Source organism: Flavobacterium sp. FlaQc-28, from assembly GCF_044007415.1.
Classification (GTDB): Bacteria; Bacteroidota; Bacteroidia; order Flavobacteriales; family Flavobacteriaceae; genus Flavobacterium.
The window spans coordinates 1-115,343 of record NZ_JBIPCM010000005.1 but is presented as its reverse complement, the minus strand read 5'-3'; the positions used below and the strand labels follow the sequence as shown (position 1 = coordinate 115,343).

At 34.0% G+C, this 115,343-nt stretch carries 92 protein-coding genes, 2 tRNA genes and 1 rRNA gene; 54 read left to right on the top strand and 41 right to left on the bottom strand.

Translation table 11 applies throughout. The features are described 5' to 3' along the window. Positions 1-97: 97 nt before the first annotated feature. From ACHRVL_RS14175 to ACHRVL_RS14085, 19 genes are all read left to right on the top strand, one after another. Entirely contained in the window at positions 98-466 is a 369-nt protein-coding gene (locus ACHRVL_RS14175) for a hypothetical protein (RefSeq protein WP_395413837.1), read from the top strand. Between the two features lie 165 nt (positions 467-631). Beyond that, positions 632-958 carry a helix-turn-helix transcriptional regulator gene (locus ACHRVL_RS14170; protein ID WP_099718160.1) on the top strand — a complete coding sequence of 109 codons (327 nt, stop codon included), beginning with the start codon at positions 632-634 and terminating at the stop codon, positions 956-958. A gap of 3 nt (positions 959-961) precedes the next feature. Next, positions 962-1,432, top strand: a complete 471-nt coding sequence (locus ACHRVL_RS14165) for an SRPBCC domain-containing protein (RefSeq protein ID WP_395413835.1) — start codon at positions 962-964, stop codon at positions 1,430-1,432. A gap of 6 nt (positions 1,433-1,438) precedes the next feature. Next, entirely contained in the window at positions 1,439-1,816 is a 378-nt protein-coding gene (locus ACHRVL_RS14160) for a DoxX family protein (RefSeq protein ID WP_395413833.1), read from the top strand. Between the two features lie 158 nt (positions 1,817-1,974). After that, complete coding sequence (locus tag ACHRVL_RS14155) at positions 1,975-2,571, top strand: hypothetical protein (RefSeq protein WP_395413831.1); 597 nt, start codon at positions 1,975-1,977, stop codon at positions 2,569-2,571. A gap of 232 nt (positions 2,572-2,803) precedes the next feature. Beyond that, complete coding sequence (locus ACHRVL_RS14150) at positions 2,804-4,006, top strand: glycoside hydrolase family 88 protein (protein WP_395413829.1); 1,203 nt, start codon at positions 2,804-2,806, stop codon at positions 4,004-4,006. Between the two features lie 29 nt (positions 4,007-4,035). Continuing rightward, positions 4,036-6,012, top strand: a complete 1,977-nt coding sequence (gene hepC, locus ACHRVL_RS14145; RefSeq protein ID WP_395413826.1) for a heparin-sulfate lyase HepC — start codon at positions 4,036-4,038, stop codon at positions 6,010-6,012. Between the two features lie 745 nt (positions 6,013-6,757). Next, positions 6,758-9,907, top strand: a complete 3,150-nt coding sequence (locus ACHRVL_RS14140) for a SusC/RagA family TonB-linked outer membrane protein (protein WP_395413824.1) — start codon at positions 6,758-6,760, stop codon at positions 9,905-9,907. Positions 9,908-9,924: 17 nt separating this feature from the next. After that, positions 9,925-11,811, top strand: a complete 1,887-nt coding sequence (locus ACHRVL_RS14135; RefSeq protein WP_395413821.1) for a RagB/SusD family nutrient uptake outer membrane protein — start codon at positions 9,925-9,927, stop codon at positions 11,809-11,811. Between the two features lie 206 nt (positions 11,812-12,017). Next, positions 12,018-12,983: an ROK family protein gene (locus ACHRVL_RS14130; protein ID WP_395413819.1), complete on the top strand. Its 966-nt coding sequence runs from the start codon at positions 12,018-12,020 to the stop codon at positions 12,981-12,983. Further along, complete coding sequence (locus tag ACHRVL_RS14125; protein ID WP_395413818.1) at positions 12,970-14,217, top strand: MFS transporter; 1,248 nt, start codon at positions 12,970-12,972, stop codon at positions 14,215-14,217. The genes ACHRVL_RS14130 and ACHRVL_RS14125 overlap by 14 nt, the downstream gene beginning before the upstream one ends. 172 nt (positions 14,218-14,389) lie before the next feature. After that, complete coding sequence (locus tag ACHRVL_RS14120; RefSeq protein ID WP_395413815.1) at positions 14,390-15,769, top strand: sulfatase; 1,380 nt, start codon at positions 14,390-14,392, stop codon at positions 15,767-15,769. A gap of 36 nt (positions 15,770-15,805) precedes the next feature. Continuing rightward, a complete protein-coding gene (locus tag ACHRVL_RS14115) occupies positions 15,806-18,475 on the top strand; it encodes a DUF4962 domain-containing protein (RefSeq protein ID WP_395413813.1) in 2,670 nt (889 codons plus the stop codon). Then, entirely contained in the window at positions 18,475-21,162 is a 2,688-nt protein-coding gene (locus tag ACHRVL_RS14110; RefSeq protein ID WP_395413811.1) for a DUF4962 domain-containing protein, read from the top strand. The genes ACHRVL_RS14115 and ACHRVL_RS14110 overlap by 1 nt, the downstream gene beginning before the upstream one ends. 92 nt (positions 21,163-21,254) lie before the next feature. Continuing rightward, positions 21,255-25,295: a two-component regulator propeller domain-containing protein gene (locus ACHRVL_RS14105; protein WP_395413809.1), complete on the top strand. Its 4,041-nt coding sequence runs from the start codon at positions 21,255-21,257 to the stop codon at positions 25,293-25,295. A gap of 258 nt (positions 25,296-25,553) precedes the next feature. Continuing rightward, the gene (locus tag ACHRVL_RS14100; protein WP_395413808.1) at positions 25,554-26,690 is read left to right on the top strand and encodes a DUF4861 family protein; all 1,137 of its coding nucleotides are present in this window, start codon (positions 25,554-25,556) and stop codon (positions 26,688-26,690) included. Positions 26,691-26,724: 34 nt separating this feature from the next. Next, positions 26,725-27,519, top strand: coding sequence for a gluconate 5-dehydrogenase (locus tag ACHRVL_RS14095; RefSeq protein ID WP_395413806.1), 795 nt, complete (start codon positions 26,725-26,727; stop codon positions 27,517-27,519). A gap of 308 nt (positions 27,520-27,827) precedes the next feature. Then, on the top strand, positions 27,828-29,051 hold the full coding sequence (locus ACHRVL_RS14090; protein ID WP_395413803.1) for a hypothetical protein: 1,224 nt from the start codon (positions 27,828-27,830) through the stop codon (positions 29,049-29,051). Further along, entirely contained in the window at positions 29,042-30,073 is a 1,032-nt protein-coding gene (locus ACHRVL_RS14085) for a hypothetical protein (protein WP_395413801.1), read from the top strand. The genes ACHRVL_RS14090 and ACHRVL_RS14085 overlap by 10 nt, the downstream gene beginning before the upstream one ends. 270 nt (positions 30,074-30,343) lie before the next feature. On the opposite strand, the gene ACHRVL_RS14080 is transcribed toward ACHRVL_RS14085, so the two are convergent. Genes ACHRVL_RS14080 through ACHRVL_RS14060 form a run of 5 tightly spaced genes read right to left on the bottom strand, consistent with a single transcriptional unit; the run spans position 30,344 to position 37,659 of the window. Further along, positions 30,344-31,516, bottom strand: coding sequence for an MFS transporter (locus ACHRVL_RS14080; protein ID WP_395413800.1), 1,173 nt, complete (start codon positions 31,514-31,516; stop codon positions 30,344-30,346). 29 nt (positions 31,517-31,545) lie between these two features. Further along, the gene (locus ACHRVL_RS14075; RefSeq protein WP_395413797.1) at positions 31,546-32,631 is read right to left on the bottom strand and encodes a zinc-binding dehydrogenase; all 1,086 of its coding nucleotides are present in this window, start codon (positions 32,629-32,631) and stop codon (positions 31,546-31,548) included. After that, complete coding sequence (locus ACHRVL_RS14070; RefSeq protein WP_395413796.1) at positions 32,624-34,135, bottom strand: alkaline phosphatase D family protein; 1,512 nt, start codon at positions 34,133-34,135, stop codon at positions 32,624-32,626. The genes ACHRVL_RS14075 and ACHRVL_RS14070 overlap by 8 nt, the downstream gene beginning before the upstream one ends. Before the next feature lie 60 nt (positions 34,136-34,195). Further along, a complete protein-coding gene (locus ACHRVL_RS14065) occupies positions 34,196-36,994 on the bottom strand; it encodes a TonB-dependent receptor (RefSeq protein WP_395413794.1) in 2,799 nt (932 codons plus the stop codon). Positions 36,995-37,005: 11 nt separating this feature from the next. Next, positions 37,006-37,659, bottom strand: a complete 654-nt coding sequence (locus ACHRVL_RS14060) for an HAD hydrolase-like protein (RefSeq protein WP_395413791.1) — start codon at positions 37,657-37,659, stop codon at positions 37,006-37,008. 110 nt (positions 37,660-37,769) lie between these two features. On the opposite strand from ACHRVL_RS14060, the gene ACHRVL_RS14055 reads away from it, so the two are divergent. Next, positions 37,770-38,336 carry a helix-turn-helix domain-containing protein gene (locus ACHRVL_RS14055; RefSeq protein WP_089055530.1) on the top strand — a complete coding sequence of 189 codons (567 nt, stop codon included), beginning with the start codon at positions 37,770-37,772 and terminating at the stop codon, positions 38,334-38,336. 87 nt (positions 38,337-38,423) lie between these two features. On the opposite strand, the gene ACHRVL_RS14050 is transcribed toward ACHRVL_RS14055, so the two are convergent. Then, positions 38,424-39,479 carry an NAD(P)-dependent alcohol dehydrogenase gene (locus ACHRVL_RS14050; protein WP_395413789.1) on the bottom strand — a complete coding sequence of 352 codons (1,056 nt, stop codon included), beginning with the start codon at positions 39,477-39,479 and terminating at the stop codon, positions 38,424-38,426. A gap of 304 nt (positions 39,480-39,783) precedes the next feature. Here ACHRVL_RS14050 and ACHRVL_RS14045 point away from each other — a divergent pair, with 304 nt between their 5' ends. Next, on the top strand, positions 39,784-40,266 hold the full coding sequence (locus ACHRVL_RS14045; protein ID WP_395413787.1) for a hypothetical protein: 483 nt from the start codon (positions 39,784-39,786) through the stop codon (positions 40,264-40,266). Positions 40,267-40,367: 101 nt separating this feature from the next. Here the strand turns inward: ACHRVL_RS14045 and ACHRVL_RS14040 are convergent, their stop codons facing one another. Next, a complete protein-coding gene (locus ACHRVL_RS14040; RefSeq protein WP_395413785.1) occupies positions 40,368-41,591 on the bottom strand; it encodes a PQQ-dependent sugar dehydrogenase in 1,224 nt (407 codons plus the stop codon). A 159-nt stretch (positions 41,592-41,750) separates the two neighbouring features. Then, positions 41,751-42,764 (bottom strand): zinc-binding alcohol dehydrogenase family protein, encoded by a 1,014-nt coding sequence (locus tag ACHRVL_RS14035; RefSeq protein WP_395413783.1) that lies wholly within the window; start codon positions 42,762-42,764, stop codon positions 41,751-41,753. 199 nt (positions 42,765-42,963) lie between these two features. Here ACHRVL_RS14035 and ACHRVL_RS14030 point away from each other — a divergent pair, with 199 nt between their 5' ends. The 4 genes from ACHRVL_RS14030 to ACHRVL_RS14015 all read left to right on the top strand — a co-directional run bounded on the left by ACHRVL_RS14030 (position 42,964) and on the right by ACHRVL_RS14015 (position 45,366). Beyond that, positions 42,964-43,518 (top strand): GNAT family N-acetyltransferase, encoded by a 555-nt coding sequence (locus ACHRVL_RS14030; RefSeq protein ID WP_395413781.1) that lies wholly within the window; start codon positions 42,964-42,966, stop codon positions 43,516-43,518. Between the two features lie 11 nt (positions 43,519-43,529). Beyond that, entirely contained in the window at positions 43,530-43,964 is a 435-nt protein-coding gene (locus tag ACHRVL_RS14025; protein WP_395413779.1) for a DoxX family membrane protein, read from the top strand. A 171-nt stretch (positions 43,965-44,135) separates the two neighbouring features. Further along, a complete protein-coding gene (locus tag ACHRVL_RS14020) occupies positions 44,136-44,972 on the top strand; it encodes a sulfite exporter TauE/SafE family protein (RefSeq protein ID WP_395413776.1) in 837 nt (278 codons plus the stop codon). Next, positions 44,959-45,366: a DUF1634 domain-containing protein gene (locus tag ACHRVL_RS14015; protein WP_395413774.1), complete on the top strand. Its 408-nt coding sequence runs from the start codon at positions 44,959-44,961 to the stop codon at positions 45,364-45,366. The genes ACHRVL_RS14020 and ACHRVL_RS14015 overlap by 14 nt, the downstream gene beginning before the upstream one ends. Before the next feature lie 37 nt (positions 45,367-45,403). Here ACHRVL_RS14015 and ACHRVL_RS14010 read toward each other — a convergent pair whose 3' ends face one another. Together ACHRVL_RS14010 and ACHRVL_RS14005 are read right to left on the bottom strand one after the other, a co-directional pair. Continuing rightward, positions 45,404-46,819 (bottom strand): PLP-dependent aminotransferase family protein, encoded by a 1,416-nt coding sequence (locus ACHRVL_RS14010; protein ID WP_395413771.1) that lies wholly within the window; start codon positions 46,817-46,819, stop codon positions 45,404-45,406. Between the two features lie 63 nt (positions 46,820-46,882). Next, complete coding sequence (locus ACHRVL_RS14005; RefSeq protein ID WP_395413768.1) at positions 46,883-47,275, bottom strand: hypothetical protein; 393 nt, start codon at positions 47,273-47,275, stop codon at positions 46,883-46,885. Positions 47,276-47,437: 162 nt separating this feature from the next. Between ACHRVL_RS14005 and ACHRVL_RS14000 the strand changes: the two genes are divergently transcribed. Beyond that, complete coding sequence (locus tag ACHRVL_RS14000) at positions 47,438-48,460, top strand: LLM class flavin-dependent oxidoreductase (RefSeq protein WP_395414197.1); 1,023 nt, start codon at positions 47,438-47,440, stop codon at positions 48,458-48,460. 152 nt (positions 48,461-48,612) lie between these two features. Here the strand turns inward: ACHRVL_RS14000 and ACHRVL_RS13995 are convergent, their stop codons facing one another. Beyond that, positions 48,613-51,021, bottom strand: coding sequence for a TonB-dependent siderophore receptor (locus ACHRVL_RS13995; protein WP_395413766.1), 2,409 nt, complete (start codon positions 51,019-51,021; stop codon positions 48,613-48,615). Positions 51,022-51,252: 231 nt separating this feature from the next. Between ACHRVL_RS13995 and ACHRVL_RS13990 the strand changes: the two genes are divergently transcribed. From ACHRVL_RS13990 to ACHRVL_RS13975, 4 genes are all read left to right on the top strand, one after another. Beyond that, a complete protein-coding gene (locus tag ACHRVL_RS13990; protein WP_395413763.1) occupies positions 51,253-52,533 on the top strand; it encodes an acetyl-CoA C-acetyltransferase in 1,281 nt (426 codons plus the stop codon). 151 nt (positions 52,534-52,684) lie between these two features. Further along, on the top strand, positions 52,685-53,785 hold the full coding sequence (locus tag ACHRVL_RS13985) for a hypothetical protein (RefSeq protein WP_395413761.1): 1,101 nt from the start codon (positions 52,685-52,687) through the stop codon (positions 53,783-53,785). 659 nt (positions 53,786-54,444) lie between these two features. Next, complete coding sequence (locus tag ACHRVL_RS13980) at positions 54,445-56,355, top strand: fumarate reductase/succinate dehydrogenase flavoprotein subunit (RefSeq protein ID WP_395413758.1); 1,911 nt, start codon at positions 54,445-54,447, stop codon at positions 56,353-56,355. Positions 56,356-56,441: 86 nt separating this feature from the next. Continuing rightward, on the top strand, positions 56,442-57,188 hold the full coding sequence (locus ACHRVL_RS13975) for a succinate dehydrogenase/fumarate reductase iron-sulfur subunit (protein ID WP_395413756.1): 747 nt from the start codon (positions 56,442-56,444) through the stop codon (positions 57,186-57,188). A 215-nt stretch (positions 57,189-57,403) separates the two neighbouring features. On the opposite strand, the gene ACHRVL_RS13970 is transcribed toward ACHRVL_RS13975, so the two are convergent. Next, positions 57,404-58,153, bottom strand: a complete 750-nt coding sequence (locus tag ACHRVL_RS13970) for a 4-hydroxy-tetrahydrodipicolinate reductase (RefSeq protein WP_395413755.1) — start codon at positions 58,151-58,153, stop codon at positions 57,404-57,406. Positions 58,154-58,571: 418 nt separating this feature from the next. On the opposite strand from ACHRVL_RS13970, the gene ACHRVL_RS13965 reads away from it, so the two are divergent. The 7 genes from ACHRVL_RS13965 to ACHRVL_RS13935 all read left to right on the top strand — a co-directional run bounded on the left by ACHRVL_RS13965 (position 58,572) and on the right by ACHRVL_RS13935 (position 66,619). After that, entirely contained in the window at positions 58,572-58,922 is a 351-nt protein-coding gene (locus tag ACHRVL_RS13965) for a hypothetical protein (protein WP_395413752.1), read from the top strand. Positions 58,923-59,183: 261 nt separating this feature from the next. Continuing rightward, positions 59,184-59,879 carry an ABC transporter ATP-binding protein gene (locus tag ACHRVL_RS13960; RefSeq protein ID WP_395413749.1) on the top strand — a complete coding sequence of 232 codons (696 nt, stop codon included), beginning with the start codon at positions 59,184-59,186 and terminating at the stop codon, positions 59,877-59,879. 31 nt (positions 59,880-59,910) lie between these two features. Beyond that, positions 59,911-62,199 carry a TonB-dependent siderophore receptor gene (locus ACHRVL_RS13955; protein ID WP_395413746.1) on the top strand — a complete coding sequence of 763 codons (2,289 nt, stop codon included), beginning with the start codon at positions 59,911-59,913 and terminating at the stop codon, positions 62,197-62,199. Between the two features lie 189 nt (positions 62,200-62,388). Then, positions 62,389-63,840: an ABC transporter permease gene (locus tag ACHRVL_RS13950; protein WP_395413744.1), complete on the top strand. Its 1,452-nt coding sequence runs from the start codon at positions 62,389-62,391 to the stop codon at positions 63,838-63,840. 1 nt (position 63,841) lies between these two features. Further along, on the top strand, positions 63,842-65,191 hold the full coding sequence (locus ACHRVL_RS13945) for a DUF3526 domain-containing protein (protein WP_395413742.1): 1,350 nt from the start codon (positions 63,842-63,844) through the stop codon (positions 65,189-65,191). Positions 65,192-65,484: 293 nt separating this feature from the next. Continuing rightward, the gene (locus ACHRVL_RS13940) at positions 65,485-66,135 is read left to right on the top strand and encodes a VOC family protein (protein WP_395413740.1); all 651 of its coding nucleotides are present in this window, start codon (positions 65,485-65,487) and stop codon (positions 66,133-66,135) included. Between the two features lie 85 nt (positions 66,136-66,220). Next, on the top strand, positions 66,221-66,619 hold the full coding sequence (locus ACHRVL_RS13935; RefSeq protein ID WP_395413737.1) for a tautomerase family protein: 399 nt from the start codon (positions 66,221-66,223) through the stop codon (positions 66,617-66,619). A 68-nt stretch (positions 66,620-66,687) separates the two neighbouring features. Here the strand turns inward: ACHRVL_RS13935 and ACHRVL_RS13930 are convergent, their stop codons facing one another. The 5 genes from ACHRVL_RS13930 to ACHRVL_RS13910 form a co-directional block, all read right to left on the bottom strand. Continuing rightward, on the bottom strand, positions 66,688-68,685 hold the full coding sequence (locus ACHRVL_RS13930; protein ID WP_395413735.1) for a heavy metal translocating P-type ATPase: 1,998 nt from the start codon (positions 68,683-68,685) through the stop codon (positions 66,688-66,690). 204 nt (positions 68,686-68,889) lie between these two features. Then, the gene (locus ACHRVL_RS13925; protein WP_395413732.1) at positions 68,890-70,146 is read right to left on the bottom strand and encodes an efflux RND transporter periplasmic adaptor subunit; all 1,257 of its coding nucleotides are present in this window, start codon (positions 70,144-70,146) and stop codon (positions 68,890-68,892) included. Between the two features lies 1 nt (position 70,147). Next, a complete protein-coding gene (locus tag ACHRVL_RS13920; RefSeq protein WP_395413730.1) occupies positions 70,148-71,422 on the bottom strand; it encodes a TolC family protein in 1,275 nt (424 codons plus the stop codon). A gap of 149 nt (positions 71,423-71,571) precedes the next feature. Beyond that, positions 71,572-74,691 (bottom strand): efflux RND transporter permease subunit, encoded by a 3,120-nt coding sequence (locus tag ACHRVL_RS13915; RefSeq protein WP_395413728.1) that lies wholly within the window; start codon positions 74,689-74,691, stop codon positions 71,572-71,574. Positions 74,692-74,814: 123 nt separating this feature from the next. Then, positions 74,815-75,138: a DUF6660 family protein gene (locus tag ACHRVL_RS13910; RefSeq protein ID WP_395413726.1), complete on the bottom strand. Its 324-nt coding sequence runs from the start codon at positions 75,136-75,138 to the stop codon at positions 74,815-74,817. 268 nt (positions 75,139-75,406) lie between these two features. Here ACHRVL_RS13910 and ACHRVL_RS13905 point away from each other — a divergent pair, with 268 nt between their 5' ends. Further along, a complete protein-coding gene (locus ACHRVL_RS13905; RefSeq protein ID WP_395413724.1) occupies positions 75,407-76,528 on the top strand; it encodes a hypothetical protein in 1,122 nt (373 codons plus the stop codon). 10 nt (positions 76,529-76,538) lie between these two features. Continuing rightward, on the top strand, positions 76,539-77,306 hold the full coding sequence (locus tag ACHRVL_RS13900) for a porin family protein (protein ID WP_395413722.1): 768 nt from the start codon (positions 76,539-76,541) through the stop codon (positions 77,304-77,306). Between the two features lie 85 nt (positions 77,307-77,391). On the opposite strand, the gene ACHRVL_RS13895 is transcribed toward ACHRVL_RS13900, so the two are convergent. The 5 genes from ACHRVL_RS13895 to ACHRVL_RS13875 form a co-directional block, all read right to left on the bottom strand. Further along, positions 77,392-78,234, bottom strand: coding sequence for a DUF2911 domain-containing protein (locus ACHRVL_RS13895; RefSeq protein ID WP_395413719.1), 843 nt, complete (start codon positions 78,232-78,234; stop codon positions 77,392-77,394). A 71-nt stretch (positions 78,235-78,305) separates the two neighbouring features. Next, positions 78,306-78,968: an HAD family hydrolase gene (locus ACHRVL_RS13890; protein WP_395413717.1), complete on the bottom strand. Its 663-nt coding sequence runs from the start codon at positions 78,966-78,968 to the stop codon at positions 78,306-78,308. A gap of 139 nt (positions 78,969-79,107) precedes the next feature. Then, a complete protein-coding gene (locus tag ACHRVL_RS13885; RefSeq protein WP_395413714.1) occupies positions 79,108-79,821 on the bottom strand; it encodes a ThiF family adenylyltransferase in 714 nt (237 codons plus the stop codon). 112 nt (positions 79,822-79,933) lie between these two features. Then, positions 79,934-80,581, bottom strand: coding sequence for a TatD family hydrolase (locus tag ACHRVL_RS13880; protein WP_395413711.1), 648 nt, complete (start codon positions 80,579-80,581; stop codon positions 79,934-79,936). Then, positions 80,581-81,180 carry a DUF1684 domain-containing protein gene (locus tag ACHRVL_RS13875; protein ID WP_395413708.1) on the bottom strand — a complete coding sequence of 200 codons (600 nt, stop codon included), beginning with the start codon at positions 81,178-81,180 and terminating at the stop codon, positions 80,581-80,583. The genes ACHRVL_RS13880 and ACHRVL_RS13875 overlap by 1 nt, the downstream gene beginning before the upstream one ends. Before the next feature lie 98 nt (positions 81,181-81,278). Here ACHRVL_RS13875 and ACHRVL_RS13870 point away from each other — a divergent pair, with 98 nt between their 5' ends. From ACHRVL_RS13870 to ACHRVL_RS13840, 7 genes are all read left to right on the top strand, one after another. Further along, on the top strand, positions 81,279-82,496 hold the full coding sequence (locus tag ACHRVL_RS13870; RefSeq protein WP_395413706.1) for an MDR family MFS transporter: 1,218 nt from the start codon (positions 81,279-81,281) through the stop codon (positions 82,494-82,496). Positions 82,497-82,661: 165 nt separating this feature from the next. After that, a complete protein-coding gene (locus ACHRVL_RS13865; RefSeq protein ID WP_089055571.1) occupies positions 82,662-83,030 on the top strand; it encodes a BlaI/MecI/CopY family transcriptional regulator in 369 nt (122 codons plus the stop codon). Between the two features lie 5 nt (positions 83,031-83,035). Then, a complete protein-coding gene (locus ACHRVL_RS13860; protein ID WP_395413703.1) occupies positions 83,036-84,637 on the top strand; it encodes a M56 family metallopeptidase in 1,602 nt (533 codons plus the stop codon). 7 nt (positions 84,638-84,644) lie between these two features. Beyond that, positions 84,645-85,013 carry a BlaI/MecI/CopY family transcriptional regulator gene (locus ACHRVL_RS13855; protein WP_089055572.1) on the top strand — a complete coding sequence of 123 codons (369 nt, stop codon included), beginning with the start codon at positions 84,645-84,647 and terminating at the stop codon, positions 85,011-85,013. Between the two features lie 5 nt (positions 85,014-85,018). Beyond that, positions 85,019-86,776 (top strand): M56 family metallopeptidase, encoded by a 1,758-nt coding sequence (locus tag ACHRVL_RS13850; RefSeq protein ID WP_395413701.1) that lies wholly within the window; start codon positions 85,019-85,021, stop codon positions 86,774-86,776. An 85-nt stretch (positions 86,777-86,861) separates the two neighbouring features. Beyond that, positions 86,862-87,002 carry an SsrA-binding protein gene (locus tag ACHRVL_RS13845; RefSeq protein ID WP_129056299.1) on the top strand — a complete coding sequence of 47 codons (141 nt, stop codon included), beginning with the start codon at positions 86,862-86,864 and terminating at the stop codon, positions 87,000-87,002. A gap of 121 nt (positions 87,003-87,123) precedes the next feature. Further along, the gene (locus ACHRVL_RS13840; protein ID WP_395413698.1) at positions 87,124-87,969 is read left to right on the top strand and encodes an EamA family transporter; all 846 of its coding nucleotides are present in this window, start codon (positions 87,124-87,126) and stop codon (positions 87,967-87,969) included. Between the two features lie 61 nt (positions 87,970-88,030). Here ACHRVL_RS13840 and ACHRVL_RS13835 read toward each other — a convergent pair whose 3' ends face one another. After that, a complete protein-coding gene (locus ACHRVL_RS13835; RefSeq protein ID WP_089055576.1) occupies positions 88,031-88,585 on the bottom strand; it encodes a fasciclin domain-containing protein in 555 nt (184 codons plus the stop codon). A 210-nt stretch (positions 88,586-88,795) separates the two neighbouring features. On the opposite strand from ACHRVL_RS13835, the gene ACHRVL_RS13830 reads away from it, so the two are divergent. Further along, positions 88,796-89,320, top strand: a complete 525-nt coding sequence (locus ACHRVL_RS13830; protein WP_395413696.1) for an ExbD/TolR family protein — start codon at positions 88,796-88,798, stop codon at positions 89,318-89,320. 139 nt (positions 89,321-89,459) lie between these two features. Here ACHRVL_RS13830 and rpsA read toward each other — a convergent pair whose 3' ends face one another. Next, positions 89,460-91,238, bottom strand: a complete 1,779-nt coding sequence (rpsA, locus tag ACHRVL_RS13825; protein ID WP_264523799.1) for a 30S ribosomal protein S1 — start codon at positions 91,236-91,238, stop codon at positions 89,460-89,462. Between the two features lie 437 nt (positions 91,239-91,675). Here rpsA and ACHRVL_RS13820 point away from each other — a divergent pair, with 437 nt between their 5' ends. Continuing rightward, on the top strand, positions 91,676-92,191 hold the full coding sequence (locus tag ACHRVL_RS13820) for a hypothetical protein (RefSeq protein ID WP_395413694.1): 516 nt from the start codon (positions 91,676-91,678) through the stop codon (positions 92,189-92,191). Between the two features lie 72 nt (positions 92,192-92,263). Here the strand turns inward: ACHRVL_RS13820 and ACHRVL_RS13815 are convergent, their stop codons facing one another. The 6 genes from ACHRVL_RS13815 to lon all read right to left on the bottom strand — a co-directional run bounded on the left by ACHRVL_RS13815 (position 92,264) and on the right by lon (position 99,260). Further along, positions 92,264-93,526, bottom strand: a complete 1,263-nt coding sequence (locus ACHRVL_RS13815) for a nucleoside permease (RefSeq protein WP_395413691.1) — start codon at positions 93,524-93,526, stop codon at positions 92,264-92,266. A 69-nt stretch (positions 93,527-93,595) separates the two neighbouring features. Then, positions 93,596-94,288 carry a (d)CMP kinase gene (gene cmk / locus ACHRVL_RS13810; protein ID WP_395413689.1) on the bottom strand — a complete coding sequence of 231 codons (693 nt, stop codon included), beginning with the start codon at positions 94,286-94,288 and terminating at the stop codon, positions 93,596-93,598. 34 nt (positions 94,289-94,322) lie between these two features. After that, complete coding sequence (locus ACHRVL_RS13805) at positions 94,323-94,928, bottom strand: murein L,D-transpeptidase catalytic domain-containing protein (protein WP_395413687.1); 606 nt, start codon at positions 94,926-94,928, stop codon at positions 94,323-94,325. 97 nt (positions 94,929-95,025) lie between these two features. Continuing rightward, on the bottom strand, positions 95,026-95,625 hold the full coding sequence (locus tag ACHRVL_RS13800; protein WP_089055582.1) for a murein L,D-transpeptidase catalytic domain-containing protein: 600 nt from the start codon (positions 95,623-95,625) through the stop codon (positions 95,026-95,028). Positions 95,626-95,630: 5 nt separating this feature from the next. After that, positions 95,631-96,650 (bottom strand): type IX secretion system protein PorQ, encoded by a 1,020-nt coding sequence (gene porQ, locus ACHRVL_RS13795; protein ID WP_395413684.1) that lies wholly within the window; start codon positions 96,648-96,650, stop codon positions 95,631-95,633. 156 nt (positions 96,651-96,806) lie between these two features. Further along, on the bottom strand, positions 96,807-99,260 hold the full coding sequence (gene lon / locus ACHRVL_RS13790; RefSeq protein ID WP_395413682.1) for an endopeptidase La: 2,454 nt from the start codon (positions 99,258-99,260) through the stop codon (positions 96,807-96,809). Positions 99,261-99,523: 263 nt separating this feature from the next. Between lon and ACHRVL_RS13785 the strand changes: the two genes are divergently transcribed. The 4 genes from ACHRVL_RS13785 to ACHRVL_RS13770 all read left to right on the top strand — a co-directional run bounded on the left by ACHRVL_RS13785 (position 99,524) and on the right by ACHRVL_RS13770 (position 102,496). Beyond that, the gene (locus ACHRVL_RS13785; RefSeq protein WP_089055585.1) at positions 99,524-100,078 is read left to right on the top strand and encodes an RNA polymerase sigma factor; all 555 of its coding nucleotides are present in this window, start codon (positions 99,524-99,526) and stop codon (positions 100,076-100,078) included. A 91-nt stretch (positions 100,079-100,169) separates the two neighbouring features. Then, positions 100,170-100,706, top strand: coding sequence for an anti-sigma factor (locus tag ACHRVL_RS13780; protein ID WP_395413680.1), 537 nt, complete (start codon positions 100,170-100,172; stop codon positions 100,704-100,706). After that, entirely contained in the window at positions 100,690-101,751 is a 1,062-nt protein-coding gene (locus tag ACHRVL_RS13775; protein ID WP_395413678.1) for a hypothetical protein, read from the top strand. The genes ACHRVL_RS13780 and ACHRVL_RS13775 overlap by 17 nt, the downstream gene beginning before the upstream one ends. A gap of 19 nt (positions 101,752-101,770) precedes the next feature. Beyond that, a complete protein-coding gene (locus ACHRVL_RS13770) occupies positions 101,771-102,496 on the top strand; it encodes a head GIN domain-containing protein (protein WP_395413674.1) in 726 nt (241 codons plus the stop codon). Between the two features lie 85 nt (positions 102,497-102,581). Here the strand turns inward: ACHRVL_RS13770 and ACHRVL_RS13765 are convergent, their stop codons facing one another. The 6 genes from ACHRVL_RS13765 to ACHRVL_RS13740 all read right to left on the bottom strand — a co-directional run bounded on the left by ACHRVL_RS13765 (position 102,582) and on the right by ACHRVL_RS13740 (position 112,237). Beyond that, on the bottom strand, positions 102,582-103,901 hold the full coding sequence (locus ACHRVL_RS13765; RefSeq protein ID WP_395413672.1) for an MFS transporter: 1,320 nt from the start codon (positions 103,899-103,901) through the stop codon (positions 102,582-102,584). Between the two features lie 181 nt (positions 103,902-104,082). Next, positions 104,083-104,892, bottom strand: a complete 810-nt coding sequence (locus tag ACHRVL_RS13760; protein WP_370433781.1) for a M48 family metallopeptidase — start codon at positions 104,890-104,892, stop codon at positions 104,083-104,085. A gap of 85 nt (positions 104,893-104,977) precedes the next feature. Further along, complete coding sequence (locus ACHRVL_RS13755; RefSeq protein ID WP_395413669.1) at positions 104,978-107,377, bottom strand: glycoside hydrolase family 31 protein; 2,400 nt, start codon at positions 107,375-107,377, stop codon at positions 104,978-104,980. Positions 107,378-107,578: 201 nt separating this feature from the next. Then, a complete protein-coding gene (gene glgB / locus ACHRVL_RS13750) occupies positions 107,579-109,483 on the bottom strand; it encodes a 1,4-alpha-glucan branching protein GlgB (RefSeq protein WP_395413667.1) in 1,905 nt (634 codons plus the stop codon). Positions 109,484-109,539: 56 nt separating this feature from the next. Further along, the gene (locus tag ACHRVL_RS13745; RefSeq protein ID WP_395413664.1) at positions 109,540-110,820 is read right to left on the bottom strand and encodes a glucose-1-phosphate adenylyltransferase; all 1,281 of its coding nucleotides are present in this window, start codon (positions 110,818-110,820) and stop codon (positions 109,540-109,542) included. Then, positions 110,810-112,237 (bottom strand): glycogen synthase, encoded by a 1,428-nt coding sequence (locus ACHRVL_RS13740; protein ID WP_395413661.1) that lies wholly within the window; start codon positions 112,235-112,237, stop codon positions 110,810-110,812. The genes ACHRVL_RS13745 and ACHRVL_RS13740 overlap by 11 nt, the downstream gene beginning before the upstream one ends. A gap of 121 nt (positions 112,238-112,358) precedes the next feature. Here ACHRVL_RS13740 and ACHRVL_RS13735 point away from each other — a divergent pair, with 121 nt between their 5' ends. Together ACHRVL_RS13735 and nth are read left to right on the top strand one after the other, a co-directional pair. Next, the gene (locus ACHRVL_RS13735) at positions 112,359-113,225 is read left to right on the top strand and encodes an alpha/beta fold hydrolase (protein ID WP_395413660.1); all 867 of its coding nucleotides are present in this window, start codon (positions 112,359-112,361) and stop codon (positions 113,223-113,225) included. Between the two features lie 48 nt (positions 113,226-113,273). Continuing rightward, positions 113,274-113,918 carry an endonuclease III domain-containing protein gene (gene nth / locus ACHRVL_RS13730; protein WP_395413657.1) on the top strand — a complete coding sequence of 215 codons (645 nt, stop codon included), beginning with the start codon at positions 113,274-113,276 and terminating at the stop codon, positions 113,916-113,918. A gap of 4 nt (positions 113,919-113,922) precedes the next feature. Here nth and ACHRVL_RS13725 read toward each other — a convergent pair whose 3' ends face one another. The 5 genes from ACHRVL_RS13725 to rrf form a co-directional block, all read right to left on the bottom strand. Continuing rightward, a complete protein-coding gene (locus ACHRVL_RS13725; protein ID WP_395413655.1) occupies positions 113,923-114,357 on the bottom strand; it encodes a nuclear transport factor 2 family protein in 435 nt (144 codons plus the stop codon). 15 nt (positions 114,358-114,372) lie between these two features. Continuing rightward, positions 114,373-114,825: a DUF1569 domain-containing protein gene (locus tag ACHRVL_RS13720; RefSeq protein ID WP_395413654.1), complete on the bottom strand. Its 453-nt coding sequence runs from the start codon at positions 114,823-114,825 to the stop codon at positions 114,373-114,375. Positions 114,826-114,992: 167 nt separating this feature from the next. Beyond that, positions 114,993-115,078, bottom strand: a tRNA-Leu gene (locus ACHRVL_RS13715). Positions 115,079-115,084: 6 nt separating this feature from the next. Then, positions 115,085-115,157, bottom strand: a tRNA-Phe gene (locus tag ACHRVL_RS13710). A 67-nt stretch (positions 115,158-115,224) separates the two neighbouring features. Further along, a 5S ribosomal RNA gene (rrf, locus tag ACHRVL_RS13705) occupies positions 115,225-115,334 on the bottom strand. Between the last annotated feature and the right edge of the window lie 9 nt (positions 115,335-115,343).

The following is a 115,343-nucleotide window of genomic DNA, read 5'->3' as shown; positions in this document are numbered from 1 at the left end:
TATAAATCAGACAGATTAACTTATTTTGTGTTAATAAAATGTTAGGAGTAATACTTTTTTTTGTAACTTTTCCTGTCTAATTTTTAATCACAAAATCATGAAAAAATCTAAATTATTTATCTTCGGAATTGCATTGGCTGCAGTATTAATTATTTCATGCGCTAAGGGTAGAAATAAACTGGTAAATTCTTGGAAAATTACTGCTGTAGAAGCTAAAATGCCACTTTCAGATTCTTTAAAAGCAGTTATTCTAAGCGACGGAACCCTAACTTTTACTGAAGATGGGCACGTAACTGGCTTTTTAACAAGAGAGATTACAAATGGTACTTATGCATTGACAAAAGGTGGAAAAAGTTTAGTGATAAAAGATGAAGTTGGTACTCCATACCCTTGTGAAAGCACGATTACAACAGATGAACTGATTTTAGACAGTAAAGAAATGAAACTTACACTAAAGAAGATCTAACTTAAGTTTAGTGTAACATTTTTAAAATCAGAATCATAATTCAAAAAAAATAAAGACATTGAAAACTCCTAAATTATTTATTTAGGAGTTTTTTTTTGAAAAAAAGTTAAAAAAAAATTGCGCAGTCAAATAACTGCATTATATTTGCAGTCAAATAACTGCACAATGGAAATTAGAAGAGATGTTTTTCAAGCGATCGCCGACCCTACCCGCCGAGCTATTTTGAGCTTAGTGGCTATACAAGCAATGACTCCGGGAGCTATTGCCGAAAATTTTAAATCGTCTAGACAGACTATTTCAAAACACATACAAATATTGAGTGAATGTGAGTTACTTCATCAAACACAAACCGGAAGAGAAATTCACTATCATTTAAATCCAGAAAAAATTAAGGAAATCGACAATTTTATTGAACCTTTTCGTAAAATGTGGGATGACAGGTTTAATAAATTAGAAAGTATAATGAAAAACTATAAACCCAAAAACGATTAATACATGGAACCAAAAACTAAAGTCAGCGCCGTCAATGGAGAACAGCAATTAGTGATTACTAGAGATTTTGATCTTCCTTTGGAATTACTTTTCAAAGGATACACCGAAGCCGAAATTGTAGAACAATGGATGGGAACAAAAGTACTGAAACTAGAAAATAAAAAATACGGCGGCTGGCAGTTTGAAACTTCAGATCCTAATGGAAATGTAGTTTTTAAGGCAAACGGTGTCATACATGAATATATTCCTAATCAAAAAATAACACGAACTTTTGAAATGGAAAATACAAACTTTTCTCCTCAATTGGAGTTTTTAGAGTTTGAAAAACTTACTAATGAAACCAGCAGACTTACTATTCAAATTATTTATAGATCAATTGAACTTAGAGACCAAACATTAAAAATGCCGTTTGCACAAGGTATTAATATGGCGCATAATCGATTACAAGAAATTTTAAGTAAAACTATAAACTAAAATATTATGAGTAAAAGAAACAAAATTATCTATTGGATTGCTACGCTTTGGCTGGCATTAGGAATGACTGCAACAGGAATCGTTCAATTATTAAAAATGAAAGATGAAGCAGAAATGATAACACGTTTGGGTTATCCTTTATACTTTTTAACTTTTTTGGGAGTATGGAAACTTTTAGGAGTTATAGCCATTTTAATTCCAAAGTTTTCTTTACTAAAAGAATGGGCATATGCTGGTTTCTTTTTTGTCATGACGGGAGCTGTTTTTTCACATTTTGCTGTAGGAGATGCGGCTAAAGATTATTTTGGCCCAATATTATTGATTGTTTTAACTATTGTGTCTTGGTATTTTAGACCAGCTGAAAGAAAAACCAGTGTAATCTAAAGATAGAAAAAAAATAAAAACTTTGAACTCAAACTACATTTATTAATTTTTGTATTGAGAGCATTAATTTAATCGGTAAAGACAATAAATATTTCAATTATTTGTTTTTATAAATACACCTCAATAGTGTTTAATCCATAAATAAATAGTTCAGAGATATGAAAAAAATAGTTTTTTTAGTTATTATGTTTAGTGTTTGCTTACAAGGATATTCGCAGGACGAACTGAATGCCAAATTTAAACCGATTCCTAAAAAGAATGCAGAAATTAAAGAAGTAATTCCTCCTCCTAAAGAAAACACTCCAAAAGCAGAACCACCAGTTGCTGAAAAACCAGATCCCTTAAAAATTAATCCAGAGGAACTTTTTAAAGACACTAATCTATATAAAAAAGAGTCAAATGTTGATGGAATTTTCTATAGAAGAAATCAATTTTTAGGAAGTTTCAAAACGACATCTTTTACTTCTACAATTCGTTATCGTGATGCCGCTTTTGTAGACGGCGATAAAATAAAAGTATATTTAAACGATAAAGTTGTTGAGCCAGAAGTGAGTTTAGATGGAGAATTTAAAGGTTTTAAAATTAATTTGGTAAACGGAATTAATAAAATTGACTTTGAAGCTTTGAATGAAGGATCTGCTTCGCCAAATACAGCCGAGTTTCAAGTTTACGACGATAAAGGTGTTGCTATTGAAGCAAGTCAATGGAATGTTGGTACAGGTTACAAAGCAACAATTATAATAGTGAAAGAATAAAGCCAGAATCATTTTTAATTCTTACTTTAAATCAAAACGGTCTTTGCGGACCGTTTTTTGTTTTTATGCTGTTTTAGAAAAAAAATACTAACTAATTCCAATAAAACAGGGGTATTTAGACAAATTCAAAACAATTATAACAAAAACTGAAAGACCAATTTGAACCTCAAGTTTAACTTCGCTTTTGTAAATATTCAATCAAAATGAATATAGATCTAAAAACGATTAAACTATGAAAAAAACCTTTAACCTATTTTTTGTTGTCTTTGCAATTACATTTACTTCGTTTTCACAGACCAATCAAAATGATCCCTCGCTGGATTGGTTCAAAAAAACATCTGAAGTAATACATTATCAGTTAAATAAAGCTGCACAAACGTATAAACCTGGAAAAAATCCTCGTTCTGTAAACCCCAATGGAACTGTTAGACTTGCTGGCTTAACGGATTGGACAACCGGCTTTTTTCCGGGAAGTCTTTGGTACGGATATGAATTAACCGGCGACAAAAAACTGGCTCAAGAAGCACAAAAATTCACACTTGCACTTGATTCTATCCGAAACATAAAAAACACACACGATCTAGGTTTTATGCTTTACTGCTCTTATGGAAATGCCTACAGAATTACAGGCGATAAAACTTATCTTCCTGCTTTAGCAGACGGCGCAGCAAACTTATACGCCCGTTTTAGTCCGAAAGTTGGAGCAATTCGTTCTTGGGATTTTGCTTGGTGGCACTACCCTGTTATTATCGATAATATGATGAATCTTGAATATTTGTATTGGGGAGCAAACCAATTTAGTAAACCCGAATATGCAAATGCAGCCAATTCTCATGCTTTAGTGACTATAAAAAATCATTTTAGAAAAGATTACAGTTCTTATCATCTCGTAGATTACGACCCAAAAACAGGCAAAGTACTTCGTAAAGCAACACATCAAGGTGTTACAGATGATTCGGCTTGGGCACGCGGACAAGCTTGGGGGCTTTACGGTTATGCAATGTGTTATGCAAATACTAAAAATCAGAAGTTTTTACAACAGGCAGAAAATATTGCATCGTTTATAATGAACCACCCTCGTATGCCAAAAGACAAGGTTCCTGTTTGGGATTTTGATGTTCATAATGCAATGGATACAGATGAATTAGCTCCAAGAGATGCATCGGCTGCGGCAGTAATTGCATGCGGATTATTAGACTTAAGCACAGAGGCTAAGGACGGGAAAAAATACTTAGATTACGCTGAAGAAATACTAAAATCCTTATCTTCAGAAGCTTATTTAGCCAAACCGGGCGAGAATAATTACTTTTTACTAAAACATAGTGTTGGAGCATTTTTATACAATTCAGAAATTGATACACCTTTAGATTATGCAGATTACTACTATCTGGAAGCACTGAAGAAATATGCGGCAATCAAAAAAATTACAATTTAAAAGAATAACTTGCCTTAACAAACTAAAAAATGAAAAGAATAATAAACCAAATTGCAATACTGGCATTCATACTGCTTATGAATCCTGTAAGGGCACAAGAAAAACCTATTACTAAAGAGAGCTTTGATAATATCAACCTCTCCTATCCGGGTCTTGAAAAAACAAAACAGCTTTATGATGCCGCAAAATACAATGATGCAGCAAAAGAATTATTAACTTATTACCGTAATCGAAAAAACATAAAACATCCTGAATTTAATGTAGGAGATGAAAATAGATTAAAAGGGAAAGATGTCGGGAAAGCAAATCAGGAAAAAGCTGATAACGCTTTGCAGCACAAATTCCAGCCTATAAGAGGTTACAGCTATTTTGATTATGGCGCAGATATAGACTGGACGTACTGGCCTATAAAAGATAATGAAATGCGCTGGCAGCTGCACAGAGTAAATTGGTGGCAGCCTATGGGAATTGTGTATAGAAGTTCTGGCGACGAAAAATATGCAAAGGAATGGATTGCTCAGTTTAGAGATTGGAAAAAAAAGAATCCTTTAGGGCTTTCTAAAGACAATGATCGATATGCGTGGCGTCCGCTGGAAGTTTCTGATCGTGTACAAAGTCTGCCAGGAACTTTCAATTTGTTTGTTCCTTCTCCAAATTTTACACCTGCTTTTTTAATGGAGTTTTTAAACTGTTATGCTAAACAAGCTGCCTATATTCCTGCTCATTACACAAAAGATGGAAACCCTTTATTGTTTGAAGCACAGCGAATTTTAGGTGCTGGTGCTTTTTTTCCAGAACTAAAAGAAGCGGCTGCATGGCGTAAAAGCGGAATTGATGTTTTAAACCGAGAAATAAAATCACAGGTATTACCAGATGGAGTTCAATGGGAACTTTCGCCAACTTATCATGTTGCTACAATTGATATTTTCTTAAAAGCCTATAATTCGGCTAAAATGGCAGGAGTTGAAAAAGAATTTCCAGACTCTTTTTCAAAAACAATTGAAAAAATGATTATTGCACTGGCAAATATCACTTTCCCTAACTACAACATTCCAATGTTTGGTGATGCATGGCTGGTTGAAAAAAATGCAAGATTAAAACAATTTGCAGTATGGTCAAAAGCTTTCCCTGAAAACGAAGAAATAAAATATTTTGCTACAGATGGCGCATCAGGAAAATTACCGTCGAACTTATCAAATGCATTGCCAGACGGTGGTTTTTATACCTTTAGAAACGGATGGAATGAGCAGTCAACAGTAATGATTTTAAAAGCCGGCCCTCCGGGAGAATTTCACGCACAACCTGATAACGGAACTTTTGAACTATGGAATAACGGACGCAATTTTATGCCAGATACTGGCTGTTATATTTACAGCGGAGATGCCGAAGTTACCAAAATGAGAAATTGGTACCGTCAAACCAAAGTACACAGCACCTTGACATTAGACAACCAAAATATGGTTATCACCAAAGCAAAACAAGAGAAATGGCAGACTGGACAAAATTTAGATATTTTAACCTACACAAATCCAAGCTATACAAACTTAAACCATCAGAGAAGCGTACTTTTTATTAATAAAAAATATTTCTTGATCGTTGATAAAGCTATTGGAAATGCGATTGGAAAATTAGGTGTTCATTTTCAGTTAAAAGAAGACAGCAAACCATTTTTTGACAAAACTAATAATAAGGTATATACCACTTATGAAGACGGTAACAACTTGCTGATACAATCTTTAAACTCAGATAAAACAGCTCTTAGTGAAGAAGATGGAAAAGTATCTTATGCATACGGCAAAGAAACTCCAAGACCAGCTTTTGTATTCGAAAAAAATAAAATCGATAACAAAACACAAGATTTTATAAGTATCGTATATCCTTACAATGGTTCTAAAGCTCCTGAAATCAGTATTAAACCAAATGCAGATCATAATCTGGAAAAAGGAACTGTAAGCCTTACAATTAGTATTGACGGCAAGAAAAATGATATTAAAACATCCTTGTAAAGCAGTAAAAGAAAATATTTCAAATATTCTATTTCAAAGACGTCTCAACAGGACGTCTTTTTTTTGTCTTGTTTTATCTTGTCTTTTACAAAAAAACAACCCAATCTTTTAGCAAATAACCAATGCGTATAGTTTTTAAAATCTAAGTATAAAATAATAAGTCGTAACAGATTAAAATGACTTTCCATTTAAATATCAGCGGCTTATATCGCCATTATTTTTCACTTATTTAAACACATTTTAAACCTGCTTGATCTTTTGCATGAAATAGAAAAAGATAATACTAAATAAAAAGTAAGAAAAAATATTAAAAACACATTTTTACCCTTAATTTTTTGGGGTTTACAGCTTGTTTTAATCAAAATCAATAGTATTTTGGACGTTTTCAAAACTGTCATTTTAGGTCGATTTCTATATTTGTTTCTATCAAATAATAACCAACATGACTAATCAAAAGCTAATGAATCATTTTTTACAAAATCATTTTTTGTTTATACGACAGAAAATACCTAAGGCATTTTTACAAGTTCATAAATTGTTATACTTTTCTCCACAAACCACAATAAACCAATTGTGATTTAGAAAGAAAACAATTTAAGCGACATTGAACCAAACCTTACTAAAGTCAATTTTTACAGCTTTCAAATTAAAGCAGTTATAACTTTTACTTAACAAGGTTAAAAAACTAACTTAAATAATAGCTATCAGGAATAATGAAAAAGTATTCCGGTAAAAAACCAAAACTATGAAAAGGACTCTATTTTTATTTTTACTGCTGACAACTTGCGTGATGTACGGGCAAGATGTTATTACAGTTAAAGGTGTTGTAACCGACTCCCAAAATATGCCTATGCCTGGGGCAACCGTTTCTGAAAAAGGAACTAAAAACAGCACAGTCACCTCGATGGATGGTGAATACCAAATTAAAGTAAAATCTAATGCTGTATTAGTATTTACTTTTATAGGAACTAAAACTACTGAAGAACAAGTAAAGAACAGAACACTTATCAATACAAAACTTATTGATAATGCCAATAATCTTGACGAAGTTGTTGTGGTAGGATACGGAACAAAAACACGAAAAAATCTTACTGGTGCAATTTCTTCAGTAAAAGGAACCGAAATAGCTAAAATTCCTGTACAGGATGTAGCGCAGGCAATGCAAGGTCGTATTGCCGGATTACAGGTAACTATGCCAGACGGAACTCCTGGTGCACAACCTTCATTACGAATTAGAGGTGGTACTTCGATTACACAAAGTAACGAGCCTTTATATGTAGTTGATGGAGTTGCACAAACTGGCGGTCTTGCTTTTTTAGATCCAATGGATATCGAATCTATTGATGTACTAAAAGATGCATCCTCTACCTCTATTTATGGTGCGCAAGGTGCAAATGGAGTAATTTTGGTAACCACAAAAAAATCTGCCGGCGGAAAACTTAGGTTAAGTTACGATACTTACGGCGGTATAAAAACAATTGCAAAAACATTACCAGTAATGAATCCGTACCAATACACACAATTGGTTTATGAAAGTGCCACGGATGATACTAGAATGCAAAAATACCTAAACACTTTTGGCACCTATGAAGAAATGGAAGGACTTTACAAAAATAGAGCGGGAATCAACTGGCAAGATGAAGTTTTTGGAAACGCTGTTGTAAACCAATATCATAAAATAGGTATCAGTGGCGGCGAAAGTGATACAAAATACAATGCTTTTTATTCGGTTAATAACGATCAAGGAATCATGATTGGCAGTGAATCTTTAAAAAACATTGCAAAATTGCAGGTAACACAAGCGATAAGCAAAAAATTTACAGTTAATGCTATTGTCAATTATTCGAATCAAAAAATTACAGGATTATCTACAAATGATGGTGGAAATGCGAGATTAAGTATGCTGCAAACGCTATTACAATATCGTCCTACTATTGGAAAAAATGGTTCTGACGACGAACTTAAATATTTACTGATTGATCCATTAGACAATCAAGCTTCACCCGCATTTCAAAGTCCGCTTATCACTATAGACAGCCAAAAAAGAGAAACAGTAAATCGTTCTATCAACATGAACTTTCAACTTTCGTACTATCTTACACCAAAATTAGTTTACAGCGGTTTGGTAAGTTACACGGATAACAGCGTTAAAAGTAAGTACTTTAATGGTGCTGATGGAATACAAGCTATTAGATCTGGCGGAGCAAATGGAGGTATTACCCATAATCTTTCGACTCGTTTAAATTACAACAACGTATTAACCTATAATAATACATTTGCTAAAAAGCATAAGCTTAGTGTAACCGCAGGTCAAGAGTATATTTACAATTATTCTGAAGGAATCTCTGCATCGGCATCGGCATTTCCTGATGTAAATTTAGGATGGGATAAACTACAATTGGGAACAATTGCGGCAATGCCAACCTCTTTTGCTGAAGATGATAAATTATTATCCTTTTTCGGAAAAGCCGATTATTCATTCAAAAGCAGATATTTACTGTCCGCAAGTTTACGTGCAGACGGTTCTTCTAAATTTGGAACTGAAAATCAATGGGGAATTTTCCCTTCAGTTTCAGCCGCTTGGAGAGTTATTGAAGAAGATTTCATGAAAAACATTCCTGCATTTTCTGATTTAAAATTCCGTTTAAGTTATGGAGAAGCAGGAAATAACAGAATTGCAAATTATGCCGCTTTAGGTATTTTCAATTCAGGATCATATCCATTAAACAATCAAGTAAATATTACTGCTTTTCAAAGTAATCTTCCAAACCCGTATTTGAAATGGGAATCTACTAAATCGACCAACATAGGTTTAGATTTAGGATTCTTTAAACAACGAATTTCTCTTACTACAGAATTGTATGAAAATCGTTCTAAAGATCTGCTTTACAACACTCGTGTTCCTGCAAGCTCTGGATTTAAAAAACAATTTCAGAATATTGGAGCAACTTCAAACCGTGGTATAGAATTTACCTTGAATACAACTAATGTTAAAAACGACAATTTTAATTGGAATACTACCTTTAATATTGCTTTTAACAAAACAAAAGTACTGGCTTTAAGTGAAGGCGAAACGTCATTGATTACTAATAGTTATACGGACAAAAATGACTACATCCTAAAAGTGGGACAACCAGTTGGAGTAATGTATGGTTATGTAAACGACGGTTTATATCAAGTAAGTGATTTTGATTATAACGCAACTGCCGGAACTTATACTTTAAAAAGCGGTGTAGTAAGTGATAATCTTGCTGTACAGCCAGGTTTTATTAAATTTAAAGACATCAGCGGTCCAAATGGTACACCAGATGGTGTTATCAATGATCTTGACAGAACTGCAATAGGTGATGCTAACCCGAAATATACAGGAGGTTTAAACAATACTTTCAGTTATAAAGGGATTGACTTAAGTGTCTTTTTAGATTTTACAGTTGGTAACGACATTTACAATGCCAACGTACTAAACAATTCACGACTTAATTTAGACAATCTAAATACATTTGCCATGTTTGCTGATAGATGGACAACTATTAATGCTGCTGGACAACGTGTAACTGATCCTACTGAACTTGCCGCTTTAAATGTTGGCAAAACGAATCCTGCTTTCAACGGTAATGCTACAGGACGTTTGTACAGTGATATTATTGAAGACGGTTCTTTTTTAAGAATCAACAATATTAGTTTAGGTTACACATTACCTAAAGCGTGGTTGAAAAAATCGTATATCTCAAATTTGAGAGTTTATTTTACAGCTTATAATTTATATGTATTTACGAAATATTCAGGATTTGATCCAGAAGTCAGCGTACTTAATAATGCTATTACCAGAGGAGTAGATTTTAGTGCTTATCCAAGAAGTAAATCCTTTATCACTGGTTTAAATATTTCACTATAATTTAAAGATTAGAAAAAATGAAAAACAAAATATTTTCCTCTGGAGCAATTATAGCAGCGAGTGTATCTTTTCTTTTACTGCCGCTTAATTCATGTGAAAAAGAATTAGAAGTTACTCCATATTCTTATTTTACAACAGCCAATTTCTTTAAAACTTCAGACGAAGCCAATATGGCTGTATTAGGAGTTTATGAAGCAATGTCCTCTTTTGACAGCTATGGATGGAATATCTCTATACTTTTTGATACCGACACTGACATTCAGCAAATCAACGGTTTAAGTGCCGATGACTGGCGTATGATACCGCATTATCAAGGTATTTCGCAGACTAACGTTTTTTATGCCGTTTGGAGCAAATTATACGAAGGAATTGACAGAGCCAATGTTGCGATTGAAAGAATTCCGCAAATGACATTGTACACCGAAGGAACACAGGCTCAAAAAGATCAATTAAACAAATTCATTGGTGAAGCTAAATTTTTGCGCGGCTTTTACTATTCTGAGTTAGTACGTTTATGGGGCGATGTTCCTTTTAAAACAAAAAGTTCACAAGCAGGAGATGATTTAAAAGGCGGTCTTGTAGATCGAAAAGAAATCTACACCCAGATTATCAAAGATATGCAGGAAGCTGCTCTCCTATTGCCGGAACAAATCCCTACAGATGAACGTGTAAACAAATGGGCTGCCAAAGCTATGCTGGCAAGAGTTGCCCTATTTGCAGGCGGATATTCATTAGGTGCTGATGGTGTAATGAGCCGTCCTGCCAACTATAAAGACTTTTATAAACTGGCACAACAGCAAATCAACGAAGTAATGGCGCAAAACCCGTATAAGTTGAATCCATCTTATTCAAAGGTTTTTAAAAACCAATGTCTCCACGTTTTAGAGCCTACTGAAAACATTTTTCAAGTTGCCTTTTACAATCCTGCAGGATATAGAGAAAACTCCTCTAACATTGGTAATTTTAATGGTGTAACTACCGCAAATGGTTTTTATTCTTCGACTAATTCAAGATGTGTTGTTCCAAAACCTTTTTACAACGGATTTAATGCTGCAGATCAAAGAAGAGATTTCTCGATTGCCATGTATACGCTTAATGCCGCTGGAAATAAAGTAGCGCTTTTAACTACAAGACAAGACGAGAGCTGGACAGTTGGAAAATGGAGCCGTGAATTTCAAACCAATTCAATCCAAGAAAAAGCATACAGCCACATTAACTGGGTTATTATGCGCTATTCTGATTTGCTTTTAATGCGCGCCGAAGTAGAGAACGAATTAAATGAAGGTCCAAATGCCATTGCTTACGATGCCATTAATCAAGTTCGTAGAAGAGGTTTTGGTGCCGACGTACAAGGAAGCCGTATTGCTGTTGACTTAAAAACAAAAGGTACTGGATATAGTTCTGCAGCAAATGTAGTAATCCAAATTACAGGCGGCGGCGGTTCTGATGCTTCTGCAGCTGTTGTAACTTTGGCAAGCGGTGCCATCAATACAATTGCAATGTTACGTACTGGAGACGGTTATACTTCTGTACCAACTGTTACAATTACAAGTGTAGACGGAAAAGGTTCTGGTGCAACAGCAACAGCTAGAATTTTACCAAAACCAACAACTGCAGAAATGAACCTGCCAACCGGACTTGATAAAAATAGTTTCCTTAAAGCCGTTCAGCAAGAAAGAGCTTGGGAACTTTCTTTTGAAGGAATGAGGAGAGCCGATTTGATTAGATGGGGAATCTTAGGAGATAAAATAACTGAAACTGCTAATGCTGTGAAACTTATCCGCTCAAACTATTTCTATCCTTCAGTAGGAAACTTTGTAGCAGGAAAGCATGAACTTTATCCTTATCCTCAGAATGAAACTGATGTAAATAAGAACATTACACGACAAAATCCTAAATATTAAACGGGGGGTTCTTGAATATTTACAATTCATTTTCCCCTCAGAAAAAATATCTTTTTAAAACATTAATGCAGGACCTCGTTCTGCATTAATTGTTTCATCTAAATTGAAAACCTCAATTTTTCATTTAATGTTACCTAAACATTCCATTCAAATTTATCCTCCGAAGCTAAAATAAACGCTTCAAAAGGATAATTAAAATTACAATTATGATAAACTTACATAATTCTGGACTGTCAACATCTTACGCAGTTGGAATCGATATTGGCGGTACTTCACTTAAATGCGGTCTTGTCAATGAAGAAGGAAAAATCTTATTATCCTTCTTGGTTCCCTTACAGAATGCTAGAACTCAAGAAGAAATTATACAACTAATCGCAGACGCAATCAACCAATGCACCTTACAATTAAAAAAGCCAATTGCCGGCGTTGGGATCGGTTTTCCAGGTCTTGTTGAAAATGGTGTAATCATTGGCGGTGCGGATAATTTACCTGGTTTCGAAGAATTACCATTAGGCATTATTTTAAAAGAACTAACCGGTCATACTATCGTTATTGATAACGACGCTAATTTAATGGGACTTGGCGAATTAACCTATGGTGCGGCAAAAGATTGCACAGATGCTATTTTTCTAACAGTAGGCACAGGTATTGGCGGAGCCATTTTGATTGATAAAAAACTTTACGGCGGTTTCAACAATCGCGGTGGTGAACTAGGTCATATCATAATACAGCAAAATGGTTTAACCTGTACTTGCGGTGGACGTGGCTGTTTGGAAGCTTATGCATCTGTAACTGCTTTAATTGACGATTATAAATCTCAAAACCAATTTCCTTCTGAAGAAGTTGACGGAAAATATATTATCGAAAAATACCTAAATGGCGAAGAATATGCCGTTCGTGCCATGGAACGTCATTTTGATTCTTTAGCGGCAGGCATAGCTAGTTTTATAAATATCTGCAGTCCGCAAAAAGTAATTATAGGCGGCGGAATCAGCGAAGCGGGCACGTTTTATATCGATGAATTAAGATACCGAACAAAAACCTTGTCAATTCCAGCTGCCTCAATTCATACCCAGATTGTTGCTGCCAAATTAGGAAATCAGGCAGGCATATTGGGCTGCACTGCAAATGTTTTTCAGAAACTTAAAATGGAACACTATGAAACGAAATAATTTTCTGGTTGTAATGATTCTGGTTATTTGGTTCGTAATCTCTTTTGTAACCAATATTTTAGGCCCATTAATGCCTATCATCATTCAAACATACAAACTCAGCCTTACAATGGCCGCTTTTTTACCATTTTCATTCTTTTTGGCTTATGGAATTATGTCTATTCCGGCCGGAATACTAATCGAAAAAATGGGAGAAAAAAAAGCAATGCTGCTCGCTTTTTCTTTAAACTTAATAGGTTCAGCAGCCTTTGCTGTAAATCCCCTTTACAGCACTGCACTAGGTTCTTTATTTGTAATTGGATTAGGAATGGCGATGCTTCAAGTTATTATTAACCCGCTTATGCGTACAGCAGGAGGCGAAGAAAACTTTGCTTTTTATTCTGTTATGGCACAGCTTACATTTGGACTAGCCTCATTTATCAGTCCGTTTGTTTTTACTTATGTCTTACATCAAAACAATGCTTTTCTAGACTTTATTTCTAACAATCTTATTCAAAATCATTTAAACTGGACAATCTTGTACTGGCTGTTTACCCTAATTTTTATAGTAATTATTCTAGTAATAGCATTCCTGAAAATACCAATTGTAAAACGCAACGACGATGAAAAAACAGGAACTTCTCAAGTATATTTAGAACTACTGAAAAAACGAGAAATCTGGCTTTTCTTTTTAGGAATTGTAGCTTATGTAGGAACAGAACAATCATTAGCCAACTGGATGTCTGAATTTTTAAGAAGCTATCATAGTGTTGATCCTGCTGCTAAAGGTGCAAGTACAGTAGCTTGGTTTTGGGGAGCCATGACTTTCGGTTGTTTAATTGGACTTGCTGTTTTAAAGCTTTGGGATTCTAAAATAGTTTTAAAAACAGTCAGTATTCTCTCCATGATCGTCTTAATTGCTGCATTATATGGTGATTCAGAGATGGCTGTTGCAGCATTTATCACTTTAGGTTTTACCATTTCAGTTATGTTTTCAATTGTATTTTCGCTGGCACTCAATTCCACCCATAAACATCATGGTTCATTTTCAGGAATTTTGTGTTCTGGTATTTTTGGCGGTGCACTCGTACCTCTTATTATTGGAACTTTAGGCGATTATATTGGACTGCGTTACGCTATGTCTTTTCTGTTTTTTACGCTTGGGTATATTTTATTTTTAGCTTACAACGCAAAACCTATCATTAATAATAAAACCACCAAACTGAAGAATATTTTCAAAAGCGAACAAAACTAAAGTGCAAAATCAGTATGAAATACCGCACAGTCATTGATTTTTAATTAAAATTAATAGCATTTTGTACAAAATCAAAACTATCTTAAATCAATGATGCCTAAATTCGTTTTGTACTTTCAAAGACTCTAAGTCTTATAAAAAGACAGCCAGCTATTAAATAAACCAGACCATTATGTTATTTAAAAAAACAATATTACTGTTATCTATTGCAGGTTGGATCGCAGCTCCATTTGTGAGTAAGGCTCAAACTAGTGATCGTCCTAATATTCTAATTATAATGACCGATCAGCAGACTGCTGATGCTATGAGTATTGCAGGAAATAAAGATTTACATACACCTGCAATGGACAAACTGGCACAAAACGGTGTGCGTTTTACCAGAGCATATTGTGCTCAGCCATTGTGTTCGCCGTCACGCAGTTCAATTATGAGCGGAAAAATGCCTTTTGAAAATGGTTTTATTGGAAATGCTCCTGAGAAAGACGGACAATGGCCGGAAGATTTGCTTATGATGGGGAAAATTTTCCAAAACGGAGGATATAAAACTGGGTACGTAGGGAAATGGCATTTGCCTGTACCTACAGCGAAGAAAAATCAGCATGGTTTTGAATATATTGAAAACACTAATTTTCAAGATTATAATGATGCCGCAACTCCATCATTCTGTGCACGCTTTATCAAAGAAAACAAAGACAAACCATTTTTACTTGTCGCTTCTTTTTTAAATCCGCATGACATTTGTGAGTGGGCGCGCCATGAAGATCTAAAAATGGATGTTCTAGAAAAAGCTCCACCCGCAGCGCAATGTCCGCCCTTGCCCCTTAACTGGAAAATTCCAGATCATGAACCTAAAATTGTGCGTGAACAGCAAAAAGTAAATCCAGGAACCTATCCAAGTGTAAACTGGACAGAAGATCAATGGCGTCAATACCGCTGGGCTTACAACCGTTTAGTAGAAAAAGTAGATGTTTATATCGAAATGGTTCTTGCTTCTTTGAAAAAATACAATATCGAAAAAAATACCATCATCGTTTTTACAGCGGATCATGGTGATGGTTACGCTGGCCACAGCTGGAATCAAAAACAAATATTATACGAAGAATCAGCAAAAATACCTTTCATAATTTCGAAAATAGGCGAATGGTCACCACGAACTGATGAAATGCTGGTTTGTAACGGCATCGATATTATTCCAACCATCTGCGGATTTACCGGGGTACAAAAACCCAATTATTTAAAAGGAATCGATCTTAGCAAAAAAATAGCCAATCCAGCACAAAGCCTGCGCGATACATTGGTTATTGAAACCGATTTTGCCGATAACGAACAGCTTTTAGGAATTAGCGGACGCGCTGTAATTTCTAAAGATTTTAAATATATCGTTTACAATAAAGGCGATTTAAAAGAACAACTATTCAATCTAACCAACGATCCAGGAGAAATTACAAATCTAGCCGTTAATTCAGCCTATAAAAAACAGCTGAATGAAATGCGTCGTTATTTAAAACAATGGTGCAAAGAAAACGGAGATTCTTTTCAATCTGGGTTGTAAACCAAAAACAAGATTATGTTGCATAAAAAAGCATTTATGTTATTACTTTTTGTAATCACATTTCAAATATATAGCCAACAGCCAGCGACAATTAAATTAACAACAGAAACACTGCATGGCAGACTTAGAGAATGGCCTTATCCTGCAAATGGAGTAACCATCAATACAAATGCTCCAGCTTTACTTTGGCCGGGAACAAATGGCGAAAAGAAAATTGTTTTGTCAGGAGATATTGGAGATGATTTTACGATCGATCCAAAAATTCATAATGTGGTTTACAAAGTAATGGTGGCTTCAGATCCTGATTTTAAGCAAAATTTAATCAGCAGTGAAGAACAAGAATGGGCAATGTATCCGCTTCATCAACCTTTGAAATCTGGAAAGTGGTATTGGAAATATGCTTATCGCCAGAAAAGCTCACAAAACTGGGTTTGGTCGCCGGCATACAACTTTGTAGTTAGTTCAGCGGCTGTAAACAATCCAGTTTCACCAGCAGCCACTACGGTTTTACAGCGTGTAAATGGACAACATCCGAGACTTTGGAATATGAATAAAATAGGTAACGAATTTTACTTAAAAAACCTATCTAATCCTGAAGCCAAAAAATTTATAGCTTACGCTGAAAAGTTAATGCTGGAGCCGCTTCCCGAAGAAAAGCCAAGACGTTACATTGATACAACTGGTAAATCTGAACTTCAGAAAAAAATCAATATTGAAGCCATGTATCACGGTTTTGGAGATATGGTGGGCAATCCTGTACGCAATCTCTGTATTGCTTATCAGCTTACAAAAGACAAAAGATTTATTTTGGATGCCAAACGCAGAGCGTTGAATATTGCCAATATGAATCCTGACGGTTTAGCTACTCGCGATGATTTTACGGGAGGAGCAATATTAGAAGCCGTTGCATGGTTTTACGATGCTGGTTATGAATTTCTGAGCTCTGACGAAAAAACATTTTTAAAATCTATTATCAAATTACGCGGTGAGCGAATTTACCGTCATCTTCCGAACCGCTTCGAAATCAATATAAACGACAATCACATTTGGCAGATTACATTACGAAATTTGGCAATAGGCGCCGTAGCAGCCATTGACGAAGTGCCTGAAGCCAATAAATGGCTGACTTATATTTATGAAGTCTGGTCTGCCCGATTCCCTATTTTAAGCAATAATGACGGCGGATGGCATGAAGGCAGCGGCTATTTTAAGGTAAACTTTAGATCGTTTATTTATTTATCTCAATTATTAGGCGATTTGAGCGGTGTAGATTATTTTCAACTTCCTTGGATGCAAAACCTTCCTTATTTTTTACTTTACACACATCCATCTGCGGCTTCATGTATGGCTATGGGTGATATGTGGGAAAAAGAGCCTAATATTGCTAAGATAGACGCTTCGTTTGCTGATGCTCTTACGTATAGAATAAACAACCCTTTTCTTAATACTTATGTAGCAGCAATTAAAAAGGATTATCCTAGCTACTTTACAGGAACAGATGATTTATTGCTTTATCGATTAATAAACTATAAATCAGAACGAAATCTGCCTGAATCGTCATTTAATGAGCTTCCGAAATCACGTTGGTTTAAAGACGTAGGTATAGCTGCTATGCATGAAAATCTATCAGATTCTTCAAAAAATTTAAGCAGTTATTTCTTTAGCTGTCCAATAGGTTCTTCTGGTCACGGTCATGCTTCACAAAATGCATTTACTATTAACTATAAAGGCAAAACAATTTTTGGAAGCACTGGCTATCACAGCAATTTTAGTGATCGTCACAACCTTTTAGATTATCGCACTTCAAGAGCCTATTCGACTATATTGGCAGATAGTCTGGGACAGAAAATTGGCGAAGATGGTTATGGCTGGACACCTCGTTTTATTACAGGAAAACACATTCAATATGTGTTGGGCGATGCCACAAAAGCTTACGGCCCTATTACAAATGAATTTTGGCTGGATCGTTTTCAAAAAATTAATGTCGTACCAAATGAAGCAAATGGATACGGAGAACGAAATATTACACTTTATCGCAGACATTATCTACAGTTAGAAGATGGTTATGTGGTGATTTACGACGAACTCGAAGCTGAAAAGCCTGCAAAATGGACTACCCAATTTCAAGTACCTTATTATACAATCGAATCAAAAGAAACTGCCAGCAGTAAACAGCAGAATTTTACCGTAAAAACAGATGTAGGTTTAGTCAATACAAGCGTTTTTGCCAATACTGATCTTCAAATGCAAGTACATGATAAATTTGCCGAAGCTGCCGTAAACTGGAACAAAGTAACTGGAGCAGACGGGAAAGTTTTCGAATACAAAAATCAGTGGCATGCAGGAATAACTTCAACGCCAAGTAAAAAAATGCGCTTTCTGACCGTCATAAAAATCGATGGTAAAGCTGCAGAAATCATAAAACCTGTCGCGCTAAAAAATGGAAACATTCAGCTGAATTTTGGCAGCTGGGAGTTATCTGCACAATTAAATAATGATGAAGCTCCAATGCTGAATATTAAAAATGAAAAATTAAATTCGGCCTTTAATTACGGTGCTTCTTCTATTAAACTAGGAAAAAAAACGTATCAACATCAAACCAGTGGAAGCTCAATGCTTGTTGAAACTATCAATAACAAACCAATGCTGCAAGAAGTAATCGATGAATTACCAGATGTTGCAAAATATGATTCTAAAACTAAGTAATGAGTACCATGATAAAAAATATAAGTATTTCGATCTTACTAATTCTAAGTGGTAAATTATCTGCGCAGCAACCCGCCGAAATTAAACTCACTGCCGAAAAATTACATTCTAGAGTGCGCGAATGGCCATATCCTGTAAACGGAATAACGGTGCCTACAAATGCTCCTGCCCTGCTTTGGCCTGGAACAAACGGTAAAGAAATGGTGAAACCAATGGAAAGCGGCAGTGCAATTCCTGAAGATCCAAATATTGGAAACGTGCGTTACAAAGTAATGCTGGCAAGTGATAAAAATTTTACTAAAGATTTAATTGCCAGTAAGGAACAACGCTGGGCTGTTTATCCTTTGCATCAAGCTTTAAAATCTGGAAAATGGTATTGGAAATATGCTTATGCCTTAAAAAACAGCAATCAATGGACGTGGTCTCCTACGTATGATTTCGTTATTGATTCAAAATATGCAAATCAAAAAGTTTCACCGCCTGTAAACGAAGTTTTAAAGCGAAATGAAGGAGCACATCCGCTTTTGTGGGATATGCGTACAATTGGCGAGGATTTTTACAAAAACAATCTTGATAATCCTGAGGCTAAAAAGTTTATCGCTTACGCGGAAAAATTAATGCTTGCTCCTCTCCCAACAGAAAAACCACAACGCATAATTGATACAACAGGTAAAAATCCATTAGAAAAAAAGATCATTATCGAGCGAATGTATCATGGGTTTGGTGACGCCGTTGGTACTCCAGTTCGTAATTTATGTATTGCTTATCAGCTTACTAAAGACAAACGTTTCATTTTAGACGCCAAACGCAGAGCTATAAATATTGCCAATATGAATCCTGACGGACTTGCAACTGGTGATGATTTTACAAGCGGTGCAGTACTTGAAGCTTTAGGTTGGTTTTATGATGCAGGATATGATTTCTTATCACCAGATGAAAAAGAGCTTTTTAAAAACATCATTAAACTGAGATCTAAAAGAGTTTACGATCATCTTCCAAATCGTTTTGAATTGCACGTAAGCGACAATCACGTCTGGCAGATTACCATGCGAAATCTTGCTATTGCAACTGTTTCGGTAATAAACGATGTGCCCGAAGCAAAAGAATGGCTTACCTATTTGTATGAAGTATGGTCAGCACGTTTTCCGGTTCTAGGCACGACAGACGGCGGCTGGCATGAAGGAAACGGCTATTTTAGAGTCAACTTTAAATCGATTATTTACCTGTCGCAAATGTTTGGCGATTTTAGCGGAGTCGATTATTTCAAATTACCTTGGATGCAGAATCTGCCTTATTATATGCTTTATACACATCCTAATAAATCGGCTAGTACAGCCATTGGTGATATGTGGGAAAACATTCCATACATTGTAAAGGGAGAAGCTTGGTTTGCAGATGCGCTGACTTATAAAATTGATAATCCTTATTTAAACTGGTATGTTGACGGAATAAAAAAAGAATATCCATCATATTATCACGGTACAGATGATTTCCTGCTTTTCCGTCTTTTAAATTTTAAACCAAACCGAAAATTACCAGTTTCATCTCCTTCAGATTTGCCCAAAACACGCAAATTTGGCGATGTAGGAGTTGTTGCTATGCATGAAGATTTAGCCAACGCTGATAAAACTTTAAGCAGTTATTTATTCAGCAGTCCGTTTGGTTCTTCGGGACACGGGCACGCTTCGCAAAACGCATTTACTATTAACTATAAAGGAAAAGTGATCTTTGGCGGAACTGGTTATTACAGCAATTTCAGCGACAAACACAATCTTTTGCATTATAGATCTACAAAAGCGTATAACACTATTTTAGCCGACAGCTTAAACCAAAAAATCGGTGAAGAAGGTTACGGATGGATTCCGAGAGCAATATCAGGAAAACGCATTCAATATGCTCTAGGAGATGCAAGCAATGCTTACGGCGAAATTAAAAGTGAATTCTGGCTGAACAGATTTGAACAAATTAAAGTTGTACCAAGCAAAGAAAACGGCTATGGAGAATCTGGCGTAACATTGTACAGAAGGCATATGCTGCAATTAGAAGGCGGATATATTGTTTTGTACGACGAACTAGAAGCTAAAAACCCAGTTAAATGGACAACACAGTTTCATTGCCCCTATTACACTATTGAAGGTCAAAATTCAGAAAAATCAAATCAGCAGCAATTTGTCGTAAAAACTGATTTAGGAAATGTTACGGCTAATGTATATGCCGAAAGTCCGTTAAAAATGGCTGTACACAATCTATTTTTTGAAACTGCAGTAAACTGGAATAAAGTTACCGATGATGAAGGTAAAATTAAAAATTTTAAAGACCAATGGCATGCCGGAATTACCTCAGAACCTAAACAAAAATTTAGATTCTTAACTATCATTCAAATCAAAGACAGCAAAACAGAAGTCATTAAAACAGCATCAAACGTTAATGATTTAAAGCATTTACAAGTTGGAGATTGGGAAATTCTAGCACAGTTAGACGGCAAAAAAGCGGCAGCATTACAAGTAATTGGTAAAACCGCAAAATCGGCATTTAGCTTTGGTAATCTCTCTTTAGAATTTGAAGGAAAAAAATATGCTCCAAAAATTGCAGGAAGTTCTCTATTACTAGAAATTTACAATTCTAAAGTAAACAAACAAGAAGTTGTTGACGAATTGCCAGATGCGGCTAAATACGATAAAAATTAAAAGAATAAAGTGTTTTCTTTTTGTTTAAATTAGAGCTTACGTTCTTTTAAACAATCAGCCAAACCAAACAATAAATTATAATTCAAACCTTTATGAAGAAAACGATTCTCCTTTTTACGTTTTTCTACATAACTCTTTTCTCAGTGAAAAGTTATGCGCAGGTACAAGATCGCTATTTCCGAACTATTTCGGTTGATAAAGGCTTGTCGCAAAGTTCTGTTTTTGCTATTCAGCAAGATACTTTAGGTTTCATCTGGATAGGAACACAAGACGGATTAAATCGTTATGACAGTAAAGGTTTTAAAGTGTATCGACCAATAAAAAACACTAAAAATAGTTTACAATCTTATTTCATTCGAAGTTTGTTTACAGATCACAAAGGACGATTATGGGTAGGCGGAAATCAAGGTTTAAGTGTTTATAATTATGATACTGATAATTTTACCAATTACCAGTTTCCAAAAAGTTTGGGCGAATGGTATATCTCCTCTATTACAGAAGACAGCGAACATCGAATTTGGGCAGCATCAATTACAGGCGAGATTTTTGTTCTTTCGCCAAAAGACGAAAAATTCACCAATATTAAATTCAAAGCCTCTTCTCATGAAATAAAAGAGATTGCTTACATCAGTTTTTGGCAGCAGCAGCTTCTTATAGGTACTGATGTTGGTCTTTTTCAATTGAACCTAAAAACACATCAATTAAAAAAACTGAATTTAGGAATTAACAAACCTTACATCAATAGTGTTTTTATTGATAATAAGAACTTATGGATTGCAACAGAAGGTTATGGAGTGATTCTGTACAATGGTCAAAACCGCCAGACTTCTACTCTTACGCACATTTCATCATCAAATAGTATTGCTGATAATAACATTCGTTGTGTGGGTAAAGATACAGAAGGTAATATTTGGTTTGGTACTTTTAGAGGTCTTTCTATTTATAATCAAGTCACCAATTCTTTTACAAATTATTATCATCAAATTTCACAACCGTATACTATTGCACAAAATTCTGTACGATGCTTTTTGAAGGATAAGCAAAACGGAATCTGGCTTGGAACCTACTATGGCGGTATTAATTACTATCATAAAAACGATATAAAGTTTAATATTTTAAGCCAAAACTCGGCTAAACCATCGTTAAACGATGAAGTTATTGGAGTAATCAAACAAGATTCTAAAGGAAATTTTTGGATAGGCACTAATGACAAAGGAATAAACTATTGGAACAAAAATGCTGGTACAATCAGTTATTATTCAAATAGCGAAAACAATCCTAACAGTATTAGTTCTAATAATATTAAAGCCATTGCTTTTGATGATAATGGCAATGTACTTATTGGTACTCATAACGGAGGAATGAATCTTCTTAATCCAAAATCAGGAACGGCACAGCGATTTCGTCATGATGAAAAAAATCCTAACAGTATTGCAGGAGATTTAGTCTACGCTTTACTGAAAGATTCTAAAGGGCGTATTTGGGTGGGCACAAGAACCGGTTTAGACCAATTTCATCCCGAGACCAAAACTTTTACTCACATTCATCTAGACAAAGCAGGAAAACGTTTAACATCAGACGCTGTTACTTTTTTGTTTGAAGACAGTAAAAATCGCATTTGGATAGGAACTACAAACGGAGTTACGCTCTTTTATCCTGATACGCTTTTGTTTGGAAATGTGGGGCACGGAAAACTAAGTGAAGATATTATCAATTGTATAACTGAAGATCAAAAGCATCGAATTTGGATTGGCACTAGAGAGGGCCTGCGTTTGTATGACGAAAATCAAGAATCTTTTATAAGCTTTAAAGCTCGAAAAGACTTTTTTGAAGAAACCATTTACGGCATTGTTCCCGATGATGATGGTAATTTATGGATTTCTACCAATCACGGGCTGATCAAATTTAATCCAGACAGCCGTACGGTTCAAAATTTTGACGAAAGTGACGGACTGCAAAACAAACAGTTTAACGAATATTCGTTCTGTAAAGCACAAGACGGTATGTTACTTTTTGGCGGTATCAAAGGTATTTCGTACTTCTATCCTGCTATGATCAAACAAAAACCACTTCCTTTAAAACTAAGTTTTACAACACTCGAAGTTTTAAACAAAACGGTTGCTGTAAACGATGAAACCAATATTTTAGAACAACATATCGATCAGGTAAAAGAACTTGAAATTGGCTCAGAATACAAGCAGTTCAGTATCTTTTTCAACACCTTCAACTACATTTCATCTAATAGAACTTATTACTATTATAAACTCGACGGCATCGATAAAGACTGGCAGCGCACAGATCAGCTAAAAGTGAGCTACAGCAATTTACCAGCAGGAAAATACAATTTCCAAATCAAAGCCGTTGGTCCAAATGGCGAAATGAGCTCTGTAAGAAGTTTAACCATTGTTATTCTTGCGCCTTGGTACAAAACACTTTGGTTTTCACTGCTTTTATTAACCATTATTGGTATAGCCGTTTATATTGGTTTTAAAATTATTAAAGAACGAATTCAAGCCGAACAACAGTTAAAATTAGAACGAATTGACAAAGAAAGAGTGAGTTATATCAACCAAGTAAAAATGGATTTCTTTACTAATGTTTCGCATGAATTAAGAACGCCATTAACATTGATTCTCGCTCCTTTAGAGGAATTATTAAAAACACCTTTTGCTGACAAAATATCTAAAAAGAAACACGAACTAATGTTTATTAATGCAAAAAGACTGTACAACTTAGTCGACCAGCTTTTTGAGTTCAGAAAAACCGAAATGGGAACGCGACAGCTTAAAGTAGGCAAAGGAGACATTGTTCGTTTTACTCGTGAAATTTATGAGTCATTTAAACCGCTTTCAGAAAAAAACGACATTCATTTTACATTTCATACAAACGAAGAACAGCTTTTATTTTATTTTGATAAAGATGCTATGGAAAAGATTCTGTTCAATCTATTATCCAATGCTTTCAAATACACCAAAACGGGTCAAAGCATCACGTTGGAACTAGTAAAGAAAAATGAAACTGTAGAAATAAAAGTCGCTGACACGGGGGTTGGAATTAGTGAAGACGATTTATCAAAAGTATTCGATCGCTTTTATCAGGTAAACAATCGTGAAATGAATTTGGGCTCTGGTGTTGGTTTGGCTTTTACAAAACGCTTAGTCGAACTACATCACGGAGAAATTTCTGCCGAAAGTACTAAAGAAGTTGGAAGTGTTTTTAAAGTAACAATTCCTGTTTCAGATCAAGTGTATAAAAACGATCAGCATATCGAAGATTCTTTATATGAATTAGATATCGTTACCGATAATGAACTTGATAACGAAAATATTCTTGAAGAAGAAAACGAATTAGCAGAAAGAGATCAGCCTATAAAACTGCTTTTAGTTGATGACAATAAAGAGATTATAGATTATCTGCGAGATTACTTTGGTAAAATTTATGATGTAACAGTCGCTTACAATGGTCAAATGGCACTTGAACTTTTAGAAATTCATCAATTTGATATTATCATAAGCGATGTAATGATGCCAGAACTTGACGGATTGCATTTTTGTAAACGTGTCAAACAAAACATCAATACTTCGCACATTCCATTAGTGCTTTTAACCGCCAGAACCGAAACCAGCCAACAGTTAAAAGGTATAGAAATGGGCGCTGATGATTATATTACAAAACCTTTTTCGACTCCAATATTAGCAGCAAAAATTACAAATCTGCTGCGCTCGCGTAAACGTTTAAAAGAATATTATGCCGTAGGCAAAGAAATGGTTCCTGAAAACATTGCTTTTAATACCCTTGACGAAGATTTTCTTAAACAAGCCATACAAATTGTCGAGGATCATTTAGCCGATTCTGAATTCTCTGTTGATCATTTCAGCAGACAAATTGGTATGAGCCGTTCTAATCTTTATCTAAAACTCAAAGCCATTACAGGCGAATCGGCGATGGATTTCATAAAAAGAATCCGATTTAAAAAGGCAGTAGAATTAATGCAGAGTAAGCGATACACCATTGCACAAATTACCTATATGTGCGGTTTTAACTCTCCATCTTATTTTTCAACCGCATTTAAGCAGCATTATGGCTGTATGCCAAGTGAATATTTAGCCAAACTAGAGCAGCCAAAAGAATAACGAAACAACAATACAAACTAACTAATGCAGACAAAAAACACTTTTTACAATCCTCCGCCTGTTTAATTAAACAGCTGCAAAAACAAAGTTTTTACACAAAGACAGACTCAATAATTTCGAAAATTACGACCTCGGCAAAATGATTTCATTTCTGATCGACAAGTTCTATTTATGCCTTTTTAAATCAAAACAAGAACATAAAAACAAAGAATCATAACTTTAAATAAAACAACATAACAATCTATTAATTAAACTTTTATGAAAATTATAAAATGTATTTTTCTACTTACTTTTATTTTACCCTTTACTTCTACTGGGCAGACAAAAGTAAGTATTACTATTCAAAATAATTCAGCAGTAGACCAAACAGAAACTGTGGTTTCTATAAAATGGAAAGACATCCTTTCCTCCTATCCGCAAATCGATACGGCAAACTTTATTGTAATTAATCCTAGTACAAAAAAGCAGATTCCTTTTCAATTGGAACACAAAGGTTCTGCTGCTATTCAAAATTTATTACTGCAAGTAAATATTAAAGCTAAATCAACATTAAACCTTTCTATTCAAAAAGGAAAACCCGAGACTTTTGCAGCAAAAACATATGCACGCTACGTTCCTGAACGCAAAGATGATTTTGCTTGGGAAAATGATAAAATTGCGTTTCGCGCTTACGGAAAAGCTTTAGAGAAAACAGAAGGTGATGCTTACGGCTTTGATGTTTGGGTAAAACGAACGGATAAATTAGTACTAAACGACCGCTACAAACGCGATGATTACCATATCGACCATGGTGACGGTTTAGATTATTATCACGTAGGCTTTACATTGGGCGCTGGCAATATGGCTCCATTTATCAAAGATACCATTCGTTACTCAGGCAATTATCACCAATGGAAAGTTTTAGACAACGGCCCTTTACGCTCCACTTTTCAACTAAAATATGACGAATGGGACGCTGGCGGCATAAAAATGAGCGCCGTAAAAACCATTTCGCTTGATGCAGGTTCACATTTTAACCGAATCGAAAACGTTTACACATTCAATGACAACAAACCAATTCCCGTTGTTGTAGGAATCATAAAAAGAGAGGAAGCAGGCGTTATTTCTTTAAATGAACAACAAGGTATTATGGGATATTGGGAACCTACTTTCGAAAAAGACGGTACAACAGCTATAGGTTCAATTTTAACAACTCCAACAACAGCAATGTGGAGCACCAAAGAACAAATTCTAGCACAAACCACAGTCAAAAACAACGAACCAATCGTGTACTATACTGGTGCGGCGTGGGATAAAGCAGGTAAAATTACAACTGCAAAACAATGGTTTGATTATTTGAATACTTTTCATCAAAAAATAAACAACCCGCTGATTATATTGGTAAAAAAGAACTAAAAACAGAATTACTATTAACTATAAACAAAAAAGAATGTCAATTAATTTATTTGATTTAACAGGGAAAACAGCATTAATTACAGGTGGTGTTCACGGATTAGGAATGGCAATGGCTAAAGGACTTGGACACGCAGGTGCAAAAATTGTAGTAAACGACCATTCGTCGCAAGAAGCAGTAAACAATGCAATTGCCGAATACAAATCGGAAGGAATTGAAGCCTACGGTTACTTATTTGATGTTACTGATGAAAATGCAGTAATCGAAGCAATTAACAAAATAGAGTCTGAAGTAGGTCCTATCGATATTTTAATAAACAATGCCGGAATTATCAAAAGAACGCCAATTATCGAAATGGAAGTCGCCGATTTTGAAGCTGTGGTAAAGGTTGATTTAACAGGTCCTTTTATTGTTTCTAAAAATGTAGCGAAAGGAATGATTACACGCGGAGGTGGAAAAATCATAAATATGTGTTCAATGATGAGTGAACTTGGCCGAGATTCTGTAAGTGCTTACGCATCAGCAAAAGGCGGATTAAAAATGCTGACTAAAAACATGGCTACGGAATGGGCTAAATTCAATATTCAAACTAACGGAATTGGTCCTGGTTATTTTGCAACAAGCCAAACAGCTCCAATTCGAGTAAACGGACATCCTTTTAACGAATTCATTATGGGGAGAACTCCTGCAGGACGTTGGGGAAATCCAGACGATTTACAAGGCGCAGCAATCTTTTTAAGCTCAAAAGCAAGTGATTTTGTAAACGGTCATATTGTTTATGTAGACGGCGGTATACTAGCAACAATTGGAAAACCATCTAACGAGAATTAGGTCGTAATTAATTTCAAAACATAGCTCGAATAACGTCTTTTAATTATTAGATGTAATTAACATCCTAAAATCAACATTCGTGCGTTAAACTTACACTATTTTATAAAAAATGCTCCGCTGGAGCTTTCTTCGGCAAAGCCTTTTGTTTACAGCATTAGGCTTTGCTTTTTTTACTGTTTCTGAGTATTTTACAGATAAATCTTAAAGAATTAAAAATTTCTTACTAAAAATTTCGTTTTTTAAACGAAATTTGCGCTTTAATATTAAAAAGTTAAAAACAAACCCCAAGTTTAATCAAAACCCTACTAATGAAAAAAACGTATTATTTTTTTCCAGTACTTGTCGTTCTGGCAAGTATCACTTTTGCGTGCAGTGACAAGGAAGACGGCGAAAATTACAAGCCAAATTATCTGCCTAGCATTGACGCTGCAACATTACCAGCAGGAAATCGTGCCTTTACAATGTTTGAAGACGCCGAAAACTCTTCAAAAATGTACGACAATAAAGACCGCTGGTTTAGAGTAAATGAGCCTTTGCAAGTAATTCAAAAAAGCAAAGATTCTGTTCAGGTATCTCTGTATTCACCAGTTGGATTGACTGATGTAAAAATATATGCAAAATTACCTAACTACGAAAAGCGATTTGTTCTTTACAATTTTTCAAAAGTGCCTGCTTTTCACAGATCTTTTCATCAAATTCCGTTAACAGCGGGCAAACATGACTACGAACTTGAAAACGGTAAAACAGTAACAATCGATAAAATCGAAGGATTTTCATCGGGAGCAATCGAGTTTTCTGTAGAATCTACTGATCCTTTATTTCAGAAATTTAAAAAAATAAAGTCTACACACTTAGTACAATTTAGCGCAGCATATCATACTAATGAACTTGGTAAATTTTTACCAATGAATCCAGTTTTAGCAAAAGAAGCTATAACTATGATCATTAATTATTCTTATGCTTTAAGTCATCCTTTGTATTACAGCACTTTTACAAATTTCAACAAATACAAACAAGAACAGGCTGCTACAGCAGGAACTGCAATAAATGGTGCACTTAACTGGCATGGTAATGCAGATGATAAGGATGGGACTTATGACTATTTAACTAAAGAGGAAATAGAAAAAACGTACTGGAATTACCTTGACGGCAGAACGGTAAATATGGCAATGGTTGGCGGTGCAGCAGCTTTAGGCGGCGGTGCATTGGCTTCTCAATGGGAATCTGGTTATGTTACAGGACATTGGTTAGGCGAAATGTCGGTTTGGTCACATGAATACTCGCATCATATTGGCTGGGGACACAGCAGTAACTTGGCAAACAGCGGCGAAGGCGGCGGACAACAGGAAATGCTTACTGATTTTTATAAATACTTGATTTACTTAAACGATCTGCCTTTTACAGATCCCGAAGTCCTAAAAGGATACAGCAAAACAAGTTACCTAACGGGTAAATATAAAAAACCAGAATTTAAGATAAATCCTAAAAACCCATTTTTACTAAAATACAAAGGAGAAGGAAAATGGAACTAACCCGCAAAATCAACATGAATAAACTACCTTTTTTAATACTGCTGCTTTGTTTTATTACCAGCTGCAGCAAAGATTCTGATGGTCCCGAACCAACAAATTACGACTATTACTACCCTACAAACGAAGCTTCGATTACAGCCAAACAAATTGGCGACGGAACTGGAACTATTGATCCTAAAGGAATCACGATTTCAAAAGAGAAATTATATGTTTGCAACGGTAATGTTTTAGAGGTTTTTAATGCTGTGACTTTAGCACATATTAAAACAATTGCAAACTACACAAAAGGAAGCACAACAATTCCGTTTGTTAATTTGACATCTGTTTCTATTGATAATGGAAGAATTTATGTAGGAAGTGTTGAATCGAGACTTTTTGTACTTGACGAAACTACTACTCTTGGAATTAACACGGTTGGAAACGGGCAATGGTGGCAGACTTTTGTACACGTTTTTGGCGTTGTTGCAAAGGACGGATTGGTGTTTGTAAAGGAAAAAGAAAAATCTATTAAAGTTTTTGAAGCTTCACAAATTACTGAAACCAGCGACTGGAATCTAAAACCATTTGCTAAACTAAATACTTTAAGCGGTTTCGATCAGGTGTATTCTATGGATGTAACCGATGGAAATTTAGTAGTGGCAGGAAGAGACGCTAAAAGCTATTTGTATTATAATTTAGCAGGGATTCGTGCCAATGCAGCTGCTTCACTAACCACTCCATTAGAACCCGTAAAAGCTCCTTTTGAAGAAGTAAAACCAATTTCGGTAGTATTTAGTAAAGATTGGGCGATAACGTCAGAAAACGCAGGAAACACTTCTTATTTACGCCTTTATCCAAAAGATGAGTTTAACAATAGAACATACAAACCAAGAGTAAATGCCTCTGATATTATGGGACAAAATCCTTTTGGCACTATTGTAAGTACTGCACTTCTTAATGATCGCATTTTTTTATCTGATAATACAAATAAAACAATTCGAGTTGTTAAGCTTAATAAATCAACAATTGCAGAGCAAAAGTAAAATTTTCCTCTGCCCGTTTCTGATTACTTATTAAACACATAGAAACATAGATTTTATAAACAGCAAAGAATACAAAAAAGAAATACATTTCTCTCACATAACAGTTTATGTGTTTTCAAACAAGTGAAACGCCTTTTTTAGAAGCAGTAAAACTATGTTCCTATGTGTTTAAAAATTATGCGCAAAGCTTTTTAAACAATTCAATCACAATCAAAAACACCTCTAAAACTTTGGGCTTTAGAGGTGTTTTTGTTTTATGCCAAATCGCTTTTATCGTTCTTCTTTAATCAAATACATTATTAAGGCTGACAATAAACATATTATAGAAATGACTAAGAACAAAAACTTCGTATTTCCTGTTGTTTCAATAATATACCCAAGCAAAGGCTCGCCTAAAGCCGCAAAAAGATAACCGCACATATTCATGGTTCCAATTGCAGTTCCTGTTCGCTCCCGCCCCATTATCTGCGGACATAAAGCCCAAAAGTTAGCTTGAGGTCCGTAAACAAAAAAGCCGCAGGCAATCAAAAGAAATCCTATTACAACTAGATTTGCATTATGCATAAAGAACAATAGAAACGAAAGCCCGCAGCAAACCAGCATTCCCATAAATATAGATTTATAATTGCTTTTAAAAAGCGTTGTTGACAACTGTCCAAAACTAAAAGCACCAAAAGCCATGCCCAGCGGAAGCAAAAAGGTAACCCAAATTAACGAAGGATCTTCTTTCCAGTTATCTCCTAAAAAATGTACAGGAACCCAAAATATCAATCCGTAGCGCGCCATACTTTCCAACCCAAATGACAGGCAGACTAATCTAAACTTTTTATGTCCCAGAACTTCACTGTAACTCTTTTTTACTGCTGTAAAATCAAAACCTTTTGACTTTCTTTCTACAGGAACCGGCGATGCTTTTATAAAAACTAAAAATACGGTGGCCGATACAAAAAGTAATAAAACCGGCAGTCTAAACAACATTCGCCAGTCTAAATGCAGTGAAGTGATATAAATTGAAATACCAAAAGTCACTGCCGATGAAAATCCCGCAGCCATGGTATACAAACCAAAGGCTTTGTTCTGCTCTTCGGTTTTAAACCAATTGGCAATTATTTTTCCTCCAGGAGCCCAAGCCATCGATTGAAAGTAGCCGTTTAAGAACCATAAAACTAAAATAATATAAGGCGAATGGGTAAAACTAATTCCTAAGTTGCAGGCAATAGACAAATAAGCACCTATAGGCACCAGGTATCTTGGATTAAAACGATCGGCAAGATTTCCGTTGATAAACTGTCCCAGCGAATAGCCTATCAGCATGGCGAAACTTATCCATCCGATAAAAGTATATGAAATTCCTAAATCTTCGCGCATTGCTTTTGTTGCCCAGCCAAAGTTATGTCTGCCTGTATAAAAAAACAGGTAACAAAACATGGTGATAAAAAGCATTTGGTATTTTTTTGAGATTTTACTAATCATTAAATTGTTATTAAAACCCTGTATGGTCTATGTTTAATTGCATATTGAAATGCTTCTAGGGTTTCTTGCAATGGAAATTCTTTTTCGATGAAAGTACCAAAAGGATAATCTGAAAAATGATCTTCAAAAAATGAAACGGCATTAATAAAATCTTCATAATTATAATTATGCATTCCTTTTATGCTTAATAATTTACGAATCATTACCTCAGCATTAACTTCAATACTTTCTGTTGGAGTTACGGCGCCTATCCAAATGTGTTCTGCTCCTACTGCGCTAAACTGCAAACCAGTTTTTATGGCTGCAATAGAACCGCTCATATCAATAACAACATCAAAACCTTTTTTATAAAATCCTGATGTTATTTGAGCAAGTTCTTCAATTGGATTTGCGCTGTTATAAATATAATCAGCACCAAACGATTTACTTTTCTCTAATCGCCTGTCATCAATATCAATTACCGTAACAGATGATGCTTTTTTCTGTTTTGCAATCGCTGCAGCAATTAAACCTAAAACTCCTGCTCCAAGAATTAGAACATTTTTGCTCTCAATTTGACTAATTAATCGATAAGCTGCCATTGCTGTAGCTCCGGCACAATTAATAATTGGTGCAAATTTTTCATCTATAGACGAAGGCAGTTTCAAAATCCCTGTTCCTTTTTTTAATACACAATGCGTTCCTAATCCGCCGTTGAATTTCTCGTTTTCGGTAAACTGAACATGTCCGTATTTAAATAAACCGGCAGATTTTTGAGGCATTTTATCTTTTACAAACTCATCTGTATCTGTTGCAGCAAAAATGGTCCAGGTAATAAGATCACCTTCTTTTAATATATTTCCATTTAAATCATAAAAAGGCTCGCTTTGCGATAGTTCTAGAATTTCTCCCACAATCTCATGTCCTAAAACAATTGGCGATGGTTCTTTTCGTCTTCCTGTAAAAGTATGCAGGTCGCTGCCGCACAAAGTCGTGTATTTGTTTTTTACTAAAATCTCGCCTGTCTGCAATGCTGGCAAAGTCGTATATTCGGGAAGAATACTGCCGTTTTTTTCATTAAACAGCATAACACATGAACTACACATTTTTCTTTAAGTTGTTTAAGTTATCAATTGTAAAATCAGGACCTTGCCTTTCGTCACCATCTCGCAGCAGTATATCGGAATTGAATTTATAACTGATGTTGATTTGCTTTTTACTCACTTTCAAAATAAAATAACCGTGAGCTGCAATATCATTGTAAATCATATGCGGATTAAGCTTGTATAAAAGTTTACTTTTTTTGGCAATTTGCTCGCTGGTTAAGCGATCATCATTTTTAGAAGTTATCGACGGCGTTAAAAACTCCCACGCAATACGTTTGTTATTGGCCGAATCTGGCGCATTTAATTCTAAAACATGACTTTGATGATGATCTCCTGTTAAAATAATCGGCGGGTTTTTCAAGCTCTCAAAAACTTCGATCAGCTGTTCTCTTTGGTAAGGATAACCAGTCCACCAATCCTCTTCTTTTACCGTTTCTATTTTTTTGCTTTTATAGCCCGTAAACATGACCTGATTTACAAGAAAATTCCATCTTGCATCACTATTTTTCAATTCATCTGACAAATGATCGAACTGTTTCTTGGAAATCATTTTTCGTTGCGGATTAAATTTTTCTGGATCGCTGCTTAATAACTGTTTATCTCTGCCGTCTAATCGTTCTTCCAAGAAAAAGAAATTAGCCTCCTTTCCTATTTTGATCGAACGAATCATTTCGCTTGTCGATTTAGCCCTTACAGGCATCCATTCAAAATAAGCCTGTACAGCGGCGGCACTTCTGTCAGTCCAATTTCCTTCATTGTTCTGGTGATTTTTTGCTCCGCCGAAATACGCATTATTAGCCAGTTCGTGATCGTCCCAAATACAGATAAAGGATTTTGTGCGATGTGCTTTTTGAAGCTCTTTATCTTTACGATAAAGAGCGTATCTTTTTCTATAATCAGCTAATGAAATAAGTTCATGAAGCGGGTCGTTTAAGCGATTGCTTTCTTCAAGAAAAGCTTTATTCGCATATTGTCCTGTTCCGTATTCATAGATATAATCACCTAAATGAAATACATAATCAATGGCTTTATTATCGGCAATATGACGGAATGAGGTAAAATAACCGTCTTCGTAATTGTTGCAGCTTACAACTGCTATTTGAAGCGGTTTTAAAAGCGAATCAGGCAATGTTTTACAAACTCCAATATCAGAAGTCGTTTCGTTATAAATAAACCTGTAAAAGTAAACCTGATTACTTTCTAGATTCGTTGCATCAATCTTAACCGTATAATCGCGGTCTTGTGATGTTGTTACGAAACCTTTTTTAACTATGTTTTTGAAAGCATCATCATTTGCGATCTGCCATTCGACATTGCAAATTCCTGAAAATTCTGTAGTAATACGTGTCCATAATATCACTGCATCGTTTGTAGGATCTCCAGAAGCCACTCCATGCATAAAATACGCATTGTTATTTGTGGCAAATAATGAAAATACTTTTACAGGAAACAACAGCGGAATCATTCCGAGCATTGACCTTTTTACAAAACCTCTTCTGTTCATCTTATCTTTATAAAAAACACAATAGTACTACTTGAATGTTACCTTTATGTTTAGAAATTATTAAAATCTATAGCTTGCTCCAATTTTACCGCGAATGCCGTAATACTCCACCTGCTCTGGTCTTGACACTACACCATGATAATAACGTAACTCTTGATTGTTAAGGTTGTTAAGATCGATGAAGAATGTAATATTCTTAGGCGTTGTATAAGAAAGGTTCATATCTAAATGAAAATCTTTATCCTGATATCTGTCAGCTCCTTTATTATCACGGATTTCTACTAAAAAGGCTTCACGGTAATTTGCCGCCAATCGTGCTGCAAAACCTTTGTATTCGTAAATAAGCGATGCATTAAAGATGTTTGGCGATTGATTCATTAAACCAATTTTTTCGTCGCCTCGATCTGACAATGTGGTTTCGGATTTTGTAAACGTGTAATTTGCTTTTAGACTAAAATTGCTTAAAAACCCAGGTAATTCTTTAAATTTCTTATTGAAACCCACCTCAACTCCGTATAAAAATGCATTATCAGAATTTAATGGTCTTGAAACTTTATACAAATCTTCGGCTCCGCCAACAGTTCTTATTTCGTCAGTTGTCGATGTATAAATTAAATCTTTAAGATCTTTGTAGAAAACACTTCCCGTCACATAATCGTTTTTGTTTAAATAATAAGAACCTACTACATCATAATTCCATGAAAATGTTGGTTTTAAATTGATGTTTCCTTCTACAACTGTATGATTATCGGGATTTACTCTATTACTCGGACTCAATTCGTTAAAAGCCGGACGGGCAAAAGTTCTGGTAACTGCCGCTCTTAAATCCAATTTCTTTGATGGTTTGTAAATCAGATGCGTCATTGGTAAAAATGCACCATAATTTTTACTTCCGTATATTGGTGTAACTACTTTGGTTTTATCGTTAAACTCATAACTTTTTGCATCTACAGCTGTGTTTTCATATCGAATTCCACCCACAAAACGAAAATCTTCGTTAATATTCCATTCTGCAGATCCGTAACCTGCCCAAACTTTTTCAGTAGCATCATAATTACCTGTTGCATAACTGGAGTTGGTTACATCCTGATAGTTATACTTTAAGTTCTTGGCAATCGCAGGATTTCCCATTGGGTCAATAAAAGAGCTCTCTGTTGGATAATTAAATTTTAAATTATCATAATTATTATTCAATTCTGGAAACCAATTATTACTTGGAAATGCTTCTCTTTCCCATTGATTTAAATAGGCTTTTGGCGCTTTTGTATCGTAAATCCAAGTAATATAACGGTAGTCGTATGTACTGGTTTTGTTTCTAAATTTTCCACCAAACTTTATTTTCAAATTTTCTTTTGCAGTATAATTAAAATCAGCGGCAGCTACTTGATCTTTCTCTTCGACATTACGAATTGAAGTTACATATCTGTCCAAATAATATTTTTCTGGATCATATGGTGCCGAAAAGTGCGGCTGAATATTGTTGGATGGATCACCCACATAACCAGCAGGTCCGTCGCCTTGCAAAAACTTATAATTTGTACCGTCGACTTTCACCAAATTGTCATATTTTACAGTTTGTATCCAGTTTCCATAATAATAACCTCTATCATTTTTTGTTGCTGATGATGGACCATTGTAACCTGCCCATGAAGTATACGCCGCAACTTTGGCGTTCATCTTCAACTTGTCTGATATTTTACTTTCGTATCCAAATTCACCTCCGTAATTTTTAAACAAATAATCTACGGTGCTCCATCGCAATACGGCATTACTTGTCGTTTTATTAAAGTAGTGCATTGTTTTTCTGTTTTGCTCTTCGTCTAGAAATTGACTGTAGTAACCACGTGCATAAATTTTGTTTCGGCTGTTAAAACGAAAATCTGTTGCGACATTAAATCCAGTATTGGTTCTCACTCCCTGATAATTTCTAACATCAAGCGTATTTACATTGTGCAATGCATTACCATAAACAACCTCATAATCATCTGTAGAATAAGTACGTCGATTATAATTGGTCATGGCCAGAAAGCCGAATTTCTTCTTAAAAAATCGGTTACCATATAATACTGTACTATTATACCCCACTTTATCATCCGCACGAAGATTAACAGGAATAGCAACAGTCGCACGAAAAGTTTCTTTTTTAGGAGAAAACTTCGGGATATAATTAATCGTTCCTCCAATAGCATCTCCCTCATATTCTGGCGTAATTGCTTTTACAACCTGAATATATTCCAGAAATTCTGTTGGTAGTAAATCCATTGGCACAGTACGATTACCAAGCAAATCTCCTGAGGTTTTTGCAGATGGCATTCGATCCCCATTAATTGTTGCCGAACTCCATTGCGACGGCGTTCCTCTTACGGTTACGTATCTTCCTTCTCCCTGATCTCTGTCTATACTCACGCCCGGAATTCTTTGTACGGCCTCAGCTGCACTAATATCTGGCATTTTACCCATTGCATCTGCACTAACAACATCCATAATAGCATTTGAACTTTGGCGCATATCCATCGCTTTTCTTTCTCCGCTGCTATAATATTCTAAAACTACTTCATCCAGTTTTTCTTCTCTACCAGCGAGAACAATAGTTCCTAAATCAATATTTTTTGTTGAAACGTTTACTGCAATTTTTTTTGAAGTATAGTTTTCACTTGAAATTTCTAAATGATATTGCCCTGCTTTAAGTTTAAAAGAGAAATTACCATTTTGGTCTGTGTCTATAGTTCTAGATTGCTCTATAACTAAAATCGAAGCCGGGTGTAAAGGTCCGGATTCACTACTGATTTTACCTTTAACTTCTTGTGCATACGAAGTTGTTAAGAATAATGCAGCTGCAATGTACAGTAAAGCCTTCATGAGTTTATTAATTAAAGTTTGTTTTTTAATTCTGATAAATCGTCAATAATATAATGGTGGAAGTGATGCTCTAATTCTTCTCGGCTGTATGCTCCGGTGGTCACTCCGACTACTAATCCGCATTTTGCATTTTCACCTTGTTGTAAATCTGACATTGTATCGCCGACTTTTCCAACTAATGAAGCGTCTGCGATATTAAAGTGCTCCATAGCCCTAAAAATCATATCTGGATAAGGACGTCCATGCTCAACCTCATCAGAAGTAATACTGAAATCGAAATCAATGCCTTGTTTCCAGTTTAGTTTTTCGAAAATAGCATCTGCAATCGGACGAGAAAATCCTGTATCGAAAGCTACTTTTATCCCATTTTTTCTTAAATACTGAATAGTTTCATGAGCATTAGAAGTTGCTTTTACATCGTTGCTCTGCTCATAAAAAGCAATCATTTTTGCTACAAAAACTTGATGGATTTTATTTATTAACTCAGGTCTTTTCTCTTCCAATAAAATCGAAATCGCTACTGGTTTTTCATAACCCATTACTACATTAATCTGATCAAGAGAAAAATCATAACCAAATTCCTTTAAAACGGTTTGCAATGTTAAGCCAACTTTATTTTCATCATGGACAGTAGTGCCAGCCATATCAAATACAATTAATTCCATATTTTTGTCTATTTTTACAGTGCAATATTACTATACAAATGTTTACTATATGTAAACAAATTGTGAAGTAATGTTTATTATAAATAAACTTTTGTATACAAATACTAAACATGGAAGGAGCTATTTTACTTGAAATCAGTAAGAGAATAAAACAATACCGAATCGAAAAAGGCTTTACTGTACAGGAACTTGCAGATTTAAGTGACGTAAGCAAAGGCATGATTTCTCAGATTGAGAACGGAAGAAGCATTCCTTCATTAACAGTTTTACTCAGCGTCGTTTCTGCTCTGCAGATTAATTTAAGTGAGTTTTTTAAGGATATGACTCAGGAAGATGAAATGGTGCTTATAAAAAGAAAAGACGAATACGACCTGTTTCAAAAGGAAGGATCAAATGGTTTTTCGTACGAGCGTTTTTTAACCCGCACCATAAAAAATTCTACTATTGATATTGTTTTCTTAACTCTTGAGCCTAATAGTTACAGGGATCAGGTAAGTACTGATGCTTTTGAATATAAATACATTATATCTGGCGAAGTTGATTATTTGATAGCAAATGAAACCTACACTTTAAAAGAAGGCGATTCGTTATTTTTTGATGGAAGATTGAAACACGTGCCAATCAACAAAAGCAAAAAACCTGTAAAGATGCTAATTGTATATTTTTTCGATAATTAAAAAACTGCTTTTTTAGCTGACAATAAAAAATCCCAAGTATCAATAAGTTGATACTTGGGATTTTCTTTTTTCTAAAATCTGAAACTATTACTTCAAAGAAGCCATATCAATTACAAAACGGTATCTTACATCGCTTTTCAGCATTCTTTCGTAAGCTTCGTTGATTTCCTGCATTTTAATAATTTCAATTTCTGAAACGATATTATGTTTTCCGCAAAAATCCAACATCTCTTGTGTTTCGGCAATTCCGCCAATTACAGAACCTGCAACAGATTTTCTGCCTAAAATCATTGGCACAGTATTTAAAATAGGTTCTAAACCTCCTAAATACCCCACTAAAACTAAAGTTCCGTTGATACTTAACGTAGCAACATAAGGATTTACATCATGAACATAAGGAACAGTATCAATAATTAAATCAAATTTTCCGCTTACTGCATTCATCTGATTATTATCTGTTGAAATTACTACAGCATCTGCCCCCAGTTCTAAAGCGTCTTTTTCTTTGTCTGGAGTTCTAGAGAACAAGGTAACTTCGGCACCAAGACCTTTTGCCAGTTTAATAGCCATATGTCCAAGTCCGCCCAAACCAACTACTGCTACTTTGCTTCCTTTGCCAACATTCCAGTGTTTTAATGGTGACCAAGTTGTAATTCCTGCGCAAAGTAATGGTGCAACAGCCGCTAAGTTTAAGTTTGCAGGCACTTTTAAAACAAAATGTTCATCAACAACTACTTTTTGAGAATAACCTCCATATGTATGTCCGCCTAAATGAACATCTCGGCCATTGTAAGTTCCTGTAAAACCATTTAAGCAATACTGTTCTAGGTCATTTTTACAACTATCACAGGTATGACAAGAATCTACCAAACACCCTACTCCTGCTAAATCGCCTACTTTAAGTTTCGTTACTTCGCTTCCTACCTTAGTTACTCTTCCCACAATTTCATGACCAGGAACAGCTGGATATTGTGTTCCTCCCCAATCGTTTCTTGCAGTATGTAAATCTGAATGACAGACACCACAATACAAAATTTCTATTTCAATATCTTTTGCCAAAACTTCTCTGCGCGCGATTGTCATTTCTTCTAATGATGCATCGGCTGCAATGGTTCCAAATGCTTTTGCGTTAATTGTGTTCATACTTTATATATTAAATTATAGTGTAAAATTAAAAACCCTCTCTCTTTAAAAATAACAGAAAAGAAACATTTACTTATGAAATTCAAACAATTCTAAACTTTATAAAGATAACTAATTGGATTGTTTTTTCATAACCAAAAAATAACTTAACCACTAACAATCAATACTTTAAAAACAAAAACATCAGCTAGCATCGATTTTATACTGATAATTATATAATTACAAAGTTCAATAATATAAGCTTTCCAAGCAATTATCGATTTAACTTTGAAAAGAGCATTTTTTGAACTATAAACCGAAGATTATGGATTTATACATTTTCGTACAACTGGTTTTAATTTCGGGAGCTGCGACATCAGCAATGACGTGGTTCAGCTATTTTATGTCTAAAAATTACAGAAAATTATACAGAGACCCCGTACTTCTAAGCTCAGTATTAGTTCAAATGAACATTAATATTACGACTGAGACTAAAAATAATTTGGGATGGTTTCTTCATTTTGTAATTGGCTTTCTATTTGTAGCCGCTTATCATATCATTTGGGCAGAAGATATTTTAGCAGTTTCAGCACTTAGTGCCCTTATACTTGGAGTTATCAGTGGTATAATTGGTATAATCAGCTGGATACTTATTTTTAAAATCACTCATTATCATCCCTCCATTGGATTTAGAGATTACTATATTCAGCTGTTTTTTGCCCATATTATTTTTGCTGCCGTTGCAACAGCCCTTTACTTTCTTACTCTAATTATGCTTATTGTTACAAAAGCCTTTTTTACTGTATAAACACAGTATAAAAATTAAACAAAACACAAATAGACATTTACAAAATAAATAATGGCGCCTTATTGCGCCATTATAACTTATTTATCCAAAATCTTTAAGTCTTACTTTTTATCAATTTTATAAAGTCTTCCTTGATCTGTCACAGCATACAAAGCACCGTCACTGCCTTGCGTAATATCTCTAAAACGCTGATTTTCGCTGGCAAGAAGTCTCTCTTCTCCCGCAACTTTATTGTCTTTAATAACAAGGCGAACGATATGCATACCGCTTAAACAACCAACAAACAAATTGTTTTCCCATTCTGGTATACGATTTCCTGCATAAAAAGTAATTCCACTTGGCGATACTACAGGATCCCAATAGTAAACAAGCTGTTCCATTCCTTCTTTTTGTTGAATTCCGGCACCAATTGGTTCTCCGCTATATTCTATTCCGTACGTAATTATCGGCCAGCCATAATTTAACCCGGCCTGAAGTCGATTGATTTCATCACCGCCTCGTGGTCCGTGTTCGCTCAGCCAAATTTCTTTTGTAATTGGATGTACAGCCAATCCCTGTGGATTTCTATGACCGTAAGTAAACAATTCCGGCAATGCTCCAGCTCCCGCAAAAGTTGGGTTTCCAGCTCCCGCTTTCCCATCTTTGGTGATTCTGATCACTTTTCCTAAACTAGCTGTTAAAGATTGTGCCAAAGGTCTGGTTTCTAAAACGGAGCGTTCTCCTGTGCTCACAATAAGGTTTCCTGTTTGATCAAAAAGAATTCGTCCTCCATAATGCAAATTACTTGCGTTTGCAGGACTTGAGCGATAAATTACTGTCGCATTTTCGATCGTTTTTTCATCATTGGATAATTTTCCCTTTGCCACCGAAGATATATTCCCGCCCGAAACCGCTTCAGAGAAAACCCAATAAATCATTCGGTTTGAAGCAAAATCAGGATCCAAACACAACCCTAATAAACCGCCTTGTCCTGAAGCATTTACAGCAGGCAGCCCCGTAATGGGAGCGCTTACAACTCCTGCAGAAGTGACAATACGCATTGTTCCTGTTTTTTGAGTAACCAAAAGACGTCCGTCTGGCAGACTTTTTACTCCCCATGGATTTGTTAATTCTGATGTAAGAACAGTAGCCTGAAACTCCGTATTGGTAGTCATGCCATTTACTCGGGTTTGCCCCGCAAATGCAGGTTTATAATTAGAATTTGGCTTTTCTTTTTCTACAGGATCCGTTTTTGTTCCTCCTTCATTCTTTGGTTTATCATTACTTGAACAGCTAAACATCAGAAAAGCAGTTGAAAGAACAAAAATGTCTTTAAATTTTTTCATAGCAGTTATTAGTTAATTTGGGTTAATACGAACAAATATCTAAAATTAAGGATATTAAATTTTATATGATTTACATTTTAACTTATAGAATTTCACCAATTTACAAAAAAAAAGTCCAATCGAGTTGAATTGGACTTTTGAATTCTTTTAAAGAAAGACTTAGAGTTTTATCGCAATTTTCCCAATCGTTTTTCCTGACTCTAAAAGCTGGTGCGCCTTTTTAAGATTATCTGCCGTAAGACCTATTAATGTTTCATTTAAAGTAGTTTTCAAAATACCTTCATCTAATAAATCGGCTATTTTATTTAAAATGTTGTGCTGTTCGATCATATCTTCTGTTTGAAACATCGAACGCGTATACATTAACTCCCAAGAAAACGACACGCTTTTGTTTTTCAATTTATTCAACGCCACAGGATCACTGCTTCCTGTAATTGAAGCAATATGTCCTTGAGGTTTTATCAATTCAACCATTAAATCCCAGTACAAGTTGGTGTCGACAAAGTCTAAAATAAAATCTACATTTTCAAAACCAGCATCTCTAACAGATTTAATTAAATTTTTATGATCCACCACAAAATCTGCTCCTTGTTTTTTGCACCAATCTATCGTTTCTGGACGCGAAGCTGTTGCAATCACAGTCAAACCAGCGATTTTTTTAGCAAGCTGAATTGCAATCGACCCCACTCCGCCGGCGCCTCCAATTATTAGAATGGATTTTCCTTTATCCTTCTCTGGATTTATTCGGATTCGATCAAATAAAATTTCCCACGCTGTTAAACCTGTCAACGGTATAACGGCAGCTTCTTCGATACTTAACGATTTTGGTTTTCGTCCTGTAATTCGTTCATCAATAACTTGATATTCGGCATTGCTTCCTTGTTTTGTAATATCGCCCGCATAATAAACTTCGTCTCCTTTTTTAAACAACGTAACATTTTCGCCGACAGCTTCTACAATTCCAACGGCATCCCAGCCAATAATCTTCGGATTCTCTAAAACGGTATCTTTAGCACTGCTCTGACGAACTTTAAAATCTACCGGATTTACTGAAATGGCATCTATTTTTACTAATAAATCATGGGGAGCAGGAACTGGTTTTGACGTTTCAAATTCGATAAAACTGTCTTTTTCCGCGATAGCCAATGATGTTTTAAATCCTATTGCTTTCATTTTTATACTTTTTTATTTCGTTATTTCTGTTTTAACATTTACCTCAACTGGTTTACTCTAACAAAGATACGAGGAGATTAAAGTTTAAATATGGTATATTTTAATACTATAACAGTACAAATTCGGCATTGTAAATATAAAATCATCATACGCTCTGAATATTATAATTGTAAATTTGTAAAAAGTAAAATACTCTATTATGATTATCAGAAAAGCTGCTATCTCCGATTCTAAATACATTGCTCCAATTTTGTTACTTGCAATGGAAGACATTATTTATAAATTCATCTGTAAAGACGATTATAACAGCGCACTTGAATTTCTGCAGCATTTTGTTGAAACAGAAAACAATCAATACTCCTATCAAAATTGTTATGTAGCCGAAGCAGATAATGAAATTATTGGTGCAGTTAATCTTTATGATGGTGCCGATTTGCAAAAATTACGTAATCCGATAATCGAATACGTGAGAAGTAATTACAATCCAGATTTTGATCCAGAAGATGAAACGCAGGCTGGTGAATATTATATTGACTCTTTAGGCATAAATCCTAAACATCAAGGAAAAGGAATTGGTTCTGCAATTCTGCAATTTTTGATTGATAAATACGTTCATAAAAATAAAGAGACATTAGGTTTACTTGTAGAAGAAGATAATCCAAATGCCAAAAAATTATATTTAAAGCTTGGTTTTAAACCCGTTGGACATAAAACTTTGGTAAAAAAGAATTTGGAACATCTTCAAATTAACTAAAATAAAAATAAATGAGAAACATATCGACAGCAGATGCAGGATTAGTATTAAGAATAGTTTTAGGAATTACAATGCTTTCGGCAGTAGCAGATCGATTTGGACTTTGGGGCGCACCAGGATCTAACGCAGTTGCGTGGGGAAATTGGGAAAACTTCGTTATCTATACGCAAACGCTTAATTCATGGGCCAGTAAATCTACCGCAGAAATATTAGGCGCAGCAGCTACCTTTTTTGAAATTCTGCTTGCTGTATTATTACTCAGCGGGTTTAAAACTAGAATTGCAGCTTTTGGCACTGCCATTTTAATGCTTCTTTTTGCGCTCGCAATGGCTGGTTCTGTTTCAATAAAAGCACCATTTGATTATTCTGTTTTTACTAGTGCAGCTGCAGCTTTGCTCCTTTCGACAATTGCTAAGACTACTTTTGCGGTTGATAATAGGATTTAATGGTTATAAATAAAAAAGAGTTTGCATAGCAAACTCTTTTTTATGTTCATGAACTACAAACTATAAACCACCAACCATAAACTAAAAACCTTTTTAAGCCATTTTTAAGCCCCTTATTTTTTCAGGAACTGATATGTATTCGTAAATTAGCCACAAACAAAACATATCTTAATGACAGTACTTACATTTACCGTGATTATGCTTCTTGGCGCTTTTATGGCTGGTTTCATTGGTTCATTGTCAGGCTTAGGCGGCGGTATAATTATTATTCCTTTATTGACTATTATACTTGGTGTTGATATACATTATGCAATTGGAGCTGCTTTAGTTTCGGTAATTGCAACTTCTTCCGGCTCTGCGGCGGCTTATGTAAAAGAAGGAATTACAAATATGCGTCTTGGGATTTTTCTTGAAATAGCAACTACTATTGGTGCTGTTGGAGGCGCTTTACTTTCGGCAATTGCGCCTACTTCTTTCATTGCTGTTTTATTTGGACTTACATTGATTTTTTCGGCAATAAATTCTCTTAGAAAAAAAGAAGAACATATTGTTTTAGAATCCAGTCCTTTGGCTAAAAAACTAAAACTGGAAGGAACTTATCCTACTCATAACGGAGAGGTTGTTCATTACGGAACAAAAAATGTTATTGGAGGTTTCAGTATGATGGGACTTGCCGGAATGATGTCTGGTTTACTCGGAATAGGTTCTGGTGCTTTCAAAGTAATTGCAATGGATAATATTATGCGTATTCCGTTTAAGGTTTCGACTACAACAAGTAATTTTATGATGGGCGTTACAGCAATGGCGAGTTCCGTAATCTATATTCAAAAAGGATATATTGAACCTGGAATTTGTATGCCGGTTGTTATTGGTGTATTGTTTGGTGCTATGGCGGGTGCTAAAATTTTGGTTAGAACAAACCCTAAAAAACTACGAATCTTTTTTGCGTGCTTGATCTTTGTTCTCGCAATTAATATGATATATAATGGACTTAATGGAAAAATCTAAAGTTATGCAGCACGAAAAATTTGGAGAAAAAGATTTTCAAACCATTATTGGTAATTTACTGCGTTACGGCGTTTGGATTTCTCTATCAGTAGCTTTCATTGGCGGTATTATTTATTTAATGCACCACGGAAGCGACATTGAAGATTACTCAGTTTTTAAAGAAAATGACCGAAATATCTTTGAAGTAATTTCGACTGTTTATCACGGAGTACTTCAAGGTAACGGCGAATATTTAATCTATTTTGGAGTCATTTTACTCTTTTTAACACCAGTTCTAAGGGTTATATTCTCTTTGTTTTCATTCTTTCTTGAAAAAGATTATTTATATGTCGTGATTACGTTAATCGTTATTTTGATAATCATAACCAGTATTTCTTTTGGATTCTCTCATTAATTTAAAATCCTTTAAACGTCTACTTGAAGTAAAAAACTTAAATCGTATTTTTTATTAACTGACCTAATCGTTTTAAGTCAAATTCGGTTTTTTCATTCCATTCTACAGCAAAATTAAGCCTCATGCAATTATTATATTGATCGTGCTGTGTAAAAATTCTGCCCGGTGCAAAACCTATTTTTTGTTTTACAGCGGTATCAAAAAGCACTGCTGTATCAATACTCTTGTCTACTTCAAGCCAAAGGAATGAACCTCCCTGTGGCTGCGAGATCTTTGTGTTTTCTGGAAAATGATCCTCAATAGTTCGCTGAAAATGAAGCGAATTAGTGTATAAGGTATTTCTAAAATTTCTTAAATGATGATCGTATCTTCCATGCTCTAAAAAATCAGCAACTACTTCTTGATACAATGAAGGCTGACAAATAGTTTGTACTAATTTTTCTCTGATTATCTGATCCTTAAATTTACCTGGAACAACCCATCCTACTCTATATCCCGGAGCCAAAGTTTTAGAAACAGAACCGCACCACATTACTATACCAGCTTCATCATAATACTTACACGGTTTTGGTCTTGATCTGCCAAAGAAAAGATTCCCATACAAATCATCTTCTATAAGAGGAATATTATGATGTGTGAGCATTTTTACCAATTCGATTTTGCTTTCATCCGGCATCAAACTTCCAAGGGGATTACTGAAATTGGTCACAAAACAACAGACATCAATTTTATGAATTACTTTTTTCAACGCTTCTAAATCGATACCAGTAACAGGATGAGTCGGCAATTCAATAATATTAAGTCCCAATGTTTGGGCAACTTGAATAATTCCAAAATAAACAGGACTTTCAATCGCAATAGTATCGCCTCTTTTGGCAACTGCCATTAAACAATTATAGATAGCATTCATGGCTCCAGAAGTAATTACAAAATCATCTTCAGCTAGTTTTCCATCTAATATAAATGACCATTTTGCTACATTTCGTCTCAAGTTTGCATTTCCCTGAACGGGCTCATAACTTGTACCGCTTTCAGCCCAATTGCGTGCTGCTTTCAAAAGTCCTTTGTTCAGCTTTGCAATTGGAAGCAGACTTTCATCTGGAACCCCTAACGAAAATCGGCTGATACTTTTATCCTTCAGCGTATCAAAAACCTTTGTAATCAAATCTTCTGGAGCAACTTGCTTTTCAGAGAGCTTAAGCTTATTCATTGAAGGTATTGCAAGCTTTCTGTTTGATGTTTTACTAATGTAAAATCCAGATTTTGGCCGAGATTCTATCAGCGATTTACTTTCTAATTCTAAAAATGCTTGTTTTATTGTATTTAAACTTACATCGTATAACTTTTGTAAAGCACGAATTGATGGAAGTTTGTCTCCAATTTTTAAAGTTTCAGAGAATATCTGCTCTTCAATTATATTTGCAATTTTTAGGTATAAAACTTCTTTTGCCATCTTTTTATTTCTTGATCTGTACCCTGTAAAAATATAAAAAATTAAATCTGTAACCGTTTAAAATTAATTACAAAAGCTTAACCAATTGGATAATTTATCGGCTGCATTTTGAATTTTAGCCGAACGTTTTTCAGCATCTTTAAATGTTGAATGAAAAATAGTTTCTGCATGAAACTTCAAATTTTGTTCTGCTTCAATGCTGTAAAATTCTTTCTCCCAATACGAATTAATTTCAGGCTCTTCTTCATTATTAATGGTAACAAAAGCATAACCAATAACTCGATTTTCAAAAGAAGCAACACTTAAAGGGAGTCCTAAATTATTGATTAAGTACAATGATTTATCTTTGGCATTACTATTCACAGCACTTTTATTCTGGCACATATTAACAACAGCTTTTAATGACGATACATTAACTTCATTAAACTGAATTTTGGCTGTATTAGTGGTTTTCATTTCTTTAGTTATTTAGTTTCAAAGCAAAATTAGCGGGCAAAACAGATTAGATACAGATACAAAAAACAATTATTTTACAGGTACAGTTGACTAATATCAACAATCTTAAAATCGCTTTTTTTGAGAAGAGAAAAAAATAAATTTAATATCTTTACTATTATGATAGAAATAGGAATTGACAGTTTTGCTTCGGCAATGTATGGCGACAACAACACTTTAAGCAGTGTTGATGCAATGGAACAACTGCTGCAAAGAATTGAATTTGCAGATCAGGTTGGATTGGACGTTTTCGGAATTGGAGAACATCATAAAAAAGAGTTTCTTGACTCGGCTACAGCTGTTATTTTAAGTGCGGCAGCAGCAAGAACAAAAAACATCAAATTAGCAAGTGCGGTTTCTGTTTTGAGCGCTGCTGATCCTGTACGTGTGTATCAAAGTTTTGCGACACTTGATTTAATTTCTAAAGGAAGAGCTGAAATTGTTGTAGGCCGAGGATCTTCGATTGAAGCTTATCCTCTTTTTGGATACAATCTTAACGATTATGATGCTCTTTTTAAAGAAAAATTGGACTTGCTTTTACAAATTAGAGATAATGAGTTTATAAACTGGAGCGGAAAATTTCGCCCGGCAATAAATAATCTGCCAATTTATCCTAGAGCATTGCAGGAAAAACTTCCCGTTTGGCTGGGCGTTGGCGGTACGCCAGAATCATTTGTGAGAGCGGGTAGTTTAGGATTGCCTTTGATGGCGGCTGTAATTGGCGGACAAACACATCGTTTTCGTCCATTAATAGACTTGTATCGCGAAGCTGGAAAAGCGGCAGGTTTTAAACCGCATGAACTAAAAGTAGGTTTACACTCTCCCGGTTATGTTTCGAATACAACCCAAAAAGCAATTGACGAATATTATCCCGGCTATTCAGAACTTTGGACAAAATTAGGGCGCGAACGCGGCTGGCCTCCCGTAACAAAAGACAAATTTGATGGATTAATAGATGATCTCGGCGTTTTAATTGTAGGAAGCCCTGAAAGAACTGCCGAAAAAATCCTGCGTCACAGCGAAGCGCTTGGTGGAATTTCGAGATTTACTTTTCAAATGGATAATGCAGGATTAACACATTCTCAACTAATGAATGCTATAGAACTTATTGGAACAAAATTAATTCCTTTAATACATAAAGGATAGTTTTTTTTTACCGCTCACTATAGCTATCGGGATCACAGATTAAAAGAACTTTTTATTTTATATCTCGCAATATCAAAACCAAAAACTATAAAAAAAAGCATCCGCCAAAACTGACGGATGCTTTTTCGTTTATATTAATTCTTAGTTTTTACTTAGAATTTATATGTTACTCCTACTCTTACGTTAATTGGCTGTTCTGTCTGCCAGTAATAAGCTGATAGATAAGAATAGTACGAACCGCTGTAAAGGTATTTGTTTAAGATATTAAATACGTTTGCTGTAACTTTAAACTTTCTAGTATCATAAGATAAACCTCCATCAAGTTTAAAATAGTTAGGAAGTTTTTCAAGTCCTACACTCCAGGTATCAGTTAAACGTCCTGCAAGGTAAGTTCCGCCTATAGACGCTCCAAGACCTTTAAAAGTTCCATTTTGAATGCTGTAGTTTAACCAAGCATTTGCCGTATGTTTTGCATAACCCGGAACAATAGAACCTTCTTTAATAGTCGACACATTTGACTCTAATACAACCGATTCTGTAAAAGCATAATTTGCAATTAAATTAAGACCATCAAAGATTTTTCCTCTCAAATCTAACTCAACACCTTGTGCTCTTTTTTCACCTAAAACAAGACTAAACTGCTGCCCTGGCGTATTTGCAGGATCTGATGTTAATTCATTTTTCTTTAAAATGCTGTATGCAGCCAATGTTGTACTCCAAGAACCATCAAACCAGTCTTTTTTAATACCAAATTCAACATTATTTCCTGTAAGCGGTTTTACACTTTCTCCGCTTTTAATAACACCCGATTGTGGCGTAAAAGCCTGATCGTATAAACCATAAACTGCTAAATTATCAGTAATAGAATAACTAAGTCCTACACGAGGTGTAATATGGCTGTCTTCTTGCGTTGATCCCCAGCTTGATTGACTCAGCCAAGTATATCTTGCTGCAAGTGTTAATCTTAATTTATTTTCAAAAAAACCAAGTTCATCTTGAATATAACCAGCCGCATATTTAGAACTCATAAGTCCGCCTGCTCTTTGGCTTAAAGGTGTTTTATGATCAAACTCTGGAAAACCATTAGAAGGCGTTCCGTAATCAGGATTATAAACATTAAAAGGCTTGTCTACCGTATCAAGATCGTGCGATTGTCCCCAATCTGCCATATAATCTTTATTTCCCAAATCAACTCCTCCTAATACTTTATGCGATACAGAACCCGTATTAAATTTTCCGTTAACAAATATTTGTCCTAAATACATGTTGCTTTCAGCATCCCAAATACCAACATTTCTAATAATTTCTCCTTTTGCAAGAGTTCCTTCAGAAACACCGTCAAAATTTCTATCTACATTACCAGGCCCTACAACTCCCGGCCAAGAACTATATCCTTGCTGAATGTATTTAAAATAAGAAGTTTGAGCCGTAAGCTTCCATTTATCATCAAATTTATGCTCAAACATCAAATAACCGCTGTGATCTTGAATATTAGTGTCTGGTAAACCAGGCTGTGTCATTGTAAATCCTACAGGCAATGTCGCATATCCGTCAGACTCAGGTCCAAATACATAAAAAGAACCTACTTCAGTCATATTTGCATATTGAAAATTATATTCGGCAGTAATTTTTGTTTTATCATCAATTTGATATGAAATAACCGGCGCAATTACGTAACGATTATTATGTTCAAAAGGTCTATGCGAACCTTTTTTCTGTGCCGTACCATTAAAACGGTACAATAGTTTCCCTTTTTTATCCAATTTCCCGTCAAGATCGATACTCGCTCTGTAAAAATCATAGCTTCCAGCCATTACAGTCGCTTCACCTTTTGTAATTCCCGTTGGTTTTTTAGTCACCACATTATAAAGTCCGCTTGGATCACCGCTGGAAAGCATAAATCCTGCTGGTCCTTTTACAAACTCAATATGATCTACAAAACTCATATCTTCTGTCAATGGTCCCCAAAAAGAAGAAACGACATTAAATCCATTACGGAAAGCTTGAATTTGCGAGCCGCGCATCGAAATATTAGTATACATATCACCCCAATGCTCTATACGTACGGCACCACTCACATTACGAATTACTCCGTCGCTCATGCTCACAATCTGCTGATCTTTTAAAGTTTGTGCACTTACAATTTGAATATTTTGCGGAATCTCTAAAACCGGCGTTTGAAGACGCAGTGACAAAGATGGCTTATCTTGTTTGTATTTGTTTTTTGTAATTACAACTTCTTGAAGATCTTCTTGACTTTCTGAAAGCGAAAAGTTTTTGGTTGTAACTTGATTCGAGTACACTTCAATCTCATTTTCTACTGCATGAATTCCAACTGCTCGAACACTCACAATATACGAACCAGGCTTAACATTTTTAATCTCGTACTGTCCGTTATCATTTGTAACAGAAGTATATTTTGTTCCTTTTAGTACTACAGAAATACCTTCTGCCGGTTGTTTTCCGCTTAGCGAAACTTTACCGCTTACTTTTCCTAAGTTTTGACTCATCATGTTTAATGAACTCAAGAAAAGCACCAAAAAGCAAGCTTTCTTAATCATATTTAATATCATTTTAGTAAAATTTTAAGTTTTATTTGGCAAAAGTAATTCCTAATACTTTGTTATGCAAATTATTTTTAATTATTCTAAATAATAATAACAACAAACATAAAAACACCATAAATTATCAAACTTTACCAAGCGTTTTTTTCTTACTAAATAAAAAATATCAATAAACTCTGCCTATCTTTAAGTCTTAAAAATTTATCTCATCGAAATAAATCTCTAGATATGAACAATACCACAACGATCAGAAAAGTTGCCATTGTAGGTTATAATCGAATTCCTTTTGCGAGAGCAAATACTGCTTATTCTAATGTGGGAAACCAAGACATGATGGTTGCTGCTTTAAATGGGCTTATCGATAAATACCATCTAAACGGAAAATTACTTGGAGAAATCGCTGGCGGAGCAGTAATAAAACATACTTATGATAATAATCTGATTCGCGAATGCGTAATGAGAACTTCTTTAGATCCAGCAACTCCTGCCTGCGATTTACAACAAGCCTGCGACACCGGAATTGAAAGCGCAATTTATATTGCTAATAAAATTGCACTTGGTCAAATAGAATCTGGAATTGCCGGCGGAGTCGATTCTATAAGTGATATACCAATGGCAATAAGCGAAAATTTGCGAAAGATTTTATTAGAAGCCCGAAATGCAAAATCATTCGGAGGAAAATTAAAAGCATTTCTAAAAATTCGTCCAAAGGACTTATCACCTTTAGTACCTAAAAATGAAGAATCCCAAACCGGACTTTCGATGGGCGGACATACTGAAATCACAGCAAAATATTATAAAATATCTAGAGAAGAACAAGATCAATTTGCTCTTAAAAGTCATTTAAATATGGCAAAAGCTTATGAAGAAGGCTTTTTTGATGATATGATTACTCCTTTTAATGGACTTGAAAAAGATAATAATCTCAGAAAAGACAGTTCGCTTGAAAAACTTGCAAAATTAAAACCAGCATTTGATAAAATAAATGGAACTCTAACCGCTGGAAATTCAACTCCTCTTACTGACGGTGCTTCTTGTATTCTTCTCGCCAGCGAAGAATGGGCAAAAGAACAAGGTTTACCTATTCTTGCCTATATTACATTTGCCGAAGTTGCTGCAATTGAATATGTAAAAAATCAGCAAAACCTTTTATTGGCACCTCTTTTTGCAGTAAGCAGAATGCTCGAAAAGGCAAACTTGAACTTACAAGATTTTGATTATTATGAAATTCACGAAGCCTTTGCTGCTCAAGTTTTAGCAACCTTAAAAATTTGGGAAAGCCCTGAATTAAGCGTCGAAATTGATTTAAAGAAAACACTTGGAGCAATCGACCGCGAAAAACTAAACATAAAAGGAAGCAGTTTGGCTGCAGCGCATCCTTTTGCCGCAACAGGCGGAAGAATAATTGGCGTTTTGGCAAAATTGTTAAACGAAAAAGGCTCTGGCCGTGGATTGATTTCAATTTGCGCTGCAGGAGGACAAGGCGTTACGATGATAATTGAAAAATAACAATTTAAAAACTGACAATCAAACCATTACACAACAAACCTAATAGATTAACGTATAAAAATAATTAAAACTGTAACATAATTAAAAAAAAGGTCTCTATAGATAAAAAGCTATTATTAAATCAGAACTAATATCACTTAATCTTTTTATTATGAGAACATTAAAACTTATTACTTTACTCTTCTTTACTTTTGTTTCTTTTTCTAAAATAAATTCTCAGACTGTACAAAACGATAGTATAAAGCTCGATTATACTAAGATCTATTCGCTCGCCTTAGATGGAAATCCTAAGCAGGCTTTATCTTTGTTAGAAATTGATCCCAACAAAAAAATATCAAAAAAAGACCTAAAGTTCAAAACCGATTTTGAAAACCGTTTTAAATTTAAAAATGATAAAAGCGATTTCCTTGAAACCCGAAAATCAAAAATCGATCAATTACTGAAAATATACAGAGATTACTGGAGAATGTCTTTTTTAGACAAGGAAAAGAAAAATGATACACTTATTATGAAAAATGTTTTCAATTTTCTTAAAACAAAACTTCCTTCTTCAGAAAAATTAACTTTTAATGAAGACAGTATCAATGTGTATCAAAAAAAATACATTTCAAGTTTAGGCTATCACAGTACAGGATTTGGTAAAACGGGAGGTTTGTACGATTTATTAGTTTGGAAAACTGAAAAAGATACTATTTACAACCTCAATTATGACGGAAAAGAAACGGATATCAAAATCTATTTTATGGATGATTTTGTTACTTTGGGCTGGAGCGAATATGCCACTTTAGGCCGTTATTATCCTGCAGGATGGGCAACAAAGGAAGCTTTGTTTTGTGTAAAGAAAGCTTATGACTTAAAATCTGAAACATTTAGAATTAGCTACATTGGACACGAAGGAAGACATTTTGCTGATTATAAATTGTTTCCAAAATTAAAAGGCGTTGGTTCTGCTGATTTAGAATATAGAGCAAAATTGACTGAATTATCGCTTTATTCTCCCGATGGATTATATAAAAGATTGCAATTCTTTATTAATAATGGTAATTATGACAGCGAAAATGGTCATTCTATCGCAGCCTTTTGTGTTATAAGAGATTTATCCAGACTATTATTTCAAAATGACTACGAAAAAGACCTGGATAAATGGAAAGCAATTCCAGCAGCCAAAATAAATGAAGCCGCCGCCAAACTTCTGGAAGAAAACACAAAAGCATTGGAGAAGATTCCAGACGTAGAAAAACTTATCAAATAATAATCTTATCTATTCCACTTCAAACAAAACACAGCCTAATTACAGAGCTGTGTTTTGTTTTTACAATATTTCACATCTGAATATCAATTGGTAAGATAAACTAAACCACTATGGGCTTTCTTTCTATAGGTTTAGTTAGTAGACTGAAAGTCTGCAAGGTTGCGATACTTATTTATTAGCCACTAATTAGCACTAATTAATTTGTGGAAATTTATGTAATTCTATCTAACTCTTTGCGAAAGGAACGCAGATGATACGGATTTACAAAAGTAAAAACGCGGATGAACACGGATTTTTAAAAATAATAGATGAAAAATCCGTGTTCATCCGCGTTTTCGCGAAAGCGAACCCGCTTAATCCGTGTTCCTTTATAGACAATTTAAGTTAACAACTCTTTACTTCGTCCGTTCGCTATCACTCGGGTGTCAAAGACCCAAACGCACTTTCTTGAAATTTGTGGCTAAAATAGCTGCAGAATCTAAAAAAAATAGTTTTAAACTAGATCTGAGACCCTAAAATTAGATTTTTACCGAACGTTTTTAATGCGTTTAAATAGTTTTTTATTTACAAAAAATCAAATTTTTATAGTAAATTAGACTTTCTTATAATTGAGTTTCTTGTTTAAGCTTTTGCATGAATTTATTTTAAACCGTAAAAGAATGATGGAATCAAAAATACCACACGGGCCTCTTCCCGAAAAATGGAGTACTTATAAAGCCAAAGCCAAGCTTGTAAATCCTGCAAATCGAAAAAAACTAAATATTATTGTCGTAGGAACTGGACTTGCAGGTGCTTCCTGCGCTGCCTCATTAGCAGAACAAGGCTATAATATTAAATCATTTTGTTTTCAGGATTCGGCTAGAAGAGCGCATTCTGTAGCGGCACAAGGCGGTGTCAATGCTGCCAAAAACTACAAAAATGATGGTGACAGCGTTTACAGAATGTTCTACGATACTATCAAAGGAGGAGATTTTAGATCTCGCGAAGCAAATGTTTACCGCTTAGCCGAATGTTCTGCAGCATTAATAGATCATGCAGTTGCACAAGGAGTACCATTTGCACGAGAATATGCGGGGTATTTAAACAACAGATCTTTTGGTGGTGTTCAAGTTTCAAGAACCTTTTATGCCCGCGGGCAAACGGGGCAGCAGCTTTTATTGGGTGCCTATCAAGCCTTAATGCGACAAGTTGCTGCAGGAAAAGTGACTACATACACCCGTCATGAAATGCTGGACTTGGTTATTGTTGACGGAAAAGCAAAAGGAATTATTGCCCGAAATCTTGAAACAGGAGCATTAGAACGTCACAGTGCAGATGCTGTAGTTTTGGCTTCTGGAGGTTACGGAAAAGTATATTATCTTTCGACATTGGCAATGGGCTGTAATAGTTCTGCCATCTGGAGAGCGCATAAAAAAGGCGCTTATATGGCAGGTGTAAGCTGGATTCAGTTTCACCCTACTTCTCTGCCTCAGCATGGTGCTAATCAATCCAAACTTACGTTAATGTCAGAGTCGTTGCGTAACGACGGGCGCATCTGGGTTCCTAAAACGGCCAATGATGATCGAAATCCAAATACCATTCCTGAGGAAGAACGTGATTATTATTTAGAACGCCGCTATCCCTCTTTTGGAAATTTAGCTCCAAGAGATATTTCGTCACGTGCAGCAAAAGAAAGAATTGATGCCGGACATGGCGTTGGTCCAATGAAAAATGCTATTTATCTTGATTTTTCTGATGCCATAAAAGCGCAGGGGAAAAAAAGTATAGAAGCAAAATACAGCAATCTTTTTGCGATGTATGAAAAAATCACTGGAATTAATGCTTATAAAGAGCCTATGCTAATTTCTCCTGCAGCTCATTTTACTATGGGCGGACTTTGGGTTGATTATGAATTAATGACTACAATTCCGGGATTATTTGCTCTAGGCGAAGCTAATTTTTCAGATCACGGAGCCAATAGACTTGGCGCCAATTCATTGTTGCAAGCCTGTGTCGACGGTTATTTTATAGCGCCATATACTATTCCCAATTATTTATCAGGAGAACTTAATGCTCCTAAAATTGATACGAATCATCCTGCTTTTGAAGAGGCTGAAAAAGCAGTGAGAACGCAGTTAGATCATTTTTTAAACAGTAAAGGCACTCTCAGCGCAGATTATTTTCATAAAACTATTGGAAAACTTCTTTACGAAAAATGCGGACTTTCTAGAACCAAGGAAAACCTTGAAGAAGCGATTACAGAAATTAAAAAGCTAAAAGCTTCGTTTGAAAAAGACCTTTTAATTACAGGCGACGATACACTTAACAGCGAATTAGAAAAAGCGGGGCGTATTGCTGATTATTTAGAATTGGCTGAATTAATGTGTTATGATGCTTTACAAAGAGAAGAATCCTGCGGAGCTCATTTTAGAGAAGAATATCAAACTGCCGAAGGTGAAGCGGTTCGTAATGACAATGATTTTTGTTATGTTTCGGCTTGGGAATATCAAGGAAAAGATCATCCGCAGAAACTGCATAAAGAACCTCTTGTGTTTGAATCTGTAGAGCTTGCAGTGAGAAGTTATAAATAAATGATGAATTGTAAAATGGGAAATGCAACTGAAAATAGAATGTTGCACGCAAAAACCACAAACCATAAACCACAAACTAAAAGCATATGAAACTATTTTTAAAAATATGGCGTCAGTTTGATACTTCCTCAAAAGGAGAAATCGTAGATTATGAAATAGACGGCGTTTCTGAGCATATGTCTTTTCTAGAAATGCTTGATCTTTTGAACGAATCGCTTATTCAGAAAAAAGAACGTGTTATCGAATTTGATCACGACTGCAGAGAAGGTATATGCGGACAGTGCGGTGTCATGATTAACGGGCGTGCGCACGGCCCTTTAAAAAACACAACAACCTGCCAGCTTCATATGCGAAGCTTTAAAGATGGTGAAACTATTTATATTGAACCTTTTAGAGCAAAAGCTTTTCCGGTGCTCCGAGATTTAAAAATCGACCGAAGTGCTTTTGATGCTATTATAACTTCCGGCGGATTTATTGGAGCCTCAACTGGCCAAGCGCCTGAAGCGAACAGTATACCAATATCTTATGAAACTGCCGAAGCTTCCTTTGATGCTGCCGCCTGTATTGGCTGCGGTGCCTGTGTTGCCACTTGTGTAAACGCAAGTGCTGCTTTATTTGTCGGAGCCAAAATAACCCACTTGGCTTTGCTTCCTCAAGGGCAGCTAGAAGCTTCAAAAAGAGTTTTAAATATGGTGAAAGAAATGGACGCTGAAGGTTTTGGAAACTGCTCTGATACCAGAGCCTGTGAAATCGAATGTCCGCAAGGAATTTCGGTGCTTTCTATCGCAAAAATGAATTATGAATACAGCAAGGCTGTACTTTTGCGAAAATAGGTTTGGTATAATCTTTTTCAAACTCCCAATTATAGATAAAAAAATATGTTATTTCGACTAAAAGGAGAAATCGCACCACAAATTCCGTAACAACGATCGCCAATCTTTGTCTACTCACGTGTGCGATTTCTCCTTTTAGTTGAAATGACAAGCAATCTGCTTAATCAATATTTTAATACAAAACTTAGCATTTTAATATCTTTACTGTAAAACTATTATACCGCAAAATAAGGCGTCAAAATATCTTCAAAATTATAAAGACCTTTTTTCTTATCCTTTAAATTCTCGGCTACAAAAACAACTCCGTTTCCAAAGGCTTCCCTTGAAATAGATTCATGAATTAACCGCACGGTTTGGAAAGGAAATCCAAAAATAACTTCGTGTTTTCCTACTATTCCTCCTGCTCTAACTGAATTTATATTTTCTTTTTCAATATCTAAGGCTTCTGCAATTTTTACAGCAGTTCCAGATGTTCCTACTTTTTTCTTAAAATGCTCTTCGTTTACTTCAATATCAACCCAAGGTGCAATTTTCTTTAAAAATTTAGCTGCAAATAATAAATAGTTTACTCCTAAAGTGATATTGGGAGACCAAAAAACAGTGGTTTTATCGGCTAATTTTTTAAGCAGTTTTAATTCTTTCTCTTTATAATGTGAGATTGCCGAAATGATTTTTACTTTTTTATTGGCAGCAAACTCTCCGTAAGTATAAATTCCCTCGCTTGAAGAAAAATCGATGATAACATCTACCGGATGTTTCTCCAGCAGCTCCTCTACACCAGTGTTAGAACTAGAATAGATTAATCCAGGTTCTTCTGATTCAATTCCTAAAAACTCCGGAACTGATCTGTGTTCTAAAACTTTACTTTGTCTTAAAACCCATTCCAAAGAGAATCCTTTATTTTCTAATAGTATTGAAGCTACTGATTTTCCAGTTTTTCCGAATCCGATTAATCCTATTTTCATATGTAATTTTTTTATTGAGTATGAAACTCGTTAACAGAAATTGACCTATTTAAGATGAAAAGTAAATCATAAAAATGCGTTTTATGAATCTTAAAAAATGTCCTAGTAAGGTAAAAATAGGGATTATATAACAGGATGACTAACAAAAAATGCATTATATAACATTTTTCAATGCTTTTAACAGGAATAATTAGCATCTATTTTATGGGGTAAAAATTGATAATACTAATTTATAAAACACCTAAAACCAAAAATTTCAAACAAAAACAACTAAATCAAACCTGCCAAATAAAGCAGAATACTTTAAATAATTCTCATAATCTTTTATTAAAACAAATAAGATACTATATTTGCAACACTGTTGCGTTACTCGTTTTTACTAATGATACTAACAAATAGCGCACAGAAATACCACTAGATGAAAAAGAAAGTTGTAGTTGTCAATTTCATAATATCTTTAACTGTATTGTTTACAATGCTGTTTCAGACTATTCACTCCTACGAACACGTTTTTAAACAATTATCTGAGAAACATTGCGATCACAAATATACCGCTGGTCAAAATGAAATAACACACAGTCATTCTGTAGACACAAACTGTCCTATCTGCCATTTTGCATTTAGTACATTTATTCCAAACACTTTTCAGACCCTATCTTTTCATAAAGTAATTTCTGAAATATCTTATCAGTTTGTTTATTCTCAAACTGTTTCTACGTTTTTCAAAGGCAGTCTTTTTGCCCTGCGAGCACCGCCCGCATTACTTTAGTTTACAAAATTTTATTCGTCACAATTTTAAAATTGCTTCATGCCTATTTCTCTGTAAATAAGCAAAATCGCATTTTATTATTATGTCATTATTTGAGCTGTTTTGTTCTTAAATCAGTTCAAACATCTGAATAATCAATTTTCGTAAACAACCTTCACATTTGTTATTAAGAACTAAAAAATCAAGCTTTTACAAAAACGTATCAGCTCGAAGCTTCTATATCAAAAATCAAAATAATCCATCCAAATACATAAAAAAATTATGCTGACAGCCGAGAATCTTACCAAAAAATATGGTGATAATATTGCTTTGAACAAATTAAATCTAACAATAAAAGAGGGTGAAATTTTTGCTCTTTTAGGTCAAAATGGTGCAGGAAAAACGACAACAATTAATCTTTTTCTTGGATTTATTGAACCTACAGACGGCGAGCTGCTAATCAATAATATTTCGGTTACAGAAAATACGCAGGAAACAAAAAAACATGTAGCCTATATTCCTGAAACGGTTATGTTATATCCTAATCTAAGCGGTTTAGAAAACCTAAAATTCTTTTCGTCTCTGGCTGGATTCAAATATTCTACGGGAGAACTGACATACTTTTTAACAAAAGCGGGTTTGCAAACAACGGCGCACAACAAAGATTTAGGAGGTTATTCTAAAGGAATGCGTCAGAAAGTTGGAATTGCCATTGCCATTGCCAAAAAAGCAAAAGTGCTTTTGTTAGATGAGCCTACGAGCGGTCTAGATCCAAAGGCTTCTAATGAATTTTCGCAGATTTTAAAAGAACTTTCTGCAGATGGAACCGCTATTTTGATGGCAACGCACGACATTTTCAGAGCCAGAGAAATAGCTTCACACATTGGAATCATGAAACAAGGAAACTTGGTTACGGTAATCGAAGCTGACAAAATATCTGCAAATGAACTTGAAAATCTGTATTTACAAACTGTATAAAAGGAAATAGAATTTCCATTAAACTAAAAAAATGAAACATTTATTTATCCTTTTATTTTTAATAATTGGTACACATATTATTCAATCGCAAACGGTTATTAAAAAGTCAAAAGACACAATCGCTCCCGATTCTATCAAACGAAATGAATTGCAAACGGTCGAAATTGTAGGCCGCTCAACCAAAAAATACAACAGCGATTACTCGTTTGCTGCAACAAAAATTGCCGCTTTAAACAAAGATATTCCGCAGTCTATTTCGACAATAACTAAAGAGTTAATTGCTGATAAAGCGGCGTTTTATCTAGCCGATGCAGTAAAAATGTCAAGCGGCGTTATTCCTGCGAGTTATTACAATCAATATACCATTCGAGGAATAAGTCAAAACGAAGAAGGTCAGATTATTAACGGAATGCGAACACGCCAATACTACTTTTTACAACCTTTAACGAGTAATATAGAACGTGTTGAAGTTATAAAAGGGCCGTCGAGTGCAACATTTTCATCTGTAGATCCAGGCGGAAGCATCAATTTAGTAACAAAAAAACCATTGGCGATAGACAGAAAAGAAGTCAGTTTGAGCGTTGGAAGTTTCAGCACTTTACGAGGAACTTTGGATTTTACTGGTCCTTTAAACGAATCAAAAACACTTCTATATCGTGTAAACGGAGCCTATCAGCAGGCAAAATCATTTCGTGATTTAGTTAACAACAAATCGTTCTTATTCTCTCCTTCTTTTAGTTATATCCCAAACGAAAAAACGGCTATTAATACAGAATTGATTTTAAGTAATATGACAGGAATTCTAGACAGAGGTCAGCCTATCTTTGGCGCTGTTGCAGGAAAAACAAGTCTGAATAAAACTCCGATAAGCTTAAATCTTGGCGCACCGAGTGATTTCTTTAAATCGAAAGAAATGATCTTGACAACCAATTTTGCCCATAAATTCAGTTCGAAAATTGGTTTTAATGCTGTTTACATGAAACAAACCTGGACAGAAGATCTTCAGGAGCATAGAACTACAAATGCTTTTGCCGTTGATATGAACAATAAACCTGTTACCAATCTGGCCATGATGCAGTTTGTGCAACGTCTGCAAAATTGGGATATTGACAACTTAAGTGCTTATTTTAATTTTAATTTTAAAACAGGAAAATTAAAACACAAACTGCTAACGGGTTACGATTTAAGCAGCTGGAATAAGAACAAAGGCGGCGGACAAAATGCGGCAAGAGGTTATTTGTTGAAAGACGGAACGGTTGCAGGTACTTTTGTTGCAGCAAATGCAGCAAATTACCAAACGGTTACCATTGACGGCGTAGTGATGCCTAAACCAAATGTTGATTATTTTAATTTGGGCAATCCTACTTATAAAATCACAAGTCCTAACGATTATACTTTAAATGTTCGAACCGCTCTTCCATCTGCCTTAACAACTACAAATGCGGTTTATATTCAAGATCAAATACAATGGGAAAAATTTACTTTTTTATTAGGACTGAGAAATGAATGGTTTGAAGACATTACGAATTATGACACTAATAAGGAATTAAAAGTAAAAAAATCGGCTTTATTACCAAGAGTTGGAATCACGTATGCGGTAAACGACGCGATTAATGTTTATACAACTTATCTTGAAGGTTATCAGCCGCAGTCGAACACGGTCACTTTAATGCCGCAAACAGGGACTTTGCCTGCTGGAAGTTTATTTGATCCGCTTGAAAGTGATTTGAAAGAAGTGGGAATAAAAACTACTTTTTTAAATAATTCGATGAGTTTCAACGCCGCGATTTACGAAATCAATCAGCGCAATATTTTAATGAATGCTAATGATCCTGCAAATCCTGATTTATTGGTGACTCGAGGTGCTGAACGCAGCCGCGGTTTTGAGTGTGATCTTGCGGGCTATATTACGGCTGACTGGCAGATTAATGTTTCATATAGTTATATCGATGCCGAAATTATTCGAGACAATAATCCTGCATTAATTGGTGCCAGAAAACAGAATACACCAAAAAACAGCGCCAATTTATGGACACGTTACAACTTTGCTTCTGATTCTGTTTTAAAAGATCTCGGAATTGGTTTTGGAGTTCAATATCAAAGCAGTAAAGTGCCTTGGTTTACAAGAGATTTTACACTGCCTGATTTTACCATTTTTGATGCTGCTTTGTTCTACAAACCAAGTAAAAGTAATGTACAGATTGCTGTAAATGCAGGCAATTTATTAAACAAAACCTATTGGCTTGGTGCGCAGAATTATTTGCGTTTGTTTCCAGGAAGTCCTAGAAATGCCAGCCTTACTGTAACTTATAAATTTTAATTCGTTGAGGTAAAAACATTTAAACACATAGAAACATAGATTTTTTTATTACAGAAAGTAATTGAAAGAAACTTGTTTCTAACACATAGCTATATGAATTTATACAAGTGAAACGCCTTTTAAAAATCAACCAAAAGCTATGTTTCTATGTGTTTAAACATTACACTCAACAGGTAAATTTTAATTAATATGAAATTATTACACAACGAAATACTTATTGCTAAACATTTTAAGAACTCTGTTTTTAAAAACGCTGCAATATATATAATTACACTTTTTATTGGTGCTCTGCTCCTCTTTGCCGCTTTTTCCGGCTGGGACAATTACAAAAGTCAAAACGAAACCAGCGAAAAATATCAGCATGAATCTCGCGAAGACTGGTTGAAAAATCCAGACAAAAACCCGCATAGAATGGCGCATTATGGTAATTTTGCTTTTCGAAAAAGTACGTCTTTAAGTGTTTTTGAATTTGGAATGGAACCGTTTTTTGGAAATGCTATTTTCCTTGAAGCGCACAAACAAAATACAGCTAATTTCTCTGAAGCAGGATTCTCAAACAGTATGCTTCGTTTTGGCGAAATCAGTATTGCAATGGTTTTGCAGGTTTTGCTTCCGTTATTAATCTTTTTTATTGGATTTAATTCTGTGGCGTATGAAAGGGAAAACGGAACTTTAAAAATCCTTTTAAGTCAAGGAATCAGCTGGAAACAACTTTTGTTTGGTAAAATCCTAGGCATTGCAAGCGTCGTTATGCTGCTTTTTGTTCCAACCATTATTGTTTTGGTTTTAATTTGGTTACTACTTCAAAACTTCTCTATTTCGGCAGATGAATCGATTAAAATGTTGTTGTTTATTGGATTCCATTTTATTTATCTAATGTTCTTTTGTGTTGTTGCCGTTTTGATTTCGGCTTCAAGCCAAACATCAAAAAAAGCATTGGTTTCTTTAATTGGAATTTGGTTGATTTTTACCATTATTCTGCCAAGAACAACTCAGGCAATTGGAGCGTATTTGTATGAAGCACCTTCAAAAATTCAGTTTAACAGCGATATCGAAAAAGATATTTTAAAGCAAGGCGACAGTCATAATCCAAATGATGTGCATTACAAAGCTATAAAAGATTCTTTACTGCGCGTTTACAAAGTCGATTCCGTACAAAAACTTCCATTTAATTATTCTGGGTTTATTATGACTGAGGGCGAAAAAATCAGCTCGAATATTTACAATAAACATTTAGAAAATCTTCTACAAATTTATGCTGAGCAAAATAGTTTTTCTAAAGCCGTTTCGTTCCTAAATCCTTACATCGCAATGAAAAATCTTTCGATGGGATTATCAAATACAGATTACGATTCGTACATCGATTTTCAGAAACAAGCCGAGAAATATCGTTATGAAATGGCGCAAAAAATGAATGCTTTACAAATTAAATACATCAGTAATAAAAAGCCGCTGCTTAATGATAAGCCTTTAACAATTAGCAAAGAACATTGGGCTGATATTGAAGAATTTCATTATGAACCTAAAAGTATCCTGGAGGTTTTAAAAACCGAAATCGCCTCTGTTATTTCTATTCTTTTATGGGTAATTCTGTTGTTTCTTTTAATCAGAATTGCTGCTAAAAACCTAAAAGCCATTTAATATGTTAGTACTCTTATTTAAAAATTTTATCCGTTCAAAAGGCACCAAAATTGGATTGCTTTTTTTACTCGCAATTGGCTTTATAAGTCTTTTAATTGGACATCAGTTTCAGGAAAAACAACAGAATAATATTACCGAAGCGGCAATTTACCAAAAGGAACATATAGCGAGAAATGCCGCTTTTCATCAAGACGAAATTGGACTTCTGCTCTACTACATCAAGTTTTCATTGGTTAATAAAACACTGCCTATAAACAGTTTGTCGATTGGGCAGCGCGATGTAAATCCGTCCATTCAAAGCGTTACCATTCGTGGTTTGGAAGCTCAGAAATACGATTCAGAACTTAATAATCCCAGCAACCTTTTAGCAGGAAATATCGATTTTAGTTTTGTGCTTTTGTATTTATTTCCGCTTTTGATAATCGCTTTTTCATATAATATTATTTCCGAAGAAAAAGAATCTGGAACTTGGAAAATTGTGGCGACACAAAGTCCAAATACCTTTTTATACATCTTGAAACTATTCTACGTTCGAATTTTAATTTTAATCGGACTTTTGACTTTGATTCTTTTGGCTGCGGTTATCTTTTTACAAATTCCAATTGACAAATCATTTATGGTATTTTACGGAATTTCTGTTTTGTACCTATTGTTTTGGTTTGCCGTTTGTTTTTTTATTGTTTCACTGCAAAAAAACTCAAACTTCAATGCCGTTATTCTATTGACTATCTGGCTATTTCTGATTATTATTCTTCCTGCGGGAATTAATACGTATATCATCAATACATACAAAGTTCCTGAGGCTTTAGAATTAACGCTTACACAGAGAAACGCTTACCACGAAAAATGGGATATGGACAAGCAGGAAACACTGGATAAATTCTACAAACATTATCCGCAGTTTAAAAATTATACGCTTCCTGAAAAAGAATTCAGCTGGCTTTGGTATTATGCCATGCAGCAAATGGGCGACGATGAATCTGCTGTTCATTCAAAAGAATTAGAAACTAAACTGCAGCAACGCAATAATGCCGGTGAATTTATGGCACAGTTTATTCCAACGCTTCATACTCAGATTCAGTTAAACGAAATCGCAAAATCAGATTTACGAAATCAGCTTTTATTTTTAAAAGAAACGACACAATTTCATGAAAAGCTGCGTTTGTATTTCTATCCAAAAATATTCGACAATGCTCCAGTTAATCAGGAAAAATGGGAGAATTTTAAAGTTGAAACTTTTAATGATAACTCTGAAACTAGTTTTGTAAAAGCGTTTTTACCCTTATTACTTTTTAATTTATTGCTGATTAGTTTTGCCTGGAGAAATTTTAAACGTAAAACATTTATTTAACTTCTTCTTTTTTACCGCAAAGCACGCTAAGATTTTATCTCATGCTGTTTTTATAAAAGCGCAAAGTTCGTAAAGCTTTATATAAAGCCTTTGCGAACTTTGCGTAAACCTTAGCGTGCTTTGCGGTAAAAAAAAACAAAGCTTCTTTTTAATTGCATCAAGCAGATTCTTATAACAATTTATTATTCTAGCATTGACGTATAAAATAGCCTATTAATCATAATACGTTTTTCATTTTTTAAATTTGTATGTAACCGCAAAGATACTTTGCATTCTTTATAAAAACACCACTTATGAAACTACAAAACATTCAAATTCAAACCAATAATATTGAACAAACTGCCTTGTTTTATCAAAACACTCTTGGTCTTCCTATTCTCGAAAAAAATTCAGAATATATTGTCATCAAAGCAGGAAATTCAACTTTAAAATTTGTTGAAAACAGCGATTTCAACTCAATATATCATTTTGCCTTCAATATTCCTGAAAACAAACTTGATGAAGCTATTGCATGGTGTAAAACCAAAGTTAATTTAATTATAATTGAAGATCAAAATGTTATTACCAATTTCGAAAACTGGAACGCTCACGCCGTTTATTTTTATGATAATAATGGAAATTTATTAGAGTTCATTGCCAGACATGATCTTAATAATTCACAAACAGAAGAATTCAGTTCTAAATCTATTTTAAATGTCAGTGAAATTGGAATTGTAAATGAAAATCCACTAGAATTAGGGAATCAATTAATTACAAAACACGACTTAAACTTCTTTACTAAAAACACAAACAGCGAAGCTTTTGCTGCACTTGGCGATGACGAAGGTTTATTGATTATGGTAAGACCTAATCGAAATTGGTATCCTACCCAAACTCCTTCTGAAAGCAATAAAACAGATATTATACTTGAAATCAATGGGAAGATTATTGATTTAAAATTTTAACCAACTTCAAATTTCAGTTCATTATTAATTTATTATTTTTATAAAAAGTTGACACCACTATACAAATACTATAAAAATATTTAAAATGCCATTTGTCCGAATCAGTCTGCCCAAAAAACTTTCTCAGGAAACAAAAAATACTATTTCAGAATCGATCCATCACTCTTTGATGGAAGAGTTTAATATTCCAAAAGATGATTATTTTCATGTTATTGAAGAATTAGAACCTCATCAAATAAAATATCCCGAAAGTTATCTCGGAATTTCACATTCTGATGAAATAATTTATGTTCAAATAACGGCTGGACAAGGAAGAACTTTAGAACAAAAGAAAAAGTTATATCATCAAATTGCCACAAGAATTTCGTCAACAACATCAATTTTAATCAATAATGTTATTATTGTTTTATTAGAAAATAATGGACATGAAAATTGGTCTTTTGGAAATGGTGAAATCCAAGAACAGAAACATCTGAAAAAGTAACACTATTAAAAATGTAAAGCCCAATTCAATTTACTTGAATTGGGCTTTACTTATGTTAAGTTCAAAATTTAAAACTTCATTTTCTGAATTCTTACAGCATTTAATATCGCCAGTAAGGCAACTCCAACATCGGCAAAAACGGCTTCCCACATTGTTGCCAATCCGCCTGCACCTAAAATCAGCACAAAAGCCTTTACAACAAAAGCGAGCGTAATATTCTGCCAGACAATTTTTTTAGTTTGTTTTCCAATATTAATTGCCATTGCTATTTTACTTGGTTTGTCGTCTTGAATTACAACATCGGCAGTTTCGATTGCGGCATCGCTTCCTAAACCTCCCATTGCAATTCCTACCGTGCTTAAGGCAATAACAGGCGCATCGTTTACACCATCACCAACAAATGCAACGGTTTCGTTTTTAGCTTTGATCTCGTTTACTTTATCAACTTTATCTTCTGGAAGTAAATCTCCAAAAGCATTTGTAATACCAAGTTTATCAGCTACAAATTGAACTACATTCGTTTTATCACCGCTTAACATGGTCACTTTTACACCTAATGCTTTTAGTTTTGTAACTGTTTCTTGAGCATCTTTTTTAATTTCATCTGCAATGGTCAAGTAACCCGCAAATTTTCTGTCGTATGCAATAGCTATTGTCGTGTAAACGACTGAACTTGGATCTATGTTATATGGTATGTTAAATTTATCTAAGAGTTTAAAATTACCAACATGTAATTCCTTTCCGTTAAAAAGTGCTTTTAATCCGTGTCCTGAAATTTCCTCAACATTTTTCAATTCAATCGATGAATCAATTTGTCCCACATAGTTATGAATTGCAGTTGCAACAGGATGCGTACTATGGCTTTCTAAAACATTTACCAGATTCAGAATTTCTTTTTTATCAAAATCAGGATTAATAATTACTTCCTGAACTTTAAAAACACCTTCTGTCATTGTTCCAGTTTTATCCATTACAACATTCTGAATCGTCGAAATACTGTCTAGATAATTACTGCCTTTAAACAAGATTCCATTTTTACTTGCAGCTCCAATTCCGCCAAAATAACCGAGCGGAATACTAATCACTAACGCACACGGACAAGAAATAACCAAGAAAACTAACGCGCGGTAGAGCCAATCATTAAAAATATAATGATCTACAAAAAGCGCTGGCAGTACACAAATTGCTATTGCAAGATAAACTACGATTGGAGTATAAATTTTGGCAAATTTTCTAATAAACAATTCTGCAGGTGCTTTTTTTGTTACAGCTGTCTGAACCAATTCTAGAATTTTAGACAATTTACTATCGCTGTATGCAGTTGTAACCTTTACTTGAACAATTGTATTCTCGTTTATCATTCCCGCAAGAACTGTTTCGCCTTTCTTTTTAGTATCTGGTTTGCTTTCTCCTGTTAAAGCAGCCGTATTAAAAGAAGCTGTATCTGATAATAACTCTCCATCTAATCCCAGTTTTTCTCCCGCTTTAAGCTGGATAACTGATCCAATTTTTACGTCAAAAGCTTTAACTTTTACAGCAATATTATTTTCAAAAATGGTAACCTCATCTGGACGTGAATCTAATAGACTTTTAATATTCGATTTTGCTTTACTGACTGCCATACCTTGAAATGTTTCTCCAATGGTATAAAACAGCATAACGGCAACACCTTCAGGATATTCTCCAATTGCAAATGCGCCAATTGTAGCGATACACATTAAAAAAAACTCCGAAAAAACATCTCCTTTTATAATGCTTTCGTAGGCTTCTCTCAAAACAGGAAAACCTACCGGAAGATAAGCGGCAACATACCAAGCAATTCTTACGTAACCTGAAAACCAAGTTTGAGGAAAATAGTTATCAAAACCAATTCCTATAAGTAATAAAACAAAGGATATGATGGCTGGCAGGAACATTTTAAACAAACTTCCTTCGCTGTTATGTTCATGATCATGTCCATGATCGTGCCCGTCATTATCCGAATGTACAGGTTCATCATGTGAACAGCTGCAGGATGGTTTTGCTTTATTTTTTGTGCTTTTTATTTCTTTATCTTGATGTATCATTATAGTGTTTCAGGTTTAAAGTTTCAGGTTTAAGTTTCTCTGAAACTTCGTTAAAATAATGTCCTAAATTTAATCATTTTGCAGCAATTACTCTTAAGTAAAATGTTTTTAATCTCGCAAAGTAGCAGAGATTATTTCACATCAGATTTTTTAAAAAAACTTTGCGCCTTAATCCCGACAGCTATCGGGATCATGGCAAATTACCTAATGACTATGTTCTCCTCCGCCTTTCATGGCAGACAGTAAATAGAAAGCTCCTTTGGTCACAATTTTGGCTCCTGGTTCAATGGCACCAACAAACTTAATTTCTGTAAAACCCAAATCTGTTGTGCCTGGAACTACTTCAACCGCTTTAAAATGAACTTCTTTCTCGTGAGCTTCTTCTTTTTCACCTGCTGCATGTTCGTGTTTTTCTTCGGCATGAGTTTCTTCCTGCACAAAAACAAAGTATTTATCGGCGTTTCGAACTACAGCATCTTTTGGCAAAGCCGGAACAGTTGCATTAACAATATTAATATTTGCCGAAACATACATTCCCGGAATCAATCCTTTTGCGTCGGCTGGATCAATTTTGGCATGAACAGCAACGGTTTTACTTTCGTTAGAAAATGATTTATTGATTCCGAAAATCTTTCCTTTAATGGATTTATTCGATTGATTTGTTAACACAAAATCGATAACCTGACCAATTGAAATTGAACCTAGATCTTTCTCGTAAACATTTAAATCTAAATGCATTTGACTATTGTCTACTACTTCAAACAAAGAAACTCCGGTTTGTGCAAAAGCACCTTTGGCAATATTAATTTTCCCAACATAACCATTTATAGGAGCAACAATTGGTACTAAAGGTGAACTTCCTTTTGTAGAAACATGTAAAGCATCTAATTTGCTTTTTGCTGCTTGTGCACGGGCTCTTTCGGCTGCTAATTTGGCTTTTACTTCCTGAAATGTTTTTCTTGGATTTACGTTTTCGTCGCTCAATGTTTTCTGACGATTGTATTCTAACTGCAGATATTCGATATTGGCTGTTGCCGAATGATATTCTTCCTGCATTTCGATAACTTCAAGATTTTGAATGGTTGCCAAAACTTTTCCTTTATTGACAAATGTTCCTTCTAAAACATAAATATCTTTTACGGTTCCTCCAATTAAGGTCGAAACCTCAGCAGAATTTTGAGGAGGAACTGTAGTATATCCATTTGCTTTGATAACCTTATTCAGGTTTCTATCTTCTACAAATCCTGTTTCAATGCCTACCGTTTTATATTGCGATTCTGTTAATGCGACTTCTGTTTGTGATTTTTCTTCTTCTTTTATTTCTTCTGCCTTTTTTGGATTACATGAGATTAATATTCCGCTATAAACTATAAGCAGTAAGCTGTAAGCAATTTTTCTTTGCGAACTTTGCGTTAAAATCGTCGCGAACTTTGCGGTTAAAGAATTATATATTTTTTTCATTTTAATTGTTTTTGATGGTTGGAAATTGGAGTTCGACAGCACTTTGATTAAAACTGTGTGTTGCTTCTGCAAGTTGTTTTTTAATATCAATTGCCTGATTTAAAAAACTTATGTAAGACCAGTAACTCAAATCGCCGTTTGCATAACTTTTTTGTGCAGTTTCGATAATTTGATTGGCGTATTGCAAACCTTCATTTTGATAGTAATCCAGATTCTTCTGTTGTTTTTTGAAGTTGTTTTGTAATTCTTCTTTTTGCAGGTTCAATATAATTTTGTTTTTATCTAATGCCAATTGCGACTGCGAAATACTGATTTCCGCGGCTTTTGCTTTTGCTGTATTTACGCCTCCAAATATCGGAATCTGAAGCCCTGCGGTAAAACCCTGAAATAAAGACACTTTATCAATCGTTTGGGCAAAATACCCTAAACCTACCTTAGGTGTTCTCATGGCTTTAAATGTTTTAGCTTCTTTTTGAAAAACCGAAATCTCCTGTTGATACAGATCTGTCATTATAGTTTCAGCCTTTGAATCCTGATTTTCTACAAAAGGATACTTTAGCGAAGTCGACTCATCTGGCAGTATATTTTCATTGGTTTGAACAAAAAACTGAAGCTGCTTTTGATAAATTGCCATATCATAAACCAATTGCTCTTTTTGAGTTTCAATTTCCTTTACTTTCGCTTTGGCGCTTATTACCTCAATATTACCGCTTTCTCCAGTTTTAAAGCGAAGCTCAGCATTTTTTAGAAATTTGGTATAAATCTCATTTAGCTCAGAATTTAACTTCTGAATCGAAATTCCGTATAAATACTGATAATAAGCCAGTGTCACTGCTTTTTCAATTTCATAAGACGATAAAGCTTTACGTTTTTCTGCCAATTTTGCCAATTCTTCCTGCAATTGTCTGTTCGCTTTTGTAATATTTCCTAATGGAAAAAATTGCTGCACCGAAACATTATGATCATAATCTGCACTATTAAACTGTCCGCCTTGGTATTGCACCTGAAGCGGATCTGGCTGAAAGGCAGTTTTTTGTAAAGTCTTTTGCTTTTCTATTTCCTTATCAGCAATTTTTAAATCAATATTGTTTGATTTGGCAAGCTCAATTGCTTTTTCTAAAGATATTTTAGTTTGTGCTGATGTCAGTGTGGTTATCAGTAAAAATGTGATTAACCACAACGTTTTACTCGCCAATAGAAACGCACTTAACCGCGATCCCGATAGCCATCGGGAGCAAAGCTTTTTCAATCTGGTTTTATATATTGAATTTTTCATTTTTTTTATTTTTTACCTCTCGCAGATTTGGCAGATTGAACAGCTTTTTTTTGATTCTTTTAATTAATCCGCCAATCTGTATAATCTGAGAGAGAAATTATTTTCTAAACACAGTAACAAATTATCTAATTATCAAATTTTCTCATTTCCTAATTATCTCTGCGTTTAAGTCTCTCTAACATTAAATACAAAATAGGCAAAACGATTAAGGTCAATAAAGTTGCAGAGAACAACCCGCCTATTACAACTGTTGCCAAAGGTTTTTGTACCTCTGCCCCGCCGCTTGTTGATAATGCCATTGGTAAAAACCCTAATGAAGCTACTGCTGCTGTCATTAAAACCGGACGTAATCTGGTTTTTGTTCCAATTAAGATTCTTTGCAGCGGATCTAAAATTCCTTCTGTTTTTAATTGGTTAAAGTACGAGATCAAAACAATTCCGTTAAGAACCGCAATTCCGAACAAAGCGATAAACCCAATTCCAGCCGAAATACTAAACGGCATTCCACGCAGCGAAAGAGCAAATACACCTCCAATAGCCGATAAAGGAATAGCCGTAAAGATTAAAAGTGCTTGTTTGTAACTTTTGAATGTGAAATAAAGCAGTATTAAAATTAAACTTAAAGCAATAGGCAATGCGATCGAAAGTCTTTTTGTTGCTTCAACCAAATTTTCAAATTGTCCGCCATAGGTTACATAATAACCTGCAGGAAGTTTGAAATTTTTATCAAGCTTTTGCTGAATCTCTTCTACAACCGTTTTAATATCACGCCCGCGCACATTTAATCCAACTGTAATTCTGCGTTTTCCATCTTCACGAACTACTTGAACAGGTCCTTGCTCGTAATCGACTGTCGCAACTTGTGAAAGCGGCACCTGCTGCCCATTTGGAAGCGGAATAAACAAATTACTTACATCAGTAATATCACCACGATTATCTTCATCCATTCGAACCACAACATCAAATCGTTTGCTTTCGTCGTAGATTTTTCCAGCGCTTTCTCCTGCAAACGATGAGCGAATAATTTGATTAATATCTGAAATATTCAATCCGTATAAAGCGATTTTGTTGTAATCGTATTTAATCGTTATTTGCGGTAAACCAGTCACCTTATCCGCTTTTAAATCGCCAATACCTTCAATGCTTTTAATCTTCGAAATTAACTCGGCAGCTTTTGAATCTAAAATTTCCAAATCGTCTCCAAAAATCTTGATCGCAATATCACTTCTGCTTCCAGTCATTAATTCGTTAAAACGCATTTGAATTGGTTGTGAAATCTCAATATTAGCTCCCGGAATTACTTCCATCTCTTCTTTCATGGCATTTGCCAGTTCTTCCCAATTGTGATACTTGCCTTTCCATTCCTTTTTATCTTTCAAAACAATAATCAAATCACCGCTTTCTATCGGCATTGGATCTGTTGGAATTTCACCACTTCCTATTTTGGTTACTATTGTTTTTATCTCAGGAAATTTAGCTTTTAGAATCTGCTCGTATTTAGTGGTAGTTTCAACCATCTGCGTAAGCGAACTTCCTGTCATAATTGTAGCATTAATAGCCAAATCGCCTTCTTCGATTGTAGGGATAAATTCTCCTCCCATATTCTGAAAAACAATAACGCCTAATACAAATAATCCTAAAGAAGCTCCTAAAACTACTTTTTTAAACTGAAGTGCTTTGCTTAAAAATGGTGTGTATAAATTCTCGAACCAACGCATCATTCTATCACTAAAGTTTTCTTTATGTTCTGTTTTTTTCGAAAGAAATAAAGCACTCATCATAGGAACATAGGTAAGCGAAAGTATAAATGCTCCAATAACTGCAAAACCAACTGTCATTGCCATTGGTTTGAACATTTTTCCTTCGGTGCCCACTAAAGCCAGAATTGGTAAATACACAATTAAAATTATGATTTCACCAAAAGCAGCACTATTTCTAATTTTTGATGCCGAATTGTAAATTTCAGTGTCCATTTCTTCCTGCGAAAGTTCTTTTTTACGTTTGAGTTTTTGTAAATGATGCATAGAAGCTTCAACAATAATCACGGCACCATCAACAATAATCCCAAAATCGATTGCTCCTAAACTCATTAAATTGCCGCTTACGCCAAAGGCATTCATCAAAATAATGGCAAAAAGCATCGCGAGTGGAATTACAGAGGCGACGATTAATCCTGCACGTAGATTTCCCAGAAATAAAATCAGTACAAAAATGACGATTAAAGCTCCTTCTAATAAATTTTTTGTAACGGTTCCTATGGCGTTATCTACTAATTTTCCACGATCGATAAAAGCTTCGGCAACAACACCTTCCGGCAGACTTTTATTAATTTGGATCATTCTTTCTTTAACACGATCAACAACTGCGCTGGAATTTTCTCCTTTCAACATCAAAACCATTCCTGACACGATTTCGCCTTTACCATCTTTAGTTGATGCTCCGTAACGCAACGCTACGCCTTCGCGTACCTGCGCTACGTCGCGTACTAAAACAGGAGAACCGTTTCGGTTTTTAACCACTACATTTCCAAGGTCTTTAATTCCTTTAGCCATTCCGACGCCACGAATAAAGAATGCGTATTGATCTTTTTCAATATAAGCACCGCCGGTATTTTGATTGTTTTTTTCTAAGGCATCAAAAATCTCGGTAATTGTTACACCAAGACTGTTTAATGTATTTGGGTTTACTGCAATTTCATATTGTTTTAATTTTCCGCCCCAAGTACTTACATCGGCTACGCCTTTAATTCCTTGTAATTGCGGAATAATAATCCAATCTTGAATGGTTCGTAATTTTACGGCATCATATTTCTTTTCATATCCTTTTTTGGCATAAACATCATATTGATAAATTTCACCTAAACCTGTAGAAATTGGTGCCAATTCTGGTGAACCTGCATATTCTGGAATATTTTCTTCGGCTTGTTTTAAACGTTGAAATATTTGTTCCCTAGCCCAATAAATATCGACATCGTCTTCAAAAACGACGGTTACTACTGATAATCCAAAACGGGAAATACTGCGAAGTTCTATGATATCCGGCACTGTTTTTACAGCCTGCTCTAACGGATATGTAATTAATTGTTCGACCTCTTGACTTGCCAAAGTAGGTGCGGTTGTAATAATTTGAACCTGATTATTGGTTACGTCCGGCAAGGCATCAAGTGGTAATTTTTTAAGCGAATAGCTTCCCCAAGCTATCAAAACAAGGGTAAATAGTAGTATAACGAATTTGTTTCGTATACTAAACTGAATGATTTTATCTAGCATTTGAAATATTTAATGACATGAGAAAATAGACAAAAAATTGTCCTATAATTTTGTGGAAAGCCCACAATTCTCTGACCCAAATACTTTAGTTCTAAATTTTAAAACTAAACAATCGGGCTATCATTATGCTATTTGAGGCGGCTGCCAAATACTTCCATAAAAACTAGAAGCAAATACAGAAATGTAATTTGGTAAAGAAGTTGAAATAATGGTGTGAGCAGCAGGAAAATCATAACTCACAGAATATTGAAAGCTTAAAATTTGTGCCCCGCAACAATTACAAGTGCAAAACGGAGAACATAAATCAGTGTCTTTGTCATGAGAATGATTGGCTTCTGATGAAAACTGAGCTGTTTTATGCATAGCACTATCGACTTCCATATCTGCACAGGGCATATTTGAAAGTACAGTCAAGTAAATTGATAATACTATTGTAATCCATTTCATGACTGTAAAAATAATACTTTATCTCTTTATTTGAAACAAATTATTTTCTAATCCTGTTTTTTAATTGCATTTTCTAAAAAAAATAGTACAAGTCAAAAGAAAATTTATTTAACTTTAACACTAATTAACATAATATTATATATTCAAAATTTCAATCTTTTACATCCTAAATATCTAAAAAACAAAATCGTACATACATCTCAGTTTAAGAATACATTAGTTCTATTTTATTTTGCGCAGTTTTATTAATTAACAAATACCACAATCAATGAAATGCAACACAGTAATATCAGCCTTTTTATTATTCTTTAGTGTACAAATTTTCGGCCAGGTTTATACCGATAAAATCGTAGGACAAAAAAATCAACAACTGAAAGACAGTCTAAAAGTAGAAGAATACCCATACGCACTTCCTATATGGGGCGAAAAAGTTGCTCAAAAAGGTTATAAATTACCTTACTCAGCGGGATTATCAATAAATTATTTTTGGCAGGACTCTCAAATTGACATCAGCGAATTGAATGTTGGTTTCAATAATGGGCCGCAATACAACTTAGATGAAATTGTACGTTTTGATAAATCATCTGTCGAAGCCGGCGCACTTACAATACGACCTGATATTTGGTTATTACCGTTTTTAAATATTTATGGAATATTTGGTAAAGCAAATACTGCTACAAAAATTAATGCCGGTATATGGATTCCAGATGCCGATAATAATTGGTCGCAAGTTGCTTCTTTCAGTACTAAAGCCAATTTTAATGCAACAACATTTGGTTTTGGTATGACACCTACAATTGGTATTGGCGGAGGCTGGCTTGCATTAGACATGAACATGGCTTGGACAGATATCAGCTCTTTAGATAAACCTGCTTTTTCTTATGTTTTTGGACCTAGATTAGGTAAAACTTTTAAGTTTCATAAGGAAGATCAAAATATCGCTTTATGGGTAGGAGGTTTCAGAGTTCATATTGCTGGTGATACTAACGGAAATATTGCAATGTCTGATATTTTTGATTTAACTACTGCACAAGGTAAAGTTGATGATGGTTTAGAAAAAGTAGCCGAAAACCAAACTAAAGTTGATACTTGGTGGAATGGTTTAACTCCTGCGCAACAAGCTAATCCTATAAATGCGGCAAAGCATAATACCGCAAACCGAGCTTTAGAAAGAGCAGGAACTTTTTTAACTAATCTTGATGGTGCCTTGAGTACTGCTGGAAATTCTTCTGTTCAGTACTCATTACAAAAAGCTCCAAAAGATATGTGGAATTTTATTATTGGAACTCAGTTTCAATATAATAAACACATTATGTTTAGGGCAGAATGCGGATTTCTAGGAAGTCGTACACAGGTTTTAGGCGGACTGCAATATCGTTTTGGACTTTAAACCCAATTATATGAAAAAAGGTTTGCTATTGCTCGCTGCATTATTAAGTATGTCACAAGCGAAGTCTCAGGTGCTGATTTCCCTAATTTTTGGAGACAAACTAAATTCTCCTTTTTTAGAATTTGGATTAGAAGGCGGTATAAATCTTTCGACAATTTCTGATCTGGATAGCTCTGGAAGTAATCCTGGTTTTAATCTTGGTTTTTACTTTGATCTTAGATCGAAGCAAAATCCAGCTTGGATGATTAATACGGGAGTAATTGTTAAATCTCCTATGGGAGCACGCCATATTCCTATGTATTCTTTAAACGATGCGAATTTAGATAATACTTTTGCCGGGGGAACTGTAAATCGTGAGATTCGATATTTTAATGTTCCTATTTTAATCAAGTACCAATTCAAAAATAGAATTTATCTCAAGACCGGACCGCAATTTGGTTTGTTAGCCAAAGCTTTTGATGAATTTTCTAAAGATGTAAACAAAGATGATGTAGTTTACAAAAAGAACATCAGAGACCAAATACGGGTTATTGATGCAGGAGTTGCTCTAGGTGCTGGATACCATATGAATGTGGGCAATGGATTGAATCTAACGGTTCAATATTATTATGGGCTGGTTCCTGTAATGAAAGGCGACGGCCCAAATGTATACAACAGGTCTTTATACATAACTGCTGGTTTGCCTATTGGAAAAGGAAAAGCTGCTCAAAGAAGAGCTGAAAAAGATGCTGAAATGAACAAAGTTATTCTTCCTGAAGATGAAATGCCTAAAAAGTAATTTGTATTAATTAAATAAAAAACAAAAAAAATCCAAATTTCAAAGTTTATGAAATTTGGATTTTTTTATAGAATTTTAAAAGATATTATCTGCTCCACTCAGCGATACTGTCTTTGTTCATTTTTACGTAATCTTGGTTGTTTGCAGCCTCAGCAGCAGCCAATGAAACTTTAGCCGTTTCAACAGCACCTTTTTTATCTCCTTGTTTTGCCTGAATTAATGATTTCAATCTAGAAACATAGTATGGTTTTTCAGTACTCATATCAAGAGCTTTATCAATGTAAGTTCTTGCAGTTTCGATGTTTCCATTTGATTGAAACAAATATTGTGCAGCAGCAAAATAGTCATTCCAAGTTGGTCCAGCCAATGTTTTTTCGATACTTGCAGTAGCAATTTTTGCAGTAGGAACTTCAAATTTTAAAGCAACGTGCGAGTTTTCCCAAGCCATTTCTAAGTAACCAAAGTTAGGATCTAAACCATTAATTCCAATTGTAAAAGTTTCTACCGGTGTTGGCAGTGCGTTCTCTTTTACTGTTGTTCTTAATGCGACATAAGCATCACTCCAATTTTCTGGCAATCCCCAATTGTCTGTAGAAAGGTAAAAAATAACTTCCCAGCTTTCGATTTTAGGAATAGTATAAATTGCATACTTCCCTTTTTTCAAAGTTTTTCCGTCAATTACAACATCATCACTAAAATTAATAATTGTATTTTCGTTTGCTCCTGTTCTCCATAACTTTCCAAACGGAACTAAATTACCAAAAACTGCTCTGCCTCTCGCACCTGGACGCGAGTAAGTAACCTCAACATCTGTTAACCCAACTGTTTGTTTAATATAAGCTTTTGGACTCGCTTGTGGTGTTTTCACCTGAGCTTCAGACGCAAAAGGAGCCATTATTATAGCTAATGCAATAAGTAGTTTTTTCATTATTAAGAGTTTTTTTTGTTTGTTCAAATTTACAAATTCAATTACCGAACAAATGTTAAAATTTACATAATTCAAGGTTGAAGAGTTGCTATTTTTTTGGCGTTTAATTCGTTGAAATTATTAATGATTAAATCCGCTTCATCTAAGTCCTGCATGTTCGAATGAAGACTGTTATATCCTACACAAAAAATCCCAGCACTTTTAGCCGCTTTTACACCATTTGTACTGTCTTCAATAATAATGCAATTGTCTTTTGGCGCTATTGATAAGGAAGCTGCGTGAATAAAAATCGCAGGATTTGGTTTTGACTGCGGAAAATCTTCGCCACTCACAATATGAGAAAAATACTGGTGTAGATTAAATCTGGTAAAAACTCTTTCTATTGTAACCTTTGATGCTGAAGAAGCTAAAATTAGTTGAATTCCGTTTGCGTGTAAATCCTTAATTAAATCCTCAACACCTTCAAGCAAATACAAATCTTTCTTTGTATCAAAAGCATCATTAAAAATACTTCTTTTTCGCTGAATCAAATCTTCAACTTCATGCACTATCGAAGGAAAATGTCCTTTTAGGGTTTGAAATGTATTTCGAGTCGAAAATCCAGTAAATGAGGTATACATCTCCTCAGAAACTTCGATATTTAATTCTGAAAACTGCTTGTAATAAGCATAACGATGAACGGGTTCTGTATCGACAATTACGCCGTCCATATCAAAAATTACTGTTTTAATCATTTTTTTTAGGTTCTGAGATTCTTAGTCACTAAGGTTCTAAGGTTACTCTTTTTGTGTATATTTTTTCTAACGCTAAAAACTAAAACCCAAAGCTTTCTATCAAGACCTCAGTCCCTTAGAATCTTAGCATCTTAGCACCTTATTTTTTAAGTAAATAACGAATTACAGTTTCAGCGGCATGAAGTCCAAACAAACCAGGCATGTAGCTGTTAGTTCCGTAAAAAGATTTTTTAAAATTTTTCCCGTCTGTCAATTTTAAGCTGTTTTCATCTTGAATTTCAGATGAAAAAACCACTTTTAATTTATTGATTTTTACGGTTTTTAATCGCTTACGAATTGCTTTTGAAAAATAACAGTTAATAGTTTTAGAAATATCAGCCACTTTTACTTTAGAAGCCAGCATCTTTCCTCCTGCTCCCATACTGCTGATGATTTTTACTCTTTTACGTTTTGCTGCAATAATCAAATTTAATTTCGGCGTTATACTGTCAATACAATCCAAAACATAATCAAACTCAGAAGAAACGATTTCAAAAGCACGCTCTGGCGATAAAAATTCCTGAACACGAGTTAATTTCAATTCGGGATTAATATCCATCAAACGATCACCTACAATAGTAATTTTAGGCTGACCAACTGTTGAGTGCAAAGCGGGTAATTGTCTGTTAATATTAGTAATATCTACAACATCGCCATCTACAATTGTCATATTTCCTACTCCTGCTCTAGCCAAAAATTCAGCAGCAAATGATCCTACTCCGCCTAAACCCACTACTAAAACATTTGCTTTTTTTAGATTTTCTAATCCTTCTTTTGTAAATAAAAGCTCAGCTCTTTCCGTCCACTCTGCCATATATTTTCTTTTGTTGTTTTTGTTTGTTTTAAATTTTATTTCAAGTCTCAGATTTCAAGTTTCACTGCTGTCAGGCTGAGTGAAGTCATTTTATTACTCCTATTATTACTCCTTACTTCTCGAATACCTCTTTATAATTTCTTTCAATAATTTCTTTCAATTCTCTAAGTGTACTATTTTTATATATTGCTGCCAAATCGTAAACCTGCTGAATACCTTCTTCGATTGTATCTGTTTCTAAAAAGAATCGATCGTTTGGAATATTTAGAAAGACCTCTTTCAAACTCGGATTCTGAAATAAATATTTCCCAAATGAAATATAAAATCCTGCTGTAATAAGCTGTTCGGCAACTTGATTATTTTTAGAAAAACCGTGAACAATCATTGGAACTGAAATTTTCATTTTCTTTTTGATTGCAATAATTTCCTGAAATGCAGCAACACAATGAATAACAACTGGTTTTTGGTATTTCTCCGCTAAAATCAATTGTTTTTCAAAAACCTGAATTTGAAGTTCAAGCGGAATTTCAACACGTTTATCCAAACCACATTCTCCAAGTGCTAAACAATTTTTGGTCTGCAGTTTTTCTTCAATAATTCTCAAATCATTTTCTAAACGATCTTCTTTAATATACCAAGGATGAATTCCAATTGAATAATAAGGAATTGATGCATCAAACTCCTGCGGATATTGATTTACCAATTCTAAAATATCAGATTGATTCGTAAATTGATGTGTATGAAAATTAAAAAAGTCCATTAATGAAATGTTTTTACACCAGCTTTAATTTCTATTTTTAAATCATTTTCTAACGGAACAATTGGGCAGGAATACTTATGGTTGTAAGCACAATACGGATTGTAAGCTTGATTAAAATCGATTGCAATTGTATTTCCTTTTGGAATTTTTAGATCAATATATCTTCCGCCTATATAACTTTCTTTCCCGCAGGTTAAATCTGAAAAAGGAAGAAACAAATGATCTTTATATTTTTCTTGTTTAGACAATTCAATATTTCTATACACATTCAACTGCATTTCAATACCATCAATTGTAAAATAAATAGTTCCGTATTTTACATATTTTGGCGTTCTGGTTCCTGTGGTTTTCATTTCAAAAACCTTTTCATTTTCTGCTTTTTCAAATCTAGCATTAACAAAATACTTTTCATTAATGGGATAAAAATCCAATGCTTTAAACGTTTTTAAATCTTCTGCCATCAACGGACTTGTCTTAGCATCAGCATATTCTGAGTTAATTTGCTTCTGAAATTTTTCGGTATCAACACTCTTAAATTTCTTTTGGCCGAAACCAAAACTAAAAGTTAAAAGCAAGCTTAGGATAATATAGTTTTTCATCGTAGAAATTTAGTGCAAAAATAGTTTAAAAGTAACAAAATGACAACGGCAGAACGTGACAAAGTTTTCTAACTTTGCTGCAAATTTTAATCATCGCAATGCTCAAAACTGCTTTTAGTCACTATATAAACAACTTTAAAGGATTTTCTAGAGAAATCTGGATACTTACAATTATCACTTTTATCAATCGTGCCGGAACAATGGTACTTCCTTTTTTGTCTAAATATTTAAAAGAGGATCTTCATTTTACCTATAATCAAGTTGGCTGGATTATGGTTGCATTTGGTTTAGGCTCAATGCTTGGTTCTTGGCTTGGCGGTAAATTATCTGATAAAATTGGATTTTATAAAATCATGATTTTTAGTTTGTTTACTACAGGAATTTCAATGTTTCTCGTACAATTTGTAACCACTTTTTGGGGCTTGTGTATTGCGATGTTTGTTTTAATGACCATTGCTGATATGTTTCGACCTGCAATGTTTGTATCTCTGGGAGCATATGCAAAGCCCGAAAATAGAACTCGCGCATTAACACTGGTTCGTCTTGCTGTAAATTTAGGTTTTGCTGCCGGACCTGCACTTGGCGGTTTAATAATTATGGGAATAGGCTATTCTGGACTGTTTTGGGTTGATGGTGCCTCTTGTATTATTTCGATATTAATTTTTGCATTATTAGTTAAGGAAAAGAAAAAAGTCGATCATGGTGACAAAACTGAAAGTGGAGCTGACGTAAAATCGGTATTTCATGATGGAATATTCTGGGTTTTCTTATTTGTAAGTTTCATAACGGCTATGATTTTCTTTCAGCTTTTTACAACGCTTCCATTATATCATAATGAAAAATTTGGCTTAAGCGAACTTCAAACTGGTCTTTTAATGACTTTAAATGGTCTTTTGATTTTTGCTTTAGAAATGCCGACGGTTGGTTTTATGGAAAGACGAGGATTTCCTAAAATTAAAATAATAATTCTAGGCTCCTTTGTAATGGCTTCGAGCTTCTTTCTTTTATTAATTAATTTTTGGGCTGGAATGTTAGTAATCAGCATGATCTGTATTTCAATTGGCGAAATCTTAACCTTTCCGTTCTCAAATGCGTTTGCCTTAAGCCGTGCTCCCCGAGGGCAAGAAGGGCGTTATATGGCACTTTATACCATGAGTTTTAGTCTCGCACATATTGTGAGTTCTAAAGTAGGTTTTGAAATTATTTCTGATTTTGGCTATCAAATAAACTGGTTGTTCATGGCTAGTATTGGAATAATTGCAACTCTTTGCTGCCTTTGGATTAAAAAAACGTTACTGCAAGAAAAAAACAAATAAATCCTCTATTTAAAATTAAATCATTAAAATTCAATTCATTAACTTTGAACTTGAATAACTTTTCTATGCCTTTTATTCTCAAACAACGTCTTTTTTAGTTAAATAACTAGTTTTATAGTTGCGTAACTAAAAAAATAGTTATAGCTTTGAATTAAAATTAAAGACATGCAAAAGTTAACCAACAAAGAAGAAGAGATAATGCAAATTTTATGGAAGTTGAAAAAAGCTTTTGTAAAAGAAATTCAGGCAGAAATAACTGAAGACCAACCGCATTACAATACACTTTCGACAATTGTTCGAAACTTGGAAGAAAAGGGTTTTGTGGCACATAATGCATTTGGAAACACACATCAATATTATCCAGCTGTAACTCTCGAAGCTTACAGTAAGAAATATATGAAAACGGCAATTGACAACTATTTCAACAGTTCCTATAAAAATATGGTTTCGTTTTTTGCTAAAGAAGAGAAAATCTCTGCAGCTGAATTACGCGAAATATTAGCTATGATCGAAACTCCAAAAGAAGAAAAATAATCGTTATGGAAGCACTTTTCATTTATATTGCAAAATCTACAGGTTTAGTCGTTTTATTTTACAGTGCTTATCAAGTGCTGCTGCGAAAAGAAACATTTTTCAACAGCAACAGATGGTTTTTATTGGCTGGTTTGATAACGTCTGTAATTTTACCTTTAGTAGTTTATACCAAAATTGTATGGATTAATCCTTCTCCATCGTTTAATGTAAACTATTCGCAGCTTGAGCCGGCACAAATTACCAAAGAAACTTTTGAACTTAATTGGAACTATATCTTAATAGCGGTTTATGCTATCGTTTTTTTGGCATTGATCGCAAAATTTGCTTTTGATTTTTATAGTTTAAACACGATTTTAAAAGGCCGAAAAGTAAAACAACAAGCCGATTTTAAGTTCATTGATGTTGCCGAAAACATAGCCCCTTTCTCCTACTTTGACTACATCGTATACAATTCATCAATGTATAATGAACAAGAATTAGAAAATATCATTGAACATGAGAAAGTACACAGCGAACAAAATCATACTATCGATGTTTTAATTACTCGTATTTTTTGTATTATCTTTTGGTTTAACCCAATAATGTGGCTTTATAAAAAAGCAATAGTACAAAACTTAGAGTTTATTGCTGATAAGGAAGCTGCTAAAAAATTATCTGACAAAAAAGCCTATCAATACACGCTTTTAAAAATAACAACGCACGAAACCTGCGTTGCAATCACCAATCATTTTTATCAATCATTAATCAAAAAACGAATCGTTATGTTAAACAAAAATCAATCAAAAAAACGAAATTCTTGGAAGTACTACACTGTAATTCCAGCTCTTGCCGCTTTTGTATTCTTATTTCAAATTGAAGTAATTGCAAAAGAAAAACAACTGGTCTTAAAAGGAGTTTCTGAGAAAAAAGAATCAGAGGACATCTACAAAATCAAGAAAAATTCTACTGATAAAGAATTAAACGAAATCAAAGAAAACCTAAAGAAAAAACACAATATTGATTTCGAAACTTCTGAAATAAGAAGAAATGCAGAGAATGACTTAACTTCAATTAAAATTGATATTAAAAACGGAACTCAGCAAGTACAATCTATTCAAACAAAAGGCGATCAACCTATTAAGAGTTTCGGAATAGTTGTTACGACAGATAAAGAAGGCAGTAAAAAAGTTGGTATTCAAACTTCTGATGAAACCAACGATTCTAAAACTGACAAAAAAGCAAAATTTGTAAGCAGCACAAAAACAATAACTAAATCAAATACTAATGATAGCAATAATTCTGATGTTAGTGCAAAAACTGACACTAATATTAATACAAATATTAGCACTACTGTAACGACAGATTCTGATAATAATATTACAACAAAAGTAATTACGACAGATGGAAATTCTTCTTCAATAATGATCTCAAATTCTACGAGAAGTAATATGAAAAAAGGCAATCAATTAGTAGTTGTAAATGGAACTGTAATGTCAAGCGACTACAACCTTGAAGAGCTTAAACCAAATGAGATTAAAACTATTGTTATATCTAAAGGAACTCAAGCAAAAGTTAAATATGGTGACAGCGGATCGAATGGTGTAATTGAGATTGAAACAAATAAATAATCTAAAAATGCAAAAGTTAACCAACAAAGAAGAGGAAATTATGCATATTTTATGGAAGCTTAAAAAAGCTTTTGTAAAAGAAATTCAGGCAGAAATCACTGAAGATCAACCGCATTATAACACACTTTCGACTATTGTTCGCAATCTTGAAGAAAAAGGCTTTGTGGCACACAATGCATTTGGAAACACGCATCAATATTATCCTGCAATTAGTTTAGAAGCTTACAGCAAAAAGTACATGAATACTGCGATTGACAACTATTTTAATAGTTCATACAAAAATATGGTTTCCTTTTTTGCCAAAGAAGAGAAAATCTCTGCAGATGAATTACGCGAAATCTTAGCTATGATCGAAACTCCAAAAGAAGAAAAATAATCGATATGGAAGCACTTTTTATTTTTATTACAAAATCAAGCGGTTTATTAGTACTGTTTTATTGTGCTTATTTCTTTTTACTTCGTAAAGAAACTTTTTTCAATAGTAACAGATGGTTTTTATTAGCTGGATTATTTACCTCTATTGCTTTGCCATTTTTGGTGTACACCAAAATCGTTTGGGTCGATCCGGCGCCAATAATTGAAAACTTTAATTATACTCGAAGCTATTATCCGCCGACTATCGAAAAAGAATCTTTTGAAATTAACTGGAATTATGTTGCAATTGCCGTTTATGCTCTTGGATTTCTGGCTTTAATTATAAAATTCGGAATGGATTTTTATAGTTTAAATTCCGTTTTAAAAGGCAAAAAAGTACAACAACAAGCTGATTTTAAATTTATAGATGTAAATGAAAACATTGCTCCTTTCTCCTATTTTGATTATATCGTATACAACTCATCAATGTATACAGATGCTGAATTAGAGAATATTATTGAGCATGAAAAAGTGCACAGCGATCAAAATCACACAATGGATGTTTTGATTTCTAGAGTATTTTGTGTGCTGTTTTGGTTTAATCCAATTATCTGGCTGTACAAAAAAGCAATTCTGCAAAATCTCGAGTTTATTGCCGACAGTGAAGCTGCCAAAAAAATTTCAGACAAAAAAGCGTATCAATACACGCTTTTAAAAATCACGACGCATGAAAGCTGTGTCGCAATCACCAATCATTTTTATCAATCATTAATCAAAAAACGAATTGTCATGTTAAACAAAAATCAATCAAAAAAATGGAATTATTGGAAGTATTATGCCATACTTCCTGCTCTTGTCGCTTTTGTGCTTTTATTCCAAATTAAAACAATAGCACAAGAAAAAGAACGAAAAGAAGCCCAAGAAATCACTTCAAAAACAGATCCTATTATTGTATTCAAAATCAAGAAAACAACAACTGATCAGGAACTAAAAGAAATGACCGCTAAACTTAAAAAAGAGCATGATATAAATGTTGTTGTTTCTAATGTTATTAGAAATTCTAATAATGAATTAACAGCAATTAAAATTGATATCGACAAAGGAACTGGAAAAGCACAAACTTTAGAGATTGAAGGCAATAATCCTATTAATGAAAGCGGCATTGTAATTACAACGAACAGCAATGGCTCCAAAAAAGCCGGCATTCTTACTGGTGAAGAAATTGACGAACCAATTACAACTGGAAGCCGTGTTGCAGCAATTAAGACATATAATCATGGAGATATGCCTGAACCCCCAGTTCCGCCAGCATCACCAATAACAGCGGCACTGCCAGCTCCTCCAATTCCTCCTATGGCACCTGAGTTACCTAAAAACTTAGAGCTTCCTGCTCCGCCAAATATGTCTAAAATGCCAAAAGCACCAATGCCTCCAAGAAATTTTGAGGATAAAGCTGCAGTGAAAAATTTCGAAAAAAAGATGGCGGAATTTGAAAGAAAAATGGAAGCTTTTCAGCCACAATTATCAGCTTACGAAAAACAAGTAGATGAAATTATGGCTAAACGTGAAGGCGGCTATGACAAAGAAATGGAAAAATTCGAACTTGCGATGGATAAATTTAATGTAGAAATGGACAAATATAGCGCTCAGATAAATGAGCAATTAGGAGGTGATTTTGAAAAAAAGATGGAGCAGTTTGAAAAAGAAATGAAAGTATACGAACAGAAGATGAAAGTGTACGAAAAAAACATTCAGAAATTTGAAAAAGAGAATAAACGTTCTTAATCTTAAATTTAAGAATACGTTACAAAAAAGACTTTGCCTGACCGCAAAGTCTTTTTTTTGTATCTTTGCGCAAAATTAACCTGCGATGTACAAAATTTTAGCCAAATTAAATAAAATACTCTTACCTAGTTTTACCAAACAAGGTTTAGATATTTCTAAAGCCAAAAAATGGCAAATGGCTATTATTGGTTACAGAGCTTTTATTACTAAACGTGCTTTAGAATAATTTTGTTTAGAATAAAAAATACATTTGAATCGGTATTTTATAAATCGAATTCAAAATAGCAGCATAACGTAAATGAACCGCAATGAGATAAAATTTGCGTTCACTTTACATGAATTTCTCCATGAAAAATAAAGAATTAAATATCCCTCCCGTTCCTGCCGTACTTTTAGCAATTCTAAGCGTTCAATGTGGTGCCGCAATTGCAAAAACTCTTTTTCCTGCTATTGGAGCAGCCGGAACAGCCTCTATCCGAATTGGTGTTTCGGCATTGATTTTACTTTTAGCATACAGACCTAATTTAAAGCAGATTAAACCTAACCAATGGAAAATTGTAGTACCTTATGGTTTGTGTTTAGGAGCCATGAACTTAACTTTTTATTTGGCTATTGAACGAATCCCAATTGGATTAGCCGTTACTTTAGAGTTTATTGGTCCGCTGTTACTTGCTATAATTGGCTCAAAACGCTTAATTGACTATTGCTGGGTATTATTGGCCGCAGCTGGAATTGTTTTAATAGCACCGTGGTCAAATGACTCCATAGATACAGTAGGAGTTTTGTTTGCACTTTTGGCTGCAGCGTTATGGGCGACTTACATTATTCTGGGCGGGAAAGTTTCAAAAATAATGCATGGCGGTCAAGCCGTTGCAACTGGTATGCTGTTTGCTTCGCTGCTAATTTTGCCATTTGGTTTTTATGAAAACGGATTACTTAACCTTACTCCTAAACTTTTTGGTTACGGTGTCGCCCTTGCCCTTTTATCAAGTGCAATTCCGTTTACTTTAGAGATGAAAGCACTAGGACAGCTTCCTCCCCGCACATTTAGCATTTTAATGAGTTTAGAACCGGCCGCCGCTGCAATTTGTGCGTTTCTATTTCTTCAAGAAAAACTAAACTTTTACGAGATCCTAGCAGTCGTTTGTGTCGTATCTGCCTCTGTCGGCGCTACATTAACAGCAAAACGATAAAAAAAAAGCCTTGCAAATACAAGGCTTTCATAAACGTAGGTATTGTTTTGGAGATTTTAAATTATTTCTTTGGCAATAATACTGTGTCAACAACATGAATTACCCCATTTGATTGATTGACGTCAGCAATTGTAACTTTAGATTTATTTCCGCTTTCGTCGCTTATATATAAATCTTTTCCTTTCATCCAAGCTGTCAGTGTTCCGCCATTTACTGCTTTTATAGTCGCTTTTCCTTTTCCTTCTTTTATTGCTTTTGCAATGTCTGATGCATTCCATTTTCCTGCAACAACGTGATAAGTCAGTATGTTTTGAAGCATTTTTTTATTCTCTGGTTTTAGTAATGTCTCAACCGTTCCTTTTGGCAGTTTATCAAAAGCTGCATTCGTTGGAGCAAAAACAGTAAATGGCCCTTTTCCTTGAAGTGTTTCTACTAAATCAGCAGCCTTTACAGCAGCAACCAATGTGGTATGATCTTTTGAATTAACGGCATTTTCAATAATATTTTTGTTTGGATACATTGCAGCACCGCCAACCATTACAGTTTTTTGAGCAAAAGATGTAAATCCTAACGCTAAAGTTAAAATTGCTGCAGCTAAAAATTTTCTAGTTTTCATAATTGATGTTTTAAGTTATATCTTCATTTACGGAGAACTATTTGTTTTGGTTTTTAAGAAATCTGAAATAATCTCAAATAATGCCGAAACATTCTCAAAATCGATTAAAAAACAAGCTTTTAGCCACCCAAAACTTTTTAATTATTTTTAAATACACGATGAGTTTTGTCTCTATTTTATTATTAACTTTAAAATCAAAACCAATTCATTATGAATAATCTACCTAAAAAAGTCAGAAGTAAAAAGTTAAACACAAGAGTTGATCTAACTGCAATGGTCAGCGTTTCGTTTTTGCTGATTATATTTTTTATGGTTGTTGGTGAATTGTCGAAGCCAAATGTTATGGATTTGAGTTTGCCTGATTATGATTGTGACGATTGCCTACCGGGTTGTGTTGACGAAACAAGGATTTACACCATTTTACTAGATAAAAATGATAGAATAGTAACCTATTCAGGTCTTTTATATTATCCATTGGAAAAACCAAAAGAAATAAATTATGGCAAGAATGGAATTCGTAAAGAATTATTAAAAAAAAACAGTAAAATTATAGAATATTCCACAGCACTTGGAAAACCAAAAAATGGCGCGATTGTAATTATAAAACCAAGTAAAAAATCTAATTTCAAAAATCTAGTAGACATTTTGGACGAAATGGCAATTGCAAAAATTGACACTTATGCGATAGTCAACGAATTTACCCCAGAAGAATCAAAATTATTAGCTTCAAAATAGCAGAAATCATTTTCATAAAAGTTCTCGACTCCGCTCATACTGACAAACATGAAACTTGAAACAAAAAAAACTTGAAACAAAAAAGATAAAAAAAAGTCCCACATTGCTGTGGGACTTTCTATTTAAAGAAAACTAAGAATTATTTTTTCTCAGTTTTTTCCATTTTAGCTTTTAATGCAGCTAATACATCATTGTTATCTCCTAAAGTTGCAGCTGGTGCATTTGTAGAAGATGCAGATGAAGTATTTTCAGTTGCAGCTTTCACGTTTTTCTCTTCTTCTTCACGGAAGATAGCAGTGTGAGAAGCAACTACTCTTTTGAATTCTTTGTTGAATTCAATTACTTTGAAATCAGCAGTATCACCTTTTTTCAATTTCTTTCCGTCTTCTTTTTCAAGGTGACGAGTAGGAATGAAAGCAACGATATCATCTCCGAATTCTACAGTAGCTCCTTTGTCAACGATTTCAGAAATTTCACCATTGTGGATAGTTCCTACAGCGAAAGAATCTTCGTATTGATCCCAAGGATTAGCAGTAGTTTGTTTGTGACCTAAAGATAATTTACGTCCTTCAACATCTAATTCTAATACAACTACATCAAGTTTTTCACCAACATTTACAAATTCAGATGGGTGTTTGATTTTCTTAGTCCAAGAAAGGTCAGAGATGTAGATTAATCCATCAATTCCTTCTTCTAATTCTACGAAAATACCAAAGTTTGTAAAGTTTCTAACGATACCTGTATGTTTAGAACCTACTGGGTATTTAGAAGTAATGTCAGTCCATGGATCTTGAGTCAATTGTTTGATACCTAATGACATCTTACGATCATCTCTGTCAAGAGTTAAGATAACAGCCTCAACAACATCTCCAACTTTCACGAAGTCCTGAGCAGAACGTAAGTGAGTTGACCATGACATTTCAGAAACGTGGATTAAACCTTCAACACCTTCAGCAACTTCGATAAATGCACCGTAATCAGCGATTACAACTACTTTACCTTTTACTTTATCACCAATAGTTAAATTAGCATCTAAAGCATCCCATGGGTGAGCGTTTAATTGTTTCAATCCTAATTGAATTCTTGTTTTCTCATCATCGAAATCAAGGATTACAACGTTTAATTTTTGGTCTAATTCAAGAACTTCACTTGGGTGGTTGATTCTGCTCCAAGAAAGGTCAGTAATGTGAATTAATCCGTCAACACCACCTAAGTCAATGAACACACCATAAGAAGTAATGTTTTTAACAACACCTTCTAATACTTGTCCTTTTTGTAATTGACCGATGATTTCTTTTTTCTGTACTTCAATATCAGCCTCGATAAGCGCTTTATGAGATACAACAACGTTTTTGAATTCGTGGTTAATTTTTACCACTTTGAATTCCATCATTTTGTTTACATATACATCGTAGTCTCTAATTGGCTTAACGTCAATTTGAGATCCTGGTAAGAACGCCTCGATACCGAATACGTCAACGATCATACCTCCTTTAGTTCTACATTTAACAAAACCGTTAACGATTTCTCCAGTTTCATTAGCTGCAATAACTCTATCCCAAGATTTGATAGTACGTGCTTTTCTGTGAGATAATACTAATTGACCTGTTTTATCCTCACGGATGTCGATTAATACTTCTACTTTGTCACCTACTTTTAAGTTTGGGTTGTAACGGAATTCATTTAAAGAAATAACACCTTCAGATTTAGCATTGATATCAACGATAACGTCTCTATCTGTAATTCTAACAACAACTCCTTCAACTACTTCTTCTTGATCTGTAGCGATGAAAGTTTTTGATACTAGTTCTTCAAACTCTTGTAAGTTTTTCTCATCTACTGCATCAATTCCTTCTTGGAAGTTATGCCAGTTAAAATTTGCTAAAAACTCTTCTTGTGATTTTAATTGTTCAGACATGCTGATAAAAAATTTGTATTCTGTTTTTCTTGAGTTTCTCTATGCGATAGAAAATACAGAAGTTGTTTTACATAAATGGTTGATACCTAATGGAAACTCTTCTCTGCCAAAAGGACTGCAAAATTACTATAAATTTCTGTACTTACAAAATAAATTCAAATGATTATCAGTCAATTGCTCAGAAGCAGACGATTTTGGGTTTTCAAGACCTGAAGTCCCGCTATCCGTTACAATCTTTTATAGCGAACACCGCTATAAAAGGATTTCCGCTTCTATCGGGGCTAGATTAGAATATTTAGTAGTTTTTAAGAGTCTTTTTTACTGATTTCCAATAAACCTGACAGGTTTACTATCCGCAACTACCTTTGTCAAAATTTAAAACTTTGACAAAGGTTTAAAATCAGACTTCAAACGATAATTTTACTTACTTTTACTTTATGACCATAACATTCGACGAAGTAAAACAGAAAATAGAAACGTTCCATAAAAACGGACAAGTTATCACTGCTGTTTACTGGCTTTTAAAAAAGTACAATCTCAAAAACAAGAATTTAAAAGGATTTGAATTCAGAGAAAAAGCAAAACCTGATTTTATTTTAATGACTACTGAAGGCGAATTTGGAGAACCACAGATTATCAGAATTCCAGAAAACACTTTTGAATTTCCAATAGAATTAATGCTTATCCTTATTGCTCACGAATTGGTTCATGTCAATCAAAAAACAGTAAAACCCTATATTCTGGATAAAAATGAACGAGAATGGCAAGCTTATTACGAAATGAATTTTCACAATCTATTTCCACAAGTTCCCGAAATATCCAATTTTCATAAAAAGTTTTTCGCGCAAAAAGGTTTAGAATATTATAACCGAATGGGAAAAGGCTCGGAACTGCAGCAAAAATATGCTCAACAAAAAAAGCAAGTCGATGATTTAATTATCTCATTAGAATAAACTCTTAAAACAACAAATCCGACAGATTTTACAATCTGTCGGATTTGTTGTTTATGATATAAACATTTATTCTTAATGGCTCAAATTCTCTAATTCCTTTGGATTATGCTTATATTTAAACAAGAATGTAAACAAAATTAAAATTACAAACGCATATCCGGCAAATGAAAACCAAACTTCTGGCCACTGAACTCTATTTCCATCGGTAAAATAACTCACCGTTCTTCCTGCAAATTCACCACCTAAAATGGCTCCAATTCCATTAGTCATCAACATAAATAATCCTTGCGCACTTGATCTTATTTTACTATCTGTTTCTCTTTCAACAAATAAAGAACCGGATATATTAAAGAAATCAAAAGCCATTCCATATACTATCATTGATAAAATAAGAAAAATTACGCCCGAACCTGGATTCCCAATTCCAAATAAGGCAAAACGCAATACCCACGCAATCATACTAAATACCATCACTTGCTTAATCCCAAATCTCTTTAAGAAAAATGGTATAGTTAAAATAAATAATGTTTCAGAAATTTGAGACAACGAAATTATAAACACAGAATGCTCAACTCCAAAAGTACCCTGATATTCAGGGTTCGAACCAAAATCTCTAATAAATGTATCACCAAACATGTTTGTAACTTGTAATGCTGCTCCTAATAACATAGCAAAAACAAAAAACACTGCCATCTTTTTTTGTTTAAACAGAACAAAGGCATCTAATCCAAATTTACTTGACAAAGATTGATTTGTATTTTTATTTTCTGCGGGAACATCAGGCATTGTAAAAGAAAACAAACCTGTAACAATCATCGCAATTGAAGCAAAAACAAATTGATTCGTATTTGATTTCCAATCTGTTAAATCAGTAATCCACATTGCAATTATAAAACCTACTGTACCCCAGACACGAATTGGAGTAAATGCTTCCTGAACATTAAACTTGAATTTATTTAAAACCGCATAGCTAACAGAATTATTTAATGCTATAGTTGGCATATAAAAGCAACTAGTAGCAAAAATAACCCAATACATTTCCGTAGAATTAGTTGCTTTTGTAGCGAAAAAAATTGCAATTCCAGCAATGATATGGGCGATACCTAAAACCTTCTGCGCACTAAAATATTTATCCGCAATTATACCGAGCAAAGCCGGCATAAACAAACTTGCCCACCCCATAGACCCATAAGTTCTACCTATTGACAAACCAACGCTTCCGCCTTCAATTGGACCGAAAACCTGCCCCATGTAACCACCTAATGAAATCAACCAAATTCCCCAAACAAAAAATTGGAGAAAATTCATAATAGTCAGTCTTAATTTAATTCCCATATATTGAAATTGTCTTTTTAATAAAAATGAAGCGGTAAAACTACCATTAAAAATAATATCTACAAAAAATTAAATGGTTTTTAAAGCATCATTTACCAATTCTAAAACTGCTTCAAACTGCTCTTTTTTATTTAAGTAAGAATTATCTATTTCTATTGCATCATCAGCTATCACTAAAGGCGAATCTTCGCGATGTGTATCAATATAATCTCTTTCCACTACATTCTTTAATACGTCTTCATACGAAACATTATCTCCTTTTTGCTGTAATTCATCAAAACGTCTTTGTGCGCGAGTTTCGGCACTTGCAGTCATGAATATTTTAAGTTCTGCATTTGGAAAAACAACTGTTCCTATATCTCTTCCGTCCATTACTATTGCTTTATTTTTTCCCATTTCCTGCTGCTGCTCTACTAATTTAGCACGTACTTCAGAAACTTCTGCAACTTTACTCACAAAATTAGAAACTTCAATAGTTCTAATTTGTTTTTCGACATTTTCACTATTCAGATACATTTCGGCAAAACCTAATTCAGTATTAAATTTAAATTCTAACTGAATCTTTGACAAAGCATTTATCAAAGCGCTTTTATCAAAAAAGTCAACCCCAATAAATTTATTCTGCATGGCAAAATACGCCACCGCACGATACATTGCTCCCGTATCTACATATACATATTCAAGTTCTTTTGCCAATTGTTTTGCTAATGTGCTTTTTCCTGTTGATGAAAACCCGTCGATAGCAATTGTAATTTTTCTCAATTTTTTATGTTTAAATTTTTAATCCTAAAAGCCTTTAGTAATAAATACTCATTAAAATGTTAGATTTTGAGTTATCTATAATTTCAGCCATTCTTTCAAAATACTTTTTGTTGACCATTGGACAGCCAAAACTGTTACAAATGTAACCATCTTTCTCTTTATACGGAACATCATAATAGTAATGAAAAACAATATCTCGCTTAAAAGCATTACTATTAGTTGTGTCCAAACCATACAGCCTATAAGCTTTTCCGAACTTACCAACATAAGAATTCCCGATCGAATATCTGCCTAATGAAGTACTTAACGAATTTGGCACATTGCTAAATTTAAGTTTTCCTTTAGTTGTTGTTTCAGAACCTGAACCATGAGCAACCAAACCTTGATCTATAATTTTATTTGTTTTTAAATCATAAACAAAGAATCGATTTTTACCAGACGGTATTTTCATGTCAATTAAAAACACAATATCCTGATTGTATTTCGAATCTTTCTCAATTAACTTTTTTACTTCATTTACTTGAGAACTAAATCTTTCTTCTTTTTTTTCTTTCTCTTTCGAGTTTTCATTTCTGTAAACAAATTTATAAACTGCAAATGCTAAAAGAACAAAAGCTGCGGCAAATAATATCTTTTTCATAAATAACTAAGGCAAAAAAAATCCTTTTAAAATCGAAAACACTATTGTTTACAATTATAAAAGGACTATACTTTTTAAAGTACTAATAACTATTATTTTAATAATAAATATCTAAGATAATATTCGACTTAGAACTATCAATTATTTTTTCAATTCGTTTAAAGAACTGCTCATTAACCATTGGACAACCATGACTATTACTAATATAATAATCTTGTTCGTCATAAGGAACCGCAGAATAGTAATGTAAAACAATTGCTCTTTTTAAAGCGTTATTGTTAGATTCTTCTAATCCGTTTAGTCGATATGCTTTTCCAAAAATCCCTTTATAGCATTTTTCAATAACATATCTGCCTAACGCAGTACAATTGGAGTTTGGTGTATTGCTAAATCTAAGCAACCCTTTTATTCCAGTTTCTGAACCGGAACCATGTGCAACAAGCCCTTGATCTAAAACCTTGTTGTTTTCTAAATCATACACAAAAAAGCGATTTTTTCCAGAAGGCACTTTCATATCAATCAAAAAAGCAATTTTTGTATTGTATTTTTTATCGATAGTAATCATGTTTCTTATGTCGCCTATTCTGCTGTTGATTCTTTCAATTTCTAAACTGGTAATAGATTCTTCTTTGAAGTAATGGTTTGTGCCCGTAAATAACCCCACAGTCATAAACAAAAATAAACTAAATATTTTCATACAAATTATTGAAAATTTAAAATTAGACCAAAAAGACTTGTATTCGCCGCCAATGTGTATCTCGAATATGAATAATTAAACTTTAATTTATTCATTTTCAGACCAAATCCTAATGAAACTCCTGAAAAATTACGTTTTTCTTCTACTCGTAATTCTTCCCCTCTTCTAAAATTATATCCTAAACGCAGATTTATTGCTTTTTTAGGAAATAACTCCACACCAAAAACAACATGCCTTAAAGCGTTGTTAACAAACGAAACTTTCTCGCTGCTTGTCGATCCATCGATATTAGTTTCACCTCGAACGGGATTCGAAAATGAAATATTCCATTGTTGCAAATTCTCTAATGTAAGATGCCAGCGAATAGGAATATGTTCTAATTCTTGCGATGCTCCTGCAGTAATTTCAAAGGGCAAATTTTCCTGTATTCCTGAGTAGGTTGTAAATTGTGTACCAATATTACGGATTACTAAAGCCAAATTTACGTTATTTTTTTCAAATATATACAAAAATCCTAAATCAATAGCACCTCCAACAGAATTATAACTCTCTAAAGTTGAAGTTATTAACTTAACATTAGCTCCAATATGAAGATCGGTATACGGAACATTGTAGGCATATCCCAGTGATAATGCACCTTCACTTCCTCTAAAATCTGATGTTGACTGTCCATTTTCATCATAACCTTCAAATGATCCGTAGTTTATATAATTAACTCCTGCATAAAATGTTTGTAAGTGTCGGTCATAGGTATAGGCATACGAGGCACTTCCATAAGAAGCTTGTCCGTAGTAATTTCCATAATTTAAAGCCAGGTGATTATCCATTTCGTCATTTAAAACTGCTGGATTAGACATTGCCTGATTAACATCTTCATCATAAATAGTAATCGTTTTTCCTCCTAAAGCTGCCTGTCTCGGCGATGCTGTTAAATTTAAAAATTGATAGGTGTAACGCCCGCCAACTTGCCCGAATGAAACCGAACAAACGAATATTATAAAAAATAAAACAAAATGTTTTAACATTCTTTTCTTGGCGTTCCTATATGGGAATAACGCAGTTGCGAAGGTAAAATTATAAACCTAAAAAAATAAATTACAGTAAAAAAAAAATCCAAATCCCAATCTTAATTAAAAATTGGAATTTGGATTTTAAATAATTTGTACTTCAAATAGAAGTTTTTATTTCAATACTTTAGCATTTTTTACATTTTGATCTGTAAGTGCTAAAGCAAGCACTTCGCTCATTTCTTTTACATAATGAAAAGTAAGCCCTTCTAAGTATTCCGCTTTAATTTCATCAATATCACTTTTATTCTCGTGACATAAAATAATTTCTTTAATACCGGCTCTTTTTGCTGCTAAGATCTTTTCTTTAATTCCGCCAACTGGCAATACTTTGCCACGAAGCGTAATTTCTCCAGTCATAGCAAGATTTTTCTTCACTTTCTTTTGTGTCAATAACGAAACTAATGAAGTCAGCATTGCAATACCTGCACTTGGGCCATCTTTTGGAGTTGCTCCTTCCGGCACGTGCAAGTGAATATTGTATTTTTGAAATAGCTCAATTCCTAAACCTAACTTTTTAGCATTAGCTTTAATGTATTCAAGGGCAATTGTAGCCGATTCTTTCATTACATTTCCAAGGTTTCCTGTAATGGTTAAAGCACCTTTCCCTTCAGAAATTAAAGATTCTATAAATAAAATATCTCCTCCAACGCTTGTCCAAGCTAAACCTGTTACAACTCCTGCAACATCGTTGTTCTCGTATTTATCACGCTCTAATCTTGGCACGCCCAAAACTTTTACGATATCTTCGTCTGTAACTTTTTTGTTATACTCCTCTTCCATCGCTACCGCTTTTGCAGCGTTACGAATTACTTGGGCAATTTTAGTTTCAAGATTACGAACACCTGATTCTCTTGTATAACCTTCAACAATTTTTTCTAATTGTTTTTTTCCAATAGTTAAATCTTTAGAAGTTAATCCGTGTGCTTCTAATTGTTTTGGAAAAAGATGTCTTTTAGCAATTTCTACTTTTTCTTCAATTGTATAACCAGACATTTTTATAACTTCCATTCTATCACGCAATGCTGGCTGAATCGCCGCCATATTGTTTGAAGTGGCAATAAACATAACTTTAGATAAATCATATCCCATTTCTAGGAAATTATCATAAAAAGCACTGTTTTGTTCCGGATCTAAAACTTCTAATAGTGCAGATGATGGATCGCCGCTGTTACCGTTTGACAATTTATCGATTTCGTCTAAAATGAATACTGGATTTGATGTTCCTGCTTTTTTCAAACTCTGAATAATACGTCCGGGCATTGCACCGATATATGTTTTTCTATGTCCGCGAATCTCCGCTTCGTCACGTAAACCACCTAACGAAATACGAACATATTCACGTCCTAGAGCTTCAGCAACTGAACGTCCGATAGAAGTTTTTCCAACTCCTGGAGGCCCTGTTAAACATATAATTGGCGATTTCATGTCATTTCGCAATTTTAAAACTGCCAAATGTTCAATCATTCTTTTCTTAACTTCATCAAGACCAAAGTGATCTTTGTCTAATATTTTTTGAGCGTGTTTTAAATCAAATTTGTCTTTAGAATATTCACCCCAAGGCAACTCTAAAAACAACTCTAAATAATTGCGTTGAATTCCAAAATCTGGCGATTGCGGATTCATACGGCGCATTTTAGACAATTCTTTCTCGAAATGTTTCTGCGTTTTTTCGTCCCATTTTTTGGTTTTCGCTTTCTGCCCCATTTCGTCCATTTCTTCCTCTTGCGAAACGCCGCCCAATTCTTCCTGAATGGTTTTCATTTGCTGATGAAGGAAATATTCGCGCTGCTGCTGATCTAAATCAAAACGAACTTTTGACTGAATATCATTTTTTAATTCCAGCTTCTGCAGCTCTACGTTCATGTAACGTAAAGTCTCAAGAGCTCTGTCTTTTAATCCGTTTATAGACAACAAACCTTGTTTTTCTTTTACGGATAAATTCATATTAGAAGAAACAAAATTGATCAAAAACGACTGGCTTTCAATGTTTTTTATTGCAAATGTAGCTTCTGATGGAATATTTGGACTTTCTTTTATAATTTGAATTGCCAATTCTTTTACAGAATCTAAAATAGCAGTAAACTCAGTATCATTTTCGTCTGGACGCTCTTCTGAAACTTCTTTTATTGTAGCAGTTATATAAGGTTCTTCTGAAACAACTTCGTCAATTTCAAAACGTTTTTTTCCTTGTAAAATAACCGTCACATTTCCGTCAGGCATTTTTAAAACACGTAAAATTCGTGCTACGGTTCCTATTTTATGAATATCATCTTTTGATGGATCTTCGTCTTCTTCATTAATTTGAGAAACTACACCAATAATTTTTCCGCCTGCATTGGCATCATTTATCAATTTAATTGATTTGTCTCTTCCTGCTGAAATTGGAATTACAACTCCTGGAAATAAAACAGTATTACGCAATGGTAAAATTGGAAGCGAAACAGGAAGTTCTTCATTGTTCATTTCCTCCTCGTCCTCTGGAGTTAATAATGGAATTAATTCTGCTTCTGAATCAAATTCTTGAAGTGACAGATTGTCAATAGTAAGTATTTTATGATTTGACATAATAATATATAAGTCGTTTTGTCATTAAAAGTTTAATCCAAATTGCAAATGGAGCATAAAAGATTATAATTTCTATTAAGTACTGCAATCACAAGATAGGCCATAAAATTAGACAATCATTATGCCAAATCCAAAATAGTCAGTTTTGAATTTTATATTTTAACTAGTATTTGCATTTATTTCTAAAAAAATTAAAATTATTTTTATAAAACTGTAACAAACAAAAAAAAGCACCGTCCTTATAAAAAACTAGCAACCATTACTTGAGTATAACTAATCAAAATATCGAAGAATTAATTGCACTTTGTAAAAACAATAATCAAAAGGCTCAATTCGAAATTTACAACCGCTATTCTAAAGCTATGTACAATATCGCTTATAGAATTGTAAAGGACGAACATTTTGCACAAGACGTCATGCAGGAAGGTTTTTTGAAAGCTTTTACAAAGATTAACGATTACAAGCAGGAAGTAGCGTTTGGAGCTTGGCTCAAAAAAATTGTAATTAATTACAGCATTGACTTTTATAAAAAAAACAATGCTTTCCAAATGGAAGACCTGAACAAAACGCTTTATAAGATTGAGGAAGATAATTCTATTTTATCTGAAAATATCGATCTCAATTCGCTTAAAGTACAGCAGGTTCTGGACACAATTTCAGGCTTAAAAGATAACTATCGAATGGTTTTGACCTTATTTTATATTGAGGGTTACGATCAGGAAGAAATCTGCGAAATCTTGAACATTAGTTACGCTAATTGCAGAACAACGCTGAGCAGGGCTAAAGAAAGTTTACGAAAAAAATTAGAGGATTTATGAAGTCGCCTATTAAAAAAAGTTTGTGCGCACAAACGCCGGTAAATAAAAAGCGATATCATCTATCACCTCTACAAAATAAATTTTGGATATTATGAAAAAGGAAAATGACGAATTAGATCAATTGTTTAACAAGTTTGAAAAGCAATGGGATGTTCGCGAAATGAGCTCAGATCATCAAGTTGACTTTTTAAACAAATTAAACAAAAAACAACCTAAGAGAAAAAATTATGCTGTGTGGGCAATTGCAGCTTCAATAGTTCTGTTTTTAGGAGTATCAATATTATATAACAATAATGAGAAACCTAAAGAACTAAAATTTGCGTCAACTGAAACGCAGCGTACGGATTCTATCTTTAGTATTTTGATTAAAAATGAGCTGGTTAAATTAAAAGAAAAAAACTCTCCAGAAAATGAGCAAATTATAAATGACGCTTTAAAACAAATGAAAGTCTTTGATGCTGACTACGAAAAAATCATCAAAGAGGTTCAGAAAAATGGAGAAAACAAACAAATTATCTATGCTATGATCAGCAACCTGCAGACTAGAATATCATTCTTGCAGACTGTTTTACAGCGAATTGAAGAAAACGAAAACTTAAAAAATACTTCTCATGAAAAAACACTATAACTTACTCATCTTACTTCTTTTGATTCCTTTTTTAGGTTTTTCAAATGATGGTACTTATATCACAAAACAAAAAAACATTAAAAAAACATATATCGTAAACTCAAATGCAGGCATCGATATTGACAACAAATACGGTAATGTCACTGTCTCGACTTGGGATGAGGATAAAATAGATCTTGATATCACTATTAAAGTTAATGGACCAAATGAAAATTGGGTTAACGAAAAACTAAACAATATTGATGTGAACATTACAGCTCTAAAATCAATGGTTACTGCTGTGACTTCTATTGGAACTTCTTCGTTTAAGAGCAAAGGAAGCAATAATAGTTTCGAAATTAATTATGTCATCAAAATTCCAAAAAACGGTTCTGTAAAATTACTTAATAAATACGGAAATATAGCGACTGAAACTATTTATGGAGCTACAGATATTGCCTGTAGATATGGTAAAATTTCTTTAGGAAAATTAAACAATTCAAGCAATAACGTAAAAATAGAATATTGTCAGAGTTCAGCTATTGATTATATCAAAAGCGGGAATATTACAGCAAGATACTCTGGATTAAAAATTAATGAATCAGGTAATTTAAATTTAGATACTAATTATACCGATTTAGTAATTCTTGAAGGGGAAAACATTAAATACGATTGTAATTACGGGACTCTTAAATTTCAGAAAATAAACTCCTTTTCGGGCTCAGGAAATTATCTAACCATTTCTATTGCTGAAATTTCTAACAGCGTTAATTTAGACACGAACTATAGTAAAATCAATATTTCCAACGTAACAAGTAAGGCTAATAATATTAATATAAACTCTGGTTATTCTGATGTTTATATGGGTTATGATATGAATTATTCTTTTGATTTTGATATTAATACAAGATACGGAGGCATTAAAAGCGACAATTCTCTAGATATTTTGGTCAATGAAACTAAAAATACCAGTAAAAGAATCAGCGGGTTTAATAAAAAGAAAGGTCAAAATAAGGTTACTATTAATTCTAATTACGGAAACGTAACATTAAACAAAAAACAATAATCGTAAAAAATTTAAAGAAATGAAAAAATTATCTCTATTAGTAGTTTGTGGTGCATTCTTAATTGGTTTTATGGCTAATGCGCAATCAGAAAAAATAAACGGAAACGGTAAAGTTGTTACTGAAACAAGATCAACCGCCGGCTACGATGCAATACGAATTGCAGGCTCTTTTGATGTTGATTTAGTTGCTGGAAAAGAAGGAAAAATTATTGTTAAGGGTGAAGAAAATATTCTATCTGCAATCGTAGTTGAAGTTGAAGAAAATACTTTGAAAATTTATACCAAGAAAAACACTAACATCCGTTCAAGCATAGGCAAAAAGGTTGAAGTAATAATTCCGTTTGAAAAAATATCAGAGTTAACTCTTTCTGGTTCTGGAAATATTAAATCAAAAGACATTATCAAAAATGATTCGTTTTTAGCGAAACTTTCCGGATCAGGGAATTTTAGTTTAGCGGTTGATTCCAATTCTTTCGAACTGAACTTAAGCGGATCAGGAAATGTAAATTTAAAAGGAAATGCTGATAACTTTACTACAAAACTTTCAGGATCAGGCGACATCGATGCCAGTGCTTTAAAATCTAAAAATGTAGTGGTTAATGTTTCAGGTTCTGGTGACAGTAAAGTAAATTGCAGCGAAACTTTGACCGCTCGAGTTTCTGGTTCAGGTGATATTAAGTACACTGGAAATCCTGAAAAACGTGATGTAAAAGTTTCTGGATCAGGAAATATTTCAAAAGTCTAATACAAAGAATGTCACGAATTTTTATTCATCATCAATCAATAACAAATTCTAATTCGTGACATTTAAAAATTTAAAAGGCGTTTTATTAATTTAAAACGTCTTTTTTATGCACTCTTCTTAATAAGAAAATCGAAGTAACAAAGAAAACTGCCAAAATAACAATTGCCGCACGAGGACTTCCTGTAATTTGATCGATAATTCCGTAAACACACATTCCTATTACAATTCCAATTTTTTCAGCAACATCATAAAAACTAAAAAACGAAGCTGTATCTTCTGTTTCTGGCAAGAGCTTTGAATAGGTAGAACGTGACAGGGCCTGAATTCCGCCCATAACAAAGCCAGCAACTGTTGCCATTACATAAAAATGCATTGGCAATATTATGAAATAAGCCAAAGCGCAGAAAGCTGCCCAAATGGCATTAATAAAAATCAGCGTTGGAATATTTCCAAATTTTTCTGAAGCTCTCGAAGTTAAAACTGCACCCACAACAGCTACCAGCTGAATTATCAAAATACAAATTATTAAACCAATAGTACTTTCTTCTTTTGACGACCATTGAATTTCCTGTGCTCCAAAATAAGTAGCAACCAGCATTACAGTTTGCACAGCCATACTTGAAACAAAAAAACCGCCTAAATAGCGTCGTAAAGGAACATTTTCATTCAGTAAACCCCAAACCTTTTTCAATTCTTTGAAGCCATTAAAAACAACAGATTTTGTTAATTTCTCACCCTTTTCTTTTCTTCCTTTTGGCAAATAATAATACGTATACTGACTGAATAATACCCACCAAACTCCTACCATGATAAAAGAGTAACGCATTGCTTTCATTGCTGGTTCTGGACCAGAAATATTAAACCATTCCGGCTTCATGATCATCGCTAAATTGATAATCAATAAAATAACACTTCCTATATAACCCAAAGAATATCCTTTTGCGCTGATTCTATCTTGTTGTTCTTCAAAAGCAATATCTGGTAAATACGAATTGTAAAAAACTAAACTTCCCCAATATCCTAATAATCCAAAAAAGTAAAATGCCAGTCCGATATAAATATCTGTTAATTCAAACCAATATAATCCCATGCAGGATAATGCTCCCATATAACAAAAGAACTTCATAAAGGATTTTTTATTTCCTACATAATCTGCAATACCTGATAATAAAGGTGAAATAAAAGAAACTACTAAAAATGCTGCCGCGGTAATAAAACTAATTAGTGCCGAATTCTTTAAATGAAGCCCAAAAACATCAATGTAATGATCTCTTTTTGAAAATAATGCTTCATAAAAAATGGGAAATACCGCGGATGCTATTGTAAGTGTATAAACTGAATTTGCCCAATCATAAAATGCCCAGGCGTTTAATAATTTTTTATCGCCTTTTTTTAATTCTTTCATAGAAATGGTTTTGTTAACAGGCTACGAATTTATCTCTTTTTTATGATAATCAAATAGAAATTCAATAAATCATGTATTAATAAATTATAAACAAAGCTATTATGCGGTGTCATTTTTTAGAAACAAAAAAGCCGTCCAAAAATCTGGACAGCTTTCAAATTATCTTTGTATTGTTTTGTTTTTATTTTATAACTCCAACTTTCAATGCTGTTGCTTTTGCTTCTGGAATTAATGCTTTTAAGTTGGCAATTCTCGTCGCGTCAGAAGGGTGTGTACTCATAAATTCTGGTGTTCCGGATGCGCCAGATTTTGCCGACATTCTACTCCAAAATGCAATGGCATCATCTGGATTATAACCTGCAATTGCCATTAAAGTAAGTCCAATTTTATCTGCTTCACTTTCATTACTTCTGCTAAACGGAAGCATTACTCCTACCTGCGAACCTACTCCATATGCTTGTGCAAAAATATCTCTTGTCGATTGTGATTTACCGCTCGTAGCTGCATCTAAAGCTGCTCCGCCTATTTGCTGCAATTGTGCGGCACTCATTCTCTGTGCTCCATGATTAGCCAAAGCGTGTGAAACTTCGTGTCCCATTACAGTTGCCAAACCCGATTCGTTTTGTGTAACTGGCAAAATTCCTGAATAAACTACAATTTTTCCTCCTGGCATACACCAAGCATTTACCTCTTTATTGTCGACCAATTTGTACTCCCATCGGTAGTCTTTTAAATATTGAGACTGTCCTAAAAAGGTTAAATATTTTTCCGCAGCTGCTTTTATTTTTATACCAACTTTCTCAACTAATTTTGCATCGGCTGTTCCTGTTATTACTTTATTTTCAGAAATAAACTGGCTGTATTGCTGAAAAGAAGAGGGAAACAATTCGCTGTTTGAAACAAAATTTAAATTCTTTTTTCCTGTTACTGGATTGGTTGCACATCCAACAAAAAGAGCCGCAGATAACCCTAGTAATAATTGCTTTTTCATGATTCTGATATTTTTCAACAAACAAAAATACAATAATTATTAATTTTGCTTTTATATAATTATTATCTAATTTACCAGAATTAACTTATTCTCCAGTTATATGAAGTTCATTAAAACCTTTTTCAACGATTAAAAACTGATTTGATTCAAAAGCAGTCTTATCAAATTGTATTTTTTCGTTGTCAATTTCAATTTCATTCACTTTAAATGGTAAACCAATCAAGTTTATTTTGTATTTACTATAAGGTGTATCATACTTACCTTCTTTATGAAGCTGAATAATCAACTCTTTTTCTTTTCCTACGGTTCTAAAAGATAAAAAGCTGTAACGTCCTTTTTTATAATCATAACCATCTTGTGCATCTTCATAAACTACTGATTTTTCTTTGCCGTTTTTATAATATACATCAAGTGTTAATTCATCAAATTCTAATTCTCCAACGTATTGCTGTACTGGATATTTTGGAATTACGGCACCTGCTTTTACAAAAACCGGAATTTCATCAAATTTAGTATCAATCCACACTTCACGTCCTCCCACTGAAAATTCATTAGTCCAGTAATTATACCACTCACCTCTCGGAATATACATGCGTCTTCCTACTGCGTTTGGCTCAAGAATTGGACAGACTAATATTTGATTTCCAAAGATAAATTCGTCGTTTCGATAATGTGTCTGTGTATCATCTTGATCGAAATAAACTAACGGCTTCAACATTGGAATTCCTTCTTCGATATACTGCCAAAACATGGTATATAAATACGGAAGTAATTGATAACGTAGGCTTACAAATTTTCTAGTAATGTTAATCACTTCTTCATCAAAAGCCCAAGGTTCTTGATTACCATGATCTCCTGAAGAATGTGTTCTGCAAAACGGATGAAATACGCCTAACTGAATCCAACGCGCATATAATTCACCTGTTGGCTGCTCCGCAAAACCACCAATATCAGAACCTGTAAATCCCATTCCTGAAATTGACATTCTTTGCACCTGAATATTAGCAATCCATAAATGCTCCCAAGTTGCTACGTTATCTCCCGTCCAAGATGATGTATAACGCTGCGCTCCTGAATAAGCTGATCTTGTTATAACAAAGGGACGTTTAGGATAAGCAAAACGCTTTACTCCATGATACGTGGCTCTTGCCATTTGAGTTCCATAAATATTATGTGCTTTTCTATGACTGCAAGGATTTCCGTCGTAAACATGGCGAACATCCATTGGAAATGTTTTATTTGGAACTTCCATAACAGCTGGTTCATTCATATCATTCCAGACTCCTTTTACTCCAATATCAGCCACTAATTCTTTAAATAATCCAGCCCACCATTCTCTAACAGCAGGATTTGTATAATCTGGAAAATTACATTCGCCCGGCCACACTTTACCTTTCATATAAGGTCCATCGGCTCTTTTGCAGAAATAATCTTTCTCTAAAGCTTCTTTATAAACCCAATAATCTTGATCAATTTTAATTCCCGGGTCTATAATTACTACCGTTTTAAAACCATCTTCCGCTAATTCGGCAACCATTCTTTTGGGATCTGGAAAGTAATTTTTATTCCATGTAAAACATCGAAATCCTTCCATATAATCAATATCCAGATAAATGGCATCACACGGAATTTGAAGTTCTCTAAATTTTGAGGTGATTTCCTTTACTTTGCTTTCTGGATAATAACTCCATTTACATTGATGATATCCTAAAACCCAAAGCGGCGGAAGTTCTGGTTTACCTGTTAAATCTGTATAATTGGTAACAACATCCTGCATTTGCGGACCGTAGATAAAATAATAATTCATTTCTCCGCCTTCTGCCCAGAAACTAGTTACATTTCGTCTTTCCTGACAAAAATCGAAGAAAGTTCTAAATGTATTATCGAAGAAAATACCATACGACTGTTTGTTATGTAAACCTATATAAAAAGGAACTACTTTGTAAAGCGGGTCTTGTTCTTTTTGATAAGCATATTGATCTGTTGCAAAATTCTCAACTCTTTTGCCTTTTAAATTCATTTGAGTTGCCTTGTCGCCAAGTCCGTAAAAACATTCACCATCTTTAGATGATTTACTCATTTTTACGATATTTCCGCCATATTCATAACTTTCTTCCCAATGAAAACCAAGCTCATCTTCAAGAATTAAAAAATCATTTAAATCGTAAATCGACAAACGAAGATCTGATTTTTGAATTTTACATTTTACTTTACTGGTTTTAATTTGAAAATAAGTTTCTTCTTCTGTCAGTTCAAGAAAATTATAACCGTGAAGCTGGGATTTATCAATTGCATATGAAAAATCATTGCTGAAATACCCCTTTGTTGTAAAGCGAAATCGAATTAAACTATCTCTAAGAATAGTAACTTTTAGGATTACTTTATTATCTGTATTAAAAAAAATGGAATCGCCTTCGTGTTGAAAAGAGACAATTTTTGATGGATATAAATCGCCTTTATATTCTAATGCCGTGTTTGTAATCATATCTCCAAATGAATTAATTATAAAACGTTAACGCTCTTTCAAACTTACAAAAAAAGTTCATAAAGCCCTATGAATAAAAGGTTTATTCACGAAAACGTTTTTTCTGAATGGGTATTAGAATTCTCCTCAAAAAATCATCAATTTGATAATTTAAGAACGAAATACTAATAAAATAGTTGTAAAAATTTATTTGTCTAATTTTTATATGAAAGAAAAAACAGTAATGCTTAAAGGCGGCAGAGTTAATTCAACAGAAAATTCTCTTCCGTCATATGGCATTGCTTCTGCTTTTAATACTTTAGAATTTCCAACATCGCTTCCTCCGTAGACTGCAGCGTCGCTGTTAAAAATTTCCTGTAATTTTCCTTTTTTTGGTACTCCGATTCTATAATTTTCTCTTACAACCTGCGTAAAATTAAGAACCACAATAACGTTTTCATCAGGTTTATTCCCTTTTCGGATATAAGATAAAACCGCATTTTGATGATCTGAGTAATTAATCCACTCAAAACCTTCGCCAGTAAACTGTTTTTCGTACAAAGCAGGATATGATTTATACAGCTGATTTAAATCTGTAATTAGTTTTTTTATTCCTGAATGAAAATCATATTGAAGCAGATGCCAGTCTAGACTATTCTCAAAATTCCACTCACTTGTTTGACCAAATTCTGCTCCCATAAACAATAATTTCGCTCCGGGATGCGTGAACATATATCCGTATAATAATCTTAAATTGGCAAATCGCTGCCATTCATCACCGGGCATTTTATAGATAAGAGATTTTTTTCCGTAAACTACTTCATCATGCGAAAACGGAAGCATGAAATTTTCGGTGAAAGCATAAGTCATTGAAAAAGTTAAATCATTTTGATGGTATTTTCTGTAAACTGTTTCTTTTTGAAAATATTCTAAAGTGTCATGCATCCAGCCCATCATCCATTTCATTCCAAAACCTAAACCACCTGTAAAAGTGGGTCTTGAAACCATCGGAAACGAAGTACTTTCTTCGGCAATAGTTTGTACGCCATCAAAATTAGCATATATTACTTCGTTGAACTCTTTTAGAAAACTAATCGTATCCAGGTTTTCTCTTCCGCCAAAAATGTTAGGTTCCCACTCCCCATCTTCTCTTGAATAATCAAGATACAACATCGAAGCAACGGCATCAACTCTTAAACCATCGGCATGATAATTTTGAAGCCAAAAAACAGCATTACTAATCAAAAAGGCTCGAACTTCATTTCGCCCGTAATTAAAAACCAAACTTTTCCAATCAGGATGATATCCTTTTCGGCGATCTGGATGCTCGTATAAATGCGAACCGTCAAAGAAGCCTAGACCATGTGCATCATCAGGAAAATGTGATGGTACCCAATCTAAAATTACTCCAATTCCTTCTTGATGCAGTTTATCAACTAAAACCATAAAATCCTGTGGTTTTCCAAAACGAGAAGTTGGCGCAAAATATCCTGTAAGCTGATATCCCCAAGAAGGATCATAAGGATACTCCATTATCGGCATGAACTCAACATGAGTAAAACCAGTTTCTTTTACATATTTAACTAAATCATCAGCAAGCTCCAAATAAGTTAAAAAACGGTTATTCTCGGCACGTTTCCATGAACCCAAATGCACTTCGTAAACAGAATACGGTTTATCTAACGCATTATTCTGTTTACGATTCTGCATCCAGTTTTCGTCTTTCCATTTGTATTCCAAATCCCATACTACAGATGCCGTATGCGGCGGTTTCTCACAATACAGCGCAAACGGATCTGCTTTTTCAGTTACAATTCCGTCAATATTCGACTGGATTTTATATTTATAAAGAGCGCCTTTTGTAATTTCTGGAATGAATCCTTCCCAAATACCCGAGGAATCCCAACGTACATTTAAGACATGCTCTCCCTGAGTCCAATAATTAAAATCACCTACAACCGAAACTGTTTGTGCAGTTGGAGCCCAAACGGCAAAGTAAACTCCTTTTACTCCATTAACTTCAATTAAGTGAGCTCCCAGTTTTTCATACAATTTAAAATGCTTTCCAGCTTTGAATAAATCAATATCAAAATCGGTAAATAGAGAATGTGTAATTACTTTTGTCATATTTGTTTTTTAAGGCAACTATTCGAATTTAGATTTTTTAATTGGAATTTTTAATTTTATTCAATTCTGAAATTATCAGAAAGAACTGCCCCTTTTTTAATTACAACAATTCCGTCTTTTATACTGTATAATTCATTAGTAAAATTATCTAAATGTTTTCCGCCGCTAATATGAACATTGTTTCCAATTCTCACATTTTTATCGACTAAAGCATTTTTTATAAAGCAATTTTCACCAATGCCTACATGAATTTTATTAATTGTACTCTCATGATTTAGTTCGTCAAGATCCTGATAGAAATCATTCCCCATTACATAACAATTTTCAAGTACCGTTCCCACTCCAATTCTAGAACGAATACCAATTACAGAACTCTTAATTTCTTTTGCATTAATAATGCAGCCTTCAGAAATTAATGATTGATCTACAATTGAATTTCTAAATTTCGACGGCGGCAATAACCTAGGTCTCGTGAAAATTTTGTTTTCATTATCGAATAAATTAAACTCCGGAATATCAGTAGTTAAGCCAATATTTGCTTCAAAGAAGGATTCGATATTTCCAATATCTGTCCAATAACCTTCATATTGATAACTTAATATTTTATGCTTTCCAACGGCTTGCGGAATAATTTCTTTTCCAAAATCCTTTGTTTCTGGATTCGCCATTAATTCTTCTAACAATGGCTTATTGAAAATGTAAATTCCCATTGAAGCCAGATATTTTTTGCCTTTTTCTTGCATTTGTTCACTTACTTCAGATTCCCAATCTGGCAGCAATGATGCGTCAGGTTTTTCAATAAAAGCTTCTATGCAGCTTTCATGATTCGTTTTTAAAATTCCAAACTCTGGTGCATCCTTAGCATTAACAGGAAGCGTTGCTATCGAAATAGCCGCATCGGCTGCAATATGAGCTTCAAGCATTTCATTAAAATCCATCTGATACAATTGATCCCCAGAAAGAATTAATGCGTGATCAAAATCGTGTTTTAAAAAATGTGACATACATTGTCTAACAGCATCTGCAGTTCCTTGAAACCACGTTGGGTTATCTGGTGTTTGTTCGGCTGCCAAAATATCTACAAACGACTGGCTGAAAATACTAAAATTGAAGGTATTCTTGATATGCGCATTTAAAGATGCTGAATTAAACTGTGTTAGAACAAATATTTTAAAAATATCCGAATTAATACAATTTGAAATAGGAATATCGACTAATCTATATTTTCCGCCAATTGGCACTGCAGGTTTTGATCTCGTTTCGGTTAATGGAAATAAACGTGATCCTTGTCCTCCTCCTAAAATAATAGCAACTACATTTTTCTTTTTAAATTTCATTTTTCTCAATTATTAGGTTGTATATCTCGATGTATTCTTGGCAAACTCTTTCCCAGGAATGATCAGCAGTCATTCCTCTTTCTAAAACTTTATTGAAATTTAATTTATTATTGTACAGCTTTACAGCTCGATTTATAGAATAACAGATATCTCCAACTGAAGCCTGATCATGACAAATTCCGTTTCCTTCATCTCCAAAATCAATAACCGTATCTCTTAAACCTCCAGTTCTCCTCACTATCGGAATTGTTCCATAACGCATCGCATACATTTGATTTAAACCGCAAGGTTCAACTCTAGAAGGCATTAAAATATAATCTGAACCTGCATAAATCAAATGTGCTAATTCTTCGTTATAACCAATAAAAACATTATAATTACCATTATAATCATTTCTTAATTGCACCAACTGCTCTTCAATAACTGCATTTCCAGATCCTAAAATCAGAATATTGATATTTTCGAAATTTTCAGATAATGCTAAAGCAGATGCGTGAGGTAATAAATCTCCTCCTTTTTCCTCAAACAAACGGCCGATAAAACTAAATAACGGTTTTTCAGGATCTAAATCAAATTGTTCGCAAAGCTTTTCTTTATTCTTTTGTTTTCCAGATTCAAAAGTTTCAATCGAATAATTCGCTGCAATCATTTGATCTTTTAAAGGATCCCAAACTTCAATATCAATTCCGTTTAAAATTCCTCTCGACTTACTACGAACTGATTTGAACAAAGATTCCAAACCATTAGCCGCATGATTAATTTCATTTAAATAACTTGGAGATACCGTAGTAACCGCATTTGCACATTTCACACCAACTGCTAATGAATTGATAGAATTGTTCCATTCTAAAAATCCAACATGCTTTAAATCAAATTCCGGCAAATAATGCAGCTTATCAAATCCAAACCAGCCTTGATACAAACCATTATGAATTGTAATTACCGTTTTTACATTCTTCAAACTATCATACTTGTAAGCAAATTGAACTAAAAATGGAATTAATCCAGTGTGATGATCGTGACAATTTATAACATCTGGAATTGTATTTCGGCAAATTATCCAATCTAAAACTGCTACCTGAAAAGCTAAAAAACGTTCTATATCATCTTCATAACCATAAACATTAGGGCGGTCAAATAATTCTTTAATTTCTACGAGATATAATTCATAACCCAATTTAATAGTAGTCTCTTTCAAAATACTAAATGGGAAATTAAAATTTCCAAGTTTAACCGTTCCCCAATGAACACATTCAAATTCATTCTCTTTTCTAAACTTAGTATCATAACAAGGAACAATTACTCGTACCTGATGACCTGCATTAGTTTGATATTTTGGCAATGCACCAACAACATCAGCTAGACCGCCAACTTTTGCCATTGGATAACATTCTGCACTAATATGAAATATTTCCATGTTAAAAATTATAACAAATTGTGAATTATTTTTCAGCAGTCCTATATAAATAGCTACTTTTATGTTTTTTAAATTTAGCAAAAAATAAACAGAATTAAGCCCACAAGTAAAATTTATTGATATGTCAAAAAAGGCAAACAATCCTACTAAATCATTAAAAATTCCACAGTTTATTATTGTATCATGTAAAATTTGTGCTTTAATTTCATCTAAACTAGTAACATCATATGCAGCAAAACTATTTACGACGCCTATAAAACATAAAGTTCCAAAACGAGAATTCGAGATGGATAAAAAAAGCATCCAAAACTTAATCTATGTTCCAGAAATAAACAAAAGTGTTGTGACATATGAATACGGCAAAAGTGATCGTAAAGTTTTATTAATTCATGGATGGTCAGGACGAGGTACTCAATTGTTCAAAATAGCCGACGAACTTTTAGATAATGGCTATTCTGTAGTAAGTTTTGATGCTCCCGCACATGGGAAATCAAAAGGTAATACGACGATTATGTCTGAATTTATTGCTTCTATACTAGAAATAGAAAAACAATATGGTCCATTTGAATTTGCGATTGGTCATTCTTTAGGAGGAATGTCGGTACTAAATGCAATTAAAGACGGCTTAAAAGTAAAAAAAGCAATTGTAATTGGAAGTGGAGATATTGTTCAGGATATTCTAGACGATTTTGTTGCTAAATTAGGTTTAAAACAAACCATAAGCGAACGTCTGCGCGAGTTTTTTGAGAATAAACATCAAGTGAAAATGGATGATTTTTCGGCTTATAGAGCAGCTCAAAAAGTAAAAATACCCGTTTTGGTTATACATGATAATGATGATCCTGAAGTTCCTGTTAAAGCAGGAATTCATATTCATGAAAATCTTGAAAACGGAGAATTATTCTTAACAGATGGTTTAGGACATCGAAAAATTCTAGGAAATCAAAATGTAATTAAAAAGACTTTAGAATTCATCAAAAACTCCTAACTTTATAAGAATTAACGTTTTACCTTTTTAATTCAAAAAAGAAAAAAAATGGATTTATTTGGAGAAACATCAAATTGGGAAACTAAATTAGAGCCCATTTTAGAGAAATATAAAGGGAAGAAACATCCTTTAGAATATCAAAACACCTACCAATTATTGGTTATGGTTGTTTTATCAGCACAAGATTCTGATGCAAATATCAATAAAATAGCACCTGCTTTATTTGATAAATACCCAACATTAAATAGTCTCTCGAAAACAGATTTAGAAACATTCATTCCCTATATCAGTAAAGTTCGAAACTTCCAGACAAAAGCAAACTGGCTTTTAGAAATTGCAAAAACAATTCAAGAAGACAAAAATATTCCATTAACTATGAGTGGCTTAACAGCCCTAAAAGGAATTGGAAGAAAATCAGCAAATGTAATCTTAAGAGAAACAAATAAACCAGCAGAGGGCATTATTGCAGATTTACATGTAATACGAGTAGCTCCAAGAATTGGAATTATAAAAGAAAGTAAAGACGGGAATAAAGTAGAAAAAGATCTCATGCAAATACTTCCTAAAAATATTTGGTCCGAAATTGGTATGGCTATATCTTTTCTTGGCAGAGAAACCTGCAGACCAAAACCTAAATGTGAAGAATGCCTTATAACAGATGTTTGCAACTATTATTTACACGAAATAATCTAAAAAACTACTTTCTTCTCGTATCAATTAAATAAATAATCTTCCAATTATCTTTTTCTCTAAATAATGTAAAAGTATTTACACCAGAATGACTTAATTTATCATTGATATAAAATTCATAAGGTGCCCAGACATGCGCCATTACCCCATCAATTTGAATATTATAACTCAATATTTTTTCCTGAAATTTAGTAGTCTGTGGAATTGAAGCGATAGATTTATAAAACTCTTCTGCACTTTCATTTGATAATTTATTACCTTTAGTCTTACTTTCACTTATCGATTGTAAAATAAGCTTATCTCCACAAACTGATTTCAATTTAAGGGTATCTTTTTGATGAAATCCTTCGAAAAATACATCAATACATTTTTGAACTTCTTGCTTTTGGGCATTAGATACTAACCCAACGAATAGAAATAGCATAGCAATAAAACTTCTCATAAAATTTCAATTTTATTAAACCCCAAATTGTGAAAGATGATGCTCTAAATGTTTTGCAAACATATTATTCCATTCTTTCGAAGTCAATTTTCCAAAAGAGTGCGATTCTTTATCTTCGAATTCATTTGATCCTAAAGTCTGAGTTCTAATCAAATAAGATATTAGTCTTTTCTTTTCAGTTTCAAAATCACGATTTCCTTTAATTATAAATTGTGGTGCTGTTTGGTTGTTTTTAGGATAGGGTTTATCATCAACCACCTTACTTTTGACCAATAATTTTAGAATAAACTTCATAAAACCGTTTGGTTTTGGATGAATATCGTCATATACCATTTCGTATGACACATTGCAATGGCCAAGCATCTGGTCAACAGACATTTTACCCCAAAGCCCTTTTGAATCCGGCTTAAGCTGATTGATTCTATTAATAAACTGATCACAATCTTCTTTTAAAAAAACATTTTGCATGATTAAAAAACAGTATATAGTTAAATATGTAAAGTAAAAATATAAAATTTACGTACAAAATACTTACTTATTCTTTTATAATTTAAAATTTACCAATAGCAATAACAAACTTTTGCTTTATATCCAAAAAAAAAACTTCAACTAGCAAAAGCTAATTGAAGTTTTAGTACTCAGAGCGGGACTTGAACCCGCACGAACATTGCTGTTCACTGGATTTTAAGTCCAGCGTGTCTACCAATTTCACCATCCGAGCATTATGTGGTACCTCCAGGGATCGAACCAGGGACACATGGATTTTCAGTCCATTGCTCTACCATCTGAGCTAAGGTACCGTTTTTGCTTAAAAAATAAGCAAAATTTGAATAAAAAACCCCATTTCTATGAAACAGGGTTTTAAAAGAAAGGCGACGACATACTCTCCCACAAAATTGCAGTACCATCTGCGCAGGCGGGCTTAACTACTCTGTTCGGGATGGGAAGAGGTGAGCCCCGCCGCAATAACCACCTTAAGGTTGTTA

Bases quoted from the DNA above. Each gene is read 5' to 3' on its own strand.
- ACHRVL_RS14175 (WP_395413837.1), top strand. From the start codon at position 98: ATGAAAAAATCTAAATTATTTATCTTCGGAATTGCATTGGCTGCAGTA.
- ACHRVL_RS14170 (WP_099718160.1), top strand. From the start codon at position 632: ATGGAAATTAGAAGAGATGTTTTTCAAGCGATCGCCGACCCTACCCGC.
- ACHRVL_RS14165 (WP_395413835.1), top strand. From the start codon at position 962: ATGGAACCAAAAACTAAAGTCAGCGCCGTCAATGGAGAACAGCAATTA.
- ACHRVL_RS14160 (WP_395413833.1), top strand. From the start codon at position 1,439: ATGAGTAAAAGAAACAAAATTATCTATTGGATTGCTACGCTTTGGCTG.
- ACHRVL_RS14155 (WP_395413831.1), top strand. From the start codon at position 1,975: ATGAAAAAAATAGTTTTTTTAGTTATTATGTTTAGTGTTTGCTTACAA.
- ACHRVL_RS14150 (WP_395413829.1), top strand. From the start codon at position 2,804: ATGAAAAAAACCTTTAACCTATTTTTTGTTGTCTTTGCAATTACATTT.
- hepC (WP_395413826.1), top strand. From the start codon at position 4,036: ATGAAAAGAATAATAAACCAAATTGCAATACTGGCATTCATACTGCTT.
- ACHRVL_RS14140 (WP_395413824.1), top strand. From the start codon at position 6,758: ATGAAAAGGACTCTATTTTTATTTTTACTGCTGACAACTTGCGTGATG.
- ACHRVL_RS14135 (WP_395413821.1), top strand. From the start codon at position 9,925: ATGAAAAACAAAATATTTTCCTCTGGAGCAATTATAGCAGCGAGTGTA.
- ACHRVL_RS14130 (WP_395413819.1), top strand. From the start codon at position 12,018: ATGATAAACTTACATAATTCTGGACTGTCAACATCTTACGCAGTTGGA.
- ACHRVL_RS14125 (WP_395413818.1), top strand. From the start codon at position 12,970: ATGAAACGAAATAATTTTCTGGTTGTAATGATTCTGGTTATTTGGTTC.
- ACHRVL_RS14120 (WP_395413815.1), top strand. From the start codon at position 14,390: ATGTTATTTAAAAAAACAATATTACTGTTATCTATTGCAGGTTGGATC.
- ACHRVL_RS14115 (WP_395413813.1), top strand. From the start codon at position 15,806: ATGTTATTACTTTTTGTAATCACATTTCAAATATATAGCCAACAGCCA.
- ACHRVL_RS14110 (WP_395413811.1), top strand. From the start codon at position 18,475: ATGAGTACCATGATAAAAAATATAAGTATTTCGATCTTACTAATTCTA.
- ACHRVL_RS14105 (WP_395413809.1), top strand. From the start codon at position 21,255: ATGAAGAAAACGATTCTCCTTTTTACGTTTTTCTACATAACTCTTTTC.
- ACHRVL_RS14100 (WP_395413808.1), top strand. From the start codon at position 25,554: ATGAAAATTATAAAATGTATTTTTCTACTTACTTTTATTTTACCCTTT.
- ACHRVL_RS14095 (WP_395413806.1), top strand. From the start codon at position 26,725: ATGTCAATTAATTTATTTGATTTAACAGGGAAAACAGCATTAATTACA.
- ACHRVL_RS14090 (WP_395413803.1), top strand. From the start codon at position 27,828: ATGAAAAAAACGTATTATTTTTTTCCAGTACTTGTCGTTCTGGCAAGT.
- ACHRVL_RS14085 (WP_395413801.1), top strand. From the start codon at position 29,042: ATGGAACTAACCCGCAAAATCAACATGAATAAACTACCTTTTTTAATA.
- ACHRVL_RS14080 (WP_395413800.1), bottom strand. From the start codon at position 31,516: ATGCTTTTTATCACCATGTTTTGTTACCTGTTTTTTTATACAGGCAGA.
- ACHRVL_RS14075 (WP_395413797.1), bottom strand. From the start codon at position 32,631: ATGTGTAGTTCATGTGTTATGCTGTTTAATGAAAAAAACGGCAGTATT.
- ACHRVL_RS14070 (WP_395413796.1), bottom strand. From the start codon at position 34,135: ATGAACAGAAGAGGTTTTGTAAAAAGGTCAATGCTCGGAATGATTCCG.
- ACHRVL_RS14065 (WP_395413794.1), bottom strand. From the start codon at position 36,994: ATGAAGGCTTTACTGTACATTGCAGCTGCATTATTCTTAACAACTTCG.
- ACHRVL_RS14060 (WP_395413791.1), bottom strand. From the start codon at position 37,659: ATGGAATTAATTGTATTTGATATGGCTGGCACTACTGTCCATGATGAA.
- ACHRVL_RS14055 (WP_089055530.1), top strand. From the start codon at position 37,770: ATGGAAGGAGCTATTTTACTTGAAATCAGTAAGAGAATAAAACAATAC.
- ACHRVL_RS14050 (WP_395413789.1), bottom strand. From the start codon at position 39,479: ATGAACACAATTAACGCAAAAGCATTTGGAACCATTGCAGCCGATGCA.
- ACHRVL_RS14045 (WP_395413787.1), top strand. From the start codon at position 39,784: ATGGATTTATACATTTTCGTACAACTGGTTTTAATTTCGGGAGCTGCG.
- ACHRVL_RS14040 (WP_395413785.1), bottom strand. From the start codon at position 41,591: ATGAAAAAATTTAAAGACATTTTTGTTCTTTCAACTGCTTTTCTGATG.
- ACHRVL_RS14035 (WP_395413783.1), bottom strand. From the start codon at position 42,764: ATGAAAGCAATAGGATTTAAAACATCATTGGCTATCGCGGAAAAAGAC.
- ACHRVL_RS14030 (WP_395413781.1), top strand. From the start codon at position 42,964: ATGATTATCAGAAAAGCTGCTATCTCCGATTCTAAATACATTGCTCCA.
- ACHRVL_RS14025 (WP_395413779.1), top strand. From the start codon at position 43,530: ATGAGAAACATATCGACAGCAGATGCAGGATTAGTATTAAGAATAGTT.
- ACHRVL_RS14020 (WP_395413776.1), top strand. From the start codon at position 44,136: ATGACAGTACTTACATTTACCGTGATTATGCTTCTTGGCGCTTTTATG.
- ACHRVL_RS14015 (WP_395413774.1), top strand. From the start codon at position 44,959: ATGGAAAAATCTAAAGTTATGCAGCACGAAAAATTTGGAGAAAAAGAT.
- ACHRVL_RS14010 (WP_395413771.1), bottom strand. From the start codon at position 46,819: ATGGCAAAAGAAGTTTTATACCTAAAAATTGCAAATATAATTGAAGAG.
- ACHRVL_RS14005 (WP_395413768.1), bottom strand. From the start codon at position 47,275: ATGAAAACCACTAATACAGCCAAAATTCAGTTTAATGAAGTTAATGTA.
- ACHRVL_RS13995 (WP_395413766.1), bottom strand. From the start codon at position 51,021: ATGATTAAGAAAGCTTGCTTTTTGGTGCTTTTCTTGAGTTCATTAAAC.
- ACHRVL_RS13990 (WP_395413763.1), top strand. From the start codon at position 51,253: ATGAACAATACCACAACGATCAGAAAAGTTGCCATTGTAGGTTATAAT.
- ACHRVL_RS13985 (WP_395413761.1), top strand. From the start codon at position 52,685: ATGAGAACATTAAAACTTATTACTTTACTCTTCTTTACTTTTGTTTCT.
- ACHRVL_RS13980 (WP_395413758.1), top strand. From the start codon at position 54,445: ATGATGGAATCAAAAATACCACACGGGCCTCTTCCCGAAAAATGGAGT.
- ACHRVL_RS13975 (WP_395413756.1), top strand. From the start codon at position 56,442: ATGAAACTATTTTTAAAAATATGGCGTCAGTTTGATACTTCCTCAAAA.
- ACHRVL_RS13970 (WP_395413755.1), bottom strand. From the start codon at position 58,153: ATGAAAATAGGATTAATCGGATTCGGAAAAACTGGAAAATCAGTAGCT.
- ACHRVL_RS13965 (WP_395413752.1), top strand. From the start codon at position 58,572: ATGAAAAAGAAAGTTGTAGTTGTCAATTTCATAATATCTTTAACTGTA.
- ACHRVL_RS13960 (WP_395413749.1), top strand. From the start codon at position 59,184: ATGCTGACAGCCGAGAATCTTACCAAAAAATATGGTGATAATATTGCT.
- ACHRVL_RS13955 (WP_395413746.1), top strand. From the start codon at position 59,911: ATGAAACATTTATTTATCCTTTTATTTTTAATAATTGGTACACATATT.
- ACHRVL_RS13950 (WP_395413744.1), top strand. From the start codon at position 62,389: ATGAAATTATTACACAACGAAATACTTATTGCTAAACATTTTAAGAAC.
- ACHRVL_RS13945 (WP_395413742.1), top strand. From the start codon at position 63,842: ATGTTAGTACTCTTATTTAAAAATTTTATCCGTTCAAAAGGCACCAAA.
- ACHRVL_RS13940 (WP_395413740.1), top strand. From the start codon at position 65,485: ATGAAACTACAAAACATTCAAATTCAAACCAATAATATTGAACAAACT.
- ACHRVL_RS13935 (WP_395413737.1), top strand. From the start codon at position 66,221: ATGCCATTTGTCCGAATCAGTCTGCCCAAAAAACTTTCTCAGGAAACA.
- ACHRVL_RS13930 (WP_395413735.1), bottom strand. From the start codon at position 68,685: ATGATACATCAAGATAAAGAAATAAAAAGCACAAAAAATAAAGCAAAA.
- ACHRVL_RS13925 (WP_395413732.1), bottom strand. From the start codon at position 70,146: ATGAAAAAAATATATAATTCTTTAACCGCAAAGTTCGCGACGATTTTA.
- ACHRVL_RS13920 (WP_395413730.1), bottom strand. From the start codon at position 71,422: ATGAAAAATTCAATATATAAAACCAGATTGAAAAAGCTTTGCTCCCGA.
- ACHRVL_RS13915 (WP_395413728.1), bottom strand. From the start codon at position 74,691: ATGCTAGATAAAATCATTCAGTTTAGTATACGAAACAAATTCGTTATA.
- ACHRVL_RS13910 (WP_395413726.1), bottom strand. From the start codon at position 75,138: ATGAAATGGATTACAATAGTATTATCAATTTACTTGACTGTACTTTCA.
- ACHRVL_RS13905 (WP_395413724.1), top strand. From the start codon at position 75,407: ATGAAATGCAACACAGTAATATCAGCCTTTTTATTATTCTTTAGTGTA.
- ACHRVL_RS13900 (WP_395413722.1), top strand. From the start codon at position 76,539: ATGAAAAAAGGTTTGCTATTGCTCGCTGCATTATTAAGTATGTCACAA.
- ACHRVL_RS13895 (WP_395413719.1), bottom strand. From the start codon at position 78,234: ATGAAAAAACTACTTATTGCATTAGCTATAATAATGGCTCCTTTTGCG.
- ACHRVL_RS13890 (WP_395413717.1), bottom strand. From the start codon at position 78,968: ATGATTAAAACAGTAATTTTTGATATGGACGGCGTAATTGTCGATACA.
- ACHRVL_RS13885 (WP_395413714.1), bottom strand. From the start codon at position 79,821: ATGGCAGAGTGGACGGAAAGAGCTGAGCTTTTATTTACAAAAGAAGGA.
- ACHRVL_RS13880 (WP_395413711.1), bottom strand. From the start codon at position 80,581: ATGGACTTTTTTAATTTTCATACACATCAATTTACGAATCAATCTGAT.
- ACHRVL_RS13875 (WP_395413708.1), bottom strand. From the start codon at position 81,180: ATGAAAAACTATATTATCCTAAGCTTGCTTTTAACTTTTAGTTTTGGT.
- ACHRVL_RS13870 (WP_395413706.1), top strand. From the start codon at position 81,279: ATGCTCAAAACTGCTTTTAGTCACTATATAAACAACTTTAAAGGATTT.
- ACHRVL_RS13865 (WP_089055571.1), top strand. From the start codon at position 82,662: ATGCAAAAGTTAACCAACAAAGAAGAAGAGATAATGCAAATTTTATGG.
- ACHRVL_RS13860 (WP_395413703.1), top strand. From the start codon at position 83,036: ATGGAAGCACTTTTCATTTATATTGCAAAATCTACAGGTTTAGTCGTT.
- ACHRVL_RS13855 (WP_089055572.1), top strand. From the start codon at position 84,645: ATGCAAAAGTTAACCAACAAAGAAGAGGAAATTATGCATATTTTATGG.
- ACHRVL_RS13850 (WP_395413701.1), top strand. From the start codon at position 85,019: ATGGAAGCACTTTTTATTTTTATTACAAAATCAAGCGGTTTATTAGTA.
- ACHRVL_RS13845 (WP_129056299.1), top strand. From the start codon at position 86,862: ATGTACAAAATTTTAGCCAAATTAAATAAAATACTCTTACCTAGTTTT.
- ACHRVL_RS13840 (WP_395413698.1), top strand. From the start codon at position 87,124: ATGAAAAATAAAGAATTAAATATCCCTCCCGTTCCTGCCGTACTTTTA.
- ACHRVL_RS13835 (WP_089055576.1), bottom strand. From the start codon at position 88,585: ATGAAAACTAGAAAATTTTTAGCTGCAGCAATTTTAACTTTAGCGTTA.
- ACHRVL_RS13830 (WP_395413696.1), top strand. From the start codon at position 88,796: ATGAATAATCTACCTAAAAAAGTCAGAAGTAAAAAGTTAAACACAAGA.
- rpsA (WP_264523799.1), bottom strand. From the start codon at position 91,238: ATGTCTGAACAATTAAAATCACAAGAAGAGTTTTTAGCAAATTTTAAC.
- ACHRVL_RS13820 (WP_395413694.1), top strand. From the start codon at position 91,676: ATGACCATAACATTCGACGAAGTAAAACAGAAAATAGAAACGTTCCAT.
- ACHRVL_RS13815 (WP_395413691.1), bottom strand. From the start codon at position 93,526: ATGGGAATTAAATTAAGACTGACTATTATGAATTTTCTCCAATTTTTT.
- ACHRVL_RS13805 (WP_395413687.1), bottom strand. From the start codon at position 94,928: ATGAAAAAGATATTATTTGCCGCAGCTTTTGTTCTTTTAGCATTTGCA.
- ACHRVL_RS13800 (WP_089055582.1), bottom strand. From the start codon at position 95,625: ATGAAAATATTTAGTTTATTTTTGTTTATGACTGTGGGGTTATTTACG.
- porQ (WP_395413684.1), bottom strand. From the start codon at position 96,650: ATGTTAAAACATTTTGTTTTATTTTTTATAATATTCGTTTGTTCGGTT.
- lon (WP_395413682.1), bottom strand. From the start codon at position 99,260: ATGTCAAATCATAAAATACTTACTATTGACAATCTGTCACTTCAAGAA.
- ACHRVL_RS13780 (WP_395413680.1), top strand. From the start codon at position 100,170: ATGAAAAAGGAAAATGACGAATTAGATCAATTGTTTAACAAGTTTGAA.
- ACHRVL_RS13775 (WP_395413678.1), top strand. From the start codon at position 100,690: ATGAAAAAACACTATAACTTACTCATCTTACTTCTTTTGATTCCTTTT.
- ACHRVL_RS13770 (WP_395413674.1), top strand. From the start codon at position 101,771: ATGAAAAAATTATCTCTATTAGTAGTTTGTGGTGCATTCTTAATTGGT.
- ACHRVL_RS13765 (WP_395413672.1), bottom strand. From the start codon at position 103,901: ATGAAAGAATTAAAAAAAGGCGATAAAAAATTATTAAACGCCTGGGCA.
- ACHRVL_RS13760 (WP_370433781.1), bottom strand. From the start codon at position 104,892: ATGAAAAAGCAATTATTACTAGGGTTATCTGCGGCTCTTTTTGTTGGA.
- ACHRVL_RS13755 (WP_395413669.1), bottom strand. From the start codon at position 107,377: ATGATTACAAACACGGCATTAGAATATAAAGGCGATTTATATCCATCA.
- glgB (WP_395413667.1), bottom strand. From the start codon at position 109,483: ATGACAAAAGTAATTACACATTCTCTATTTACCGATTTTGATATTGAT.
- ACHRVL_RS13745 (WP_395413664.1), bottom strand. From the start codon at position 110,820: ATGAAATTTAAAAAGAAAAATGTAGTTGCTATTATTTTAGGAGGAGGA.
- ACHRVL_RS13740 (WP_395413661.1), bottom strand. From the start codon at position 112,237: ATGGAAATATTTCATATTAGTGCAGAATGTTATCCAATGGCAAAAGTT.
- ACHRVL_RS13735 (WP_395413660.1), top strand. From the start codon at position 112,359: ATGTCAAAAAAGGCAAACAATCCTACTAAATCATTAAAAATTCCACAG.
- nth (WP_395413657.1), top strand. From the start codon at position 113,274: ATGGATTTATTTGGAGAAACATCAAATTGGGAAACTAAATTAGAGCCC.
- ACHRVL_RS13725 (WP_395413655.1), bottom strand. From the start codon at position 114,357: ATGAGAAGTTTTATTGCTATGCTATTTCTATTCGTTGGGTTAGTATCT.
- ACHRVL_RS13720 (WP_395413654.1), bottom strand. From the start codon at position 114,825: ATGCAAAATGTTTTTTTAAAAGAAGATTGTGATCAGTTTATTAATAGA.